Consider the following 114,538-nt stretch of genomic DNA (forward strand, 5'->3'; position numbering starts at 1 on the left):
CCAGCCCGTCTCGGTCTGCCACCAGTTGTCGACCACGGGCACGTCGAGCACGTCACCGGCCCACGCCCAGGTGTCGGGGTCGAGCCGCTCACCGGCCAGGAACAGCGTCCGCAGGCTCGAGGTGTCCCGACCACGGGCCAGGGTGCCCATCGGGTCGACCTTCCGGACCGCCCGCAGCGCCGTCGGCGCGGTGAACATCACCGACACGCGGTGCTGCTCCACCACGCGCCAGAAGGCCCCGGCGTCCGGGGTGCCCACGGGCTTGCCCTCGTACATGACGCTGGTCGCCCCCAGCAGCAGCGGCGCGTAGACGATGTAGGAGTGCCCGACGACCCAGCCGACGTCGCTGGCGGTGAACATCGTCTCCCCCGGCGCCAGCCCGAACACGTTGGCCACGGACCAGGTCAGCGCGACCGCGTGGCCGCCGTTGTCGCGCACGATGCCCTTGGGCCGGCCCGTGGTGCCGGAGGTGTAGAGCACGTACAGCGGGTCGGTCGCCCGCACCGGGACGCAGTCGACCGGGTCCGCGCCGGCCATCAGCCCGTCGAGGTCCAGGTCGCGGCCGGGGACCAGGTCGGCGCGCAGCTGCGGCCGCTGCATGACGACCACGGCGGACGGGGCGTGGGCGGCCTTGGCCAGCGCGGCGTCGAGCATGGGCTTGTACGCGACCAGCCGGGTGGGCTCGATGCCGCACGAGGCCGTCACGACGACCGTGGGCCGGGCGTCGTCGATCCGGGCCGCCAGCTCGGTGGGGGCGAACCCGCCGAAGACGACCGAGTGCACCGCTCCCAGCCGGGCGCAGGCCAGCATGGCCACGGCCGCGAACGGCACCATGGGCAGGTAGACCACGACGCGGTCCCCGGCCCGGACCCCGAGCCCGTGCAGCACCCCCGCGAACCGGGAGACCTGGTCCAGCAGCTCGGCGTAGGTGAGCGTGGTGACGGTCCCGGTGACGGGCGAGTCGTGGACCAGCGCGGGCTGGTCGCCGCGGCCGTCGCGGACGTGGCGGTCCACGGCGTTGAAGCACGTGTTGAGCACCCCGTCGCCGAACCACCGGTAGAGGGGCGCCGCGTCGTCGTCCAGCACGCGGGTCGGTGCACTGAGCCACTCCACGGCCGTCGACGCGTCGCGCCAGAACCCCTCCGGGTCGGCCAGGGACCGGTGGTGCGCCTGCGCCCACGCACCGGTGCGCGGGCCTGACCTCGTCTCGTCGTCGAGCATGCGCCATCCTCGCCCCCGGACCCGGCCCGGGGGAACGGCCCGGCCCGGGACGTCGACGTGCGGTAGCCCCTGGTCGACGGACGGCGCGGCGGCCAGGCTGGGGCCGTGAGTCGGGGACGGGCCACCACCGCGACCGGGCCGGCGTGGCCGGTACCGCGGATGCCGGCCGCGCCCGGCTGGCTGTGGGTCGCGCTCGGGTTCGCGCTGGTGCAGCTGGCCCTGGCGTCGCGCTACGGGTTCCACCGTGACGAGCTCTACCTCGTCGAGGCCGGCCGGCACCCGGCGCTGGGCTACGCCGACCAGCCGGCGTCGGTCCCCCTGCTGGCCCGCGCCTGGTACGACACGGTCGGGGGTGCGCTGGCGGCGTTCCGCGTCGTGCCCGCGCTCGCGGGCGCCCTGGTGGTGGTCGTGGCGGCGCTCACCTGCCGGGAGCTGGGGGGCGGGCGGCGCGACGCGACCTGGACGGCCGCGGTGGTGGCCACCGCGACCACCGTCCTGGCCGTGGCCCACCTGTTCAGCACCACGGTGCTCGACGTGCTGCTCAGCAGCACCCTGGTGCTGCTGCTGCTGCGCGCGGTCAGGACGGGGCGGGCCCGGGCCTGGCTGGGCGCCGGGGCGGTGGCGGCCCTGGCCCTGACCGTCAAGACGCTGCCCGTCTCGCTGCTGGCCTGCGCCGGGCTGGCCCTGCTCCTGGTCGGGCCGCGGGCGCCGTTCCGCTCCCCGTGGGCCTGGTCGGCCGCGGGGCTGGCCGGGCTCGGGCTGGCCCCGACGCTGCTGTGGCAGAGCCGCAACGGCTGGCCCCAGACCGCGCTGGCCGCCGCGATCGCCGACGGTGGGTCCGGGACCTCGGTCGACCGGGCCCTGCTGGTGCCGATGCTGGCCACGCTGACCGGTCCGGGGACGTTCGCCGTCGTCGTGGTCGGCGGGCTCGCGCTGCGGCGCCGGGCCGGGCTGCGGTGGGTGCCGGTGACCGCCGTCCTGCTCCTGGGCGTGGTGCTGCTGACCGGGGGCAAGCCCTACTACCTGCTGGGCGTCGTGCCCGTCCTGGTCGCGGCCGGCGTGCCGGTCTGCCGCCGCTGGGCCGCGGGCCGCCGCGGGCGGACGGGGCTGCTGCTGGGGCTGTTCGCGGTCAACGCGGTCGTCGGGTCGTTCCTGGCCCTGCCGCTGCTGCCGCCGGCCCTGGCCCCGGTCGCGGTCGTGCACGACCACGGCGAGCAGGTCGGCTGGCCGGAGCTGGTCGGGACGGTGACCACGGCGGTCTCGGCCGCCGACGCCCAGGCGGTGCTGACCCAGAACTACGGCCAGGCCGGCGCCCTGGACCAGGCCCGGGACCGGGGGGCGGACCTGCCGCAGGTCCGCTCGGGCCACAACGGCTACTGGTGGTGGGGGCCGCCCACGGCCGACGTGGTGACCGTGGTCACGGTCGGCTGGCGGGACCCGGCCCCGCTGCTGGGCTGGTTCGGTGCCTGCGAGCAGGTCGGGACCGTGGGCAACGACGCCGGCGTCGACAACGACGAGGACGGCACGCCGGTGCGGGTCTGCACGGCCCCCCGGGCGGACTGGGACGAGCTCTGGCCGCAGGTCCAGCGGCTGGGGTGAGCCCCCTCGGGTGCGCAGCCGGGGCGCACAGCCCGGACGCGCGACCCGGGCGTGTCCGGACCGGGCGCGGTCGGGCCGTTGCCTACCGTGTCGCGGTGACCGCCATGCCCCCGCACGACCGTTACGCCGGTGACGTGCTCGCCGCCCGCCGCCGCCCCGTGGCCGTCGAGGAGGTGCCCGCGAGCCCGGGCCTGGTCGTCGAGGAGGTCACGACCGGCTGGTGCGGGGCGGTGCTGCGGGTCGAGAAGGCCGGCGGCATGCACGTCGTCGTGCTGGAGGACCGCCGGCTGAGGACGCGGACGTTCCCGTTGGGCCCGGACTTCCTGCTGGAGGGTCGCCCCGTGACCCTGGTCCGGCCCCGCACCCCCGCTGCGACCGCCCCCGCCCGCACGGCCAGCGGGTCCGTCGCGGTCGTCGGGGCCCGCGCGCGCGTCGCCCGGGCCAGCCGCATCCTCGTGGAGGGGAAGCACGACGCCGAGCTCGTGGAGCGGGTCTGGGGGCACGACCTACGGGTCGAGGGCGTCGTGGTGGAGGCCCTGGACGGCGTCGACGACCTGGCCCTGGCGCTGCGGGACCTCCGCCCCGGGCCGGGGCGACGCATCGGGGTGCTGGTGGACCACCTGGTGGCCGGCAGCAAGGAGTGGCGCGAGTCCGAGGCCGTGTCCCGGTCGCCCGCGCTGCGCGAGCACGTGCTGGTCGTCGGGCACCCCTACGTCGACGTCTGGCAGGCCGTCCGGCCGCAACGGGTCGGGCTGGAGGCCTGGCCCGTGGTCCCGCGGGGCCGGCCCTGGAAGGAGGGGGTGCTGGCCCACCTGGGCTGGCCCCACGCCACGGCGGCCGACGTCGGCCGCGGCTGGGGCCGCATCCTCGGCTCCGTCCGCAGCTGGACCGACCTGGAGCCCGAGCTGCTCGGCCGCGTCGAGCAGCTGATCGACTTCGTCACCGGGGACGGCACCGACGGGTGAGCCGACGCCGGCGGTCGTAGCGTGGCGGCCGTGAGCGACGCGGTACCCGCCTTCGACGGCTTCGGCGAGCAGATGCCCTTCTTCTACGAAGGGCTCGAGGCCGACAACTCCAAGGCCTACTTCACCGACCACCGGTCGCTGTACGAGCAGCAGGTGCGAGGCCCCATGCTCGCCCTGCTGGCCGCGCTGGCGCCGGAGTTCGGCGCGACCCGGATGTTCCGCCCGCACCGCGACGTCCGCTTCTCCCACGACAAGTCGCCCTACAAGACCCACGCCGGCGGGGTGGCCCACCACACGGACGGCAAGGGGTCGCTGTACGTCCAGGTCGACGCGGACGGGGCGTTCCTGGGCGGCGGGTTTCTGGCGGATGGAGCGCGACCAGCTGGCCCGGTTCCGCCGGGCGGTCGACGACGACGGCACCGGGCGGGCCCTGGTCAGGGCCGTCTCCACGCTGGAGCAGGCCGGCTGGCAGACCTCCGGGGAGCGGCTGGTGCGCGCACCGCGGGGGTTCGACCCCGACCACCCCCGGATCGCGCTGCTGCGGCACAAGGGCTTCGCGATGTCGCGCCGTCACGACCTGGAGGACTGGCTGTTCGGACCCGAGGCCGTCGACGTGGTGGCCGGGTACTGGCGCGCGCTCACGCCCCTCAACCGCTGGTTGGCCCGTCACGTGGGCCCGCCGGTGCCCCAGGCCACCGACCGGGACGAGGCCGCCCGCCGCTGAGCCCCGCCGCTGACCCGCCGTCCGGCCGCTCGACCCACCGCCCGCCCCGTTCCCGGCCCCCGGCGGGCCACCGAGGGGTGGATGGCCGCCGACGTGAGCCCCGTGGCGTCCTACGGTTCTGACGTGAGCCCACCCAGCCCGCCGGCCTCCCCGGAGGCCGTCCGCACCGCCCGCCGGGACGGGGTGGGCCTGGGCCTGCTGGGCGTGTACGGCGTCAGCTTCGGCGCCGTCGCCGTGGCCTCGGGCCTGTCGCCGCTGCAGGCCGTCGTGCTGTCGGCGGTCGGCTTCACGGGGGGCTCGCAGTTCGCCTTCGCCGGCGTGGCCGCCGCGGGCGGGGCCCCGCTCACCGGGCTGGCCTCGGCCTGGCTGCTGGGGGTGCGCAACACGCTGTACGCCGTCCGGCTGACCGACCTGCTGCCGCGCCGCGGGTGGGCCCGCGCTGCGGCGGCGCTGCTGGTGATCGACGAGACCACGGCCATGGCGGTCCGGCACGAGCCGCACGGCGCCGCGGCGGCACGGGCGGCGTTCTGGACCACCGGCATCGGGCTGTTCGCCACCTGGAACCTGACCACGGTGCTGGGCGCCTACGGCGTGCAGGCCCTCGGCGACCCGGCCTCGCTCGGTCTGGACGCCGCTGCGCCCGCGGCGTTCCTCGCCCTGCTGTGGCCGTACCTGCGGCAGCGACGCACGGCCGCGGTGGCCGCCCTGGCCGCGGCGGTGGCGCTGGTCACCACGTTCCTCGCCCCGGCCGGCGTCCCCGTGCTCGCCGGCGGTGCCGTCGCCCTGCTGGGCCTGGCGGACCGGGCGGACGGGCGGGGTCGGGCATGAGCTGGTTCGCGGTCTGGCTGTGCGCCGTCGGTCTGCTGGCGCAGAAGGTCGCCGGCGCCTTCGTGCCGCGGACCTGGGTGTCGGGGGGCCGGGTGCGGGCGGTGCTCACCCTGCTGCCGGTGGCCATGTTCGCCGCCCTCACCCTGACGCAGGCGACCTCCGGGGCGGACGGGCCGGCGGTGGACCTGCGCCTGGTCGGGCTGGCGGTCGCCGCGGTCGCGCTGCTGCTGCGGGCGCCGTTCCTGCTGGTCATCGTGCTGGCTGCGGCCGCCACCGCCGTGACCCGGCTCCTGGTCTGAGCGGCGGACCTCAGCCACCGGCCTCCGCGCGGGCCACGCGCTCCGCCCCGCTGGGGTGGGTGCCGAACCACCACTGGTGCAGCGCGGGCGGTGACGGGTCGCTGCGGTTGGTCACCAGCAGCGTCCGCATCGCCTCGGCGTAGGCCTGCGGGTCCTGGGTGAGCTCGACGGCCCGGACGTCGGCGGCCCGCTCCACCTGACGGCTGACCAGCGACTCCGCCGGCGCGCCCAGGACCTGCACCAGCAGGACCACCAGCAGCACCGCACCGGCGGCCCCGGCCGTGCCGACTCGCCCGCTGCGTCCCCGGCCGACGGTCACCGCCTGGGCGGCCGTGCCGAGCACCAGGACCAGCGAGGCGACCCCGACCGCCCCCAGCACCGTGCCGCGGGCGACGTCGCGCGCCGCGGCGTGCGCGGTCTCGTGGGCGACGACGCCGAGCAGCTGCTCGGGCGGCAGGGCCGCCAGCAGCGTGTCCTGCAGCACCAGCCGCCGGGTGGGGCCGAGGCCGGACACGTAGGCGTTGAGCGTCGTGGTGCGCGTCGACTCCTGCGACACGAGGACGTCGGCGACGGGCGCCCCCGCCTGCACGGCCACCTGCTCGACCTGCTCGCGCACCGGTCCGGCCGGCAGCGGGCCCAGCTCGCTCAGCGCCGGCTCGACCAGCACTGGGTGCAGCAGCGACACGACCACCACCAGGGCGGCGCCCGTGCCCGCCGCCACCGCGGGCCACCACCGGGGCAGCCACCGCGCCAGCAGCACCACGGCCAGGACCACGACGACGAGCACGACGGCCTCCAGGCCGGCCCCGACCAGCCGGTCCCGGGCCCACCCGCCCCAGTCCTGCACCGACAGCCCCGCCTCGCGCCGCAGCCGCTCGGCCCACATCCCGAAGGGCCAGCGGACCAGCAGCACCACGCCGAGCACGAGCAGCAGCTGGGCCACCACCTGGACCACGACCCCGCCCCGGACCCGACGGGCCTGCGCGAGCAGACGCCGACCGGGGCCGGTGAGGACGATCAGGGCCGCCGTGAGCACGGCCGCAGCCAGGGACAGCAGACCGGGCAGCCGCAGCGACGCGGCCACGGCCCGGGCGTCCGCGACGGCCGCCGGGGCCAGGCCCGCGTCCGGGTCGACGGGCCCGGCCGGAGCCTCGGTCCACGGCACCAGGACCCACGCGAGGTCGGCCGACACGGACAGCACCACCAGCGTGAGCCCGACCAGCACCACCGGGACGGCGCGCGGCCCGGTCCGACCGGCGACCGCCTGCTGCCCGCTCACCACCCCAGCCTCACACGTCGCGGCCCGGCCGGCTCAGCCTGCCGGTGGACGGAGCTCGGGCGGGACCACGAGCACACCCCGGGCCTGCCCTTCGACGTCGGCCACCAGCGCCACCAGCCGACCGTCCGGGTCGATCGCGGCCACCGGGGCCGGTCCGGTGCCCCAGGCCGGCAGCCGGCGGCCGTGGCCCAGCAGGGTGGCGGTCGCGGCGTCGACCTCGCGCACCTCGAAGCAGCGTCGCGCCACCGCGGACAGGTCGAGCAGGTGGGGAGCCACCGCGAGCCGCGCGGCGTCGAGGACGTCGTCTCCCACCCGGCGGCCCGGCACGTCGAACGCCTCGGCCTGCTCGAACGGTCCCGACCGGGTGCGGCGCAGCTCGGTCAGGTGGCCACCCACCCCGAGCGCGACGCCCAGGTCGCGGGCCAGCGCCCGCACGTAGGTGCCGGACGACACCTCGGCCCGTACGTCGACGTCGAGCACCCCGTGCTGCTCGCCGCCGGGCCCGGCGGCCCGGCCGGGCCGGACCGCGAGCAGCTCCAGGCCGTGCACGGTGACGGGCCGGGCCCGCAGCGCCACGTCCTCGCCCGAGCGCACCCGGGCGTAGGAGCGGCGACCGTCGACCTTGATCGCGCTCACCGACGACGGCACCTGCAGCACGTCGCCGCGCAGCGGCCCGCAGGCGGCCTCGACGTCGTTCCGGACCAGGTGCGATGCGTCCGCTCCCCCGCTGACCTCGCCCTCGGCGTCGTCGGTGACCGTGGCGACGCCCAGCCGGACCGTGGCCAGGTAGGTCTTGTCGTGGCCGACCATGTACGTCAGCAGCCGGGTCGCCCAGCCCACGCCGACAACCAGCACGCCGGTGGCCATCGGGTCCAGCGTGCCGGCGTGGCCGACGCGGCGGGTGCGGAACAGCTTGCGGCAGCGGGCCACCACGTCGTGGCTGGACGCCCCCGCGGGCTTGTCGACCACGAGGACACCGACGGGGTCGGCCGCCTCGACGGCCACGTCAGGCCTGCTCGTCCGTCCGTCCCGGACCGGCCGGCGACCCGTCGTCCTCGGCGGCCGCGTCCTCGTCGTCGTCGGCCACGACGCGGGGGGCCTTGTACGGGTCGGCCTCACCCGCGGGCTGGGCCAGCAGGGCCGCGGCCGCGATCTCGGCGTCGCGCGCCCGGGCCGCGGCCAGCACGTCGTCGATCCGGCTCGCCGTCTCCGGCACCCCGTCCAGGACGAACTCCAGGGTGGGGGTCAGACGCATCCCGGTCTGCCGGCCCACCTCGGAGCGCAGGAACCCCCGCGCGGACTCCAGCGCCGCGGCGGTGTCCGCCTTGGCCTCGTCGTCGCCGTAGACGGTCCAGAACACCGTGGCGTGCTGCAGGTCGTTGGTGACCCGGGCGTCGGTCAGGGTGACGAAGCCGACGCGCGGGTCCTTGATGCGCTTGTCGAGGGTCTCGGCGACGACCACCTTGATGCGGTCCGCCAGCCGTCGTGCGCGAGCCGGGTCAGCCATGTCGTCTACCTCCTGCGTCGGTCGGGCCGACCGGGGCGAGCGGCCCAGTGACGGCGAGGCGCCGCCGGGAACGTGTCCCGACGGCGCCTGCCCTCGTGCTGCTGGTGCTGGTGGTGCGGTGGTGCTGGTGGTGCTGGTGGTGCGGTGGCTCAGGCGCGCGGCTTCTCCCGCATCTCGAACGTCTCCACGACGTCGTCGGTGCGGATGTCGTTGAACGAGCCGAGGCCGATACCGCACTCGTAGCCCTCGCGGACCTCGGTGGCGTCGTCCTTGAACCGTCGCAGCGACTCGATCTTGAGGTTGTCGCCGATGACCACGCCGTCGCGGACCAGCCGGGCGCTGGCGTTGCGGCGGATGAGGCCGGACCGGACGAGCGCACCGGCGATGTTGCCGAACTTGCTCGAGCGGAAGACCTCGCGGATCTCGGCGGTACCGAGCTGGACCTCTTCGTACTCGGGCTTGAGCATGCCCTTGAGGCCGTTCTCGACGTCCTCGATGGCCGCGTAGATGACCGAGTAGTAGCGCATGTCCACGCCCTCCCGCTCGGCCAGCTGGGTGGCCGGGCCGTCGGGACGCACGTTGAAGCCGATGACGATTGCGCTCGACGCGCTGGCCAGCATCACGTTGGTGCGCGTGATGGCACCCACGCCGCGGTCGATGATGCGCAGCTGCACCTCGTCGCCCACGTCGATCTTCATCAGGGCCTCCTCCAGCGCCTCGACCGAGCCGGAGACGTCGCCCTTGAGGATCAGGTTGAGCGTCTCGACCTTGCCGGCCTGCAGCTGCTGGGTGAAGTCCTCGAGCGTGATGCGCTTGCGTGCCTTGGCCAGCATCGCGTTGCGCTCGACGGCCTCGCGCTTCTCGGCGATCTGACGCGCGGTCCGGTCGTCGGGCGCCACGAGGAACGTGTCGCCGGCGCCCGGGACGCTGGTCAGGCCGAGGACCTGGATCGGACGGGCGGGCAGCGCCTCGGTGAGGTTGTTGCCGTGCTCGTCGAACATGGCCCGGACCCGGCCGTACGCCGTGCCGGCGACGATCGCGTCACCGACGTGCAGCGTGCCGGACTGGATGAGGATGGTCGCGACGGGGCCGCGGCCCTTGTCCAGGTTGGCCTCGATCGAGATGCCCCGGGCGTCCTTGTCGGCGCGCGCCCGCAGGTCCAGGGCGGCGTCGGCGGTGAGCAGGACGGCGTCGAGCAGCTCGTCGATGTTGAGCCGCTGCAGGGCCGAGACCTCGACGAACATGGTGTCGCCACCGAAGTCCTCGGCGATCAGGCCGTACTCGGCCAGCTGGCCCTTGACCTTCTCGGGATTGGCGCCGTCACGGTCGATCTTGTTGACCGCGACCACGATCGGCACGTCGGCCGCCTGGGCGTGGTTGAGCGCCTCGATGGTCTGGGGCATCACGCCGTCGTCCGCGGCCACCACGAGGATGGCGATGTCGGTCACCTTGGCGCCTCGGGCCCGCATGGCGGTGAACGCCTCGTGACCCGGGGTGTCGATGAAGGTGATCGCGCGGTCGACGTCCTCGTGCACGTGGCGCACCTGGTAGGCGCCGATGTGCTGGGTGATGCCGCCGGACTCCCCCGCCACCACGTCGGTGGAGCGGATCGCGTCCAGCAGCTTCGTCTTTCCGTGGTCGACGTGACCCATGACCGTGACGACCGGAGGCCGGGCGATCATGGACTCGTCGTCGTCCTCGGCGTCCAGGTCGATGTCGAAGGCCTCGAGCAGCTCGCGGTCCTCGTCCTCCGGCGACACGATCTGGACGTCGTAGCCCAGCTCGGTGCCGATGAGCATGAAGGTGTCCTCGTCCAGGCTCTGCGTGGCCGTGGCCATCTCGCCCAGACCGAACAGCACCCGCACGAGCGAGCCGGGGTTCGCGTCGATCTTGTCCGCGAAGTCGGTCAGGCTCGAGCCACGACGCAGCCGGACGACGGTCGAGCCGTCGCCGCGGGGGACGTCGTAGCCGCCCATCGTCGGCGCGGACATGTTGTCGAACTCCTGGCGCTTGGCCCGCTTGGACTTGCGCGCCCGCACGGGACGACCGCCACCGCGACCGAACGCACCCTGCGTGCCGCCACGACCACGGGAGCCCTTGCCGAACCCACCGCTGGTGGGCATGCGACCGGGACCACCGGGACCGCCCGGGGCGCCACCGGGGCCACCGGGACCACCGCCGGGACGACCACGGCCGGGGGCGCCACCGGGGCGACCGCGACCTGCGGCCCCACCGGGGCCCGGACGACCGGGAGCCGGACGCGGCGGCATCATGCCGGGGTTGGGCCGCGGCGGCATGCCGGCCGGGCTCGGCCGCGGGCCGCCGGGGCCCGCGGCACCACGGTCCGCCGGCCGGGGCATGCCCTGGCTCGGCGCGAAGGGGTTGTTGCCGGGACGGGCCGCGGCACCGGGCCGGGGCATGCCCTGGCTCGGCGCGAACGGGTTGTTGCCCGGGCGGTTGGGGGTGGCGCCGGGGCGCGGGGCACCGGGCCGGGGAGCGCCGCCGGGACGGGCGGCCGGCTCGGTGTCCGAGGCCGGGGCCTCGGAGGCCGACGCGGCCGGAGCCTGCGCCGCCGGAGCCGGTGCCGCCGGAGCCTCTGCCGCCGGGGCCTGCGGGGCGGGGGCCTGGGGCGCGGGCGCCTCAGGAGCCTTCGCCGCGGGCACCTGCGGGGCCGGCGCCTCGGGGGCGGCCGGTGCGGGGGGCCGGGGACCCGGACGGGGACCACCGCTGCGGGCGGGGGCGGCCGGGGCCGGGGTCGCGGGGGTGGCCGGAGCCTCGGGGGCTGCCGGAGCGGCCTTCGGAGCCTCGGGGGCAGCCGGGGTCGGCGCCGCCGGGGAGGCGACCGGGGTCTCGGCGGCCGGGGGCTTGGGGGCCGCCGGCTTGGCCGGGGCCTTGGCTGCGGGTGCAGGGGCGGCGGACTCGAAGTTCTCCCGCACCTTGCGCACCACGGGCGCCTCGATGGTCGAGGACGCCGCACGGACGTACTCCCCGTTGTCCTGCAACCAGGACAACAGGTTCTTGCTGGTGAGACCGAGCTCCTTGGCGAGCTCGTGCACGCGGACCTTTGCCACTTCTCTCCTGTCTTGGTCCGCAGCCAGACAGGCACGGACCGGGTTTAGCGAGGGCTGTTCATGGCAGCGCGCTCATGGGGTGCTCATACCTCGTCGACCCGCTTCCGGTTGGGTGTGGTTCCTTGACGTGTGGTGCCGTGACGTGTGGTGCCGTGATCTGTGGATCCGTCCGTGCGGTGCTCCTCCGCCGCCGCGACGTGCTCGCGGACTGCGGCCGGGTCCACGGGCCCGGCGAGGCGCAGCGCCCGCGCGAACGCCCTGCGGCGTTCGGCCAGCTCCACGCACCCTCGGTCCCGGTGCACCCAGGCACCGCGGCCGGGCCGCACGGCCGCGGGGTCGGGGACGGCGAGCAGCCGACCCTCGACCTCGACGCCGACGATCCGGACGAGGACGGACCTCGGTGCGGTGCGGCGGCAGCCGATGCACGTGCGCACAGGTCCAGCGGGCACAGGGTCCGCGGACTGCGAGCGCGTGGGTCGGGAGACCGTCACGCCGTTCGAGGCCGTGTCGAGTGTAGCGCCGTCGCGGGCCGGGACGGACCGCGAGGGGGTCACGACGGCCCGACGCGCCCCGCCGGGTCGGCCTCGGCGTCCGTCCCGCGGGGCGCAGCGGCCTCGTCGGAGCGGATGTCGATGCGCCAGCCGGTCAGCCGGGCCGCGAGCCGGGCGTTCTGGCCCTCCTTGCCGATGGCCAGCGACAGCTGGTAGTCCGGCACCACGACCCGGGTCTGCTTGGCCGCTGCGTCCACGACCTCGCAGGACAGGACCTTGGCCGGGCTCAGCGCGGCCGCGACGTAGCGCGCCGGGTCCTCCTCGAAGTCCACGATGTCGATCTTCTCGCCGCGCAGCTCGGACATGACCGAGCGGACCCGCTGGCCCATGGGCCCGATGAACGCGCCCTTGGCGTTGAACCCGGCCCGCCCCGACGTCACGGCGACCTTGGAGCGGTGACCGGCCTCGCGGGCCACACCCATGATCTCGACCGTGCCGTCGTTGAGCTCGGGCACCTCGAGGGCGAACAGCCGGCGCACCAGGTTGGGGTGGCTGCGCGACAGCGTGATCTGCGGCCCCTTCATCCCCTTGGCCACCGACACGACGTAGCAGCGGATCCGCTCGCCGTGCTTCAGGTTCTCGCCGGGCACCTGCTCCGCCGGCGGCATGATGCCCTCGACGTCACCGAGCTGGACCCGGACGTAGCGGGGGTCGCGGCCCTGCTGGACCGTCCCGGACACGATCTCGCCCTCACGGCCCCGGAAGTCCCCCAGCACGCGCTCGTCCTCGGCGTCCCGGATCCGCTGCAGGATCACCTGGCGCGCGGTGGCCGCGGCCACCCGGCCGAAACCGGCCGGGGTGTCGTCCCACTCGCGCAGCACGACCCCGGTCTCGTCGACCTCCTGGGCCATGACGGCCACCCGGCCGGACTTGCGGTCCAGCTCGATGCGCGCCCTGGGCTCGGCGCCCTCGGTCCGCTGGTAGGCCAGCAGCAGGGCCTGCTCGATGGTGCTCAGCAGGACCGGCAGCGGGATCTCGCGCTCGGTCTCGATCAGGCGCAGGGCCTGCAGGTCGATGTCCATCAGGCCTCCTCCCTCTCGTCCTTCTCGTCCGTCTCGTCCGTCTCGTCCGTCTCGTCGTGCCCGTCGTGCCCGTCGGCCTCGTCGCGCCGTGGCCCCGATGCGGCGTCCCGGCGGGTGAACTCGACCTCCACCACGCCCTTGCGGATGCCGTCCCAGCCGGGCACGACCTGCTGCCCGTCGACGTCCAGCACCGGACCGTCGTCTCCGACGTCCAGCAGGCGACCGGTCAGCGGGGCCTCGCCGTCGCGCTCCACCCGGACCAGCCGGGTCCGCGCGCGCAGCCAGTGGCGCCGCTGGGTCAGCGGTCGGTCCACCCCGGGGGTGGTGACCTCCAGCGAGTACGGCTGCGGGCCCAGGGCGTCGGAGGCGTCGAGGGCGTCGCCGACCGCGCGTGACACCTGGGCGACGCGGTCGAGGTCGACGGAGCCGACCTCGTCGTCGGTGAGGTCGACGACGACCCGCACCTGCCGACGGCGGCCCACGCTGGTCACGACGACGTCCTCGAGCACGAGACCGGCACCGTTCACCACCGTGTCGAGCAGCGCGGCGAGCTGCGCGTTGTGCGTGGACACGGTCGGGGCCTCCAGGGTCGGACGTGGACGGGGCCCACACAGTATCCGGGCCGGGCGCGACGTCTGACAGCATCGTCGTCGTGACGCCCCCCGCCGCCCGACGGCCCACCGACGGGCCCCGGGCCACCGACGGGCGGCAGGTCACCGACGGGCGGCGGGCAGCCGACGGGCGGCGGGCAGCCGACGGGCGGTGGCCCCAGGCGCTCTCGCGACGGCGGGCGCTCGGGCTGGGCGCGACGGGCGCGCTCGCGCTGCTGCTGGGCGGCTGCTCCGCCGGCACCAGGCAGCAGCTGCTCGACGTGGACCCCCGCCGGCTGCGGCTCGACGACGACGTCCTGACGGCCCGGCCCCCCGCCGTGTCGGCGCGCGAGCGGCGGCGCAGGCGCGTCCTGGGCGGTGCGCTGGCCGCCGAGCTGGCGTACCGGCAGGCCGGGTCGGCGCTGCCGCCGCTGACGGGCCGCCACGGCGCGGGCGCAGACGTGGCCGCCGCGGTCGCGGTCCACGCGTCGCACCGGCAGCTGCTGGGCGACCCGGTCAGGGCCGCCGGCCCCCTGCTCGCGCCGCAGCCGGACGACGGGGGCCCGGTGCTGGCCCCGCCCGACCGGCCCGCCGCCGTGCTCGGGGCCGGCGGCGCCACCGCCGTCGGCGCGGCGCTGGCCGAGCGGGCCGCCGAGGACGCCGACGTCGCCCTGGCCCTGCTGCACGCCCGGGTGGCGGCCGCGCGGGCCGCCCAGACCGCGGCGCTGGCCGGCACCGGGGTGGCCCCGACGACCTGGCCCACGACCCCCGCCGACCCCGCGCTGGCCGAGGCGCTGCAGGTCGTCCTGGCGCTGGAGCACCGGGCGCGCTGGTCCTACGGGGTGGTGCTGGCCTGGTCGACGGGTCGCAGCGACGACGCCGCCGCGGCCCTGACCGACCACACCGACCGCACCGACGCGCTGGCCGGCGTGCTGGCGCGGCTGGGCACGGTCCCCGCGGCGCCGCTGGCCACCTACCCGACCGACGACGCCGGGACACCGGTCGACGGCCCGGTGACCGCCGCGGCCCTGGCGCTGCGGGTCGAGGACGCCGTCACCGCGGCCACGGCCGGCGTGCTGGCCGAGGCGCTCCGGGTCGGGGACCAGGGCTGGTCGACGGCCGCGGTGACCGTGCTGGCGGAGTGCGAGCGCAGCCGCTGGTCCTGGGGCGGGGTGCCCGCCTCCCTGCCGGGCGCGCCGGACGCCGCCTGACGGGCCGGCGGGCTCAGCCGAGCACGTCCCAGGCCAGCCGCAGCGCCAGGCCCCCGACGACGACCAGGAACACCACCCGGACGAACCCGGAGCCGCGGGCGATGGCGGTCCTGGCCCCGAGCCACCCGCCCAGCAGGTTGGTCGCGCCCATCAGCAGGCCGAGGGTCCACAGCGGCGCCCCCTGCACCGTGAAGACCGCGAGCGCCGCCAGGTTCGTCACCGCGTTGGCGATGCGCGCCAGCCCCGTCGCGTCCAGGAACTGGTAGCCGGCCAGCCCGACCAGGGCGAACACGAAGAGCGTCCCGGTCCCCGGACCGAAGACCCCGTCCCAGACGCCCACACCGAGGCCGATCCCCACCAGCAGGGACGCGAACGACACGTTGCGCACCCGGTGCCGCTCGACCAGGCCCATCCGGGGCTTGGCGACGGTGACGACGCCGATGACGACCACGAGCACCAGCACGAGCGGGGTGAACAGCCCGGGCGGGACGAACGCGGCCAGCGCGGCGCCCAGGGCCGACCCGGCCGCGGCCGAGGCGGTGATCACCCCGACCGCCCGGGGTCGGCGGGGCAGCTTGCGGGCGTAGGTGATCGCCGCGATCGACGTGCCCCACACCCCGGACAGCTTGTTGGTCGCCAGCACCTGCACCGGGCTGGCCGTGGGCAGCGCCAGCAGCAGGGCGGGCAGCTGGACGAGCCCGCCGCCCCCCACCACGGCGTCCACCCAGCCGGCCACCAGGGCGGCCAGCAGCAGCAGGGCCAGCACCTGCCAGGTGATGTCGGGCATGCCTGGCAGGCCGGTGAGCACACCGGCCGGCACGGACGAGGTCACCCGCCGATGCCCAGGCGCGCCGGCAGGTCGTCCAGCGCGACGTCCTCCCGCTCGCCCGTGCGACGGTCCTTCACCTCGACGAAGCCCTCGGCGAAGCGCTTGCCGACCACGACGATCGTGGGCAGGCCGACCAGCTCCGCGTCCTTGAACTTCACGCCGACGCTGGCCTTGCGGTCGTCCAGCACCACGTCCAGACCCGCCGCGTCCAGGCGGGCAGCCAGGTCCTCGGCGCCCTGCGCGACGTCCGCGTCCTTGCCCGCCACGACCACGTGGACGTCCGCCGGCGCCACCTGGGCCGGCCACACCAGGCCGACGTCGTCGCTCCAGGACTCGGCGATGGCCGCCACCGCGCGGGACACCCCGACGCCGTAGGAGCCCATGGTCACGACGACCTGCTTGCCGTTCTCGTCCAGCACCTTGAGGTCGAGCGCCTCGGCGTACTTGCGGCCCAGCTGGAACACGTGGCCCATCTCGATGCCGCGGGCGGACTCCAGCGTGCCGGTCTCGCAGACGGGGCACGGGTCCCCGTCGCGCACCTCCGCGGCCTCGACCGTGCCGTCGGAGCCGTCGTCGCCGGCCGCGGGGAAGTCGCGGCCCGCGACCAGGTCGAAGACGTGGTGCCCGCGGGAGTCCGCCCCCGTGATCCAGGACGTGCCCGCGACCACGCGGGGGTCCAGCAGGTAGCGGATGCCGGTGGCGTTGGCGCTGCCCAGCACGCCGGGTCCGATGTAGCCCTTGGCCAGGCCGGGGTGCGCGGCGAAGTCGGCCTCGGTGAACGCCTCGACCTCGGCGGGCTCGACGGCGGCCTGCAGCCGCTTGGCGTCGACCTCGCGGTCGCCGGGCACGCCGATGGCGACGGGCTCCCGCGTACCGTCGGGGTGGCGCAGCACCACGAGCACGTTCTTCAGGGTGTCCGCGGCGGTCCAGGTCCGGTCGTCGCGGCCGAAGGCGGCGTTGGCGTGGTCGACCAGGGTCTGGATGGTCGGGGTGCCGGGGGTGTCCTCGACGTGGCTGGCGGGCAGCCCGTCGGTGGCCCGCGGCGCGGGCACCCGGGTCGTCACGGCCTCGACGTTGGCCGCGTAGTCGCAGGCGGTGCAGCGGACGTAGGTGTCCTCGCCGGCCGGGCTCGGGTGCAGGAACTCCTCGCTGGCCGAGCCCCCCATCGCCCCGGACACCGCGGCCACGACCACGACGTCCAGGCCGAGCCGTTCGAACAGCCGCAGGTAGGCGGCGCGGTGCTGCTGGTAGCTCGTCTCCAGGCCGGCGTCGTCGACGTCGAAGCTGTAGCTGTCCTTCATGACGAACTCGCGACCGCGCAGCAGCCCGGCGCGGGGACGGGCCTCGTCGCGGTACTTGGTCTGGATCTGGAACAGGTGCAGCGGCAGGTCCTTGTAGCTGGAGTACAGGTCCTTCACCAGGAGCGTGAACATCTCCTCGTGCGTGGGGGCCAGCAGGTAGTCGACCTTCTTGCGGTCCTGCAGCCGGAACACGTTGTCGCCGTACTCGGCCCAGCGGCCGGTGGCCTCGTAGGGCTCGCGCGGGACCAGCGCGGGGAAGTGGACCTCCTGCGCGCCGATGCGCTCCATCTCCTCGCGGACGACGGCCTCGACCTTGCGCAGCACCCGGTAGCCCAGCGGCAGCCACGAGTACACGCCCGGCGCAGCCCGGCGGATGTACCCCGCCCGCACCAGCAGCCGGTGGCTCGCCACCTCCGCGTCGACCGGGTCGTCGCGCAGGGTGCGCAGGAACAGTGAGGACATCCGCATGAGCACGACCGCGAGGGTACCGGCGGCCCCGCCCCTCCCCCGCCTGGTTTCCGTCCGGGCGGACGGGTGGGGCGGACCTGCCACCTGCGCCGAGCCCTTGCGGGGGAACCGGCCATCGGGGCGGAAGACCAGCTCCATCACGCGGTTCCGCGACCTTGGAGGGCCAGTCCTCCTCCTCCATGGCCTGTGGACGAGCCCCGCGAGGCTCGCTGGTCGACGACGAGCATGGGCCGATGACCGACCCGGCGACCGTCCTGCGTGCCCTGGGCCGCCCTGCCACCTTCGCCGAGCTCATGCGACACACCACCAGGCGGGCCCTACGCACCGCGCTGGGGCACGGCACCGTGGTCCGGCTGTGCCACGACCGCTACGTCCCGGCCCCCGACCGGGACGGTCTCGGCGACCGGGCGCGCGCCGTCCGGGCCGGTGGGGCGCTGTCCCACCTCAGCGCGGCCGTGTCCCACGGCTGGGGGGTGCTGCGACCGCCCGACGGCGTGCAGATGACCGTGCCGCCGACCTCGAACCGTTCCTCGCTCCCCGGCGTGCAGCGGTACTGGGCACCGCTGTCGCCGCAGGAACGCGAGACCGGCGTGACCGAACCAGTGCGTACCGCCGTCGACTGCGCCCGGACCCTTCCCCTCCCCGAGGCCCTGGCCGTCGTCGACTCCGCCCTGCGCTCCGGCCTCGTCCCGCGCGAGGAGCTCCTGGACGCGGCCACGGCCACCCGCTCGCCCGGCGCCCGGCGGGCGCGCCTGGTGGCCCGTCATGCCGACGAGCGGGCGGCCAACGCCTTCGAGTCCGGGTTGCGGGGGCTCCTGGTCGCCGACGGGCTCACGGCGTTCGTGCCGCAGCTCGTGGTGGCGGAGCCCGGGTTGTTCGCCGTGGTCGACCTGGGGGACCCGGAGGCGCGGGTGGCCCTCGAGGCGGACGGTCACGGCGTGCACGGGACGCGTCACGCGTTCGCGGCGGACCTGCGCCGGCACGACGACCTGCAGTCGGCCGGGTGGGTGACCCGCCGCTTCGCGTGGGAGCACGTCATGTTCGACGGCGCGTGGGTGGTCGCTCAGGTGCGCAGCGCCTACCGGGAACGGCCACGACGGAGGAGGACTCGGGCCTGAGCCCGCCCACCAGGGCGCCGACGGCGAGTCCTCCTTCTCGGTGGCCGCTGATCGGGGGCCCAGGCGTGACGACCGTGAGGGCGCTGCAGCAGGGGCGCTACAGCAGGACGGTGGCGAAGGAGCCGTGGTGGTAGAACCCCACCCGCTCGTACACGGCGACGGCGCGGGTGTTGTAGTCGTTGACGTACAGCGAGGACCGGGCGCCCAGGTCGCGGCGGACGGCCTCGACCACGGCGGCGACCGCGGGGGCGGCGATGCCCTCGCCGCGGCGGTGCGGGGCGACCCAGACCCCCTGGATCTGGGCGACGGCGCCGGTGACGGCCCCCAGCTCGGCCTTGAAGACGACCTCGGGCCGACCGTCGGGGCCGCGGTCCAGGCGGACGAAGGACCGGCCCAGGCCGACCATCTCGGCCACCCCGGCCCGGTACCCGGCCCCGCCGTCCAGGCCCAGCGGGGAGTAGCCGATCTCCTCGGTGAACATGGCCACCGAGGCGGGGAACAGGGTGTCGAGCTCGTCGGGCCGGGTGCGCCGGACGCGGGGGTCGGGCTCGACCACGGCCTCGTCGCACACCATGAGGGGCTGGTTGGCCCGCAGCTCGCGCGCCGGCCCCCAGCTGCCCTCGAGCCCCGCCCACAGCCGGAGCACGTCCTCGCGCGGGCCGAACACCGACGAGCTGCGCCGGTTGGTCCGCCGGGCGCGGGCGGTGAAGGCGTCGGTGGCGTCGGCGCAGGCCTCGACCGGGACCATGTTGGCCCCCACCCACAGCAGCGAGCGCAGCTCGGACGCCTCGTGGTAGCCCCAGACCTCGGCATGGCCGGCCTCGCCGAGGAGCCCGCCGACCAGGCGCGAGGACACGAAGGCGTGCGCCACCGGGTCCAGGGCGCAGACGTCCACGGCCTCCTCGAGGTCCCGGGCGGCCAGGACGCGGACCGACGGGCGCATCACGGCCACATCCTCACCCATCACACCCTGCCGGACACAGCGAGCCACCGCGGGGCAGCACGAGGCGTGGCACGGCTCGACCCGGTGGGGTGGTCAGGACACGCTGACGACGGGGGCGCCGGAGGGCTCCGCGTCGGCGTCCAGGCCCATCTCCTCGGCAATCCGCATGGCCTCCTCGATCAGGGTCTCGACGATCTGCGACTCCGGCACGGTCTTGACGACCTCGCCCTTGACGAAGATCTGCCCCTTGCCGTTGCCGGACGCGACACCCAGGTCGGCCTCGCGGGCCTCGCCGGGGCCGTTGACGACGCAGCCCATCACGGCCACGCGCAGCGGCACGGTGAGGCCCTCGAGACCGGCGGTGACCTGCTCGGCCAGGGTGTAGACGTCGACCTGGGCCCGCCCGCAGGACGGGCAGGACACGATCTCCAGCTTGCGGGGGCGCAGGTTGAGCGACTGGAGGATCTGGTTGCCGACCTTGACCTCCTCCACCGGCGGCGCGGACAGCGAGACGCGGATGGTGTCGCCGATGCCCTTGCTCAGCAGCGCGCCGAAGGCGGTGGCGGACTTGATCGTGCCCTGGAACGCCGGGCCGGCCTCGGTGACGCCCAGGTGCAGCGGCCAGTCGCCCCGCTCGGACAGCAGCTCGTAGGCCCGCACCATGACGACCGGGTCGTTGTGCTTGACGCTGATCTTGAAGTCGTGGAAGTCGTGCTCCTCGAACAGCGACGCCTCCCAGACCGCGGACTCCACCAGCGCCTCGGGGGTGGCCTTGCCGTACTTCTCCATCAGGCGCGGGTCGAGCGAGCCGGCGTTGACGCCGATCCGGATGGAGACGCCGGCGTCCTTGGCGGCCGCGGCGATCTGCTTGACCTGGTCGTCGAACTTGCGGATGTTGCCCGGGTTGACCCGGACCGCCGCGCAGCCCGCGTCGATGGCCGCGTAGACGTACTTGGGCTGGAAGTGGATGTCGGCGATCACGGGGATCTGCGACTTCTTGGCGATGACCGGCAACGCCTCGGCGTCGTCCTGCGACGGGCATGCCACGCGCACGATGTCGCAGCCGCTCGCGGTGAGCTCGGCGATCTGCTGCAGCGTGGCGTTGATGTCCGTGGTCGGCGTGGTGGTCATCGACTGCACGCTGACCGGCGCGTCCCCTCCGACCAGGACGTCGCCGACCTTGATCTGCCGCGTCTTCCGACGGGGGGCGAGGACGGGGGGCGGGGCTTCCGGCATTCCGAGGCTGACTGCGGTCACCCGTCCAGTATCACGCGTACCGGCCGCTCGTGCGGACCGGGGCTCAGCCGGTCAGCCGGACCGGGTTGACCAGGTCGGCGTAGATGAGCACGACCGACAGCCCGAGCAGCAGGATGGCTACCCCATAAGCCACCGGCAGCGCCTTGGCCACGTCGACCGGTCCGGGGTCGGGCAGGGACCGCGCGCGGGCCCACGCCTTCTTGACGCCCTCCCACAGCGCACCGGCGACGTGGCCGCCGTCAAGCGGCAGCAGCGGGATCAGGTTGAACACGAACAGCGCGACGTTCAGCCCGGCCAGGATCTGCAGGATCGTAGCCACCCGCTCGGGCAGGCCGAAGGTGTCGCTGGGCGCCTCCAGGGACGCGACCTCGCCCGCGAGGCGCCCGACCCCCACGACGCTGACCGGCCCCTCGGGGTCCCGCTCCCCCGCGCCGAAGGCCGCGTCCGCCACGCCGACCATGTACTGGGGCAGCCGGATGAGGACCTTGGCGGTGCCGACGACGGCGTCGCCGACCAGCCCCGGCACCACCGTCACCGGCTGCCGGACCAGGTCCTGGGTCGGTCCGACGCCGAGGAAACCGCCCTCGGTCGTGACGTAGCCGCCGTCGTCGTCCAGGACCGGCTCGCCGGCCTCGTCGAGGGCGATGATGGACGTCTCGCTGGGCGTCGCGGTGAGCGACAGCTGCTCGTCACCGCGCTGGACGACGAACACCGTCGACTCGCCCCCGCTGGCGCGGATCTGCTCACGGACGTCCTGCCAGGTGGGGGTCGCCACGCCGTCGACGCTCAGCACTACGTCACCGGGGACGATGCCGGCGGCCGCGGCCGGGGCGGCGGGGTCGTCCGCGGAGCACTCGGCGTCCACCGGGGCGTCGACGGGCAGGATGCACTGCGAGACGGTGCCGACGGTCGTGGTGGCCTGCACGGCGCCGAAGCCCACGGCGACCACCGCCAGCAGGACGGTGGCCAGGACCAGGTTCATGACCGGGCCGCCCATCATCACGACGAGCTTCTGCCAGACCTTGAGGCTGTAGAAGGTGCGGTTCTCGTCGCCGGGGCGCAGCTCTTCCAGCGACTCCGCGCGGGCGGACTCCACCAGCGAGGCGACCGGGTTGCTGGAGCCGGAGCTGACCATGCCGTCGGGGGTGTCGCGCCGCGGCGGGAACATGCCGATCATGCGGATGTAGCCACCGAGCGGGATGGCCTTGACGCCGTACTCGGTCTCGCCGCGCACGCGCGACCACACGGTCGGCCCGAAGCCCACCATGTACTGGGTGACCCGGACCCCGAACTTCTTGGCCGGCACCATGTGACCGACCTCGTGCAGGGCGATGGAGACCGCGATCCCCACCACCACCGCGAGCACACCCAGCAGGTACGCCACGTCGTCCTCCGTCCCGCGGTCCGCCTAGCGGCGGGCCAGAGCCTCCAGTGTCGCAGCCGCACGGGCCCTCGCCCACGCGTCGGCCGCCATGACGTCGGCGACGTCACGGGGTGCGGTCAGGCCCTCGTCGTGGGCCTGCTCCAGCACATCGGCCACCGTGTCGACGATCTGGAGGAAGCGGAGGTTCCCGTCGAGGAACGCGGCGACGCACACCTCGTTGGCCGCGTTGAGCACCGCGGGCATCACCCCGCCCGCCTCACCGGCCCGCCGGGCGAGGCCCAGGGCCGGGAACGTCACCTCGTCGACCGGCTCGAAGGTCCACGAGGTGGCCTGCGTCCAGTCGCAGCCCGGGGCGGCGTCGGCCACCCGGTCCGGCCAGGTCAGGCCCAGGGCGATGGGCAGGCGCATGTCCGGCGGGCTGGCCTGCAGCAGCGTCGAGCCGTCGTGGAACTCGACCATGGAGTGCACGACGGACTGCGGGTGGACGACGACGTCGATCCGCTCGAAGCCGATCCCGAACAGCAGGTGGGCCTCGATGACCTCCAGGCCCTTGTTGACCAGCGTCGCGGAGTTGGTCGTCACCAGCGGGCCCATCGACCAGGTCGGGTGGTCCAGCGCCTGCTCCGGTCCGACGTCGGCCAGCGAGGCCCGGTCGCGGCCGCGGAACGGCCCGCCCGAGGCGGTCAGCACCAGCCGCCGGACCTCCGCGGCCCGCCCGCCGCGCAGGCACTGCGCCAGCGCCGAGTGCTCGGAGTCCACCGGCACCACCTGGTCCGGCCCGGCCACGGCGGTGACCAGCGGGCCGCCGATGATGAGCGACTCCTTGTTGGCCAGCGCCAGCACGTGCCCGGCCTGCAGCGCCGCCATGGTCGGGCGCAGCCCCACCGCCCCGGCCAGGCCGTTCAGGACGACGTCCGTGTCGGCCCCGGCCAGCTCGGTGGCCGCGTCGGGCCCGGCCAGCACCTCCACGTCGCGGCCGGCCGCCCGCAGCGCCCCCCGCACCTGCTCGGCGACCTCGGTGTCGGCCACGGCCACGACGGGGACGTCGTGGTCCATCACCTGGCGTACCAGCAGGCCGGCGTCACCGCCGCGGGCCGCCAGCCCCGACACCCGCAGGTCGTCGGGGTTGCGCCGGACCACGTCCAGGGCCTGGGTGCCGATCGAGCCGGTGGAGCCGAGCAGGGTGACACGTCGCATCCGGCGATCCTGCCAGCCCGGTGCTGCGGCCGGCCCGACGCTCCGGGCGACCCGGCGCTCCGGGCGGCCCGGCGGCGACGTCGACGCCGGCCCCGGGGCCACCGGGGGTCAGAGGGTCAGAGCTGGATGCCGACGTACTTGGTGTCGAGGTACTCCTCGATGCCCTCCGCGCCGCCCTCGCGGCCGAAGCCGCTGGCCTTGACGCCGCCGAACGGGGCCGCCGGGTCCGACACCACGCCCCGGTTGAGCGCGACCATGCCGCTGGCCAGCTGCTCCGCAGTCCGCAGCGCCCGACCCACGTCCTGGGTGAACACGTACGACACCAGCCCGTACTCGGTGGCGTTGGCCAGCGAGACCGCCTCGGCGTCGTCGTCGAAGGTCATGACGGGCGCGACGGGTCCGAACACCTCCTCGTGGCGCAGCCGCGCCCCGGCGTGCACCTGGGTCAGCACGGTCGGGGCGTAGAAGGCCCCCGGCCCGGGCAGCGGCTCGCCCCCGGTCAGCACCCGGGCGCCGCCGGCCACCGCGTCGGCCACCAGGGCGTGCACGCCGTCGCGGGCCCCGGGCGTGATGAGCGGGCCGACCTCGACCTGCGGGTCCGTGCCGCGGCCGACCGGCATGGCCGCCAGCCGCTCGGCCAGCCGCCGGCCGAACTCCTCGGCCAGCGAGGTGTGCACCAGGAACCGGTTGGCCGACGTGCACGCCTCGCCGATGTTGCGCATCTTGGCCAGCACGGCCCCGTCGACGGCGGCGTCCAGGTCAGCGTCGGCGAAGACCAGGAACGGCGCGTTGCCGCCGAGCTCCATCGACACCCGCTGCAGGTTGTCCGCGGCCTGGGCCACGAGGCGCCGGCCCACGGCGGTCGAGCCCGTGAACGTGAGCTTGCGCAGCCGGGCGTCGGCCAGCAGCGGCTCCACCAGCGCCCCGGCGCGCGAGGTCGGCAGCACGGCGAGCACCCCCGGGGGCAGACCGGCCTCCTGGAGCAGCCCGGCCAGCGCCAGGGCCGTCAGCGGGGTCTCGGCCGCAGGCTTGAGCAGCATCGTGCAGCCGGCGGCCAGGGCCGGCCCGATCTTGCGGGTGGCCATGGCCAGCGGGAAGTTCCACGGCGTGATGGCCAGGCACGGGCCGACCGGCTGCTTCATGGTCAGCAGCCGGCTGCCGCCGGCGGGGGCGGTGGACCAGCGGCCGTAGGCGCGCACGGCCTCCTCGGAGAACCAGCGCAGGAACTCGGCGCCGTAGGCGACCTCGGCGCGCGACTCGGCCAGCGGCTTGCCCATCTCCAGGGTCATGAGCAGCGCGAGGTCGTCGGCGCGGGCCGTGGTCAGCTCGAAGGCGCGGCGCAGCAGCTCGGCCCGCTCGCGCGGGGCGGTCGCGGCCCAGCCGGCCTGCGCGTCCAGGGCGGCGTCCAGCGCGTCCAGGGCGTCGGCGGGCGAGGCGTCGGCGACCTGGGCGAGCACCTGGCCCGTGGCCGGGTCGCTCACGTCCAGCAGGGCCCCGCCGTCGGCCTCGCGCCAGGCACCGCCGACGAGCAGCCCGGTCGGGACCTGCTCGAGAACGGCGCGCTCCCGCGCGGCGTCCACGGGGTCCGGGCGGGCGGGGCTGGTGGTCACGCCCGGACGCTAGCGCGGGCGGGCGTGGGAGGCTACGGGGGTGTCGATGGACCCGCGGTCGCTGCCGGAGGAGGCCCTGGCGTTCCTGGCCGAGCGGCACCTCGCCACGCTGTCGGGCCTGCGGGCCGACGGCAGCATCCACACCGTGCCCGTGGGGTTCACCTGGGACGACGGCGCGGGCCTGGCCCGGGTCATCACGAGCGCAGGCACCCAGAAGGCCGCCAACGCGGCCCGGGGGTCGCGGCTGTCGCTGTGCCAGGTGGACTCCTGGCGCTGGCTCACCCTGGAGGGCACCGGCCGCGTGGTGACCGAGCCCGACGCCGTGGCCGACGCCGTGGCCCGCTACACCGCCCGGTACCGCCCGCCGCGGGAGAACCCGCGCCGGGTCGTGCTGGAGGTGCGTGTCGACCGCGTGCTGGGACTCGTCCGGCGTCCGGGCTGATCCGGGCTGAGCGGCGCCGGGCAGGCCCGGACGCGACCGACTACGAGCCGCGCCGCCGCATCACGTCGACGACCCGGTCGAGGTAGGCGTCCACGGGCGCCTCGCGGTAGCCGCGCACGCCGCGGCCGACCCGGAACACCGAGGTCCGGACGTCGTCGACGCTCAGGCCACGGCCGAGCACCAGGTGCTCACGGACCTGGCGGCACAGCTCGTCGACGTCCCGGATGCGGTAGCCGAGACCCAGGAACCGGCCGCGGGGGAAGCGGGCCCCGTCGGCCCGGTCCAGCCGGGCCAGGACGGCGTCCTCGGCCTCGCGCCAGCTGGCCGGCCCGGCCCGCTCCTCGCGTGACACGAACGCGTCCTCGATCCGGTCCAGGGCGCTGTCCACGGCGGGCACCTGGTAGCCGTTGCGACGCATGTTGAAGCCGACGGTCCGCACGTGCCAGGACGTGATGCCGCCGGGCGGGCCACCGCCGTCCCAGACCTGCTTGGCGCGGTCCAGGAAGACCTCGACCTGACGCCGGTCGTAGCCCTTGCGGAACCGGCCGGTGCGCTGGAACAGGTCGGCGCTCACGCGTCGCTCGCCTCCGGGGGCTCGTCGGTGGCCGGGGCCGCCGGGGTCGGCGGGGGGGCGTCCGAGGGCAGCACGACGGGACGCTCCTGCCCCTGACGGGGCTGCACCAGGTCCTGGGCCGCCAGCTGCCCGCAGGCGCCGTCGATGTCGCGCCCGCGGGTGTCCCGCACCGTGGTGGGGATGCCGGCGTCGCGCAGGGTGCGGACGAACTCGTGCTCCACCTGCGGGTCCGAGGCGGTCCAGATCGAGCCCGGGGTCGGGTTGAGCGGGATCGGGTTGACGTGCACCCAGCCCTTGCCGCGCCGGTTGAGCTCCTGCGCGAGCAGCCTCGCCCGCCAGGCCTGGTCGTTCATGTCGCGGATCAGGGCGTACTCGATGCTGACCCGGCGCCCGGTCGCCTCGAAGTAGGCCCGCGCGGCGTCGAGCAGGTCCTTGACGTTGTGCCGGGTGTTGATCGGCACCAGGGAGTCCCGCAGCTCGTCGTCCGGGGTGTGCAGGCTCACCGCGAGGGTCACGGGCAGCCGCTCGTCGATCAGCTTCTCGATCGCGGTGACCAGGCCGACCGTCGACACGGTGATGTTGCGGGCGGAGATGCCGAGGCCGTCCGGGGTGGGGTCGGTCATCCGTCGCAGGGCCCCGATGACGGCGTTGTAGTTGGCGAGCGGCTCGCCCATGCCCATGAACACCACGTTGGTGACGCGACCGCCGGCGGCGCGGCTGGCGCGGACCACCTGGTCGACGATCTCCGCCGTGGACAGGTTGCGAGTGAGCCCCTGCTGGCCGGTGGCGCAGAACGGGCAGGCCATGCCGCAGCCGGCCTGGCTCGACAGGCACAGCGTCGTGCGGTCGGAGTAGCGCATGAGCACGCTCTCGACCAGCGAGCCGTCGAACAGCCGCCACAGGTTCTTGACGGTGTTGCCGTGGTCGCCCTCCAGCGTGCGGACTCCCTCGAGCAGCTGCGGCAGCACCGACGCGACCACCGCGTCGCGCTCGGCGGCGGGCAGGTCGGTCATGTCGGCGGCGTCGGCGGTGAACCGGGTGAAGTAGTGCCGGGACAGCTGGGCGGCCCGGAACCGGGGCAGACCCGCGCCGGTGACGGCCTCGACCCGCTCGGCGACCGTCAGGTCGGCGAGGTGCTGGGGAGGCTTGCCGCGGCGCGGCGGGGCGAGGACGAGCGGCAGGGGCACGGCCTCAGTGTGCCAACGATCCCGCCGGTACAGGAACATCCCCGGTCCCACCCGGGCCGGAGGTCCCTTGTGCCGTCCCTTTCGTCGCGGTTCGATCGCCGCATGCCTGAGCAGACGGACACCCGCACGGCGAGCGAGCCCTACCTGCCCGACGACGAGCTGGCCGGCCTGCAGGCGTGGTGGCGGGCGGCGAACTACCTGTCCGTGGGGCAGATCTACCTGATGGGCAACCCGCTGCTGCGCGAGCCGCTGACGCCGGAGCACACCAAGCCGCGCCTCCTCGGGCACTGGGGCACCACGCCGGGGCTGACCTTCGTGCACGCCCACCTGAACCGCGTGATCCTGGCCCGCGACCTGCAGGTGCTGAACGTGACGGGGCCCGGTCACGGCGGGCCCGGGCTGGTCGCGGCGGCCTGGTTGGACGGCACCTACAGCGAGGTCTACCCCGACGTCTCCTACGACGAGGCCGGCATGCGGCGGCTGTTCACCCAGTTCAGCTTCCCGGGCGGCATCCCCAGCCACGTCGCCCCGGAGACCCCCGGTTCCATCCACGAGGGCGGCGAGCTGGGCTACGCCCTGTCCCACGCGTTCGGCGCCGCGTTCGACAACCCCGACCTGGTCGTGGCGGCCGTGGTGGGCGACGGCGAGGCCGAGACCGGGCCGCTGGCCGCGAGCTGGCACTCGACCAAGTTCCTCGACCCGGTGGGCGACGGGGCCGTGCTGCCCGTCCTGCACCTCAACGGGTACAAGATCGCCAACCCCACGGTGCTGGCCCGCATCCCCGAGGCCGAGCTGCGCGACCTGCTGTCCGGCTGCGGCTGGGAGCCGGTGTTCGTCACCGGTCACGACCCCGAGCAGATGCACCACGACTTCGCCCGGGCCCTGGACGGCTGCCTGGACGAGATCGGCCGGATCCAGCGCGAGGCACGCGAGCACGGCCGGGGCGAGCGGCCGCGCTGGCCGATGATCGTGCTGCGCAGCCCCAAGGGCTGGACCGGACCGGCCCAGGTGGACGGTCTGCCCGTCGAGGGGAGCTGGCGCAGCCACCAGGTGCCGTTCGCGGACGCCCGCACCGACCCCGCGCACCGCGAGGTGCTCGAGACCTGGCTGCGCTCCTACCGGCCCGAGGAGCTGTTCGACGCCGACGGGGTGCCCGTGGAGCTGGTGCGGCGGCTGTCCCCGGTCGGTGAGCGGCGGATGAGCGCGACGCCGCACGCCAACGGCGGCCTGCTCCGGCACGCGCTGCGGCTGCCGGACTGGCGCGAGCACGGCATCGACGTGGGCCCGCCCGGCACGACCAGCGCGGGCGCCACCGGGGTGCTGGGGAGGTTCCTGCGCGACGTGATGGTGCTGGACGAGCCGCGCCGCTCGTTCCGGGTCTTCGCCCCGGACGAGAACAACTCCAACCGCCTCCAGGCGCTGCTGGAGGTCACCGGCCGGGCCTGGCAGGGCGAGACCCTGGACACCGACGTCGGTCTGGCCCCGGACGGGCGGGTGATGGAGATCCTGTCCGAGCACACCTGCCAGGGCTGGCTGGAGGGGTACCTGCTGACCGGTCGGCACGGGTTCTTCAGCTGCTACGAGGCGTTCGTCCACATCGTGGACTCGATGGTCAACCAGCACGCCAAGTGGCTCAAGACCACGCGCGGCATCGAGTGGCGCCGGCCGGTGTCGAGCCTCAACTACCTGCTGACCAGCCACGTCTGGCGCCAGGACCACAACGGCTTCAGCCACCAGGACCCGGGCTTCATCGACCACGTGGTCAACAAGAGCGCCGACGTCATCCGGGTGTACCTGCCGCCGGACGCCAACACCCTGCTGAGCGTGGCCGACCACTGCCTGCGCAGCGTGGACTACGTCAACGTGATCGTGGCCGGCAAGCAGTCCGCCCCGCAGTACCTGTCGGTCGCCGACGCCGACGTCCACTGCACCAAGGGCATCGGCATCTGGGACTGGGCCAGCACCGACGACGGCGAGGAGCCGGACGTGGTGATGGCCTGCGCCGGGGACGTGCCGACCATGGAGGCGCTGGCCGCGGTGCAGCTGCTGCGCGGGTTCTTCCCCGACCTGCGGGTGCGCTTCGTCAACGTCGTCGACCTGATGCGGCTGCAGTCGGCGGGCGAGCACCCGCACGGGTTGTCCGACGCCGCGTTCGACAGCCTGTTCACCACCGACAAGCCGGTGCTGTTCAACTACCACGGCTACCCGTGGCTCATCCACCGGCTGACGTACCGGCGCACCAACCACGCCAACATCCACGTGCGCGGCTACGTCGAGGAGGGCACCACGACGACGCCGTTCGACATGTGCGTGATGAACCGCATCGACCGCTTCCACCTGGCCATCGACGTCATCGACCGGGTGCCGCGCCTGGGCAGCACCGGGGCCCACGCCCGTGAGGCGCTGCGGGCCAGGCTGATCGAGCACACCCGGTACACCCGCACCCACGGCGAGGACCTGCCCGAGATCCGCGACTGGGTCTGGCCGGGCTGAGGGGTCAGCCCACGCGGTCTCCCCCGGGGCGGTCCCCCGGGGCCGTCCCCGAAGGACGGCCGATCAGGACGTCGCGGGGACCAGGACCGTGAGCAGCAGGTAGGCCACGGGGGCCGCGGGCAGGAGCGAGTCCAGCCGGTCCATGATGCCGCCGTGGCCGGGCAGCAGGCTGCCCATGTCCTTGATGCCGAGGTCGCGCTTGAGCAGCGACTCCGACAGGTCGCCGACCGTCGCGGTCAGCACGATCGCCAGGCCCAGGGCGGCGCCGGCCCACCAGGGGCCGTCCAGGGCGAGGGTGACGCCCGCGACCCCCAGCACGACGGCGAACACCGCGGAGCCGGCCAGGCCCTCCCAGGACTTCTTCGGGCTGACGGACGGGGCGAGCGGGTGCTTGCCCCACACCACGCCGAACGCGTAGCCGCCGATGTCGCTGCCGATGGCGACCATGAGGAACGCCAGCACCCGGTACGGCCCGTCGGGCTCGGCCAGCATCAGCAGCGAGAACGCGGCCAGGAACGGCACGTAGGCGGCGGTGAAGATGCCCGCCGTGACGTCCCGGACGGGGTTGGGGCCGTCCAGCACCCGCCACAGCAGCACCGCGAAGGCCGTCAGGGCGAAGGAGACCAGCAGCGCCTCGACGCCGGCGGCGAAGGCCGACACGAGCATGCCCACCGAGCCGACCACGACCGGCAGCACCGGGATCCGGATCCGTCGGGCGCGGAACGCGTTGGCCAGCTCCCACACCGCCAGCACGATCGCGGCGGCCGCCAGGACGACGAACGCCTCCTTGCGCACGAACAGGCACACCGCCACCAGCGCGCCCAGCCCGACGCCCACGGCCACCGCGGCGGGCAGGTTGCGCCCGGCCCGGCGGTCCCGCAGCCGGCGTCCGGTCCGGGTGGCCGCGGCGGGCTCGGGGGCGGGGTCCGGGACGACGGCCACCCGGCCGGGCGCCGCGGCCAGCACCGGGGGCAGGGCCGGGGGCGGGACGGGAGCCGCTGCGGGTCCCGTCGGCGCCGGGTCGGCCGGGCTGGTCATCGGCTCAGACCTCCAGCAGCTCGACTTCCTTGCCGCGCAGGAGCTCGTCGATCTCGTCGACGTGCTTGCGCGTGAGGACCTCGAGCTCCTTCTCCGCCCGGCTGCCCTCGTCCTCGCCGACCTCGCCGTCCTTGACGAGCCGGTCGAGCTCCTCCTTGGCCTTGCGCCGGATGTTGCGCACCGAGATGCGCGAGTCCTCCGCCTTGGCCCGGGCGAGCTTGATGTAGTCCTTGCGGCGCTCCTCCGTCAGCTGCGGCAGGTTCAACCGGATGACGTTGCCGTCGTTGTTCGGGTTGACGCCCAGGTCGCTGTCGCGCAGCGCCCGCTCGATCGCCGCCATGGAGCTCTTGTCGTACGGCGCGACGATGACGGTGCGGGCCTCCGGGATCTGGAAGGACGCCAGCTGCTGCAGCGGGGTGAACGCGCCGTAGTACTCGACCATGACCTTGTTGAACATCCCGGGGTTGGCCCGGCCGGTGCGGATGCCGGCGAAGTCGTCCTTGACGACCTCGATGGCCTTGGCCATCTTCTCCTCGGCCTCGAAGAGTGCCTCGTCGATCACGTCGTCTCCTCCTGCTGCAGCGTCTGTCCCGGTCGCCCGCGTCGCCCCGTCCGGCCGGTCAGCCGGTGACGAGCGTGCCGATCCTCTCACCGACGAGGGCGCGCGTGACGTCTCCCTCGCCCTCCATGCCGAACACGACCATGGGCAGCCGGTTGTCCATGAGCAGGCTGAACGCGGTGGCGTCCACGACCTTGAGGCCCTGGCGCAGGGCGTCGTCGTAGGTGAGCCGGTCGAGCTTGGTGGCGGTCGGGTCCTTGTGCGGGTCGGCGGTGTAGACGCCGTCGACCCCGTTCTTGCCCATCAGGACCACGTCGGCCTTGACCTCCAGCGCCCGCTGGGCGGCGACGGTGTCGGTCGAGAAGTAGGGCAGCCCGGCGCCGGCGCCGAAGATGACGACGCGGCCCTTCTCCAGGTGCCGGATGGCCTTGCGGGGGATGTACGGCTCGGCGACCTGGCCCATGGTGATGGCGGTCTGCACCCGGGTGTCCCGGCCGGCCTGCTCGAGGAAGTCCTGCAGGGCCAGGCAGTTCATCACCGTGCCGAGCATGCCCATGTAGTCCGCGCGGGCCCGCTCCATGCCCCGCTGGGACAGCTCGGCGCCGCGGAAGAAGTTGCCGCCGCCCACGACGATGGCGATCTGGACGCCCAGGTCGGCCGCGGCGGCGATCTCCCGGGCGGCGCGCGCGACGACGTCGGGGTCGACGCCCACGCTGCCACCGCCGAAGGCCTCGCCGGACAGCTTCAGCAGCACCCGGCGCCCTCGGGGGTCCGAGAGCGCCGGGACTGCCGCGGAGGACGTCTCGAGCTCCTCCGTCACCACGTGATCAGCTGCCGACGCGGAAGCGGGCGAACGCCGTGGCGGTGAGCCCGGCCTCGTCGAGGACCTTGGCGATGGTCTTCTTGTTGTCCTTGCTGAAGGCCTGCTCGAGGAGGACGTTCTCCTTGAGGTAGCCCTTGACGCGACCCTCGACGATCTTGGGCAGCGCCTGCTCGGGCTTGTTCTCGTTGACGGCCGTCTCGTGGGCGATGCGACGCTCGGCCTCGAGGGTCTCCGCGGGCACCTCCTCGGCGCTCAGCACGCTGGGCGACATGGCCGCGATGTGCAGGGCGACGTCGCGGGCGGTGCCGGTGTCCTCGCCCTCGACCGCGAGCAGCACACCGATCTGCGGGGGCAGGTCGGGGCTGGTGCGGTGCAGGTAGGAGGTCACGTGGGCGCCGGTGAGGCGGGCGACCCGACGCACCTCGATCTTCTCGCCGAGGGTGGCGTTGCCCTCGTCCAGCAGCTGCTGGACGGTGCTGCCGTCACCGGTGTCGGCCGCGCGCAGCGCGTCGGCGTCGGCGGCGCCGGAGGCCACCGCGACCTGGAGGACCGTGTCGGCCAGCTCCTTGAAGCGCTCGCCCTTGGCGACGAAGTCGGTCTCGCAGTTGACCTCGACGAGCACACCGGTGCCACCGTCGACGTGGGCGGCGACGAGGCCGTTGCTGGCGCTGCGCCCCTCGCGCTTGGTGACGCCCTTGAGACCCTTGACGCGCAGGATCTCGACGGCCTTGCCGGTGTCGCCCTCGGCCTCGTCGAGGGCCTTCTTGACGTCCATCATCCCGGCGCCGGTCCGCTCGCGCAGGGCCTTGATGTCAGCAGCTGTGTAGCTGGGCACGGACAACTCCTCCGAAGTGGGTGAGGGCCTCGTGGGCCCTGGTCTTTCGTGCGTTGTGGTGCGACGTGCTCAGGCGGGTGCCCGCCCGCACCCGCCGGGCCCGTGGGGGCCCGGCGGGTGGGTGGTGCGGCGCCTCAGGCGCTGGGCGTGGTCTCCGGCTCGGTCGCCTCGGCGGCCGGGGCCTCGGTCGCCTCGGTGGCCTCGGTCGCCTCGGCGGCCGGAGCCGTCTCGGCGGCCGGAGCCGTCTCGGCCGGAGCCTCCGTGGCAGCCGCGTCGGCGGCGTCAGCGGCCTCCGTCGTGGCCTCGGCGGCCGGGGCCGTCGCGGCGGTCTCGATGGTGGCCGTGTCGACCGGAGCCTCGACCGGGGCGGGGGCGTCACCGGTGGCGGCGGGCGCCTCGGTGGCGGCCGGCGCCTCGGTGGCGGCCGGGGTCGAGGCCTCGCTGGTGGCGAGCAGCTCGCGCTCCCACTCGGCCAGGGGCTCCTCGGCCGTCGTGGTGTCGCCGCCGCCGGAGCGGGCGACGAGGCCCTCGGCCACGGCGTCCGCGATCACGCGGGTCAGCAGGGCGACGGAGCGGATCGCGTCGTCGTTGCCCGGGATCTTGTAGTCGACCTCGTCGGGGTCGCAGTTGGTGTCGAGGATCGCGATCACCGGGATGCCGAGCTTCTTGGCCTCGCTGACGGCGAGGTGCTCCTTCTTGGTGTCGACGATCCAGACGGCGCTGGGGACCTTGGTCATGTCGCGCAGGCCGCCGAGCGTCTTCTCCAGCTTGTCCTTCTCGCGACGGAGGACCAGGAGCTCCTTCTTGGTCATCCCGGAGCCGGCGACGTCGTCGAAGTCGACGGTCTCCAGCTCGCGCATGCGCTGGACGCGCTTGGAGACGGTCTGGAAGTTGGTCAGCATGCCGCCGAGCCAGCGCTGGTTGACCCAGGGCATGCCCACGCGCGCGGCCTGCAGGGCCACGGGCTCCTGCGCCTGCTTCTTGGTGCCGACGAACATGATGCTGCCGCCGTGCGCGACCGTCTGCTTGACGTAGTCGTAGGCGACGTTGATGAACTCCAGCGACTGCTGGAGGTCGATGATGTAGATCCCGTTGCGCTCGGTGAAGATGAAGCGCTTCATCTTGGGGTTCCAACGACGGGTCTGGTGCCCGAAGTGGACGCCGCTCTCGAGGAGCTGGCGCATCGTGACGACGGCCATGCCGACGCACTCCTTCCGACGCCTCTCAGGCGCCCTGTCCGGTTCTGCAGCGACGCCGGTTGACGCCGCTTCCTGGCGCCCTGGGCGGTCCTCCCCGCTCCACCGCGGACGGTGGGGCGGGACCGGGGACCTCCCCCGCCTGGGCGGAGAAGGGCGCGCGAACTAGCCGGGCGGACCCGGCTGTCGGGCCATCGTACGGCCCGGGGCACGGGCCTCCAAACCACGTCGCTGCGGTCGACCGGTCGCCCACCAGGGCCGACGGGGTCGGTGAGGACACGGCGCGTGTCCACAACCGCGAGAGGGACCGCCCTGTCCACAACCGGGGACCGGCCCTCTGCGGCCGCTCCCCCGGCCCCGGAGGCTGGTGCGGTGGCTGCAGCGGTGACGGGATGGGTGACGGCGGCGGTGCTCGTCCTGGGCGGCACCGCGGTCGTGGCCGCTGCAGCCACCCCGGGACCGGTCCCCGACCCCCCCGCGCCGGCCACGGTCGCCCAGGGCCCACCGCCGCCGGGCCGGGCGAGCGGCGCGGCCCGGACGACGTCGGCGGGCGAGCGGGTCCCCCCGCTGCCCGGCCCGGTGGTGCGGCCGTTCGTGCCACCCCCGCACGACTACGGCCCCGGCCACCGCGGGGTGGACCTGCCCGCGGCCGCCGGCGCCACGGTCGTCTCCCCCACCGACGGGGTGGTGACCTTCGCGGGGCCGGTGGCAGGGCGCGGCGTCGTCGTCGTCGAGCACCCCGGCGGGACGCTGACCTCGCTGGAACCGGTCACCGCGGCCGGCGGCGTGGGCGTCGGGGTGACGGTCTCCGCGGGCGAGCCGGTGGCCGTGGTGCGGGGCACGCCGCGCCACGCCGGGTGCCCTCCCGGCCCGGGCGCCTGCCTGCACTGGGGCGTCCGGGTGCAGGGGCGCTACGTCGACCCGTGGTGGTGGCTGGGCCGGGGCGGAGCGGTACGGCTGCTCCCGGCGGGGCCCGACCCGTGAGTGACCGGGTCGTCCCCTCGCCGGCCGGAGCCCGGAGAACGGGTCAGCCGTCGCCGGCCGCGCTGAGCTTGGCCCGCAGCTGCATGACCGCCTTGGTGTGCATCTGGCAGATCCGGGACTCGGTCACCCCGAGCACCCGGCCGATCTCGGCCAGGGTGAGGCCCTCGTAGTAGTACAGGGTGACGACGATCTTCTCGCGCTCGGGCAGCAGGTTGATGGCCCGGGACAGCAGGAACTTGGTCTCCTGGGTCTCGAACGCCTGCACCGGGTCCTCGGCGCGGTTGTCCTTGAGCGTGTCGCCCAGCGTGAGGGAGTCGCCGCGCTCGCTGCCGGCGTGCATGAGCTCGTCCAGGGCCACGACGTTGGCGTAGGAGACCTTGGAGAAGATCTGGTGCAGGTCGCCGATGGAGATGCCGAGCCGGTCGGCGACCTCCTGCTCGGTCGGGCTGCGGTGCAGCTCCGCCTCGAGCGCGGCGTACGTGCGCTCGACCTCGCGCGACTTGCTGCGCACCGAGCGGGGGATCCAGTCGATCGAGCGGAGCTCGTCGATGATGGCGCCGCGGATGCGGGAGATCGCGTACGTCTCGAACTTGATGGCGCGTTCGAGGTCGTACTTGTCGATGGCGTCGATCAGGCCGAAGACCCCGTAGGACACCAGGTCGGCGTGCTCGACGTTGGGCGGCAGGCCCACACCCACCCGGCCGGCCACGTACTTGACCAGCGGGGAGTAGTGGACGATCAGCCGGTCCCGGACCGCCCGGTCGCCGGTGTCCTTGTACTCCCGCCACATCGCGACGACGAGCGCCTCGGCCTCCTCGGCCGGCGTCGGGGCCGCGTCACCCGTGTCGTCCGGGGACCCGTCGTCTTCCGACGTGCCCGCCGCGGACAGGTCGACGACCACGTCCGGCGAGCCCTCGTCGGGCTCGGTGCCCTGGGCGGTGTCCTGGCTGCTGTCGGTGTTCGTGCTGACCCCCGTGTCCGTGCTGGTCCCCGTGCCGTTCCGGTCACCCGATGCGCGCCCGCCCGTCATCGACGTAGTGCTCGCCATCGGTCCCCTCCCGGTGCTCAGGCCCGCGGGTGCGCCCGGTGGTAGGCAGCGAGCAGGCGAGCCTGCGACACGTGGGTGTAGATCTCCGTCGTCGTGAGCGTAGCGTGACCGAGTAGTTCCTGTACCAGTCTCAGGTCGGCTCCCCCGTCCAGCACGTGCGTGGCCGCGCTGTGCCGCAGCGCGTGCGGGTGCACGTCGGCCAGCCCGGCCGCGCGGGCGGTCCGGGCGACGGCGTCGCGGGCCTGCCGCTGGTCGAGGCGGCCGCCGCGGCGGCCCAGCAGCAGCGCCGGCGGTGACGTCGGCGTGGCCAGCTCGGGGCGGCCCTCGGCCAGCCACCGGTCCACGGCGCGCAGCGCGGGCAGGCCTAGCGGCACCACCCGCTCCTTGTCGCCCTTGCCCGTGACCCGCAGCGCCCGTCGCTCCCGGTCGACGTCGGCCAGGTCGACCCCGACCACCTCGCCGACCCGCGCCCCCGTGGCGTACAGCACCTCCACCAGCGCGTGGTCGCGCAGGCCGACCGCACCGCCGTCCGCCGCCGCCGCCGCGGCCTCGCACAACCGGCGTGCCTCCGGCTCGTCGAGCACGCGCGGCAGGTGGCGCGGGCGGCGCGGTGACACCAGCCGGCCGGCGGGGTCGGTCGTCAGCACCTGGTGGCGCACGGCCCACGACGTGAAGGTCCGGGCGGCGGCGGCCCGCCGGGCCGTGGTGGCCCGGGACCAGCCCGACTGCTGCCCGGCCCCGAGCCAGGAGCGCACGTGGGCGGTGCTGAGCCCCGACACGTGCTCCTGCCCCTGGCCGAGGGCGTGCAGCAGCAGCGACGACACGTCCGCCCGGTACGCCCGCACCGTGGCCGGCGACCGACCGCGCTCCAGGCGCAGCCAGTCCACGAACCGGGCGAGCACGAGCAGTGACGGCTCGGGCAGGACCGGTGGGCTCTCCGACGCGCTGGGCTCGGCCACCTGCTCATGGGACCACGACGCCCCCCGCCCCGACCGTGCCGCCACGCCGCCAGCCGGACTCGCCCCGGACCGCGACGCCGGCCAGCTCCAACCCGGCCAGGGCCGTGGCGACCAGGCGGTGGGCCAGGCCCACCTCGACCACCAGGTGGTCCAGGTCACGGGCACGCCCCGGCCGCAGCGACTGCCAGACGCGCAGGCCGTGGGGACCGCTGCGCTGCGCGAGCGCCGCCTGCGCGTCCTCCTCGCGACCGGTGGCGCCGAAGCCGGGCGACGTCGGCCCCGGGGCGAACAGGCCCATGCGCCCCAGCAGCTCCACCACGTCGTCGGCCCCGGTGACGCACGCCGCCCCGTCCCTCAGCAGGCGGTTGGTCCCCACCGACGCCGTCGACGTCACGGGGCCCGGGACCGCCGCGACGTGCCGTGACAGGTCGACCGCCGTGCGCACGGTGTTGAGCGCCCCCGAGCGGTGGGAGGCCTCGACCACGACCACCCCGAGACCCCAGGCCGCGATGAGCCGGTTGCGCAGCAGGAAGCGGTACGCCGCCGGCCGGGTGCCCGGCGGCACCTCCGACACCACCGCACCGCCCGCCTCGACGGTGCGCCGCAGCAGGTCCTCGTGCCCCGCCGGGGAGGCGCGGTCCACGCCGCCGGCGAGCACGGCCACGGTCGGCGAGGCGGCGCCGTCCGCCGCCGCCAGCGCCCCGCGGTGGACGGCGGCGTCGATGCCGTAGGCGGCACCGGACACGACGGTCCAGCCGCGCGTCACCAGCCCCGCCCCGAGCTCCGCGGCCACGTGCTCCCCGTAGGCGGTGCAGGCCCTGGCCCCCACGACGGCCACGGCGGGCGGCGGGCAGGCCGGCAGCTGCCCCCGCACCCAGAGGCAGATCGGCGCACCCCCGTCCGGGTCGGTGCGCGGGGACAGCTCGGCCAGGTCCCGCAACCCGTCCGGCCAGGCCGGGTCGGCGGGCGTGAGCAGCTCGATGCCGCAGCGCGCGCCACGCGCCACCAGCTCGGTCGTGGACTCCTCGAGCCGGTCGTGGCGGGTCTGCCAGACGTCGGGCCCGCGGCCGCGCCGCAGGTCCGCCAGCACGGCCGCCCAGCGCCCGGGGGACGCGCTCCCGGTCACGGCCCGGTCCCCCGGCTCGGCCACCCGGGACAGGTGGGCCCGGGCCAGCCGCTCGTCCTCGCAGCCGTCGGCGGGGTCGGACCGACGTGTCACGCGGCGGCCCCCAGGGTCCGGAAGGCCACGGCCTCGGCGATCTCGTCAGGGCCCGGCGAGTCCCGCCCGGCCAGGTCGGCGAGCGTCCACGCGACCCTCAGCGCGCGGTCGAAGCCCCGCGCGGTCAGCGTGCCGCGGTCGACGCCGGACACCAGCGGGGCCAGCACGTCGGTGCGGGGCCGGTGCCGGGCCGAGCGCAGCAGGGGCCCGGGCACCTGGGCGTTCGTCGCCGCGGCCGCACCCCACCGCTGCCGGGCCGCCGAGCGGGCCGCCGCGACCCGGGCGGCCACCACCGTCGTCGACTCACCGGCCTCGTCCTGGGCCCAGCGGGCCGCGGTGACCGCGGGCACGTCGACCTGCAGGTCGACGCGGTCCAGCAGCGGTCCCGAGAGTCGGGCCAGGTAGCCCCGCCGGGCCACCGGGGTGCAGGAGCAGGCGGCCCCGCGCGGGCCGGCCGAGGCCCGCCCGCAGGGGCAGGGGTTGGCGGCGAGCACCAGCTGGAAGCGGGCGGGGAGCCGGGCCACCCCCCGGGCCCGGTGCACCTCGACGACCCCCTGCTCCAGCGGCTGGCGCAGCGCGTCGAGCACCCCGCGCCGGAACTCGGGGCACTCGTCGAGGAAGAGCACCCCGGCGTGGGCCCGGGAGGCGGCCCCGGGACGGGGCAGCCCCGTGCCGCCCCCGACCACCGCGGTGACGCTGGCGGTGTGGTGCGGGCTCTCGAACGGCGGCCGGCGGATCAGCCGCGGCACCGCGAGCGTGCCCGCCAGCGAGTGCACGGCCGTGGCGGTCAGGGCGTCGTCGTCTCCCAGGTCGGGCAGCAGCCCGGGCAGCCGCGTGGCCAGCATGGTCTTGCCGGCCCCGGGCGGGCCCAGCATGAGCAGGTGGTGCCCGCCGGCGGCGACGACCTCTACCGCCCGACGGCCCATCGGCTGGCCCACGACGTCGGACAGGTCGCCGCCCGGTGCCTGGGGACCGGTCAGGTGGGGCAGCCCGCCGCCGGCACCGGCACCCGCACCGCCAGCCGCACGGGCAACGGCGGCCGGCCCCTGGCCGGGCGCCGGACCCGCGGCGGGGCCGTCCGGTGCCGTGTCCGGGGCGACCTCGGGCCATGGCTCCCCCCGGTGCAGGGCCACGGCCTCGGCCAGGCAGCGCACCCCGTGGACGACGACACCGGGGACCAGCCGCGCCTCCTCGGCGTTGGCCGCGGGGACCACGACCCTCGTGACCCCGGCCCGCTGCAGCCCCAGCACGGCCGGCAGCACACCGGGCACCGCACGCACCGCCCCGTCCAGGCCCAGCTCACCGACGTGCCCGACCTCGGCCACCGACGGCGGCACCTGGCCCACGGCCGCCAGCACGCTGATCGCCACGCCGAGGTCGAAGGCGGTCCCGGACTTGGGGAGGCCGGCCGGTGACAGGTTGACCGTCACCCGGGCCTGCGGCGGGGCCTGCCGGCTGGCCACGAGGGCCGAGCGCACCCGGTCCCGCGCCTCGAGCACTCCGGCGTCGGGCAGCCCCACCACGACCCAGCAGACCAGGCCCGGCGCGACGTGCGCCTCGACCTGCACCACGTGCCCGTCCAGGCCCACCAGCGCCGCGCAGGACGTCCGCCCGAGCCCCATCAGCCGACGCCCCTCACGTGGGTCACGTCGCAGGGTCCCGAGCGCCGCAGCTGCACGGCGACGACGTCCACCCGCGCCCCGCCGGCGTACCGCACCCGGGCCCGGGGGTCCTGCGAGGACCACCACACCCCGAACAACCGCCGCAGCCGACGCAGCTTGATCGGCGTCACGGACTCCAGCGCGGTGCCGCAGGAGTCGCCGCGCCGGGTCCTGACCTCGACCACGACCAGGACGCCGTCGGGGTCCACGGCGACCAGGTCGAGCTCCCCCGGGCAGTCGCGGTCACCGCTGCGCCAGTTGCGCTCGAGCACCCGCCAGCCCGCACCCACCAGGCGGTCGTGGACCAGCTGCTCGCCGAACACCCCCACCGCCGCTGTGGACCCCGCCGCTGCGGACCCCGCCGTCGCCCTGGACCCTGCTGTCGCCATGACCCGACGGTGCCCCGGCGGGCGGCGGCCAGGACCCGCCGGCGCTCACCGCTGTGGACGGGTGGGGGGCGCGAGGCGTTGTGAACACACCGCGGGCCGGCGGACCGGCCGGCGGGCGCGCGCTCAGCCCTCGAAGCCGCCGCTCTTGGGCACCTGCAGGTCGGACTTGGCCATCTCCTCGACGTTGACGTCCTTGAACGTCACCACGCGGACGTCCTTGACGAACCGGGCCGGCCGGTACAGGTCCCAGACCCAGGCGTCCGTCAGGTGGACCTCGAACCACACCTCGCCGTCCGCCCCGCGGGGCGTCACCTGCACGGCGTTGGCCAGGTAGAACCGTCGCTCGGTCTCGACCACGTAGCTGAACAGCCCGACCACGTCGCGGTACTCGCGGTACAGCTGCAGCTCCAGGTCGGCCTCGTACTTCTCCAGGTCCTCGGCGCTCACCGGTCCATCGTGGCACCAGCCGGCACCACCACCGGCACCCCGGCCTAGGTGTCCGGGGCCGGTGGGCGGAGCCAGGCCCGCCGCTCCCGGTGGACGAACTCGGCCAGCGGCGTAGGCAGGCGCCCCGTGACCCGTCGGACGTCGTCGGTCAGCGCCGCCGCCCGACCCGCCCGGGCGACGGAGTAGATGGCCGACGTCACCGCGACCATCGGCCAGGGCATCCCGCCGGACCGGGCGTGACGGACGTAGCGGGGCAGGCCCGGGGCGCGGTAGCGGACGTCACGGTCCAGCTCGCGGGCCAGCGCCGCCGCGACCTGCTCGTACGTCAGCGACGCCGGACCGGTCGGGGTCCACGCCCGTCCCTCGTGGGTGCCGGGGGCGAGCAGCGCCGTGGCGGCCACCGCCGCGACGTCGTGGGTGTCCACGAACGCCGTCGCTCCGCGACCCGCGGGGACGACGATCTCGTCGGTGTCCCGGATCTCGGCCCGGTGGGTCCCGGTCAGGTTCTGCATGAAGAACGACGGGCGGACGAAGGTCCACCCCACGCCGGACTCCCGCAGCCAGGACTCCAGCGCGGCGTGCGGCACCAACCGGTTGCGCTCGGCCCCCTGCAGGGACAGCAGGACCATGTGCGCGACCCCGAGCGCCCGTGCGGCCCGCAGGGCGGGCAGCATCTGCCGGGTCGGTCGGCTCAGGTGCGGCGGCCGCACGACGAACACGGCCCGGGCCCCGCGGAAGGTGGCCTCCCAGGTCGCGGGGTCCTGCCAGTCGAAGGGGACCCGGTGCACCGCGGCCGGGAACGCCGCCGCCGGGAGCGCCACCGCGGGGGCGGTGCCGGCACCGGGCCTCAGGGCGGCCCTGACCGGCACCCCGGCCTCGTGCAGCCGGTGCACCAGCGGCGTCCCGACGTTCCCGGTCGCCCCGGTCACGACCACGGGGCCGCTCACGAGCTGATGACCGGCGCCTGGTGCAGCCACTCCCGGGTGGCGGCGAGCCCGACGAGGAAGGGGGCCAGGTCCTGCCGCGGCAGCTGGGTGCCGTGGCCTCCCCCGACCTGCCCGACGACGCGGGTGCCACCGGCGGGCGGGCCGTCGGTGAGCCGCGGCGCGCGCACGACCGTCCAGTCCAGGCCCGAGGCGGCCACCACGTCGACCGCCGCGATGCTGTCGCGCAGGACCGCGCCCTGCAGCAGCCTCATGACACCGACGATCAACCGGTCGGCCGGGCCGGGCCTGTCGCCGGGACGGCGGACCCCCGCCCCGGTCAGCCACACCAGCCGCTGCACCCCCTGGGCCCGCGACTGCGCCACGACGGCCCGGGCGGCCGAGACCATGAGGTCCGGCGGGCTGGCGCGTCCCGGCCCCGCCGCGCTGACGACGGCGTCCGCACCCGCCAGGGCGCGTGCCACCGCCGCCTCGTCCTGCAGGTCGCCCGGCACCAGCGTGACCCGGTCGGCGTCGGCGCCGAGCGTCTGCGGGACCGCGGTCGGGGTGCGCGCCAGGACCGTCACCTCGTGCCCCGCCGCCAGCGCCGCAGCGACCACGTACCTGCCCGTCCGCCCGGTCGCGCCCAGGACCGTCAGCCGCATGGTGCCTCCTCAGAGATTGTCAGCCTGCCTGACGATCATACGCACCTAGACTCGCGGCGTGCACCCCAGCGACCCGGCAGACGCCCCCGGTCTGGCCCTGGCCCTGCTGCGGGCGGCGGAGTGGTTCGACCGGGCGCTGCTGGACGCCCTGGCCGCGCGGGGCTGGCCCCGGCTGACTCGCAGCCAGTCGCAGCTGTTCGCGGCGCTGGGCCCGGACGGGGCCAGCGTGGCCGAGCTGGCCCGCCGGGTGGGCGTGACCCGGCAGTCCATGCACAGCGCGGTCGCCGACCTGGTCGGCCACGGCGTCCTGGCGACCCGTTCCGACGCCCGGGACGCCCGCGCCGTCGTGGTGACCCTGACCCCGCGCGGGCAGCAGCTGGTGCGCGAGGCGCTGCGCGAGCTGGGCGCGCTGGAGCAGGTGCTGGCCGGACGGATCGGCCAGGACGCGGTGACGGCCCTGCGGGACGCGCTCGCCCGCCCCTGGGGCGAGCCGCCGGCCCCGGCGACCTGAGCCGCCGGGCCGACGAGGAACCGGGCCGACGAGGAACCGGGCCGACGAGGAACCGGGCCGACGAGGAACCGGGCCGACGAGGAACCGGGCCGACGAGGAACCGGGCCGACGAGGAACCGGGCCGACGAGGAACCGGGCCGACGATCAGCCGGGCAGCGGCGCCGCGGCTCAGCCCATGCCCTCCACCCAGTGCTCCTCCAGCCAGTCGCTCTCGGCGTCGGTGAACAGCCGGGACCGGATCAGGAACCGGACCCCGCGCGGGGCCTCCAGGCTGAACCCGGCACCGCGGCCCGGGACCACGTCGATGGTCAGGTGGGTGTGCTTCCAGTAGGCGAACTGCGGCCGCGACATCCACACCTCCACCGGGACCTCGAGCCCGATGTCGACCGACCCCAGCCGCACGTCGCCGTCCCCGGTGAGGAACTCGCCCTGGACGAAGCACATCGGCGAGCTGCCGTCGCAGCAGCCGCCCGACTGGTGCACCATCAGCGGCCCGTTGTCCTCGGTCAGCTCGCGCAGCAGCTGGGCTGCGGCCTCGGTGAGGTCGACGCGCCGGACCTCGGTGGTCGGGGTCTCCGTGGTCATCGTGGACTCCTTCGTCGGTGCGGGCGGTGCGTCGGGCGGACGAGACGGGCGGGCGGGGACGACGAGGCTCCCGGCGCCGGCGGGGCGGCCGCCGACGCCGGGAGCGTCATCGTGCGCAGGGGCGCCGGATCAGAAGAACCCCAGCTTGGTCGGGGCGTAGTTGACCAGGAGGTTCTTGGTCTGCTGGTAGTGGTCGAGCATCATCAGGTGGTTCTCGCGGCCGATGCCGGACTGCTTGTACCCGCCGAACGCGGCGTGCGCCGGGTAGTCGTGGTAGCAGTTCGTCCACACCCGGCCGGCCTTGATGTCGCGGCCCGCGCGGTAGGCGGTGTTGATCTCCCGCGACCACACGCCGGCGCCGAGGCCGTACAGCGTGTCGTTGGCGATCTCGATGGCGTGGTCGTAGTCGCGGAACGACGTGACCGACACGACGGGGCCGAAGATCTCCTCCTGGAACACCCGCATGCTGTTGTTGCCGTCGAAGATCGTCGGCGTCATGTAGTAGCCGTCGGTCAGGTCGCCGCCCAGGTCCGCCCGCTCGCCACCGGTGACGATGCGAGCGCCCTCGGCCTTGCCGATCTCGATGTAGCTGAGGATCTTCTCCAGCTGGTCGTTGCTGGCCTGCGCGCCCATCATCGTGTCGGTGTCCAGCGGGTTGCCCTGCTGGATGTGCTTGACCCGCTCGGTGGCGTCGGCCAGGAACTTGTCGAAGATCGACGCCTGGATCAGGCCGCGGCTGGGGCAGGTGCAGACCTCGCCCTGGTTGAGGGCGAACATCGTGAAGCCCTCGAGGCACTTGTCGTAGAAGTCGTCCTCGGCGCGGGCGACGTCCTCGAAGAACACGTTGGGGCTCTTGCCGCCCAGCTCGAGGGTGACCGGGATCAGGTTCTGGCTGGCGTACTGCATGATCAGCCGGCCGGTGGTGGTCTCACCGGTGAAGGCGACCTTGGCCACCCGGCTGCTGCTGGCCAGGGGCTTGCCGGCCTCGACGCCGAAGCCGTTGACCACGTTGAGCACGCCGGCCGGCAGCAGGTCCCCGATGAGCTGCATCAGGACCATGATCGAGGCGGGCGTCTGCTCGGCGGGCTTGAGGACGACGGCGTTGCCGGCGGCCAGCGCGGGGGCGAGCTTCCAGGTGGCCATGAGGATCGGGAAGTTCCACGGGATGATCTGGGCGACGACGCCCAGCGGCTCCTTGAAGTGGTAGGCGACCGTGTCCTCGTTGATCTGCGACAGGTGGCCCTCCTGCCCGCGCAGCACACCGGCGAAGTACCGCCAGTGGTCGACCACCAGGGGCATGTCGGCGGCGAGCGTCTCGCGCACGGCCTTGCCGTTGTCCCAGGTCTCGGCGACGGCGAGCATCTCGAGGTTGGCCTCGATCCGGTCGGCGATCTTGTTGAGGATCACCGAGCGCTCGGCCGGGGCGGTCCGGCCCCAGGCGGGCGCGGCCTTGTGGGCGGCGTCCAGCGCCAGGTCGATGTCCTCCGACGTGCTCTGGGCGCACTCGGTGAACGTGCGGCCGTTCACCGGGCTCGGGTTCTCGAAGTAGCGGCCCTTGACGGGCGCGACCCACTCGCCACCGATGTAGTTGTCGTACCTGCTGTCGTAGCTGACGACGCTGCCCTCGGTGCCGGGCGCGGAGTAGACGGTCATGCGCGGTCCCCTTCTCGTGCGGACGGCACCCTTGCCGCCCGTCCCGACGCTAGGCAGCCGACGTTGCAGCAGGGTTGCAGCGGGGCGGGCGGCGTCCCGGACGGCCTAGCCCTCGGCGAGCAGGAGAGCCAGGTGCGCCGCGACCTGGGCCCGGCGCGGCGAGCCGTAGGGCAGCTCGCGCAGCAACCGCTGCCAGACCTCGAGGTCGTCCGGGGCCTGCGTCGAGGCCCAGCGCCACAGCGTGTCGGTGGAACCGGCCCGCAGGACGTGTCCCCGCAGGCTGCCCTGCAGCTCCAGCCGGGTGCGGGTCACCACGGGCGCCTCGGAGGTGGGCAGGACGGGCCCGCCGTACAGCTCCAGCGCCCGCCGGTGCGCCCCCCGGGCCAGGGCCGCGGCGACGTCGTCCGCGTCGCTGCGCAGCGGCACCAGCAACCGGTAGGGCCGGGTGCCGACGGCCTCCACCCCCAGCAGTCGTCGCAGGACGCCCCGCAGCCGCGACACCTCGGCCCGCACCGTGACCGGCGACAGCCGGCCCTGGCTGAGCGACTCCGACAGCACGTCGCCGGACACCCCGGCCTCGTGCCCGGACAGGACCAGCAGGATCTCGGCGTGACGGGGGGTCAGGGTGTGGACCCGACCGGCCACGTGCAGCCGCGGCTGCTCGACCCCCAGCACCTGCAGCCAGGCGGGCGGGGCCGAGGTGTCCGGCGCTCGCCGGGGCCGGACGAGCAGGTCGGCCTCGACGGCGGCCACGGCGGCCCGCACCAGGGCCAGGGCGTACGGCGAGGCGACCTCGGGACCGCCCGTCAGGTCGACCGCACCGACCACCTCGCCGCTGAGCGGGTCGTGCACCGGCGCGGCCGAGCACGACCACGCGTGCACGGGGGTGGCCCAGTGCTCGCCGGACAGGATCTGCACGGGCGAGTCCAGGGCCAGCGCCGTGCCCGGGGCGTTGGTGCCGGCGTGCGCCTCGTCCCACCGGGCCCCGGCGGTGAAGCCCAGGGAGTCCATCCGGGTGCGGACCGCCCGGTCCCCGCTGACGTGCAGCAGCCGGCCGTCGGCGTCCGACACCGCCAGCACGTGCGGCGCGTCCGCGGTGTCCAGCAGCATCCGCTCCAGCAGCGGCAGCGACTCGGTCAGCGGGCTGGCGCGCCGCAGCTCGGCCAGGGTGCCGTCGTCGACGTCGACGTCCAGGGTGGGGTGGTCGGGGTCCACCCCGGCGTCGCGGCAGCGCCGCCACGAGTCGGACACCAGCGGGCGGACGGCCGCCGGGGCACCGGGCCGGGTCTGCCACCGCTCGTGCTCACGGCGCGTGGCAGCGACGTCGGTGTCGCTGGTCGCGGCCTGGTGCACCTGGCCTCCGCTTCGCCGGGGAGACAGCTGGTTACCTCACCAGTCTCGCACGGCCCCCGCCTGCGGGTCGGCGGGCTCGGCCACCTCACCCGGACGGGGTCCGGCACCGGGCAGCCGCCAGGAGCGCCGGTGCCGGTCGCACGGCCCGTGCTCCTGCAGCGCCGCGAGGTGCTCCGGGGCGCTGTAGCCCTTGTTGTGCTGCCAGCCCCAGCGTCGGTCGTGCTCCCCCAGCCGGCTCATGAGCCGGTCCCGCTCGACCTTGGCCAGCACGGACGCGGCCGCCACCGCGGTGCAGCGCCGGTCGGCCTTGGGCATCAGGTCGACCGGCGGGGCCACCGAGGCCAGGGTGAGCAGCTCGACGGGCCCGGTCGGGGCCACCGGCTCGAAGGCGTCGAACAGGGTCTCCTCGCGCGGGGCCGGCACCGGTCGGTGGAGCCAGTCGTAGGTGCCGTCCAGCAGCAGCCGCTCCGGCGCCGCCGACAGCTGTGCCAGGGCCCGCAGCCCGGCCACCCGCAGCGCGACGAGGATGCCCCAGGCGTCGATCTCGTCGTTGTCGGCGTGCCCGACCGCCCAGGCCGGGGCCCAGCGGGCCAGCAGCGGGAAGAGCCGCTCGCGCTCCAGGGGGCTCAGCCGCTTGGAGTCGTCCAGCCCGGCCGGGGCGCTGCGGGTCGCGGCGTCGACCACCACCACCCCGACGGTGACCGGACCGGCGAGCGCCCCGCGCCCCACCTCGTCCATCCCGCCCACGCGCACGAGGCCGTGGCTGCGCATGGCCGCCCGGGCCAGGCGCAGCGAGGGCCGGCCGACCGGCGGCCGGTCGCTCACGAGACCCCTTCGAGCCCGCCGACCTCGTCGAAGACGGTCTCGGGCGTGGGCAGCGTGCCGAACCGGTCGAAGGGCCACATCACCAGGACGGCCCGGCCGACGACGTTGTCCAGCGGGACCATGCCGGCCCCCGGCTGACCCAGCTGGTAGCGCGAGTCCTCGGAGACCGAGCGGTGGTCGCCCTGGACCCACAACCGGCCCTCGGGCACCTCGACGGAGAACTCGATCGTCGAGGGCACGTCCCCGGCGAACAGGTAGGGCTCGTCGACCGGCACGTCGTTGACGAGCAGGCGGCCCTCCTCGTCGCAGCAGGCCACGGTGTCCCCGGGCAGGCCGATCACCCGCTTGATCAGGTGCTCGCCGGAGTTGGCGGGCAGCAGGCCGACGAACGTCAGGGCCTGGACCACGAGGGAGGGCTCGTCCTGGGACGCGGGCAACCAGCCGCCGGGGTCCACGAACACCACGACGTCGCCACGCTCCAGCGTGCCCGGGCCGGGCTCGAGCTTGCTCACCAGCACCCGGTCGCCGACCAGCAGCGTCGACTCCATCGACTCCGACGGGATGAAGAACGGCTGCACCAGGAACGTCTTGACCAGGACGGCGATGACCAGCGCGACCAGCACGGTGACGCCGATCTCGCGGACGTCGCGCCACAGCCGCGCCCAGGGCGAGGCCTGGCGCCGGCCCTTGCCCCGGCCGGCCGGGGCGGCGTCCGCGGTCCAGGCCGCCCGGTGCGCCCGGTCGTCGCCGTCGGCGGGCGACGGCGTGCCGTCCTCGCCCGCGCCGTCGCCGACGAGGTGCTCCCAGTCGGGCTCGCCCTGCCCGGCGGGGCTGGGCCGACTACCCCGGTCCGGCACACGAACTCCTCGGCTGGTGCGCCCCGGCGAGCGGTGCGCGTGCTGCTGCTGGCGCCACGGTACCTGCCGGACCGGACGCGGCCCCCCGGCCCCCTGGAACCACGGGCCGTGCCCCCCGACGGGGAGCACGGCCACCGCTCACTTGGCGGACTTGGCGGGGACGTTGTCGCGGCGCTCGCGGATGCGGGCCTTCTTGCCGCGCAGGTCGCGCAGGTAGTAGAGCTTGGCGCGACGCACGATGCCGCGGCTGGCGACCTCGATCTTGTCGATCACCGGGCTGTGCAGCGGGAAGGTGCGCTCGACGCCGACACCGAAGCTGATCTTGCGGACCGTGAAGGTCTCGCCGATGCCGCCGCCGTGACGACGGATGACGATGCCCTGGAAGACCTGGACCCGCGAGCGGGTGCCCTCGACGACCTTGACGTGGACCTTGAGGGTGTCGCCGGCGCGGAACTCGGGGACGTCGGTACGCAGGCTGGCTGCGTCGAGGTTGTCCAGGGTGTTCATGGGTGTGCCTTCCCGGTCGGTGCCACAGGCCACCGGCCTGCCGGGCGTGGCCCGGCGTCGATGAGGTGCTTGGGTCAGGTCTGGGTGAGGGCCCGAGGGCCCGTCGGTGTCCGGCGCCCCCCTGCGGCAGGTGGACCGGCAACCGGTAGAGGATGCCACAGCCGGGGCCGGGTACGTGAATCGGCCGGGACCGCGGGCGCCGCGGGCCGGGCCTGCACTGCGGGCCTGGTTGGCGGGCCTGGTTGGCGGGCCTGGTTGGCGGGCCTGCGTCGCGGGCCTGCGTCGCGACTCAGCCGGGCGGTGCCAGCCGGTCGTCGACCACGGCCCAGCCGAGCCCGGTCAGGACGGCCACGTCGGCGCGGTCGAAGCCGGTCGCCGGCGCCCCGGCGAGCAGGTCGGGGCGACGAGCCGCCGTGCGACGCAACGACTCGTCGCGCCGCCACCGGGCGACCTTGGCGTGGTCGCCGCTGGTGAGCACCTCGGGCACGGGCAGGTCCCGCCACAGCGCCGGCCGGGTGTAGGCGGGGGCCTCCAGCAGGCCGTCGCTGTGGCTCTCCTCCACCACGCTCGCGGCGTTGCCCAGCACGCCCGGCAGCAACCGGCCCACGGCCTCGACGAGCACCAGGGCGGCCGCCTCGCCACCGGCGAGCACGTAGTCGCCGATGCTCACCGGGGTCACCCGGTGGTGGCGGGCGGCGTCGTCCAGGACGCGCTCGTCGATGCCCTCGTAGCGGCCGCAGGCCAGCACCAGCCACGGCTCGGCGGCCAGCTCGTGGGCCATGGCCTGGTCGAACCGCCGCCCCGCCGGGGACATCACGAGCAGGTGCGGCTGCGCACCCGCGCCCAGCGACGTCGTCCCCGCCTCGCGGACGTGGTCGAGCGCCTCGCCCCACGGCGGCGGGGTCATGAGCATGCCGGCACCCCCGCCGAACGGTGAGTCGTCGACCGTGCGGTGCACGTCGTGGGTGAAGGACCGCAGGTCGTGCACGGCCAGGTCGATGCGCCCGGTCTCCACGGCGCGCCCGATCAGCGACAGCCGCAGCGGGGCCAGGTAGTCCGGGAAGACCGTGACGACGTCGACGCGCACGGGCCTCAGTCCTGCTGCGGGTCGACCGCGGGGAACAGCCCGCCGGGCGGGTCGACGACCACGTGGCCGGCGGCCACGTCGACCACCGGGACCAGCGCGTTGACGAAGGGGACGAGCACCCGCTCGCGGCCGGTGTCGACCTCGAGCAGGTCCTGGGCCGCCCCGCTCTGCAGCGCGGTCACCGTGCCGAGCCGTCGGCCGTCCGGGGTCAGGGCCGCGAGCCCGACCAGGTCCGCGACGAGCCAGGCGTCGTCCTGCGGCTCGTCCGCGGCCGCGTCGACCAGCAGCTGGACGTCGCGCAGGGCCTCGGCGTCCTCGCGGCGGGTGACGTCCTCGAAGCGGAGCACCCAGCGGTCGGTGTGCTTGCGGGCCGCGGCGAGCACCAGCGCCCCCACGTCCGGGTCGGTGAGGAACCAGGCCCCGGGCACGAACCGGCCCTCGGCGTCGTCGGTGCGGACCGCGACCGTCAGCTCGCCCTTGAGGCCGTGGGGACGACCGAGGCGGCCGACCACGAGCAGGGTGCGCTCGGGCTCGGCCGCCTCGTCGGGTGCGGCGTCCACGTGCTGGGGGTCAGCGACCGTCGAGGTCGACGATGTCCACGCGCACCGGACCGGAGTCCGACAGCGCGTTGACGACCGTCCGCAGCGCGGTCGCGGTGCGACCGGCGCGGCCGATGACGCGGCCGATGTCGTCGGGGTGCACCCGGACCTGGACGAGCGGCCCGCGACGGGTGCCGCGCTCGACGACGCTCACGTCCTCGGGGTGCTCGACGATCCCGCTGACCAGGTGCTCGACGACGTCAGCCAGCACGTCAGGAGTCCTTGGCCTCGGTGGCCTCGGCGGCGGGCGCCTCGGTCGTGGTGGCCTCCGCCTTGGGCTCCTCGACCTTGGGCTCCTCGGTCTTGGGCTCGTCGGCCTTCGGCTCCTCGGCCTTGGGCTCCTCGGCCTTGGGCTCGTCGGCCTTGGTGGCCTTGGCGTCGGCGGCGGGCGCCTCGGCCTTGGCGGCCTTCTTGCGGGGCGTGGTGGCCTCGGCGCCGTCGGACTTGGCGTCGCGCATGGCCGCCTCGTAGGCGATGAGCTTGTCGGGCTTGGCCTCCTTGACGCGGAGGGTGCCCTCCGTGCCCGGCAGGCCCTTGTGCTTCTGCCAGTCGCCGGTGATCTTCAGCAGCGCGGCCACCTGCTCGGTCGGCTGGGCGCCGACGCCGAGCCAGTACAGGGCGCGCTCGGAGTCGATCTCGATGAGCGAGGGCTCCTCGGTCGGGTGGTACTTGCCGATCTCCTCGATCGCCCGGCCGTCACGGCGGGTGCGGGAGTCCGCGACGACGACGCGGTAGTACGGGGCGCGGATCTTGCCGAGGCGCTTGAGACGGATCTTGACTGCCACGAGGGGTTGTTCTCCTGAGTCTGTGTGGTCGCTCGACCGGTCGCCGTGGTGGGGACCCGGGCCCGGTCGGGCAGATGGACTCGCGCCGTCACGGTGAGAGGGGCCGGGACGGGCGGGTACAGCCGTCTAGTGTGCCACGACGACGTGCCCGCCGAGGACGACCGCCCGGGGCGTGCGCAGCACGGACGGGGCCACGAGCGGGTCCGCGTCCAGGACCAGCAGGTCCGCCCGGGCGGCCTCGACCAGCCCGTCGCGACCGAGCCACGCGCGCGCGTCCCAGGCGGCCGCGCCGACGGCGGTCGCCACCGGCAGCCCGGCGTCCACGAGGGCGGCCACCTCCTGGGGGACGAGGCCGTGCGGCAGCGTGGCGCCCGCGTCGGTGCCCACGTACAGCGGGACGCCCGCCTCGTGCAGCGACACCACCGTCTCGTGCCGGCGCGCGTGCAGCGCCCGCATGTGGGCCGACCAGGTGGGGAACTTGGCCTGCCCGGCGGCCGCCAGGTCGGGGAAGGTCGCGATGTTGACCAGGGTCGGGACCACGGCCACCTGCTGCCGCGCGGCGGCGGCGACCGTGTCGGCCGTGAACCCCGTGCCGTGCTCGATGCCGTCGATCCCGGCCGCGAGCAGGTCCGGCAGGCTGTCCTCGCCGAAGCAGTGGGCCGTGACGCGGGCGCCGGCCTCGTGGGCGGCGGCGACCGCCTCGACCAGCACGTCGGCGGGCCAGCAGGGCGCCAGGTCGCCCAGGTCCCGGTCGATCCAGTCCCCCACCAGCTTGACCCAGCCGTCGCCGCGCGCGGCCTGGTGGCGGACCTCCTCGACCAGGGTGCCCGGCTCGATCTCGACGGCGTAGTCGCGGATGTAGCGGCGGGTGCGGGCGATGTGACGCCCGGCCCGGATGATGCGCGGCAGGTCGTCGCGGTCGTCCATCCAGCGGGTGTCGGCCGCGGACCCGGCGTCGCGGACCAGCAGGGTGCCGTGGTCCCGGTCGGTCAGGGCCTGGGCCTCGGCGGTGGCCCGGTCGACGGCACCGTGGGCGTCCAGCCCGATGTGGCAGTGGGCGTCGACCAGGCCGGGCAGGACCCAGCCGGGCAGGCGCCGGACGTCGGCGCCGGGCGCGGTCGGCCGCTCGAACGTCAACCGGCCGCCCACCACCCACGCCTGCTCGCGCACCTGCTCCGCGTCCACGCGGACGGGCCCGGTCAGGTGCAGCACGTCGGCCACGGGCGCCTCAGCGGCCGCCGAAGGCGTCGCGGAAGCCCTCGGGCAGGGCGCTCGGGTCCACCTGGTCGCCCCGGGCCTGCCCGCCCAGACCGAACGAGGACCCCGCGGGGGCCTGGGCCGGCGCCGCGGGCAGACCCGCCGCCTCGGCGGCGCGCTTGGCGGGGTTGCCGGAGCGGGAGCCCTTGCTGGGGCGCTGCTGCTGCTTGCCCTTGCCCTTCTTGCCGCGCTTGCCGGGGCCGACGCCGCCCATCCCCGGCATCCCGCCGGGCATCCCGGGCATGCCCGGCATGCCGCCGCCGTTGCGCATCTGCCGCATCATCTTCTGCGCCTGGGTGAAGCGCTCGACCAGGCCGTTGACGTCGCTGACCTGGGTGCCGGAGCCCTTGGCGATGCGCATCCGGCGCGAGCCGTTGAGCAGCTTGAGGTCCTCGCGCTCGGCCGGTGTCATGGAGCGGACGATGGCCTCGACCCGGTCCAGCTCGCGCTCGTCGAACTGCTCGAGCTGCTCCTTGATGTCCCCCATGCCGGGGAGCATCTTGAGCATGTTCTTCAGCGGGCCCATCTTGCGGACGGCCTGCATCTGGTCGAGGAAGTCCGTCAGCGTGAAGTCGTCGCCGCGCTGGAGCTTGTCCGCCATCTTGGCGGTCTGCTCGGCGTCGAAGGCCTTCTCGGCCTGCTCGATCAGGGTGAGCACGTCACCCATGTCGAGGATGCGCCCGGCCATCCGGTCGGGGTGGAAGACCTCGAAATCGGTGAGCTTCTCACCGGTGGAGGCGAACAGGATCGGGCTGCCGGTGACGGTGACGACGCTCAGGGCCGCGCCGCCGCGGGCGTCGCCGTCCAGCTTGGTCATGACCACGCCGGTGAGCGAGACGCCCTCGTCGAACTGCTTGGCCGTGTCCACCGCGGACTGGCCGATCATGGCGTCGAGGACGAACAGCACCTCGTCGGGCTGCACGGCGTCGCGGATGTCCGAGGCCTGCTGCATCAGGTCCGCGTCGACGCCCAGGCGGCCGGCGGTGTCGACGACGACGACGTCGTGGCCGCGGTTGCGGGCGTGCTCGACACCGCGGCGGGCCACGTCGACCGGGTCGCCGACGCCGTTGCCGGGCTCGGGGGCGAAGACCGCGACGCCCGCGCGCTCGGCGTTGACCTGCAGCTGGGTGACGGCGTTGGGGCGCTGCAGGTCGGCGGCGACCAGCACGGGGCTGTGGCCCTGCTCCTTGAGCCAGTGACCGAGCTTGCCGGCCAGGGTCGTCTTGCCCGCGCCCTGCAGGCCGGCGAGCATGATCACGGTCGGCGGGTTCTTGGCCAGCCGCAGCCGGCGGGACTCCCCGCCGAGGATCGCGACGAGCTCCTCGTTGACGATCTTGACGACCTGCTGGCCCGGGTTGAGGGCCTTGCTCACCTCGTCGCCCAGGGCGCGCTCGCGCACCGAGGCGGTGAACGCCCGGACCACGGGCAGGGAGACGTCGGCGTCCAGCAGGGCCAGCCGGATCTGGCGGACGGTGGCGTCCACGTCGGCGGGGCTCAGCCGGCCCTTGCCCCGCAGGGTCTTGAAGGTCGACGTCAGGCGGTCGGAGAGAGAGGCGAACAAGTCGGGTTCCTCAGCAGTCGGCGGTGTCCGGCCAGGGTAGCCGTGCGCCCGGCCCGCCCGGCTCAGCCCGAGCGGCCGGTGCTGGCGGCGAGCTCGGGGTCGGCCGCCTCGACCAGGGCCGCCACCACCGCCCCGACGCGGGGCGGGGTCAGCGGCCGGTGGGTGGTCGACTCGACCACGTACAGCACGTCCACCGCCTGGCCGGCGTGGGTGGCCACGTGCGCGGACCGGATGTCCACGCCCTCGCCCACCAGGGCCCGGCCCAGGGCCGCCAGCAGCCCGGGCCGGTCCTGCGAGCGGACCTCCAGCACCGTCGCGGTCTCGCTGGCGTCCGGCACGACGACCACGGCGGGCCGGTCGTTGGCGGGGCGGCGCAACCGGTGCGAGGCGTCGCGGCGGGCCAGGCGCTCCAGCACCGCCGCGTCCCCGGCGGCCAGCCGCTGCAGGTCCACGCGCAGCACGGCGGGCGAGGGCGTCTCGCCGGCGGCCTGCACCCACCAGGTGTCCACCGCCGTGCCCGACAGGGTGCGGACCAGGGCCGAGCGGACCCCGAGCCGGTGCACGGCCAGGACGCCGGCGATGTCGGCGAACAGCCCGGGCCGGTCGTCGGCCACCACCGTCACCGCCAGCAGGCCCTCGAGCTCGCTGACGCTGACCTGGGTGCCGCCGTGCTCGTCGGCCGCCTCGACCAGCGCGACCTCCGCGTCGGTCAGCGGGGCCGGCCCGGGCGGGCTCTCACCGCGCAGCAGGGCCCGCGCGCGGACCACCAGGTCGTCCACGAGCCGGGCCCGCCAGGGGCTCCAGGCGGCCGGGCCGGCGGCGAGCGCGTCGGCCTCGGTGAGCGCTCGCAGGGCGGTCAGCACGTCGGCCCGGCCGCCCACCGCCGCCACGAGCGCCTCGACCGTGGCCGGGTCGTCCGGGTCCCGGCGCGTGGCCAGGTCCACCAGGGTCAGGTGCTCGCGCACCAGGCGCTCGACGACGTCGCAGTCCGCCGGGGGCAGGCCGACGCGCTGCGCCACGGCCCGGGCCAGCGGGGCCCCGGCCCGGGAGTGGTCCATGGCCCCGGGCCGCTTGCCCAGGTCGTGCAGCAGGCACGCGAGCAGGAGCAGGTCCGGCCGGGACACCTCCCGCAGGAAGCGCTGCGCCTCCACGCAGGTCTGCACCTGGTGCCGGTCCACGGTCCAGCGGTGGACGGCGTTGCGCTGCGGCCGGTTGCGCACCGCGGCCCACTCGGGCAGCCAGCGCGTCACGAGGCCCTGCAGGTCCAGCGACTCCCACACGCCGGGCAGGGCCTCGCCGGCCGCGAGCAGCTCGACGAGGGACTCCCGCGCGGCCGACGGCCACGGCTCGGGCAGCTCCGGCGAGGCCGCGCCCAGGTGCACGGCCGTGACCGGGCTCAGGGGCAGGCCGGCGCGGGCGGCGGTGGCCGCGGCCCGCAGCGCCAGCCCGGGGTCGTCGGCCGGGCTGGTGCCCGCGCCAAGCACCAGCTCGCCGTCGTGCTCGACCAGGCCGTGGCCCAGCGCCCTCAGCCGGGGCCGGCGGGGCCCCGGGCGCCAGCGCCGCTGCGGCAGCGACTGCCGGGCGCGCCGGACGGTGGTGTCCACGGCGTGGGCGATGCCGCGGCCGGACTCGGCCACCCGGGCCAGCAGCTCGTCGGCGTCGGCCAGGCCCAGCACCGCGGCCACCGCGTCCTGGTCGGCCAGGCCGAGCCGGTCACCGGGACGACCGGTGACCATCTGCAGGGCGTCGCGCGCGTCCAGCAGGACCCGGTGGGCGGTGTCGATGTCGGCCCCGTGCGGCCGGTCGGTCAGCCAGGAGGCGGCCAGGGCCCGCAGGGTGGTCACGTCCCGAAGGCCGCCCCGGGACTCCTTGAGGTCCGGCTCGAGCAGGTAGGCCGCGTCGCCGTGCCGCTCCGCCCGCTCGGCCAGGCTGTCCAGCACCTGCGGCAGGCGCCGCCGGGCGGAGGCGCGCCAGTCCTGCAGCAGCACGGTGCGGGCGTGGGAGACCAGCGACGCGTCCCCGGCCACCAGGCTCAGGTCGAGCAGCCCGACGGCGGCGGCCAGGTCGGCCGCGGCCACCTCGCGGCACTGCGCGATGGTGCGCACCGAGTGGTCCAGCCGCAGCCCGGCGTCCCACAGCGGGTACCAGAGCGCGTCGGCGAGCTCCCCGAGCCGGTCCACCGGCAGCCGGCGCCCCTCGTGCAGCAGCAGCAGGTCCACGTCGCTGGCCGGGCCGGCGTCGCCGCGGGCCAGGCTGCCGACCATGGCCAGCGCCACCCCGGGCGGCCCCTGCACCAGCACCAGCCCCGAGTCGTCCGCCGCCCCCGGCGGCTCGGCGACCTCGGCCCGGGCCCCCGCCGGCGCCTCGACGCTCACGCCGAGGCCGGTCGTGACCAGGGCCCGGTGCCACACCTGCTGCAACCGGGACACGACCAGGTCGCTGTGGGCCCGGCGTCGCTCCGGCCCCGGCAGGGCCGACCTGACCGACGCCGCCAGCAGGTCCTTGGCCAGGTCCCGGGGCAGGTCCCCCGGCTGCCCCGCCGCTCCTGCGCTCGCCGTGCGGCTCATGCGTGCTCCTCCCCTGCGTCGACGCGCGCTCCCGCGGGTCGTGGTGCGGACCGGCCGGCCCCCGTCCCGGCGGCAGGATGCGCCGGCGTGCGTTGCCGCGCGCCGGCGCATCCTCGCTCGCTGGGTCCGATCGGGTGCGACCCTAGATCGCGTCGACCCCGCGCTCGCCGGTGCGGACCCGGACGACCTCGTCGACAGGGCTGGCCCACACCTTGCCGTCACCGATCCGGCCGGTCTGGCTGGCCTTGACGATGACGTCGACCACGTCCGCGGCCGCGGTGTCGTCCACCAGGACCTCGATCCGGACCTTGGGCACCAGGTCGGAGGTGTACTCCGCGCCGCGGTAGACCTCGGTGTGGCCACGCTGGCGGCCGTAGCCGGACGCCTCGGACACCGTCATGCCCTGGACGCCGAACGCCTCCAGTGCGTTCTTCACGTCGTCGAGCTTGTGCGGCTTGATGACCGCGGTGATCAGCTTCATGCGGAGACCTCCGACTTGGACGAGGTGGACTTCGGGCTGAAGCCGCGAGCGCCGATGCCGCTGAACTCGTAGGCGGACTCGGCGTGCTCGGTCGCGTCGATGCCCTCGGCCTCGGCGTCCTCGGTGATGCGGAAGCCCATGGTCTTCTGGATGAGGAAGCCGATGATCAGCGTCATCACGAAGGAGTAGGCGAGGACGGCGAACGCGCCGCCGGCCTGGCGGGGCAGCAGCTCCAGGCCGCCGCCGTAGAACAGGCCCGCGGGGTAGCCGTCGTAGGCCGCGGCGACCGAGGGGGCGGCGAAGAACACGATGAGGAGCGTGCCGACGAGGCCGCCCACCAGGTGGACGCCGACCACGTCGAGCGAGTCGTCGTAGCCCAGCTTGTACTTCAGGCCCACGGCGAAGGCGCAGACGACACCGGCGATGAGGCCGATGAAGATGGCGCCGACCGGCGTCACCGCACCGCAGGCGGGGGTGATGGCCACGAGGCCCGCGACGACACCGGAGGCGGCACCGAGCGAGGTCGACTTGCCGTCGCGCAGCCGCTCGACCACGAGCCAGCCGAGGATGGCGGCGCCGGTGGCGACCAGGGTGTTGACCCAGACGTAGGCGGCGATGCCGTCGGAGGTCAGAAAGCTGGCGCCGTTGAAGCCGAACCAGCCGAACCACAGCAGACCGGCGCCCAGCATGACCAGGGGCAGGTTGTTGGGCCGCATCGGCTCCTTGCCGAAGCCCTTGCGCTTGCCCAGCACGATGGCCAGGGCGAGCGCGGCGGCGCCGGCGTTGATGTGGACCGCGGTGCCGCCGGCCAGGTCGATGGCCTCGATGCCGTCGGCGATCCAGCCGCCCTCGCCGTCCTGGAACGCGAACACCCAGTGCGCGACCGGGAAGTAGACGACGGTGGCCCAGATGCCGGCGAAGACCATCCACGCCGAGAACTTGGCGCGGTCGGCGATGGCGCCGGAGATGAGGGCGACCGTGATGATCGCGAAGACCGCCTGGAACGCGGCGAAGGCGATGTCGGGGTACGTGCCCACGACCATCTCCTCCCCGGCCAGCTGGTCGGCGTCGGGCATGAGCCCGGCGAAGCCGAAGTACTCGGTCGGGTCGCCCACCAGGCCGCCCTGGCTGGTGCCGAAGGCCACCGAGTAGCCGTACAGCACCCACAGGACGCTGATGAGCCCGAGGGCGCCGAAGCTCATCATCATCATGTTGAGGACGCCGCGGTGGCGGTTCATGCCGCCGTAGAACATCGCGAGGCCTGGGGTCATGAGCAGCACCAGAGTGGCGCTGGTCAGGATCCAGGCGGTTGTGCCCGTGTCCACCATGTGGTTGTCACCTTCCGAGTCGCGGGACGGCGCAGGGGTCGGTCCCGTGCCGATCAGTGCGCCCAAGGTGGCCTCCGGGTGTTTCGTCGCCCACCGCCTCCGGTTACAGGCACGTGACGAGCAGGCCCTGGATGTGAAAGGTGCGTGACACGGGAACCCACCGGGCACGACCGCTGCACGCAGGGTCACGACCGGCCCGCGCCGCCCCCGGAGCGCTCAGCCGGTGGTGTCGTGGGCCTGCAGGAACTCGAAGACCTCGGTGTCGTCGACCCCCGGGAACGTGCCCGGCGGCAGGGTGGCCAGCAGGTGGCTCTGGGCCCGGGCGCTGGGCCAGGCGTAGCCGTCCCAGCGCCGGGCCAGCTCGGTGGGCGGCCGGCGGCAGCAGGTCTCCTCGGGGCAGCGCGAGGTCGAGCGCTCCGTGGTCTCGCGGCCCCGGAACCACTTGACGTGCGCGTAGGGCACGCCGACGGCGACCGAGAAGTCGTCGGTGTCGTCGGTCCCGGCTCCGGGCCGTCGGTCGACGTGCGCGGTGCACCAGTAGGTCCCCGTCGGGGTGTCGGTGTACTGCCGGTACGGGGCCGAGCCGTCGGTGGCCCCGAACACCACGCGCACCGTCCAGTGCCGGCACACCGTCTGGCCCTCGATGGCGCCGGTGGCGTCGCTGGGGAAGCGGACGCCGTCGTTCTCGTAGGCCTTGTGGATCACCCCGCTGCGGTGGACCCGCATGAAGTGCACCGGCAGGCCCAGGTGCCGCGTGGCCAGGTTGGTGAACCGGTGCGCGGCCGTCTCCTGCGAGACCGCGTAGGCGTCGCGCAGGTCCTCCACGTCGAGCTCGCGGTGGGCCTTCGCCCCGGCCAGCAGGGGCACCGCGGTCCGCTCGGGCACCATGAGCGCCGCGGCGAAGTAGTTGGCCTCGACCCGCTGGCGCAGGAAGTCCGCGTAGCCGTCGGGGTCGCTGTGGCCCAGCACGAAGTGGCCCAGCGTCTGCAGCACGACGGTGCGCGCGTCGTGGCCGAGCCCGTTGGCGTCCAGCGGCACGTACAGCCGGGAGTTGCGCAGGTCGGTGACGGAGCGGACCGAGCGGGGCAGGTCGTCGACCCGGTGCACGGTGAACCCGAGGTGGCCCGCCAGCTCGGCGATCACGCGCTGCGACAGCGGTCCCGCGCCGTGGCCCACGGCCTGCAGCAGCCCGTCGGCGGCCTGCTCGATCTCGGGGTAGTAGTTGTCGCGCGCCCGCATCTGCTCGCGCAGCTCGCGGTTGGCCCGCCGGGCCTCCTCCGGGGTGGCCGCCTGCTCCGTCGCCCGCCGCACCAGCTCGCCGTGCAGGCCGACGAGCGCCTCGAGCACCTCGGTGGACGTGCGCGGGCCGACCTTGACCTCGGGCAGGTGCAGCGACGCGTACAGCGGGCTGCGCTGCACCCGCTCCCAGGCGATCTCCAGCGCGTCGCGCCGGCTGGGCGGCTCGGCCCCGAGCAGGTCGGTCACCGTCACCCCCAGGGCCTCGGCCAGCGACCGCAGCAGGTCCAGCCTGGGCTCACGGCGACCGTTCTCGACCAGCGACAGCTGCGAGCCCGCCCGGCCGACGGCGGCGCCGAGCTGCTCGAGCGTCCAGCCCTTCTCGCGGCGCAGGTGCCGGATGCGACGGCCCACGGTCAGGGAGTCGGCAGAGCCCGACGTGGCAGAGGTCACGCCGATGGCCGTCATTTCGTTGACGATAGCGAAGGATCGGCGTTTCTTGCCACGAAGAAGCCGTGGATCTGACCCTCCGTTCGCTGCAGAGTCCTCTCACCGGGGCCACGGTGGCCCCGGGGCACGTGAGGAGATCACCATGACCACGACCTTCCCCACCCCGACCGGCGCCGACGAGCAGCACGCGGTGGAGGTCACCGCGGGGACCCCGGTCACCCCCTCTCCCGACCTCCTGGACCGCTCCCTGCCCAGCGCGGGCGACCTGGCCCACGAGTGGGCCACCGACCCGCGCTGGGCCGGGATCGAGCGCACGTACACCGCCGAGGACGTGGTCCGGCTGCGCGGTCGCGTCGCCGAGGAGCACACCCTGGCCCGCCGCGGCGCGGAGCGGCTCTGGCGGCTGCTGGGCGAGCGGACCCACGTGCCCGCCCTGGGGGCGCTGACCGGCAACCAGGCCGTGCAGATGGTCCGCGCCGGCCTCGAGGCGATCTACCTGTCCGGCTGGCAGGTGGCCGCCGACGCCAACCTCTCCGGGCAGACCTACCCCGACCAGTCGCTGTACCCGGCCAACTCCGTGCCCGCCGTGGTCCGTCGCATCAACAACGCGCTGCTGCGGGCCGACCAGATCGGCCACCAGACCGGTGAGACCGACGGGCCCACGGACTGGCTGGCCCCGATCGTGGCCGACGCCGAGGCCGGCTTCGGCGGCCCGCTCAACGCCTTCGAGCTGATGAAGCAGATGATCGCCTCCGGCGCGGCGGGCGTGCACTGGGAGGACCAGCTCGCGTCGGAGAAGAAGTGCGGCCACCTGGGCGGCAAGGTGCTGGTCCCCACCCAGCAGCACATCCGCACCCTGAACGCCGCCCGCCTGGCCGCGGACGTCTCGGGCACCCGGACCCTGGTCGTGGCGCGCACGGACTCGCTCGCCGCGGACCTGCTGACCAGCGACGTCGACCCCCGCGACCAGCAGTTCTGCACCGGCGAGCGCACCGCCGAGGGCTTCTACCGGGTCCGCAACGGCATGGCGCCCGTCATCAGCCGGGCGCTCGCCTACGCGCCCTACGCGGACCTGATCTGGGTCGAGACCGGCACGCCCGACCTCGAGCAGGCCCGCGCCGTCGCCGAGGCCGTCCACGCCGAGCACCCCGGCAAGATGCTGGCCTACAACTGCTCGCCCAGCTTCAACTGGAAGGCCTACCTGGACGACGACACGATCGCCCGGTTCCAGCGCGAGCTGGCCGCGATGGGCTACCGGTTCCAGTTCATCACCCTGGCCGGGTTCCACGCCCTCAACCACTCGATGTTCGACCTGGCCCACGGCTACGCCCGGCGCGGGATGAGCGCCTACGTGGAGCTGCAGCAGGCCGAGTTCGCCGCCGCCGACCGCGGCTACACCGCCGTCAAGCACCAGGCCGAGGTCGGCACGGGCTACTTCGACGCGGTCGCCACCGCGCTCAACCCCACCGGGTCGACCCTCGCGCTGACGGGGTCCACCGAGTCCGAGCAGTTCCACTGAGAGGCAGGGACCAGACCATGACGCTGACCGAGATCTCCCTCGACGCCCGCTCGCCCCGCCCGGCCCGGGTCGACGTGCTCGGCCCGGTGCGAGCAGGCTACGAGCGCATCCTGACGCCCGAGGCGCTGGCGTTCGTCGGCCGGCTGGACCAGGCCTTCGCCGAGCAGCGCTGCGAGCTGCTGGCCGCCCGCACCCGGCGCCGCGAGGCCGTCGAGGCCGGCGCCGACCTGGGCTTCCGGGCCGACACGCGGTGGATCCGCACCGACCCCAGCTGGAAGGTGGCCCCGCCCGCCCCCGGCCTGGTCGACCGCCGGGTCGAGATCACCGGCCAGACCGACCGCAAGATGGCGATCAACGCCCTGAACTCCGGGGCCCGGGTCTGGCTGGCCGACCAGGAGGACGCCACCAGCCCCACCTGGGACAACGTCGTCGGCGGTCAGCTCAACCTGCTGGACGCCAGCCTGGGCGAGCTGACCTGGGACTCCCCCGACGGGCGCCGCTACGAGGTGACCGGCGACGCCGACGGGCGCACCCCGACCGTCGTCGTCCGCCCGCGCGGCTGGCACCTGCCGGAGAAGCACCTGCGCATCGACGGCCGGCCGCTGGCGGGGGCGCTGGTGGACTTCGGGCTGTACCTGTTCCACTGCGCCCGGCTGCAGCTGCAGGCCGGCCGCGGCCCGTACTTCTACCTGCCCAAGCTCGAGAGCCACCACGAGGCGAGGCTGTGGAACGACGTGTTCGTCACCGCGCAGGCCCTGCTCGGCCTGCCCCGCGGCACGATCCGGGCCACGGTGCTGATCGAGACCCTGCCGGCGGCGTTCGAGATGGAGGAGATCCTCTACGAGCTGCGCGAGCACGCCGCCGGGCTGAACGCGGGCCGCTGGGACTACGTGTTCAGCGTCATCAAGACCTACGGCACCCGCGGCGGGGACTACCTGCTGCCGGACCGGGCCGACGTCACCATGACGGCCCCGTTCATGCGCGCCTACACCGAGCTGCTGGTCGCGACCTGCCACAAGCGGGGCGCCCACGCGATCGGCGGGATGGCCGCGGCGGTGCCGGACCGCGCGGACCCCGGGCGCACGGCGGCGGCCGTGGCCGCGGTCCGCGCCGACAAGCAGCGCGAGGCCGCGGACGGCTTCGACGGCTCCTGGGTGGCGCACCCGGGCCTGGTGGGGACCTGCCGCGAGGTCTTCGACGCCGTGCTGGGCCACCGGCCCAACCAGGTGCACCGGCACCGCCCGGAGGTGGCCGTCACCGCGGCCGACCTGCTGGACGTCGGGGCCACGCCCGGCGAGGTCACGGCCGGCGGGCTGCGGCAGAACCTGTCCGTCGCGCTGCAGTACCTGACGGCGTGGCTGGGCGGGCAGGGGGCCGTGGCGCTGCACGGGCTGATGGAGGACGCGGCCACGGCCGAGATCTCCCGCTCCCAGGTGTGGCACTGGCTGCGCGAGGAGGTCGTCCTGGCCGACGGCACGACCGTGACGCCGGAGCTGGTCCGGGACCTGCTGGCGCAGGAACGGGCGGCGGCCCGGGCGGCGGGCGGCGACCCGCAACGGCTCGCCGCCGCGGCGGACCTGCTGGCCGAGGCCGTGCTGGCCGAGCGGCTGCCGGCCTTCCTCACCACGCGGGCCTACGCCCGGCACCTCGTCACCCTGGTCGGGGCGCCGGCCGAGGCGCTCGACCTGGCCGCGGACTCCCTCGACCTGACCGGGTGCGTGGCCTGACCGGGTGCGTGGCCTGACCGGGTTCGTGCGAGCGGCCCGGGCGGGTCGTCTGCCTCAGCGCAGGCGGCCCGCCCGGTGCAGCACCCGCAGGATCCGCCAGCCGACCGTGAGGCACAGGACGGCGACCCCGGTCCCGAGCCGCACCAGGGCCCACGTCGCCGGGTCGTCGAGCACCAGGAGCAGCACCCCCGGGACCGCGAGACCCGGCACCCCGGCCAGCACGAACAGCCTGACCATGAGCCGGCGCGGGGCCCCGCCCAGCAGGGGCTCGTCGTCGCGCCGGGAGGACACCACCTCGCCCGGCACGGGCGAGCGGTCCCCCTGACCTCCTCGCTGTCGCGGCAGCCCCGGCCCCTCCCCCACGGTCGTGACGCTCAGTCCAGCAGGGCGTCCACGAACGCCTCGGCCTCGAAGGGGGCGAGGTCGTCGGCGCCCTCGCCGAGGCCGACCAGCTTGACCGGCACCCCGAGCTCGCGCTGAACGGCCACCACGATGCCGCCCTTGGCCGTGCCGTCGAGCTTGGTGAGCACGATGCCGGTCACCGCGACGGCCTCGGCGAACACCCGGGCCTGGGTCAGGCCGTTCTGGCCCGTGGTGGCGTCGAGCACGAGCAGCACCTCGTCGACGGGGCCGTGGCGCTCGAGCACGCGCTTGACCTTGCCCAGCTCGTCCATCAGGTCGCGCTTGTTCTGCAGCCGGCCGGCGGTGTCGACCAGCACCACGTCGGCCTCCAGGTCGACGCCGGCCTTGACGGCGTCGAACGCGACGGCGGCGGGGTCGGCGCCCTCGACCTCGCTGCGGACGGTCGGCACCCCGACCCGCTCACCCCAGGTCGTCAGCTGCTCGGCGGCCGCGGCCCGGAACGTGTCGGCCGCACCCAGCACGACGTCCTTGTCCTGAGCCACGAGCACGCGGGCGAGCTTGCCCACCGTGGTGGTCTTGCCGACGCCGTTGACGCCGACGACCAGCACGACCGCGGGACGGTGCGCGCCCTCGCCGGGGGTGGGGGTCACCGCCAGGCTGCGGTCGAAGGTGGGGTCGACCGCGCGCACCAGCTCGCTGCGCAGCAGGGCCCGGACGCCGCCGCCGCCCTCGGCCGCCAGGCGGCTGCGGAGGCGCTCGACCAGCTCCAGCGACGGACCGGTGCCCAGGTCGGCGGCGATCAGGGTCTCCTCGATCTCCTCCCAGGTCGCCTCGTCGACGGTGTCGCGGCTGAGCAGGGCCAGCAGGCCCTTGCCGAGGGCGTTGTTGGACCGGGCCAGCCGGGCCCGCAGCCGGCCGAGCCGGCCGACGACCTCATCGGGGGTCTCCACGGCCGGCGGCCCGGGCACCGGCACGTCCAGCACGTCGGGCCCGACGGCGTCGGGCAGCTCGATGGTCTGCACGTCGCGGCGCGGGGTGTCGACCGGCTCGCCCGCGTCGTCGCCGACGCCCGGGGCGTAGTCGACACCCGGGCGGGGCCGGTCGTCGGTGGTCGGGCCCGACGGGCGGCGACCGCGGCGCAGCAGGCCGACGACCAGGCCGATGACGACCGGGACGCCGAGCGCACCGGCGACGACGATCCAGGTGGTCTCGTCGGGCGACAGGGCCGAGGCTGCGAGCAGGTCCAGGGTGGTGGTCTCAAGCACGGGCCCAGTCTGGCAGCGCCTCAGCCCACCTCGCGCAGCCGCTGGCTGACCACCATCGAGACGCCGTCACCGCGCATGCTGACCCCGTACAGGGCGTCCGCCGCCTCCATCGTGCGCTTCTGGTGCGTGACGACGAGCAGCTGGCTGGACTGGCGCAGCTCCTCCATGAGCACCAGCAGGCGGCCCAGGTTGGCGTCGTCGAGGGCGGCCTCGATCTCGTCCAGGACGTAGAACGGGCTCGGCCGGGCCTTGAACAGCGCCACCAGGAACGCCAGCGCCACGAGGGTCCGCTCGCCGCCGGACAGCAGGCTCATCCGCTTGACCGTCTTGCCGGCGGGCCGGGCCTCGACCTCGATGCCGGTGGTGAGGATGTCGTCGGGCTCGGTCAGCACCAGCCGGCCCACCCCGCCGGGGAACAGCCGGGGGATGATCTGCTCGAACTCCCGCGCGGTGTCGGCGTAGGCGGCGCTCACGACCTGCTCGACCCGCTCGTCGACGTCGCGGATGATGCCCAGCAGGTCCTTCTTGGAGCTGGACAGGTCCTGCTGCTGCTGCAGCAGGAACCGGTGCCGCTCCTCCAGCGCCGTGTACTCCTCCATGGCCAGCGGGTTGACCGTGCCGAGCTCGGCCAGGCCACGCTCGGCCGCCCGCAGCCGCCGCTGCTGCCGGGTCCGGTCGAAGGGCTCGGTGACGGGCTCGGCCGGCGCCGGCCCCCCGTCGGCCCCGTCGGAGCCGTCGGATGACCCGTCGGCGGGCCGGTCGTCGAGGACGGGCACGGGGACCTCCGGGCCGTACTGCTCGACCAGCGCGTCCGGCTCCAGGCCGTGCTCGTCCCGGGCCAGCTCGACCAGCTGCTCCAGGCGCAGCCGCTGCTCGGTACGGGCCAGCTCCTCGGCGTGCGAGGCGGCCACGAGCCGGGAGTGCTCACCGCTCAGGGCCTGCACCGCGGCCGCCGCGTCGCGGGCGGCGCGCTGCACCTCCTCGCGCGCCCGGCGGGCGGCCGCCTCGCCGGCCTGGACCCGCTCCAGCACCCGGGACGCGGCCTCGACCGCGTGCGAGGCGTCGGTCAGCACCTCGCGCGCCTCGGTGGCCGCGCGCACCCGGCGGGCCTGCCGCTCGGCCTGGGCGGCCTGCTCGGCCCGGGCCCGCTCCAGCGCCCGGGTGGCCGCCTCGGCGCGTTCGGCCGCGGCGCGCGCGCGTTCCTCGGCGGTCCTGGCCCGCAGCCGGGCCTCGGTCTCGGCCTGCCGGGCGTCACGCGCGCGGCGCTGCAGACCGGCCACGTCCCGGGGGCCCGGCTCGTCGCCGGCCCCGCCGGACCCGCCGTCACCGGCACCGGTCCCGTCGCCGGCACCGCCTTCACCGGTCCCGTCGTCACCGGCGCCTTGGTCACCGGTCCCGTCGTCGGCCTGGGCCACCTCGGCGGCCAGCTCCTCGGCCTCGGCCTCGGCCAGGGCCTGCTCGGCCGCGGCCAGCTCGGCGCCGTAGCCGGCCCGGCGGGCGGCGATCTGCTCGGCCCCGGCCCGCGCACGGTCGGCCTCGTCGGCCGCGGCCCGGACCTGGGCCGACACCGCTCCCAGCTGCTCGGCCAGGGCGCTCATCCGGGCGTCGAGGGCCGAGCGCTCGGCCTCCGCCCGGTCCAGCGCGGTCCGGGCGGTGGTGGCGACCTCGCGCGCGGCGCGGACCCCGTCCCGGGCGCGGGCCAGCACCTTCTCGGCCTCGACCAGCTCCCGCTCGGCGTCGTCGAGCACCGCCTGCCGCTCCAGCAGCGACGGCGCGGCGCCCGACCCGCCGCGCAGGGCGTCCACCGTGAGCACGTCGCCGATCATCGTCACGACGACCAGGGCGTCGGCCGCGCCCCCGGCCGTCTCCAGCAGGGCCCGGCCCTGGGCCAGGTCGGCGACGACCAGCGTCCGGGCCAGCCGGTGCCGGGCCCACGCCGACACCGGGCCGTCGCCCAGCACGAGGTCGGCGGCCGGGCGCATGCCCTCGGGCAGCCGGACGTCGTCGAGCTCCCCCAGCCCGGGCAGGGTGCTGTCCTGCGCGTGCGGGGTGGCGGCCGGCACGACCAGGGCCACCCGGCCGCCGTCGACGTCGTGCAGCCGCTCGACGGCCGCGGTCGCGTCGGCCAGCGAGGCCATCGCCACGGCGTCGGCGTCGGGTCCCAGGGCCGCGGCCACGGCGTGCTCGTGCCCCGGCTGCACCCGCAGCAGCGAGGACAGCAGGCCGACCACGCCCTCGCCGCGCTCCAGCACACCGGCGGTGGCGTCCACCGGCACGGTGGTGGAGGCCAGGGCGTCCCGCCGGGCCAGCAGCGCCGCCCGTTCGCGGTCGGCGACCCGCTCACCGGACTCGGCCTCGCGCAGGGCGTCGGCCGCCACCGAGTGCTCGGCCACGGCGCGCTCGTGGGCGGCGACCGCCCGCGCGACCGGGTCCTGCTCGTCGGCACCCGGCCCGCCCGCGACCGGGCCCGGTGCGTCGTCCGTCCCGGCCCCGGCGTCCGTCCCGGCCCCGGCCTCCGTCCCGGCCCCCTCCCGGCGGAGCTCCTCGAAGCGCGCCGCGGCGTCCGCCCGCCGCTGCTCCGCCTCGGCCAGGGTGCGGGCCACGCGCTCGGCCTCGGCGTCGGCGGACTCGCAGCGCCCCCGCAGCGTGGACACGGTGCCTCGCAGCCGCGCGATGGCCTCCGAGCGGCGGGAGCGTTCGACCGCGTGCTCCCGGGCGGCCTTCTCGGCCTGCTCGTGCACCTGCTCGGCCTGCGCGCGCCGTTCCCCGGTCGCCTCCAGCTCGGCGTGCGCACCCTCGACCTGGGCGGCCAGCCCGGCCGCGTCGGTCGCGGCCCGCTCGGCCGCCGCCGCCAGCTCGTCGAGGTCGGCCCCACCGGCCGGGCCGGGCTCGGCCAGCAGCCGGGCGCGCTCGTCGGCCACCCGCGCCGTGGCCCGCAGCCGGTCGGACACGGTCCGCGCCCGGCCCAGCTGGTCGGCCCAGGCGTGCGCCCGGGGCCGCACCCGCGACTCCTCCGCCGCGGCCCGGGCGGCGGCCTGCTCGGCCTCGGCCAGCCGGGAGGCCACGTCGGCCAGCCGCTGGGCGGCGGGTCCGGGACCGTCGTGCCCCCCCAGCGCGCCGCGCGCGGCGGCGACGTCGTCGGCCAGCAGGCGCAGCCGGGCGTCCCGGGCGTCGGCGGCGATGCGGCGGGCGCGCCGGGCCGTGTCGGCCTGGCGGCCCAGCGGCTTCAGCTGCCGGGAGATCTCCGTGGTGAGGTCGGCGAGGCGGACCAGGTTGCCGTCCATCGCCGCCAGCTTGCGCAGCGCCTTCTCCTTGCGCTTGCGGTGCTTGAGGACCCCGGCGGCCTCCTCGACGAACGCGCGGCGCTCCTCCGGCGTGGCCTGCAGGACCGCGTCGACCCGGCCCTGGCCCACCACCACGTGCAGCTCCCGGCCGATGCCGGCGTCGCCGAGCATCTCCTGCACATCCAGCAGCCGGCAGGAGCGGCCGTTGATGGCGTACTCGCTGCCGCCGGCCCGGAACATGGTCCGGGTCACCGACACCTCGGCCGTGCCCTCGCCGATCGCACCGTCGGAGTTGTCGAAGGTCAGCACCACCTCGGCCCGTCCCAGCGGGGCCCGGGTCGCGGTGCCGGCGAAGATGACGTCGGCCATGCTGCCGCCGCGCAGCGTGCGCGCGCCCTGCTCGCCCAGCACCCAGGCGATGGCGTCGACCACGTTGGACTTGCCCGAGCCGTTGGGCCCGACCACGCAGGTGATGCCCGGTTCCAGCCGCAGCGTCGTCGCCGAGGCGAACGACTTGAACCCGCGGAGGGTCAGCGACGACAGGTACACCGGAGAGAGGTTAGTGGTCGGGGCCCCGTGCTCCGCCGGACGCGGTGACGTTGGTCCCGGGTGGCTCCGGGGCCGGCCGCCTAGGCTCAGCGCGTGGTGCAGGACGAGCTGGTGCGCGTGGTCGCGCAGATCGCGGAGGGTCTCGACCTGCCGGTCGTGCTCGACCGGCTGATCGAGGCCGCACGCGAGGCCACGGGCGCCCGCTACGCGGCCATCGGCGTGCTGGGCCCGGACGGGCTGCACGAGGAGTTCCGTCACGTCGGCCTCACCCCGGCGCAGGTGGCCGCCATGGGTGAGCTGCCCCGGGGCCACGGCGTGCTCGGCCTGATCACCCGCGAGCGCACCACCGTGGTGGCCGAGGACATCAAGTCCCACCCCGTCTCGGTCGGCTTCCCGCCCGGTCACCCGCCGATGGGCTCGTTCCTGGGGGTGCCGCTGCGGGTGCGTGGGACCACCTTCGGCAACCTGTACCTGACCGACAAGGCGGGCGGCTTCGACGACGAGGACCGGACGACGGTGGAGGCGCTGGCGGCGGCCGCGTCGGTCGCGGTGGACAACGCCCGGCTCTACCGGAGCGCCCGCAACCGTGAGCAGTGGGCCGCGGCGTCGGGCGCGGTGACCGCGGCGCTGCTGGGGGGCCTGGACGAGGAGGACGCCCTGGCGGTGGTGGTCCAGAACGCCCGGGACGTGGCCGAGGCCGACGCCGCCGTGCTGGCCCTGCCCGGCCGCGACGGCGGGCTGGTGGTCGAGGTCGTCGCCGGGGGTGTCGGCTCGCACCGGCTGGTGGGCATGGGGCTGGCGGCCGTGCGCTCGCTGGGCGACACCGTGTCCTGCCCCATGGCCGACGGCGAGGGCGAGACCGGGGTGCTGGTGCTCGTCCGGGCGGACGGGCACCGCCGGTTCGGGCCCGACGACATCGCGGGGGCCGAGAGCTTCGCCGCGCAGGCCTCGCTGTCGATGCGCCTGGCCGCCGAACGGCGCCACGGCGAGGACAAGGTGCTGCTCGACGAGCGGGCCCGGATCGCCCGCGACCTGCACGACCTGGCCGTCCAGCAGCTCTTCGCGGTGGGCATCGAGCTGGGTCGGCTCCGGCTGGTGCTGCCGGGCGGGGACGGCATGGTCGGGCACGTCGACTCGGCCCTGGACGGCCTGGACACCGCCGTCGGGCACATCCGGGCCACGCTGCGACCGCTCCGGCCGGTGGCCACGGCCACCCCGTCCCAGCAGGTGGCGCGGACCGTGGCCGAGGCGGCCGTCGTGCTCGGCTTCCGGCCGGTGCTGCACGACCGCACCGACCCGGAGCAGACCGCGTCCTGGGACCCCCTGCTCGTGCACGACCTGGTCGCCGCGCTGGGCGAGGCCCTGGCCAACGTCGCCCGCCACTCCCGGGCCTCCGCCGCCACGGTCGACCTGGCCGTGCGCGACGGCCGGCTGCGGCTGGTGGTCAGCGACGACGGGGTGGGGGTGCCCGCGTCGCCGCGACGCACCAGCGGGCTGGGCAACCTGCAGGAGCGGGCCCGCCAGCACGGCGGCGGCTGCACGGTCCTGCCGCGCCCGTCCGGCGGGACGCGGGTGGAGTGGTCGGTCCCCCTGGCCTGAGCCGGTCGGTCAGGAGCGGCGGGCGTGCGAGGCGACCCAGGCGGCCGCCTGGGTGCGACGCTTGAAGCCCAGCTTGGCCATGACGGCGGTGACGTGGTTCTTGACCGTCTTCTCGCTGACGCCCAGCCGCTCGCCGCTCTCCCGGTTGCTCAGCCCGTCACCGATGCACTCCAGGACCAGCCGCTCCGTGGGGGTGAGCACCGACAGCGGGTCCTCGGTCCGGTCCCGGCGCCGCTGCAGGGCCCGCTCGTCGAGCATCACCCGGCCCGCGGCCACCGCGACGACCGTCTCGGCGATCTGGGTGCCCCGGACGGTCTTGAGGACGAACGCCGCCGCCCCCACCGTGAGCGCCTCCGCGGCGTAGGCGTCGTCGTCGAAGCTGGTCAGCACCACGAAGCGGGTGCCCGGGGACACCTCGCCCAGGCCCCGCATCAGGTCGATGCCCGTGCCGTCGGGCAGGTGCAGGTCGACCAGCGCCACGTCGGGTCGCACGGCCGCCCCCCGGCGCAGGCCCTCGGCCACCCCGGCCGCCTCGGCCACGACCTGCAGCGCCGGGTCCGCGTCGCAGACGTCGACGACCCCGCGACGGACCACCTCGTGGTCGTCGACGACCATGACCCGCACGGGTGGCGTCGGCATGCGGGCCAGGGTAGCGACCGGGCCCCTCCCGGGCTCAGACCCGCGCGCGTCGCGGCCGCGGCTGGCAGGCGGGGCAGCGGAACGACGAGCGGTTGGTCCAGGCCTCCCGCACCACGGCGGTGCCGCACCGCGGGCACGGCAGGCCCTCCCGGCCGTAGGCGGACAGGGCGCGGTCGTAGTAGCCCGACTCGCCGTTGACGTCGACGTACAGGGCGTCGAAGGACGTGCCGCCCGAGGCCATCGACGCGGCCATGACGTCGCGGACGTGACCGAGCAGCTCCAGCGCCGCGGCCCGGGGCAGCGTCTCGGTCGGTCGGGCCCAGTGCAGCCGGGACCGCCACAGCGCCTCGTCGGCGTAGATGTTGCCGATGCCGCTGGCCAGCGTCTGGTCCAGCAGGGCGCGCTTGAGCCCGGTCCGGCGTCGTCGCAGCCGGTCGGCCCACACCACCTCGTCGAAGTGCGGGTCCAGCGGGTCCCGGCCGATGTGCAGCGCGAGGGCGGGCACGCTGTCGTCCGGCACGTCCGGGGTGGGCAGCAGCTCGTCCACCTCGAGCCGGCCGAACATCCGCATGTCGACGAAACGCAGGTCGCGGCCGTCGTCCAGCCGCGCCACCACCCGGGTGTGCGGGTGCACCGGGTCCTCCCGCTCGACCACCCTGACCTGCCCGGACATGCCCAGGTGCACGACCAGGGCGTCGGGCCCGACGCCAGGACCCGCCACCGGGTCGCGCTCCAGCGGCAGCCAGAGGAACTTGCCCCGCCGCCGCGGGGCCAGCAGGCGGGCCCCCCGCAGCAGCCCGGCGAAGGCCGCGGGACCCTCGGGCTGACGCCGGACCAGCCGGGGGTGCACGATCCGCACCGACTCGACCCGGGCGCCCACGACCAGCCCGGCCAGGCCGCGGCGGACGCTCTCCACCTCGGGCAGCTCCGGCACTAGGCCTCCGGCGTCGCGGCGGGCGCCCGGTCGGTCGCGTTCCCGGACCGCAGGGCGCGGACCAGGTCGGCGGCCGCGGCCTGCTCGGCGAGCTTCTTGCTGCGACCGGTGCCCCGACCCACCACCGGGGCCTGCTCCGGCGACCCGTCGGGGCCTGTCGGCGCCGACGTCCCCGGTCCCAGCTCGACGACCGCCGTGAACTCGGGGTCGTGCGGCGGGCCGGAGTGGCTCAGCTGGTAGCTGGGCGGGGTCAGGCCGCGCTCGGCCGCCAGCACCTGCAGGACCGTCTTGTGGTCGTGGTCGACCCCCTCACCGGGCGCGGCGGCCAGCAGGTCGGCGGTGATCCGCAGGACCAGGTCGCGGGCGGCGTCGGGTCCGCGCTCGATGTGCACGGCCCCGATCAGGGCCTCGACGGTGTCGGCCAGCAGGGAGTCGCGGTCCCGGCCGCCCGTCAGCTCCTCGCCCCGGCCCAGCAGCATGGCGTCGCCGACGCCCAGGGTGCGGGCGATCGAGGCGAGTGCGGGCTTGCTGACGACCGCGATCCGCATCCGCGACAGCAGGCCCTCGTCGGCGTCGGGGTGCCGGGCGTACAGCTCCTCGGTGACGGCCAGCTGGAGCACGGCGTCGCCCAGGAACTCCAGGCGCTCGTTGGTCGGCACCTGCCCGTTCTCGTAGGCGAACGACCGGTGCACCAGGGCGTGCCGGAGCCCCTCGGGGGACAACGAGACCCCGAGCGCCTCCGCCAGGGCGGCGCGCTCGGGGTGGGTCGGACTCACGCCCGGCGTGGGCTCAGGCCTGCTCGTTGTCGTTGCGCAGCGCCTCGTTGTAGCGACGCTGGTCGTACGCACCGCAGGTGGGGCACGCCATGTGGGGGCGACGCACCGCGCGGCACTGCGGGCAGGTGGTCAGGGTCAGCGGGGCAGCCTTCCAGTTGGCCCGACGGGACCGGGTGTTGCTGCGGGACATCTTCCGCTTCGGGACGGCCATCTCAGTTCGTCTCTTCCTGTGTGCGGTCGGGGTCGGCGGGGGTCGCCGTCCCGTCGTTCTGGTCGGTCAGCGTGAGGGCCTGCAGGGCGGACCAGCGCGGGTCCGACTCCTCGTGGCCGTGGTCGGGGTCGTCCATCAGGCGTGCCCCGCAGCGGGAGCAGAGCCCGGGGCAGTCGGGGTCGCACACCGGCTGGAACGGCAGGGACGGGACGAGGGCGTCGCGCACCACGGGCTCGAGGTCCAGCAGGTCGCCGTCGAGCAGCGGCAGCTCCTCGTCGTCCTCGCCCTCGGCCGGCCGCTCGTGCAGGAACAGCTCCTGCACGTCGACGAGCACGTCCTCGGTCACGGGGTCCAGGCAGCGCACGCACTCCCCGGTCGCGGTCCCGGCCACGGTGCCCGAGACCAGGACGCCCTCCATGACGGCCTCCAGCCGCAGCTGGAGCTCCAACGGGGACTCGGCCGACACCGCGATGACGCCGTTACCCAGGTCCGCGGGTGCGGGGACGGTGCGCTGGACCCGGAGCATGGTGCCCGGCCGTCGGCCGAGCTCGTGCGCGTCGAGGACCAGCGGCTTGCGCGGGTCGAGCCGCGCCGGCCGCACCGTCGGAGTCACTGCGGGGCCTTCCTGGGTGGGGTGGCGTTCATCGGTCGGTGGTTCCTGGCTGCTGCGTCGCCCGGTGGCGACGCTCGGCCCTGCCGGGACGAGGTCACCGCAGGGCCAGCCGCCAAAGGTACCGCCAGCAGCGGCGCCTCCCAAACCGGAGCCGCCGAGCAGGTCAGGGACGCAGCCGCTGCAGCATCGGGGCCAGCACGGCGGCCGGGACCAGGTCCGTGACGTCGCCGCCGTTGCGGGCCACCTCCTTGACCAACGAGGACGAGACGTGCTCGAAGCGCGGCTCGCCCGGCAGGAACACGGTCTCCAGGCCGGTCAGGTGGCGGTTCATCAGGGCCATCGGCCGCTCGTAGGCCAGGTCGGTGCCGCTGCGCAGGCCCTTGACCACGGCCCGGGCGCCGATCCGGCGGCAGTAGTCGACCAGGAGCCCGCCGGCGACGACGTCCACCCGGGCCGTGGCGGTGCGGGGGTCGGCCGCCAGCACCTCGCGCAGCAGGTCGGCCCGCTCGTCGGTGCCGAACAGCCCGGCCTTGCCCGGGTTGTGCACCACGGCCGCCACGACCTGGTCGAACAGGGAGGCGCTGCGCGCGATGACGTCCACGTGGCCCAGGGTCACGGGGTCGTAGCTGCCGGGGCAGACCGCGATCCGCGCCTCACCCGTCGCCGGGGGCGCCGCGGCCGTCGGGGGTTCGTCGCGGGCGTCGTGGGGGCTGCTCACCGCCGTCACGCTACGCGCTCGGCGAACCACACCCGGGTCTCGCCGTAGGTGCGCGGCTCGAGCGGGCTCAGCGGCTCGGGCCAGGTCGGCTCGGGGCTCCGGCCGGACCGCTCGACCACGACGACGGCGTCCGGCGCGCACCGGTCCGCGACCCCGGCCAGGACCGCCCCGAGGGTGCCCTCGGGGACGTCGTAGGGCGGGTCGAGCAGGACGAGGTCGAAGCCGGGCAGCCCGTCGTCCCGGCCGCGTCGGGCGTCGAGCCAGCGCTGCACCCGGTCGTGGACCACCTGCAGCGGCAGGTCGAGGGTGCGGGCGTTGTCACCGGCCACCCGCGCGGCCGCGCGGTCGGCCTCGACGCCCACCGCCGACGCGGCGCCCCGGCTCAACGCCTCGAGCCCCAGCGCGCCCGAGCCGCAGTACAGGTCGAGCACGTGCGCCTCGGACACCGCCCCCCAGGCGTCGAGCCGGCCGAAGACCGCCTCGCGGGTGCGGTCGCTGGTGGGTCGGGTCGTCGTGCCGGCGGGCACGGCCAGCCGCCGCCCCCGGGCGCTGCCGGCCACGATCCTCATGCTCGGCGCCTCCTGCCGGTCGTCGTCCGCGATCGCGTCATCTGCATGGCCCCGTCATCTGCATGCACCCGTCAGCCCCGGGCCAGGTAGGCCTCGCGGCCGCCCGCCAGGGCCACCTCGACGGCCTCGGCCAGCTCGGGGTGCCCGGCCAGGTCGGGGTCGGCGGCCAGCAGCGCCTCCGCCTCGGAGCGCGCGGCCGTGATCACCTCCAGGTCGTCGACGACCCGCAGCAGCCGCAGCGACGAGCGCGCCCCGGACTGCGCCGAGCCGAGCACGTCGCCCTCACGGCGTGAGCGCAGGTCGAAGCGCGCCAGCTCGAACCCGTCGACCGTGGCGGCCACGGCCTCCAGCCGGTCCCGGGACTCCGACGGCCCGCGCAGCGACGTCACCAGCAGGCACAGGCCGGGGTGCCCGCCGCGACCGATCCGGCCCCGGAGCTGGTGCAGCTGCGACACCCCGAACCGGTCCGCGTCCATGACCACCATCACGGTCGCGTTCGGCACGTCGACACCGACCTCGATGACGGTGGTGGCGACCAGGACGTCGACGTCCCCCGCGACCACCTCGCGCATGACGGCGTCCTTCTCCTCCGCGGCCATGCGACCGTGCAGCATCTCCACCCGGCAGCCCGCCAGCGCGGGCTCGCCCCGCAACCGGTCCAGGACGTCGAGCACGGCCGCGGCGGGGGGCCGGTCGTCGTCACCGGCCAGGTCGTTCTCCATCTCGGCGAGCACGGCCTCCTCGTCGCTGCCGTCGGAACCGATGCGACCGCACACCACGAACGCCTGCCGGCCGGCGTCGACCTCCTCGCGCACCCGGTGCCAGACCCGCTGCGCCCAGGCGGGCTTCTCGGCCAGGGCGACGACGTGGGTCGTGATGGGGCGCCGGCCCGCCGGGAGCTCGTCCAGGACGCACGTGTCCAGGTCCCCGAACACGGTCATGGCCACGGTCCGCGGGATGGGCGTGGCCGTCATCACCAGCACGTGGACCCCGACCCCGCGAGCCCGCAGCGCGTCGCGCTGCTCCACGCCGAAGCGGTGCTGCTCGTCGACGACGACCAGACCGAGGTCGTGGAACTCCACGGTGTCGCTCAGCAGCGCGTGGGTGCCGACCACGATGCCGGCCTCGCCCGTGACGATGTCCAGCAGGGCCTTGCGCCGCACGGCCGTGGGCACCGAACCGGTCAGCAGGGTGAGCGAGGTGCCGTCCGGGTCGCCGTCCAGGGTGCCCCCGCGGCCCAGCGGGCCCAGCGCCGCCAGCAGCGAGCGGTGGTGCTGCGCCGCGAGCACCTCGGTGGGCGCGAGCAGGACGGCCTGGCCCCCGGCCTCGACCACGGCGAGCATGGCCCGCAGCGCGACCAGGGTCTTGCCGGAGCCGACCTCGCCCTGCAGCAGGCGCTGCATCGGGGTGCCCGAGGCCAGGTCGGTGAGCAGCTGCTCCCCCACCCGCCGCTGGCCGTCGGTCAGCGTGAACGGCAGCTGCTCGTCGAAGCGCGCGAGCAGCCCGCCCGACCGGGGGACGTAGGCGGTGGCGGGCACGGTCCTGATCCGGCTGCGGGTGCGGACCAGACCCGACTGCAGCACGAACGCCTCGGCGAAGCGCAGCGAGTGCTCCGCCTCGTCCCGCTCGGCCTCGTCGGCCGGGCGGTGCAGCCGGCGCAGCGCCTCCAGCCGGGGCAGCAGGTGGTGGCGCTGCCTGACCTCGGCCGGCACCGGGTCGGGCACCTCGTCCTCGGCCAGGGTGTCCAGCACCTGCTCCAGGGCGGCGGCGACGTGCCAGGTCTGGGCGCGCGCCGTGGCGGGGTAGACCGGCTGGAGCCGGCCCGCCCACTCGTCGACGTACCCCTCGGCCACGACCCGGCTGAACTCGTCGTCGAGCTCGTCGTGCGTCGGGGTGCCGTGCAGCTGCATGTCGGGCTGCAGCAGCTGCAGCCGCCCGCCGCGCCGGCTCACCTTGCCGGAGAAGAACCCGCCCCGGCCCGGGACGAGCTGCTTCTCGCGGAACTGCTGGTTGAAGAACACCAGGTCGAGGCGACCGTTGCCGTCGGTGACGACCACCTCGGTGATGAATCCCTTGCGCTGCCGCATCCGCCGGGTGCCGGCCTGCACGACCTGCGCCTGCACCGTGACGTGCTCGCCCTCGCGCAGGCCCTCGAAGGACGTCATGTCGCCACGGGCGGTCCACCGGCGGGGGTAGTGCTCGAGCAGGTCGGCGACCGTGCGCAGGCCCAGGCTCTCCAGCCGCTCGGCCGTCTTGGGGCCGATCTCACGCTCCAGCGGGGTGTCCAGCCGCGAGGGCGGTCGCGGCGCCGCCGGCCGGTCGCGGCTCACTCGCAGCCCAGCAGCAGCAGGTAGCGCGGCTGCCCGCCGGCCACGACGTCCACCTGGGGCCCCGGGAAGCGCGCCCGCAGGTCCGCGAGCAGACGATCCACCAGGCCGGGCGCCGCGTCCTGGCCCGGCAGGACGCTCACCAGCTCGGCCGTGGCCGCACCGAGCGCCGCGACGACCGCCGCGGTGACCTCGACCTCGTCCCGGCCGACGGCCACCACCTCGCGACCGACCGTCCCGACCAGGTCGCCGCGCCGGCACGGGCCCACCAGGGTCGAGCAATCGCGGGCGGCGACCGCGACCGCCCCGTGGCGACAGCCCGCCACCGCGGCCTCGACCGACTCCAGGGCCACCACGGCGGCGGCGTCGTTGGCCGCACCGGCCCCGACCACGGCGAGCGCGGCCAGCACCTGCACCTGCGAGCGGGACCGGGCGACCACGGCGGTGACCCCCTGCTCCTGCGCGGCCAGGGCGGCCTGGTGCGCGACGGCGGCCGTCTCGGCGTCGTTGGGCAGCACCAGCACGCGGCGGGTGCGGCGGCCCGCCTCGAGCACCTCCCGGAGCACCTGCCCGGTGCTGGCCCGCTCCCCCGGTGCGCTGGGCACGACGCTCGCCCCGGCCTGGCGGCAGACCTCCGCCGTGGCGTGCCCGCCGGCGCAGGCCACCACCGCCAGGGCCGCCGTCGCCGGATCGGCGGGGCGGTCGGGCTGCGCCTGCGCGGGTCGGTCGGAGGGCCGGTCGACGTGCCGGTCCTCGCCCCGGCCGGCGGCCTCCCTCGCCGCCGCGAAGTGGGTGATGCGGATGGCCCGCGGGGTCCCCAGGGCCAGCCCCGCCTCCACGGCACCCCCGGGGTCGTCGGTGTGCACGTGCGCGTGCCAGAGCCCGTCCCCGCCCACCACGACGACGCTGTCCCCGAGCCCCTGCAGGCGCTCGCGCAGCCGCTCGCCCGGACCGGCCCCGGCAACCCCGGCGGCTCCGGCGGCTCCTTCAGCAGGCTCCGCCCCCTTCGCGACCGCAGGGGCCACCGCCGCCGGGGGCACGGCCAGCAGGTACATCACCTCGTAGCCCGGGCCGTCGGGGTCCAGGTCGGTCCCCGCCACCCCGCGGGAAGCCAGGTCACCGCCGCCGGAGCGGTCGGCCCCGGATAGGTCGGACCCGGAGCGTTCGGACCCTCCCTCGACGTCCGCCCACGGCGCCCGGGCCGGCCCACCTGCGCCACCGGTGGACCCGACCACGTCCCGCAGCGCCCGCAGGGCCAGCACGAGCCCGGCCCCGCCGGCGTCGACCACGCCCGCGGCCGCCAGCGCCGGCAGCTGCCCGGGGGTGCGGTCCAACGCGGCCTCCGCGGCGTCGACCACGGCGTCGACCACGTCCGGCAGCGCGGCCCCGTCGGCCACGGCGCGCTCGGCGGCGGCCGCGGCCGCGCGGGAGACGCTCAGCACCGTGCCCTCGACGGGCTCGCCCACCGCGGCCCAGGCCAGGTCGTCTCCGCGGCGCAGCGCCTTGGCCAACCCCGCACCGTCCACCCCGCCCAGCGGGTCCCGCCCCCGGACCGTCAGGACGTCGGACCAGCCCCGGACCAGCTGGCTGGCGATCACCCCCGAGCTGCCCCGGGCGTGCACCAGCAGGGCGCGGGCGAGGTCGTCCCCGCCCTCGTCGAGGGCGCCGCGCACCGTCAGGTGCAGGTTGGTCCCCGTGTCGCCGTCCGGCACGGGGAAGACGTTGAGGGCGTCGAGCTCGGCCCGGGCCCCGGCCAGCCGACGCGCCACGAGGTCCACCCAGCGCCGCAGCGCAGGCCCGTCGAGGGCCGGCAGCGGCAGCGGGGCGTCGTCGCCCGGCTCGCGCGTCGACGCCTCCCCGGTCATGGCGGGAGGATACGAGCACCCCCGGACACGCGGCGGCCCACGGCGTCCCGCCCGGCGCGCGTCGGACGCACCGCCCGCATCGGGTACCCTGTCGTGGTTGCTCACCGGGAGTCCCGGGGACGCACCTGGCGGGTCCGGACCGGATCCGCCGCCCGAACGGGCCCACCAAAGGGCCCAGACACCGACTTCCTAGGAGATACCCCGTGGCTGCCACCTGCGACGTCTGCGCCAAGGGCCCCGGCTTCGGCAACAGCATCTCCCACTCGCACCGCCGCACCAAGCGGCGCTGGAACCCCAACATCCAGCGGGTTCGCGCGATGGTGGGCGGGTCGCCGAAGCGGGTCAACGTCTGCACCTCGTGCCTGAAGGCGGGCAAGGTCACCCGCTGACCTCCGGTCGCGCCTGCGCGACCCGCACCGCCTGCACCTCACGGCCGCCGCACCCGATCAGGGTCGGCGGCCGTAGTGCGTCCACCCGCCGGGTCCGTGCCACGGCACGCCGTCGAGCGTGACCACGGCGGGGGCGGGCCCGTCTCCGCCCGCACCGTCTGACCCGTCCGCCCCGGCCGCCCCGTCCGCCCCGGCCGCCGCGTCCCCCCCGGCCGCGACCTCGCCCACGACCCGGAAGCCGGTGGGCAGCGTCGTCCCGGGCGGGAAGCAGCCGAGCATCGCGTGCTCCTCGCCGCTGGTGAGCACCCACTCCAGCGCCTGCGCCGCGGACCGCTCCAGCAGGGCGGCCACCCGCAGCAGGTCGTCGTCGGGGGCGAGCGGTCCCGAGGCCAGCCGCAGCTCCACCCCGGACGCCCGGGCCAGGCGGGTCGCGTCGCGCACCAGCCCGTCGCTGACGTCGATCAGGGCGCCGGCCCCCGCCTCGCGCGCCCGCACCCCCGCGGTGTGGTCGACCGCGGGCGCCCGGTGCACGGCCAGCACCCGGTCGACGGCGGCCGCCAGGTCGGCGGGCAGCCCCTGCCCGGAGCGCCGGCCGGACTGCAGCAGCGCGAGGCCGGCCGCGGACGCCCCCACCGGGCCGCCCAGCGCGACGACGTCACCGGGCCGCGCCCCGGCCCGGGTGGTGGCGGGCGCCGTCCCCGTCAGGACGCCGAACGACGTCCCGGTGACGACCAGCGCGCCCCCGTCGGCGACGTCACCGCCCAGCACCGCCACCCCGGCCCGCTCGGCCTCGTCGGCCAGGCCGTCGGCGAGCGCGAGGCACCAGCCCACCGGCGTCCGGCCGGGGACGACGAGCGAGACGAGCAGCCCCACGCCGACGGCTCCCATGGCCTCGACGTCGGCCAGCACCTGCACCGCGGCCTTTCGCCCCACCTCCTGCGCGCCCGACCAGTCGGTGCGGAAGTCCACCCCCTCCACGAGCGTGTCCGTGCTGGTGACCAGCGGCCCGTCGAGGCCCAGCACGGCGGCGTCGTCACCGGGGCCGACCAGGACCCGCGCCGGGCCCGTCGTGGTGGCCGCGCGACGCAGACGCCGCACCACGGCACGGACCAGCGCGTCCTCGCCGACCTCGGCCACCGTGCGCTCGTCGGAGGCCGGCTGCGGCTCGTCCTGCGGCGACACGGGCACGAGGGTTCCTCCAGGCGGGACGGCGGGACGGCGGGGCGGGCAGGACAGCGGGGCGACGCGACGGGCGGGCGGGCGGGCGGGGCCCATCATGGCGACGTCGACGCCTGCGCGCAGCAGGCCCGGTCGCGGTACGGTCGGCGGGTGGTTCAGGCCTTCATCCTCGTGCAGACAGAGGTCGGCAAGGCGGGTGCCGTCTCCGACGCCATCCGCGGCATGACCGAGACCGTGTCGGTGGAGAACGTCACCGGCCCCTACGACGTCGTGGCCAAGGTCCAGGCGGCGACGCTGGACGAGCTGGGCCGGCTCGTGGTGGCCCGGATCCAGGAGCTGTCCGGGATCACGCGCACCTTGACGTGCCCCGTCGTCCACTTCTGAGACCCCTCCCCCCGGGTCGGCGCCCCGGCAGGCCGGGGCCGGTCGGCACGCTGCTGCACGCCTCGCTGCTGGTCGGCGCGGTGCTGGGCGGTTCGCTGCTGCTGTCCGCCTGCAGCGCCGCCGTCCCGGTCCAGGCCGCCCCCGAGGGCGGCTCCCCCGGGTGCGCGACCGTCATGGCCGCGCTGCCCGCCACGCTCGCCGACGCGCCCCGGCGGGACACGACGGGCGGGGCCGGCACCGCGGCCTGGGGCGACCCCGCCATCCTGCTGCGCTGCGGCGTGGAGCCGCTGGGCGCCACCTCCCAGCCCTGCGTGGGCGTGCCCACCGACGACGGCGGCGAGGTGGACTGGGTCGTGCTGGCCGGTGACGGGACGGGGTCCATCGTGCGCACCTACGGCCGCGTCCCGGCCGTGGAGGTCGAGGTCCCCGGCCGCTACGGCCCGGCGCCCGTCAGCGTCCTGCCGGGCCTGGGCGAGGCCCTGCAGGCGATCGAGCCGACGTCGGTCTGCGTCGACTGACCCAGGCCTAGCGACCCTCGCCGGGCTCGCTGCGCCGCTCGGTGACGGCGTCGGAGGCCGACTCCTCGGGCCGCGGCGGCACGGTCTCGTCCTGCTCCAGCACCTCCAGGGGGACCTCGTGGTGCCCCGGTGCCGTCGGGTCGGACCCGCCGGTGGACCCGTTGTCGGGCTGCTCGCTCATGCCGCCTCCTCCTGCTCGCTCGTGCTGGCTGCTCGCCGACCACCGCCGGTCGCGGTGCCCCCGGCATCGTGGCCCGGACGAGCCCCGGCCGCAGCCCGGGCCGCGGCCCCGGTCGCAGCCCGGGTCAGCGCAGACCGACCTCGCGGGCCAGGGCCAGGCGCAGCAGCCGGTCCACCAGCTCGGGGTAGTCGACCCCCGCCTCCGCCCACAGCCGGGGGTACATGGACGTGGCCGTGAAGCCGGGCATGGTGTTGACCTCGTTGACGACCGCGCGCGGCCCGTCGGGGGCCGACTCGTCGACGAACCAGTCCACCCGCGCCAGCCCCTCGCAGCCGAGCGCCTCGAAGGCGCGCACCGACTCCGCCCGCAGCCGATCGGCCACCGCCCGGTCGAGCCGGGCGGGGGTGTCCAGGCGGACCGCGTCGCCGTCCAGGTACTTGGCGTCGAAGTCGTAGAAGCCGTCGGTCAGCACGACGATCTCGCCGCACACGCTCGCCGTGGCGGGCTCGTCACCCGCACCGCCCAGTACGCCGCACTCGATCTCGCGGCCGCGCACGGCGGTCTCCACCAGGACCCGCGGGTCGTGCCGGGCGGCCTCCTCCAGCGCCGCGACCAGGGCGGCCTGGTCGCTCGGGTCGCCCACCCGCGTGATCCCGAAGCTCGAGCCCGCCCGGGACGGCTTGACGAAGACCGGGGCCCCCAGCCGCTGCACCCGGGCCACGACGGCGGCCGGGTCGTGGCGCCACTCCCGCGGCTGCACCAGCTCCCAGTCCGCCACCGCGAAGCCGGCGTGCTGCAGCAGCACCTTCATCGTGTGCTTGTCCATGCAGGCCGCCGAGGCCAGCACCCCGGAGCCGACGTAGCGGGTGCCGGCCAGCTCCAGCAGGCCCTGCACGGTGCCGTCCTCGCCGTAGGGCCCGTGCAGCAGGGGCAGCACCACGTCCACCGCCCCCAGCGGCGCCGGCGCGGCGCCGGCCTGCACGCGCACCAGGCCGGGCTCGGCGGTGTCGGTGGCCGGCAGGAGGCGTCCCGGCTGCACGGCGTGGGCCGTCGTGACCTCCGGCAGGTCGCGGCCCCGCAGCGCCCACACGGCCGGGTCGTCGTCGACGAGCAGCCACGCGCCGTCCCGGGTGATGCCGACCGCCACGACGTCGTAGGCGTCCCGGTCGACGGCGGCCAGCACGCCGGAGGCGGTGACGCAGGAGATCCCGTGCTCCTCGGAACGACCGCCGAACAGTACGGCGACGCGGGGACGGGCGGACGGGTCGGGGCTCATGGACGGCGAGGCTAGTCGCGAGACCTACCCTGAGGCCGTGGAGCCCTCCCCCGACGCGCCGCTGTCCCCCGCGACCCGCCTGGTGCACACCGGTCGCCCGCCGCGCACGCCCGGCGGGCCGCTGAACCCGCCGGTCGAGCTGTCGACGACGCTGCACGCCGCGACCGACGCCGACGGCGGGGCCGACCCCGACGTCGTCAACTACGCCCGCTCCGGCGTGGCCACCTGGGCGGCCCTGGAGGACGCGCTGGGCGACCTGGAGGCAGGCACGGCCCTGGTGTTCGGCTCCGGGCTGGCGGCGGTCGGTGCCGCGGTCGAGGTCGTCCTGGCCGAGCGCGCCCTGACCGGGGCGACGGGCCCCGCGCGGGTCGTGGCCCCCGTCCACGGCTACTCCGGCACGCTGTCGCTGCTGGCGCACCTGCGCGACACGGGCCGCATCGACCTGGTGACGGTGGACCCCGCGGACACGGCGGCCCTGCTGGCGTCGGTCCCGGGTGCCGACCTCGTCTGGGCCGAGAGCCCGGTCAACCCGACCATGGAGGTCACGGACCTGGCCGCCGTGGCCGCCGCCGCACGCGCCACGGGGGCGCGCAGCGTCGTCGACGGCACCTACGCCACCCCGTTGCTGCAGAACCCGCTGGCGCTCGGCGTCGACGTCGTCGTGCACTCGGTGACCAAGGCCATCGCCGGTCACTCCGACGTGCTCCTGGGCGCGACGGTGACCGCGGACCCGGACCTGGCGGCGGCCCTGCACGCCCATCGCACCCGCTCCGGGGCGGTTCCCGGTCCGTTCGAGGCGTGGCTGGCCCTGCGCGGTCTGCGGACCCTGGACGTGCGCATGGAGCGGTCCCAGGCCACGGCCGGGCTGCTGGCCGGGCGCCTGCTGGAGCACCCGCTGGTGCACCGGGTCCGCTACCCGGGCCTGCCCGGTGACCCCGGGCACCAGGTGGCGTCCCGGCAGATGAGCGGCTACGGCTCGGTGCTGGCGGTGGACCTGCCCGACGCCGCCACCGCCGAGCGGCTCGCGGCCGGCACCCGGCTGTGGACGAACGCCACCAGCCTGGGCGGGGTGGAGTCGCTGCTGGAGCGCCGTCGCCGCCACCCCGGCGAGGTGGCGACCGTGCCCGAGGGCCTGGTCCGGCTGTCGGTCGGGGTGGAGAACGCCGAGGACCTGTGGGCCGACCTGCGGCAGGCCCTGGACGCCGCGGCGGGGGCCTGAGCCTTCAGGCGCCCTCGGCCTTGCGGGCGCGGGCCAGCAGCAGCCGCCCCAGCTCGGCCGGGCGCAGCCGGCCGGCCACGACGGCCGTGACCGCCTCCGTGATGGGCACCTCGACGTCCAGCGAGCGGGCCAGGGCCAGCAGGGACCGGCAGGAGCCGACGCCCTCGGCGGTCTGCCGCGTGACCGCGACGGCCTCCTCGACCGTCCGCCCCAGGCCCAGCTGCTCCCCGAAGGTGCGGTTGCGGCTGAGCGGCGAGGTGCAGGTCGCCACCAGGTCGCCCATGCCGGCCAGCCCGGCGAAGGTCTGCGGGTCCGCCCCCAGCGCCGCCCCCAGCCGGGCGGTCTCGGCCAGCCCCCGCGTGATCAGGGACGCCTTGGAGTTGTCCCCCATCCCCAGGCCCACGGCCATGCCGACGGCCAGCGCGATGACGTTCTTCATGGCGCCGGCGATCTCGACCCCGACCACGTCGGTGTTGGTGTAGGGCCGGAAGTAGTCGGTCGAGCAGGCCGCGGCCACCTGGTCGGCGACCGCCTCGGTGGTCGCAGCCACGACGGTCGCGGTCGGCTGGTGCAGGGCGATCTCGCGGGCCAGGTTGGGGCCCGACACCACGGCCACACGGTCGGCGGCCACCCCGGCGACCTCGGCGACCACCTCGCTCATGCGCCGGTTGCTGCCGAGCTCCACGCCCTTGGACAGGCTGACCAGCAGGGCGTCCGGACGCAGCGAGGCCGTCAGCGGGCCCAGCGTGCCGCGCAACACCTTGGACGGCAGCGCCAGGACCAGCACGTCGGCCGTCGCGACGGCCGCGGCGGCGTCCGTCGTGGCGCGCAGGGTCTCGGGCAGGTCCACGTCGGGCAGGTACGCGCTGTTGCGGTGGTGCTCGGTGATCTCGGCGACGACGCCGGGGTCCCGGCCCCACACGGTGGCCTCGCAGCCCGCGTCGGCGGTGACGGCGGCGAAGGTCGTCCCCCAGGACCCGCTGCCCAGCACGGTCACCCGGACCGGGGCGCTCACGCGACGGGCCGGTCGTCGTCGTGCCCGGGCGCGTACCGGCCGGTCTCGGGCAGCCCGGCGGCGCGCGGGTCGAACAGGGTGGCCGGCGGGGCCTCGCCGCGCTGCTCGGCCACGATGGCGACGAGGGCGGCCATGATCCGGTCGGTGGCCTCACGCAGCACCTCGGCGTCGACCTCGCGCCCTCGCAGGTCGTCCAGGTCCACCGGCGGCCCCGCCCACACGTGCACGGTCTTGCGGGGGAACGGGTGGATCCGCTTGCTGTAGCGGGGCAGCACGCGGTGGGCGCCCCACTGCCCGATCGGGACGACGGGCGCCCCCGTGGCCAGCGCGATCCGGGCCGCTCCCGTCTTGCCGCGCATGGGCCACATGTCCGGGTCGCGGGTGAGCGTCCCCTCGGGGAACACGGCGACCAGCTGCCCGGCCTCCACCGCGGCCACGGCCGAGCGGTAGGCGTCCGCGGCGTCCCCGGTGTTGCGGTGCACGGGGATCTGCTGGGCGCTGCGCAGCAGGGCGCCCAGGCCCGGCACCCGGAACAGGCTGGCCTTGGCCAGGAACCGCATGACGCGGCCGTTGCCGTGGATGTAGTGCCCGAAGGTCAGCGGGTCCAGGTTGGACGCGTGCACCGTGACGGCCACCACCCCGCCCGTCGCGGGCAGGTTCTCGGCGCCGCGCCAGTCGCGGCGCGTCACCAGGCGCAGCAGGGGCAGGCAGACCAGCAGGGTCAGCCGGTAGCCCCACCCCAGCCGACGGGCGGTCTCGGGACGATCGACCACGGGCACCTCCATCGGTCGCGGTGCCGCCCGCTGCGTCTCGGTCACGGCAGCGGCGTCGGGGACACCGCCGTCGTGAACCCTAACGGCGGCAGGACTCGTGGCGGTGGCACGATGCCGCGGTGACGACGGGCGGCGGGAGCGCGACGGGGGCGGCCCCCGACGACGTCACCCGGACGGCCGTCTCCTCCACCGTCGCCGGCCCCGGACCGGTCGGCGCCGTGTGGTCCGTCGTGATGCCGGTCAAGGGCGGCGACCGGGCGAAGTCGCGGCTGCGGGACCCGCGCCGCGCGGCGCTGGCCCGGTCCGTGGCGCTGGACGCGGTGGCGGCGGCGCTGGCGTGCCCGGCCGTCGCCCAGGTGGTCGTGGTCACGGCGGACGCCACCACCGCGCAGGAGCACGAGGCGCTGGGGGCGACCGTGGTGGCCGACCCCGGCGCCGGCCTGGACGGGGCGCTGCTGGCGGGGGCGGCGGCGTGCCACCGCGACCGGCCGTGCGCGCTGCTGCTGGCGGACCTGCCGTCGCTGCGTCCGACGGACCTGCGACGGGTGCTCGACGACTGCCTGGGGCGGTTGGAGCAGCCCGGGCCGGGCGGCGACGCGGCCGCCATGGTCACCGTGCCCGACGCCGACGGTCACGGCACGGTGCTGCTGGCCGCGGCCCGGCCCGCGGCGCTGCGGCCCCGGTTCGGGCCGGGCTCGGCGCAGGCGCACGCGCGGCTGGCCTCGGTGCTGGACCGGGCCCCGGCCGGGGTGCGCCGCGACGTCGACACCGACGAGCACCTGCGCGAGGCGGTCACCCTGGGGGTGGGACCGCGCACCGCGCAGGTGCTGGCGGCTCAGCCCCGCTCGACCATGGCGCCGAGGGCGGCCAGCTTCTCGCCGAAGCGCTCGTAGCCCCGGTCGATCAGGCCGATGCCGTGGACCTTGGAGGTCCCCTCGGCCGCGAGGGCGGCGATCAGGTGGCTGAAGCCGCCGCGCAGGTCGGGGACGGTGATCTCGGCGCTGTGCAGCTTCGACGGTCCCGACACGACCGCGGAGTGCTGGAAGTTGCGCTGCCCGAACCGGCAGGAGGCACCGCCGAGGCACTCCCGGTAGACCTGGATGGTCGCGCCCATCTCGCGCAGCGCCTCGGTGAAGCCGAAGCGGTTCTCGTAGACGGTCTCGTGGACGATGCTGATGCCGCTGGCCTGGGTGAGGGCGACCACGAGCGGCTGCTGCCAGTCGGTCATGAAGCCCGGGTGGACGTCGGTCTCCAGCACGATCGAGCGCAGGTCGCCGCCCGGGTGCCAGAACCGGACGCCGTCGTCGCGGACGTCGAACTGGCCGCCGACCTTCCGGAACACGTTGAGGAACGTCATCATCTCCGGCTGCGTGGCGCCCTCGAGGAAGACGTCACCACGGGTGGCCAGGGCCGCGCAGGCCCACGACGCGGCCTCGATGCGGTCGGTCAGGGCGTAGTGGTCGTACCCCTCGAGCCGGTCCACGCCCTCGATGCGGATGACGCGGTCGGTGTCGACGCTGATGATGGCGCCCATCTTCTGCAGCACCGCGATGAGGTCGGCGATCTCGGGCTCGATGGCGGCGTTCTTGAGCTCGGTGACCCCCTCCGCGCGGACCGCGGTGAGCAGGACCTGCTCGGTGGCCCCGACGCTGGGGAACTCCAGCTCGATCTTGGTGCCCTTGAGGCCCTTGGGGGCGGTGATCCGGATGCCGCTGGGGAGCTTGTCCACCACGGCCCCGAAGCGCCGCAGGCTCTCCAGGTGGTAGTTGATGGGGCGGTCGCCGATCTTGCAGCCACCCAGGTCGGGGATGAACGCCTCGCCGAGGCGGTGCAGCAGCGGCCCGCACAGCAGGATCGGGATCCGGCTGGTCCCGGCGTGGGCGTCGATGTCCGCGCTGTGCGCGGTCTCCACCTCGGTCGGGTCGAGCAGCAGGGTGTCGTCGCCGACGGTCGTGACGCTGACCCCGTGCAGCTCGAGCAGGCCGGTGACGACGCCCACGTCCCGGATCTGCGGGACGTTGCGCAGCCGGCTGGGGGTCTCGCCGAGCAGCGAGGCCACCATGGCCTTGGACACGAAGTTCTTGGCGCCCCGCAGCCGGATGCGGCCGTGCAACGGGGAGCCACCGTGGACGATGAGGGTGTCGGTCACCCCACCATGGTGGCCCATCCCGGGGCGACTCCTGTCACCCCGGGGCGGCCCGTCGCGGACCTGCAGGTCAGGACGGCGACACGGGTGCCGACGCCTGGTCGGGCGTGCCCGCGGGCGCGGACGGCGCCGCCGGGGCCGTCGGAGCCGTGGTCGCGGACGACCCGGTCGTCGGCCCCGCGGTGGGACCGGACGCAGGAGCGGACGTGGCGCCGGACGTGGTCGACCGGACGGCCGGGCGGCGGGCCGGCGTGCGGCTGGAGCCGGCCGGGGTGGTGCTGGCGGTCGTCTTGCGCGCCGTCGTGCTGCCCGCGGTCGTCTTGCGCGCGGCCGTCGTGCCCGCGGTCGTGCTGCCCGCGGTCGTCTTCCGCGCGGCCGTCGTGCCCGCGGTCGTCTTCCGCGCGGTGGTCGGGCCCGCGGTCGCCTTGCGCGCCGCCGTCGCACCCGCGGTCGTCTTCCGCGCCGCCGTCGCACCCGCGGTCGTCTTCCGCGCCGCCGTCGAACCCGCCGCCGTCTTCCGCGCCGCCGTCGAACCCGCGGTCGTCTTCCGCGCCGCCGTGGTGCCAGAGGTCGTCTTGCGGGGGGTGGTGGTGCGAGCTGACGACTGAGCAGACGGCGCGGAGCCGGGCGTCGACGCCGAGGAACCGGCGTCGGCCGGGGCGACAGCCGTGCCGGTGCTCGACCCGCTGCCCGAGGAGGTGGCCGGGCCCGAACCGGAGGCCGCGGGCGCAGGGGGCGCCGTGGCAGGTCCCGTCCGGCCGGCGGTGTCGCTCTCGGTCCGTCGCGTCGCGCTGGCCGTCTTCGTCGCGGTCGTCTTCTTCGCCGCGCTGGCCTTCTTCGCGGGGGTGGTCTTCTTCGCGGCGCTGGTGCCCGCGGCGCTGGTCTTCTTCGCGGCGCTGGTGCCCGCGGCGCTGGCCTTCTTCGCGGCGCTCGACTTCTTCGCCGGGCTGCTCGTCTTCGCCGCGCTGGACTTCTTCGCCGCGCTGGACTTCTTCGCCGCAGACTTCTTGGCGGGCTTCGCAGCGCTGGTCGTCGCCACGCTGGTCGTGGCGGGCCTCGCGCCGCTGGACTTCTTCGCCGCGCTGGTCTTCTTCGCGCTGGTCTTCTTCGCGCTGGTCTTCTTCGCGCTGGTCTTCTTCGCGCTGGTCTTCTTCGCGGCGCTGGTCTTCTTCGCGCTGGTCTTCTTCGCGGCGCTGGTCTTCTTCGTGGCCGGCTCGCTGACGACGGGAGCCGTGGCGGCCGGGACGACCTCGGGAGCTGCGGGCGGGGTCGTCGGACGGGCCTTCTTGCCGTACTTCTTCTCGGCCTTGACCTGGGCCTTGGTGGCGACCTTGCGCACCTTGGCCGCCTTGGCGCCCTCCGCGACGGCGGCGGCGGCGACCGCGATGGCCTGCTCGCCCAGGCCCTTCGCCTCGTCGACCAGCACGCGGAAGCCCTTGGCCGGCTCGAACTTGGGGACCGTGACCCCGGCCACGTGCGCCTTCTCGTCGCTGCTGGCGGCGCGGTACGCGCGCTCGAAGGTCCCCAGGCCGCTGACGGCCACCTTCTCACCACGGGCCACGGCGTCCGTGATCGACTCCACGAGGGCGTCGACGGCCTGCTTGGCCTTCTTGCGGTCGCCGATGCGCTCGGCGATCGCGTCGATGAGATCGGACCTGTTCACGGTGCCTCCTGGCGACGTCGGCGGACCTGGCCCGCCCACGCTACGACCCACCGGCCGCCCGGTCCACGCGGCTGGCCGGGACGCCTCAGCCGCGAACGGGCAGGGTGGTGGGGCGCCAGGCCTCGCGCGCGGCCTCGAACTCGTCGATCGCCGTCGCGTGCTGCAGCGTGATCCCGATGTCGTCCAGCCCCTCGAGCAGGCGGTAGCGCGTGTAGTCGTCGACCCCGACCGGGAACACGAACTCCTGGCAGCGTCCCTGGCGCGCCTGCAGGTCGACGGTCACCTGCGTGCCGGGCTCGGTCTCCAGCATCTTCCACAGCATCTCGACGTCGTCCTGCGCCACCTGCCCCGCCAGCAGCCCCTGCTTGCCGGAGTTGCCGCGGAAGATGTCGGCGAAGCGCGAGGACAGGACGACCCGGAAGCCGTAGTCCTTGAGCGCCCACACCGCGTGCTCGCGGGAGGACCCGGTGCCGAAGTCGGGGCCCGCGACCAGCACGCTGCCGGCCCGGTACGGCTCCTGGTTGAGCACGAACGACGGGTCGTTGCGCCAGGCCGAGAACAGCCCGTCCTCGAAGCCGGTCCGCGACACCCGCTTGAGGTAGACGGCGGGGATGATCTGGTCGGTGTCGACGTTGCTCGCGCGCAGCGGGACGCCGACGCCGGTGTGGGTGGTGAACGGTTCCACGGTCGGTCTCCTGTCAGGCCTGGACGGGCTCGAGGTCGGCGGGGCTGGACAGCGTGCCGCGCACCGCGGTGGCGGCGGCGACGAGCGGGCTGACCAGGTGGGTACGACCACCCTTGCCCTGTCGCCCTTCGAAGTTGCGGTTGGAGGTCGACGCGCTGCGCTCACCGGGGGCGAGCTGGTCCGGGTTCATGCCGAGGCACATCGAGCAGCCCGCGTTGCGCCACTCCGCGCCGAAGTCCTTGAACACGACGTCCAGGCCCTCGGCCTCGGCGTCCAGGCGCACCCGCGCCGAGCCCGGCACGACCATGACGCGGACGTCGGGGTGCTTGGTCCGGCCCTGGACCACCGCCGCGGCAGCCCGCAGGTCCTCGATCCGGCCGTTGGTGCAGGAGCCGATGAACACGGTGTCGACCGGGATGTCGCGCAGCGGCGTCCCGGGTGTCAGGTCCATATAGGCCAGGGCCTTCTCGGCGCTCGCGCGCACCCCGGCGTCGGTGATGTCCTGCGGGTCGGGCACCGACGCCGACAGCGGCAGGCCCTGGCCCGGGTTGGTGCCCCAGGTGACGAACGGCTCGATGTCGGCGGCGTCCAGGACGACCTCCGCGTCGAAGGTCGCGTCGTCGTCGGTGCGCAGGGTGCGCCAGTACTGGACCGCGGCGTCCCAGTCGGCGCCCTGCGGCGCGTGGGGACGACCCTGCAGGTACGCGAACGTGGTGTCGTCGGGGGCGATCATCCCGGCGCGGGCGCCGGCCTCGATGGACATGTTGCAGATGGTCATCCGGGACTCCATCGACAGCTGCCGGATGGCCTCGCCGCGGTACTCCAGGACGTAGCCCTGCCCGCCGCCGGTCCCGATCTTCGCGATGACGGCCAGGATGATGTCCTTGGACGTCGACCCCTCGGGCAGCTCGCCGTCGATGGTGATGGCCATGGTCCGGAACGGGCGCAGCGGCAGCGTCTGCGTCGCGAGGACGTGCTCGACCTCGCTGGTGCCGATGCCGAACGCCAGCGCGCCGAAGGCGCCGTGGGTCGAGGTGTGGCTGTCGCCGCAGACGACGGTCACCCCCGGCATGGTCAGACCCAGCTGGGGACCGACGACGTGCACGATCCCCTGCTCGACATCACCGAGCGGGTGCAGCCGGACGCCGAACTCCTCGCAGTTGGTGCGCAGCGCGTCGACCTGGGTCCGGCTGACCGGGTCGTCGATCGGGATGTTGCGGCCCACACCGGGCGTGGTGGGGACGTTGTGGTCCTCGGTGGCGATCGTCAGGTCGGGCCGGCGCACCCCGCGACCGGCCAGGCGCAGCCCGTCGAAGGCCTGCGGGCTGGTCACCTCGTGGATCAGGTGCAGGTCGATGTAGAGCAGGTCGGGCTCGTCGCCCTCCCCCTTGCGCACGACGTGCGCGTCCCACAGCTTCTCGGCGAGCGTCCTGCTCATCCTCGGTGACCTCCCGCGGCCTCGGGCCGCCCTCGTGGTGCGTTCCGCCGCGACTTCTCCGCCGCGACGCTTGCCATCCACATGTCGAGACGGCAATATCGACTCGTGGACAAGAGTAGCGGAGTCGGCGTCCTGGACAAGGCCGCCATCGTGCTGGGCGCCCTCGAGGGCGGCCCCGTGACCCTGGCCCAGCTGGTCGAGGCGACCGGGCTGGCCCGACCGACCGCCCACCGGCTGGCCGTGGCCCTCGAGCACCACCGGCTGGTGGCGCGCGACGTCAGCGGCCGGTTCGTGCTGGGGCCCCGCATCGCCGAGCTGGCCGCCTCGGCCGGCGAGGACAAGCTGTTCGCGGCCGCCACCCCCGTCCTGCTCGCCCTGCGCGACCACACCGGCGAGAGCGCGCAGGTGTACCGCCGGCAGGGCGAGCACCGGGTCTGCGTCGCCGCGGTGGAACGGCCCAGCGGGCTGCGCGACAGCGTGCCCGTCGGCGCGACGCTGACCATGCTGGCCGGCTCGGCCGCCCAGGTGCTGCTGGCCTGGGAGGAGCCCGACCGCCTGCACAAGGGGCTGATCGGGGCCCGCTTCACCGCGACGTCGCTGTCGCAGGTGCGTCGACGCGGCTGGGCCCAGTCCGTCGGGGAGCGCGAGCCGGGGGTCGCCTCGGTGTCGGCCCCGGTGCGCGACGGGCAAGGGCGGGTCGTCGCGGCGATCTCGGTGTCCGGGCCGATCGAGCGGTTCTCCCGGCAGCCCGGTCGGCTGCACGCCCCGGCGGTGATGGCGGCCGCCAACCGGCTGACCGAGGCGCTGCGGCGGGCCGGTGGCGACGTGGTGTCGGTGGTCGCGGCGACGCCGACCGTGGGGCCGCTGCCGCCGGCGCCCCCGGCCTACCGGACCGCCAGGACCGTCCGGCCGGACCTGCGGGTGCCCACCCGCCCGGCGGGCTGACCGGCCGACCCGGGCTGATCGGGCTGGCCCCGGCTGACCGGGCTGACCGGCTGACCGGCTGACCGCCCCCGGGTACGACGAAGGCCCGCTCCTGCTGGAGCGGGCCTTCGTGATGTAGCCCCGACCGGATTCGAACCGGCGCTACCGCCTTGAGAGGGCGGCGTCCTAGGCCGCTAGACGACGGGGCCAGGTGTGTGCCCTTGCGGGCCGGTGAAGACTACCCCAGGATCTGAGGCGGAACTCACCTGCTGGGGTACCAGGACTCGAACCTAGACTAACTGAACCAGAATCAGTTGGGCTGCCAATTACCCCATACCCCATGGGATCGGACCCCGCCGAGGCGTTGTCGCGACCGTGCGAGGGTAGCCGATCCGGCAGGGCGTTCCAAACCGCGCCGCGTCGGAGCCCCGCGCGGCGCCGCAGCGCCTACGTTTCTGCTGCGGACGCGCCTGTGCCGCAGACGCCACCGACCTGACCTGGGGGACCCGCTGGACACGCCCACGCCCGGTGCACCCGCGTCCACCGGCCACCAGGCCCCTCGTCCGCCGGTCCGGCCGGACGAGGGCGACGTGACCGCGCCGACCGGCACGACCGCAGTCCTGGCCCTGCCCCTGGGCGCGGCGCTGCTGGCCCTGCCGGTGATGGCGCTGGCCGGCCTCACGCAGCACCTGGGCGCCTGGACCCCGTGGACGGGCGCCGCCGGCCTGGTCGCCGGCCTCGCCCTGGCCGTCGCCGTCGTTCCGCGCGTGCCGCTGCCGCGGCTCCCCTGGCGCACCGCCGTGCTGCTGCTCGTCCTGTGCGGGGCCTTCGGGGTATGGGCCGCGCTCACCCACGGCGAGCACGTGGTCGTCCGTCGTGACCCCGGTGCCTACGCCACCTACGCCCTCGCCCTGGCCCGCTACGGCGGTGTGCCGCTCGACCCGGGCCTGGAGGTCTTCGGCCTGGCCGCGTCCGACCCCTGGGTGAGGGTCAGCGCCGCAGCCCAGTACGCCGTCCCCAGCACGGGCGCCGGGGGCGAGACGACGCTGACGGTCGTGCCCCAGTTCCTCGTCGGGGTGCCGGCCCTGCTCGGGCTGGGCTGGTGGGTCGGCGGCTGGAGCGGGCTCATGGTCCTGCCGGCCGTCGTGGCCGCGCTGGCGCTGGCCGCCTTCGCCGGGCTCGCGGCCCACCTGCTGGGCCGCGCGGCGGCCGTGCTGGCGCTCGTGGTGCTCGCCGTCAGCCAGCCCGTGCTGCTGGTCGCCCGGCAGACGTTCTCCGAGCCGTTCTCGCTGCTGTACGTGGGCACGGGCGCCGCCCTGCTGGTCCTGGCCACCACCACCGACCGGCGGCCGCGGCTGACCGCGCTGGTGGCCGGGGCGCTGCTCGGGGCGAACCTGTTCGTCCGGATCGACGCCGTGCGCGAGCTGGTCCTGCTGGTCCCCCTGGCGGCGGTGCTCGTCGGTCGCCGCCACCCGGCCGGCGGACCCCTGCTGGTCGGCGCGCTGCTGACCGGTGTCCCCGCGTCTCTGGCCACGACCTGGTGGTCCTCGCCGTACATCGCCTCCGTGGCCAGCTCGCTGGTCCCGCTGGTGGTGGCCGGTGCCCTGCTGGCCGTGCTGTCGGGGGCCGGCCTGCTGCTGGGCCGGCACCTCCAGCGGCGCTGGCACGACGGCGCCCCGCCGGCTGCGACCCGGTTGGCGAGTGTGCTGCCCGGGGCCGCCGCGGCGCTCGTGGCCGTGGTGGGCCTGGTCCTGGCCAGCCGTCCGCTGTGGCTGGTCGACCGGCGCCTGGACCCGTACCTGCCGGGCATGGACGACTTCGTCGGCGCCCTGCAGTCCCAGCAGGGGCTCGAGGTCGACGGGCTGCGCACCTACGCCGAGATGTCCGTGCAGTGGCTGGTCTGGTGGCTCGGTCCGGTGACGGTGGTGCTCGCGTTCGTCGGTGCGGTCGGCCTCACGTACGTGGGGGCCAGGGCCGTGCTCCGCCCGGGCCCGCTGCCGGGCTGGCTGCTGCCCGCCGCGATCGCCATCGCGGTGACGGTGGTCGCCCTGCACCGCCCCGCCATCACCCCGGACCACCCCTGGGCCGACCGCCGCTACGTCACGGTCACGTACCCGTTCCTGGTGCTGGCCGCCACGGCCGTGCTGGTCCGGATCGCCCGGGTGCGCCCGGGCCCTGACGGACGGCTGCGCGGGGCGGTGTGGCGCCCGGTCGTGGCCGCGGCGCTGGCCGTCACGGTGCTCGTGCCCACGGCCGCCGCCACCCTCCCGATGCTCACCACCCGGACCGAGGTCGGCCAGGTCGAGGCCACCGAGAGCGTGTGCGACGCCCTGGCCGAGGCCGGCCCGCAGCCGGCCCTGCTCAGCGTGGGCTTCCGCGCGCGTGTGGAGTGGGCGCCCGTGGTGCGGGCGCGCTGCGGCGTGCCGCTGGTCGGCATCGAGCCGGTCGCCACCGACACCGGTCGGACCCTGGCCGACGTCCTGGCGAGCGCGGCGGACGCGGCCCGGGCGAACGGCTACGACCCGGTGGTCATGGTCGGCGACCAGGCCAGCGCACAGCTGGTGGCCGACGCGACCGGCCGGACGGTCCCCCTGGTGGTCGACCTGGACACGACCGAGCCCGAGCGCCTGCTCGAGGAGAGGCCGCTGGGCACGCGGCCGCTGCCCGTCCAGGCGTGGGTGGCGCCCCTGCCCTGACAGGACCCGGCGCCGCTGCCCTGAGGACCCGGGCCTCAGCCCGGGAGGGCCGCCTGGAGCCGCTGCAGCCGGGCCAGGCTGGACTCCCGACCGAGCAGCTCCATCGACTCGAACAGCGGCGGCAACACGCGTCGTCCGGTGATGGCCACGCGCACGGGCGCGAACGCGAACTTGGGCTTGACGCCCAGGCCGTCCACCAGCGCCGCGCGCAGCGCCGCCTCGATGGCCGCGGTGTCCCAGGTGGGCAGGGCCTGCAGCGCCTGGACGGTGGCGTCGAGGACCTGCGGGGCCTCCTCGCGCAGCGCCGCCACGCTGTCCGGGTCGTGGGGCAGGTCGGCGTCGGCCACGAACAGGAAGCCCATCATGTCCGGCGCCTGGCCCAGCAGCGTCATCCGCTCCTGCACCAGCGGGGTCGCCGCGTCCAGCAGCTCCTGCTGCCGCGGGGTCGGCGGGTCGGACACGCACCCGGACAGGTACGGCACCAGCCGGCGGGCGAGCTCCTCGGTCGGCAGCGCCCGCATGTGCTGGGCGTTGATCGCCTCGGCCTTGGCCACGTCGAAGCGGGCCGGGTTGGCGTTGACGTCGGCCACGTCGAAGGCCTGCACCATCTCGGCCAGGGTGAAGACGTCACGGTCCTCGGCGATGCCCCAGCCGAGCAGGGCCAGGTAGTTGAGCAGCCCCTCGGGCAGGAAACCCCGCTCGCGGTGCAGCAGCAGGTTGGACTCGGGGTCCCGCTTGGACAGCTTCTTGTTGCCCTCGCCCATGACGTAGGGCAGGTGGCCGAAGCGCGGCGGGCCGGTGCCGATGCCGACCCGGTGCAGCGCGTCGTACAGCGCGACCTGCCGCGGGGTGGAGCTGAGCAGGTCCTCGCCGCGCAGCACGTGGGTGATGCCCATGAGCGCGTCGTCGACCGGGTTGACCAGCGTGTACAGCGGGTCGCCGTTGGCGCGCACGACCGCGAAGTCGGGGACCGTGCCCTGGGCGAACGTGATGTCCCCGCGGACCAGGTCGTCGACCACGATGTCGGCGTCCGGCATCCGGAACCGCAGCACCGGGGTCCGGCCCTCGGCCGCGAACGCCGCCCGGGCGTCGTCGGTCAGGAACCGGTCGTGGTTGTCGTAGCCGAGCTTGGGGTCGCGGCCGTGGTCGCGGTGGCGCTGCTCGACCTCGGCCGGCGTGGAGTACGACTCGTACAGGTGGCCCGCCTCGACCAGGCGGGCGATGGCGTCGTCGTAGTGGGCGCGGCGCTGCGACTGCCGGTAGGGCTCGTGCGGGCCGCCCACCTCCGGGCCCTCGTCCCAGTCCAGGCCGAGCCAGCGCAGCGAGTCCAGCAGCGCGTCGTAGGAGTCGACGGAGTCGCGGGCGGCGTCGGTGTCCTCGATCCGGAACACGAACGTGCCACCCGTGTGCCGGGCGTAGGCCCAGTTGAACAGCGCCGTGCGGACCAGGCCGACGTGCGGGCTGCCGGTGGGGCTGGGGCAGAACCGGACGCGGACGTCGCCGGCGCGCAGCTGGTCGGCGGGGATGTCGTGGGTGCTCATGCGGGCCCTCCCGAGCCGGAGTCGCGGACGGGGTTGCGCAGCACGCCGATGCCCTCGACCTCGACCTCGACCACCTGGCCGTCGGTCATCGGGCCGACGCCGGCCGGGGTGCCGGTGAGGATGACGTCACCGGGCAGCAGCGTGAACGCCTCGCTGACGGCGCTGACCAGGGTGACGACGTCGTGGATCAGCTGCGAGGTGCGGCCCTCCTGCACGGTGCGCCCGTCGAGGCGGGTGCTGATGGCCAGGTCGTCCACGGCCAGCTCGTCGGCGGTGACCAGCCACGGCCCGAGCGGGCAGAACGTGTCGAAGCCCTTGGCGCGCGCCCACTGCAGGTCGCTGCGCTGCAGGTCACGGGCGGTGACGTCGTTGGCGATGGTGTAGCCGAAGACGACCTCGGGGACGCGCTCGTGCGGGACGTCCTTGCACAGCCGGCCGATGACGACGGCGAGCTCGCCCTCGTAGTGCACGTCGGTGCTCTGCCACGGCAGGACCACGGGGTCGTCGGGACCGACCACCGAGGTGTTGGGCTTGAGGAACATCGCGGGCTCGGTGGGGGCGTCTCCGCCGCCCATCTCGGCCACGTGGTCGGCGTAGTTCTTGCCGATCCCCACGATCTTGCTGCGCGGGATGACGGGGGCCAGCAGCCTCACGTCGACGAGGTCGTGGACCACGCCGGTGGGGGTGGGCTCGGCGTAGATCGGGTCGCCGGCGATCTGGCGGACCACCTCGCTGCCGGGCTCCCCCTCGACGATGCCGAAGGCCGGGTCCTCTCCTGCGGTGTACCTCGCGATGCGCACGTCGGCGAGGCTACCGGCGGCGCGTGCCTACCCTTACCGGGTGCAGGTGCTCCCCCGGCGGTCGTGGCAGGCGCTGCTCGTGGCCCACGAGGCGCGGGCAGCGGCGCTGTCGGCGGCGTACCGCGAGCGACGCGCCCAGCGGCGGACGCACGCCGTGGACGACTTCCTGTGGACCTACTACTCGCTGCGCCCGGCCCGGCTGGCCCGCTGGCAGGCCGGGGTCGGGGTCGTGCTGCTGGACGTCGACGAGCCCCCGACCGGGCACCGCGAGGTCGTCACGTCGGCCGGGGTCGGGTCGACGGTGGACCTCGAGGCGTTCGCGGCCCGCCGGTCCGGGGCACTGGAGTGGACCACCGCCGTGCTGGGCGGGGTGGCGTCGCGACCGGCCCGCCACGACTGCTTCGGGCTGCACGAGTGGGCGATGGTCTACCGCTCCGACGACCACCGGCACGCCATGCCCCTGCGGCTGGGTCAGGCGGGGACCGACGCGGTGGTGGAGTCGAGGCCGCTGCGCTGCAGCCACATCGACGCGTTCCGGTTCTTCACCGACGACGCCACGCCGCTCAACGACGTCCGCCCGACCCGGGAGCGGCAGCCGGAGCTGGACCACGCGGGCTGCGTCCACGTGACGATGGACCTGCTCAAGTGGGCCCTCGCGCTCGGTCCCCTCGTGCCGGGTGACCTGCTCCTGGACTGCTTCGAGCTGGCCCGCGACGCCCGGACGCTGGACATGCGGGCCAGCCCGTACGACGTCTCCGGCTACGGGCTGCCCGCGGTCCCCGTCGAGACCCCTGCGGGCCGGGCGGCCTACGCCGCCGAGCAGCGGTCGCTGGCCGCCCGCGCCGTCCCGCTGCGCCGGCGCCTGCTGAAGGTGTGCCGCACGGCTCAGGAGCCGGACCGCTCCTCGGCCCTGACCCGCTCGTAGGTCAGCAGGCGCACCCCGGCCCCGGGGGACGCCTCCGCCGTGGCCCGCCAGGTGGTCGGGGCGAACCGGCCGTCGAACAGGGGCACGCCGGCGCCCAGGACGACCGGGTTGACCTTGAGCACCAGCCGGTCGACCTCGTCGGCCAGCGCGCCGGCCAGCGCCCCGCCGCCGCAGAGCCAGATGTCGCCGCCCGCACGGCGCTTGAGGTCGCGGACGAAGGTCACGGCGTCCTCGGCCACGACGGTGACCCCGGGGTGCTCGGCCGGGTCGAGCGTGCCGGACAGGACGTAGGTGTCCAGGTGCGCGTAGGGGTCGGCGACCCCGGCGTCCAACGCGGGCTGGAAGGTGCCCCGGCCCATCACGACGGTGTCCCAGCGGGTGCCGGGCGGCGTCGTCCCCATGGCCTGGTGGAAGCCGGTGGGCAGGCCGTCGCCCCAGTCCTCGGCCAGTCGGGCCAGGTAGCCCGGGTCGGTGGGGAACGCCTCGGTCTCGCCCGCCGGGCCTGCGATGCGGCCGTCGAGGCTGACGGCGACGAAGTAGACGAGAGCTCGCACGGGGGTGCCTCCTGGGTGCTGGTCGGTCGGTGGGACGGCCGGGGTCGAGGGTGCCGTGGCTCGGTCCGGAGGTCGAGTGGTTTGTCCGTCGGCCCGGGGGTGGCGGGAGGATGGCCCGGTGGACCCGGGTGACCTGCTGGCTGTCGTGGCGCGGCACGTCGACGAGACGGCGGCATCGGCATCGCCCGGTCCGCGCCTGGTGGCGGTCGACGGGGCGGACGGGGCCGGCAAGTCCACCTTCGCCACCGGCCTGGCCGGCGTCCTGCGACGGTCCGGGTGCGAGGTGCACCAGGTGTCCGTCGACGGCTTCCACCACCGCCGGGACCGGCGTTACGCCCGGGGACGACGCTCCCCCGCAGGCTTCTGGCTCGACTCCTACGACTACGAGGCGCTGCGCCTCGAGCTGCTCGTCCCGTGGCGCCGAGGCTCGGGCTCGTACCGGGCCGCGGTCCGCGACGTCAGGACCGACACCGCGGTCGAGAGCCCGTCCCGGGCGGTCCCACCGCGCGGGGTGCTCGTGGTGGACGGCATCTTCCTGCTGCGCGACGAGCTGGCCGGGTCCTGGGACCTGACGATCCGGCTGGAGGCGACCCCGCCGCAGCGGTTCCGGCGGATGGCCCGGCGTGACGGGTCACCCGCGGACCCGCACCACCCCGACAACCGCCGGTACCGGCTCGGTCAGCGGCTGTACGAGCGGGTCTGCGACCCGACGGCCCGGGCCGACCTGGTGATCGGGTGCGACGACTGGGACGACCCGCAGCTGCTGCGGTCCCCGCGCAAACCGGTGGACCCGTAGCCGACGCGTGGGGCAGGGTGCGGCCCCGTGGGACGGATGGTCGAGGTCGCCGACGGAGTGCAGCTGTGGGCCGAGGAGTCGGGTGACCCGGAGGGCAGCCCTCTCCTGCTGGTGATGGGGGCCAACGCCAGCAGCGCGACCTGGCCGACCGGCCTCGTGACCGGCCTCGGGGCGCACCACCGCGTCATCCGCTACGACCACCGTGACACCGGTCGCTCCACCACGTCGGTCGGGCCGCCGACCTACGCGATCCGCGACCTGGCCCCCGACGCGCTGGCGGTCCTCGACGCCTTCGGGGTGGACCGGGCCCACGTGCTGGGCATGTCGATGGGCGGCACCCTCGTGCAGCTGCTCCTGCTCGACGCCGCGCACCGATTGCTCAGCGCGACGCTGCTGGCCACGTCCGCCCTCGGCAGCGGCCTGGCGGGCGACGGCACCGACGGGCTGCCGGGGGTCTCCGACCGCCTGCTGGAGCTCTGGCAGAGCATGGCCGACGACCGCGACGAGGATGCCGAGCTGGCCTGGCGGGTCGAGCACTGGCGGGTCCTGAACGGCGACGTCCTGCCGTTCGACGCCGACGAGTTCCGCGCCATGGAGTCGCGGGCCGCGACGCACGCGGGGACGTGGCACGCCCCGACGGCCCACGCCGTCGCCGCGCAGGACGGGCTGGACCGCGGCCACGAGCTGCGGGCGGTCGCGGTGCCGACGCTGGTCGTCCAGGCCCCCGAGGACCCGATCAACCCTCCCCCGCACGGACGGCACCTGGCGGGCCTGATCCCGTCCGCGACGCTGGTCAGCGTGCCCGGTATGGGCCACGCGCTGCCCGGCAGCGTCGTCCCGGAACTGGTCGCCGCCGTGACGCACCACACCCTCTCCGTGGACCGTACGGTGCCCTCCTAGCGAGCATCGGGCACCGCCCAGCGCTCGGCCCACTGGTCCAGCCTCGGAGTCGGCATGACGGCGTGGTGCTCGAAACGGGCGGCCGTGTCACCGACCAGGAGCAGGTGGTCCTCCTCCTCCCGGCCGTCGTGGTCGACCAGCGGGAACGCCTCGGCCGCCACCGCGGCGACCTCCTGCCCCAGCGGGCCCGCGGCACGGACAGCCCGCACGTCCAGCCGCTCCACGGCCGGGAAGGCACGCTGCCCCCAGGCACGCTTGAGCGCGCGCAGGTTGTCGCGGGCGGCCTCGGTCACGGCGAGGCGGGAGTCCTCGGGGTCGAGCCGGTGCAGGGCGTGGCACCAGGTGGCGAAGTGCGTCGCGGTGCCCAGGTAGCGGTGGTAGGGCCCGGCGCCGTGGCGTGCGGTCCGGCCGTCGAGCTCCCCGGCCAGGGCCACGATCCGCTCGACCCGTTCGTGACGCAGCAGACGGTCCAGGTCGAGGTCGGCCGCGACGTGCCCCTCGGACAACGACAGCAGCGCGAACTCCAGGCACTTGGGGCAGGCGTGGCAGAACCGCTCGCGGCCCACCGCCCGGGTGCACATGACGAGCCGGTCCAGCTCGTCGGGGAAGAGCCGGGCCACCGAGGCGAAGGACACGTACTCGCCGATGGCGGCGTGGGTGCTCTCGCTGTGGACGTCGTAGCCGACGACGTCGACGAGGTAGCGACGCAGCCGCTCCAGCCGCTCCAGCCGTCCCGTCGGGTTGCTGAACGCCTCGGCGCCCACCCGGCCGGGCAGCAGGCGGTAGCCCAGGGCGGTGCGCGAGAAGACCACCTGGTGCACGTCGTGGTGGATCAGCGCGGGGAGCATGGCCGGCACGTAGAGGTTGATGTGCGGCCGTGGTCCGGGCCGGTCCCGCCGCAGCACGGCCATGAAGTCGGTCGACACCAGCTGCACCGGTGAGCGGAGCAGCCGGCGTGGACCGAGCACCGTCAGCAGGCTGCGCAGCGCCGCCCGCCCGTGGGTGCCGGGCTCCCCCCGGAACAGCTGGACCGCGTGCAGCAGCAGAACCTCCCGCGGCGGCCGCCGGCGCAGCAGTGCCCGCAGCGCCAGCGTGCTGTCCTTGCCACCCCCGAACGTGACGGCCAGCGGCCGCGACGGCACCCTACGACCGAGCCTGCGCCTGGGTCCCACCCGGGGGACGACGAAGCGCCGCGTGTCGTCGACCGGCCCCTCGAAACGGACGTTGTCGACGCCGTGGTACGCCGACCAGAACTCCAGCGAGACCCGACCGACAGGTTCGGGGAGCACGACGGTCACCTGCCGCGCCGAGGCCGCCCACAACGGGAGCTGCAGGCTCAGCAGGACCTCGAACAGGACCCGGCGGCCCATCCGTTCCAGGGGGACGCCGTGGTAGTGCACGAACCAGCGGCTGCGCGACTGGTGCCAGCGCGGCACGTCCTGCTGCCAGTGGAACAGGACCCGCCCTCCCCTGACCCGCGGGGCGCCCACGCGCACGGTCGCGCGCTCGGGCAGTTGCCGTTCCGGCGGCATCGTCGTCGCCCCTCCCTGGGTGGTCTGCTGACGGCCGCCCGGAGCATGACTGATCTTGATGAGACGGACGTGAGGACACGCGGTCCGCAGGATCCGCCGGCAGGATCCGTGGGCAGGACCCGCCGGCAGGCCGACCCGTGCGGGACGACGGGTCGACGACGCGGCGCAGGGTCAGAAGGGGTAGGGCTCGTGGGGGTCCCAGCCCGGGGGCCGCCAGGTGTCGCCCCCGCGCGGCGGGTCGGGGGCCTGACGGCCCGCGCGCGGGACCGGGTCCGGACGGCCCTCGTCCACGGACGAGCTGGTGGCCCGGCGGAGGTGGTCGTCGAGGTCGTGGTGGGGGGCTCGGCGGGGTCGTCGGAGGGGGTCGATGCGTTCGGGTGGGATGGCGACGGGGATGCCGTCGGGGCCCATGCGGATCTGCCAGATGCCGTCGTGGACGGCGGTGTGGTGGGAGCCGCAGAGCTGGCAGGTGTTGTGCAGGGTGGTGGGGCCGCCGTCGGCCCAGTGGATGATGTGGTGGGCGTCGCAGTGCGCGGGTGGGGCGCCGCAGCCGGGGATGATGCAGCCGCGGTCGCGGGCGGCCAGGGCCCGGCGCAGGTGGGCGTCGGCCAGGCGGGCGGTGCGGCCCAGGTCGAGCAGGTGCGTGCCCAGGGGTTGGCCGTCGCGGTCCCAGACGACGCGCTGCAGGACCGCGTCGCAGGCGATCCGGCGGGCTGTGTGCGGGTCCACCCGGTCCCCGCCCTCCGTCCACGCCGGCCCGGCGAACGCCGGCCCGGCGAACGCGGGCCCGGCGAACGCGGGCCCGGCGGCTCCGTCCGCCGCCGGAACCGAAGCCGCAGCCGAAGCCGCAGCCGGGGCTGGGGCTGGGGCGGAGGCCGGGGCGGAGACTCCGGCGAGCTGGTCGGCGGTGGTGTGCAGCACCACGCGTGGCCTCTCGCCTCGGACCGGCCCCGCGACGCCGAGCGCGGTCTCCGCGATCGCCGTCAGGGCGTCGGCGCGCCGCTCCCGCGCCAGCCGGTCGTCCCGCACCCCGTCGACCGTCGGCCGCGGCGCCGACGACGCGTCGACCGCCGCCCGGAACGCCGCTCCCGCGGCCGGGTCCAGGGCGAAGCGACCGAGCAGCATCCCGGTCGAGTCCGTCGTCAGGTCCAGGAACCGGCGTTCGTGCGAGCGGGGGTCGAACCGTTCCGCCACGTCCGGCGCCAGGCGCTGCAGCAGCACCGCGGCGTTGTGCCTGAGCTGGAGGGCGTGCCGGGTCGGGGCCAGCGTCGAGAAGTAGGTCGCGATCCTCACCCGGTCCGCGTCCTCGGTCCGCAGGTGCACGGGGATGCGTCCCATGCACTCGGTCGCCACGTCCACGTGGGCCCGGGTGACCTCACCCCGCGCCAGCAGCGGCTCCAGCTCCCGTAGCGGACCCGTGGGCCCCAACGCCCGCGCCGCCGCCACGTCGGAACGCGCCTGCTTGGGCGTCACCGGGACGGTCGTCCGCAGGAACGACTCGGTCGACGACCCGATGCCGGACCTCGCTCCCCGCGGGCCGTCACCCGGCCGCACACCCGACGCACCCGAGGCACCCGGCGCCCCCGAGGCGGAGGAACCGACGCCGGCCCCCGTCACCGGAGCGCCCGAGCGACGGCGGTCGACCTCGGCCACCGCCCGCAGGAACACCGCCTGCACACCCTCACGCAGGCGCGCCAGGGACCCCGTCACCTGCAGCAGCTCGACCTCACCCAGCCGCCACGCGACCCCTGCCGCCAACGACTCGTGAAGCGCGGCCAGCTCGGCCTCGAGCGACCGGACCCGCTCCTCGACCGACGGGCCGCCCACGCCCTCGTCCAGCGTCGGCACACTGCGCAGCGACTCGTCCGTCACCTGCTCGCCCGCCACCCCCGAAGACATGACCCGAACATACGTTCGACCCCGGACACGACGCCAGGCCCGTCCGCAGGGCTGTGGACGACCAGGGACGGGCGGTCCTCAGGCGCGCGAGCCCACCCCGCGCCGCAGCAGGCCGTAGGCGAGACCGTCGACCAGCGCCTCCCAGGAGGCCTCGACGACGTTGGGCCCGACCCCGACGGTGGTCCAGGTGGACCCGTCGTCGGCGGTCTCCAGCAGCACCCGCGTGACGGCGTCGGTGCCGTGGGAGGCGTCGAGGATCCGGACCCGGAAGTCGATCAGCTCCAGCTCGTCCAGCTCGGGGTACGTCGGCGTGAGCGCGGTGCGCAGCGCGGCGTCGAGCGCGTTGACCGGCCCGTTACCCTCCCCGGTCGCCACGGCCCGCGACCCCCCGGTGACCAGGCGAACCGTCGCCTCCGAGGTCGCGCCGCCGTGCCCGGCCCCGGGACGCATCTCCGTGATGACCCGCCAGGAGTCGACGTGGAAGTAGTCCGGCACGCCGTCGGCCTGGCCGAGACCCTCGGCGACGCGTCGCACCAGCAGGTCGAACGAGGCGTCGGCGGCCTCGAAGGTGTACCCCTCGGCCTCGCGCGTCTTGACCGCGTCGGTCACCGCGCCCAGCAGCGCCGGCTCGGACAGGTCCAGGCCCAGCTCACGGCCCTTGAGCTCGATGCTGGCCCGGCCCGCCATCTCGCTGACCAGCATGCGCATGTCGTTGCCCACCTCGGTGGGGTCGACGTGCTGGTACAGGTCGGGGTCGACGCGGATGGCGCTGGCGTGCAGCCCCGCCTTGTGGGTGAAGGCGCTGGCCCCGACGTACGGCTGGCGGCTGTACGGCGGCACGTTGGTGATCTCGCTGACGGCGTGGGCCACGCGGCTGGCCTCACGCAGCCCGCCGGGCGGCAGGACGGGCTGGTCGCGCTTGAGCTCGAGGTTGGCCACCACGGTCACCAGGTCGGCGTTCCCGGTCCGCTCGCCGTAGCCGTTGAGCGTGCCCTGCACCTGCACCGCACCGGCGTCGACCGCGGCCAGCGTGTTGGCGACCGCGCAGCCGGTGTCGTTGTGGCAGTGGATCCCCAGCCGTCCGCCGGTCGCGTCCTGGACGTCGGCGACCACGTCGGCCACGGCCCGCGGCAGGTGACCGCCGTTGGTGTCGCAGAGCGCCACGGTCGACGCACCCGCGGCGAGCGCGACCTGCAGCACCTCCAGCGCGTAGGCGCGGTCCAGGACGTAGCCGTCGAAGAAGTGCTCGGCGTCCAGCACGACCTCACGCCCCTCGCGCACCAGGAACGACACGGTGTCGCGGACCATCTCGAGGTTCTCGGCCGTCGTGGTCCGCAGCGCCTTCTCGACGTGACCGGTGTGGCTCTTGGCCACCAACGTGACGACGGGCGCCCGGGAGTCCAGCAGCGCCCGCACCTGCGGGTCGGAGTGGGCCTGCCCGCCGGCCCGGCGCGTGGCCCCGAACGCCGCCAGGCGGGCGTGGCGCAGCGACAGCTCGTCGGCCGCGCGGGCGAAGAACTCGGTGTCCTTGGGGATGGCGCCCGGCCAGCCGCCCTCGATGACGCCCACACCCAGGTCGTCCAGGTGCCGGGCGATCGCGAGCTTGTCGAGGACCGACAGCGACAGCCCCTCCTGCTGGGCGCCGTCGCGCAGCGTGGTGTCGTAGACCTCGAGCCTCGGCCGGTCCGCCGTCATGCGAGCTGCCGCAGCCAGCCGTGGGTGTCCGGGGTGCGCCCGTACTGGATGTCCAGCAGGGCCTGGCGCACCCGCATCGTGGTCTCGCCGGCCTCGGTGCCCATGACGACCTCGCCGCCGTCCCACGCGAGGCGCCCCAGCGGGGTGACGACCGCGGCCGTGCCGCAGGCGAACACCTCGGTGATGTCGCCGGAGGCCACGCCGTCGCGCCACTCGTCGACCGACACCTTGCGCTCCTCGACCTGCAGGCCGAGCTCGGCGCCGATGGTCAGGATGGAGGAGCGGGTGACGCCCTCGAGGATGGTGCCGGTCAGCTCCGGGGTGACCAGCCTGCCGTCGGCGTGGACGAAGTACAGGTTCATCCCGCCCAGCTCCTCGACCCAGCGGTGCTCGGCGGCGTCGACGAAGCAGACCTGGTCGCAGCCGTGGGCGATGGCCTCCTGCTGCGCGGCCAGGCTGGCGGCGTAGTTGCCGCCGCACTTGGCCGCACCCGTGCCACCGACCGCGGCCCGGGAGTAGTCCGTCGTCAGCCAGATCGACACCGGCGCGACCCCGCCGGAGAAGTACGCCCCGGCGGGCGAGGCGATGACGCAGTAGGTGACCTCCTGCGCGGGGCGCACGCCCAGGAACGACTCCGAGGCGAACATGAACGGCCGCAGGTACAGGCTGGTCTCACCGCCGGTGGGCACCCAGTCGACGTCGGCGCGCACCAGGGCCTCGACCGAGGCGATGAACGCCTCCTCGGGAAGCGGCGGCAGCGCGAGGCGGCGGGCGGAGCGGGCGAAGCGGGCGGCGTTGGCCTCGGGCCGGAACGACCAGACGGACCCGTCGTCGTGGCGGTAGGCCTTCATCCCCTCGAAGATCTCCTGCGCGTAGTGCAGGACGGCCGAGGCCGGCGACAGGGTGATGGGACCGAAGGCGCGGACCCGGGCGTCGTGCCAGCCGGCGTCGGGCGTCCACGTGGCGGTGACCATGTGGTCGGTGAAGTGCTTGCCGAAGCCGGGGGCCGACAGGATCATCGCCCGGTCGTCGTCGGAGCGACGGGCGACCTCGGCGTCCAGCACGAAGTCCACCGTGGATGTCGTCTGCGTCATCTGCGCCTCCCAGCACTCGCCCCGGGCCCGGGGTCCCGTCGGTCGTGCAGAGCCTAGGGGAGAAGGCTCAGCCGTCGAGGCGGGCCAGGACCGCCGCCGTGACGTCCTGCGTGCCCGGTCGCGGGGCCGCCGGGTCGCGGTCGGCGAGCGCCTCTACCACCGCGGTCTGGACCCGGGCCGCGGCGTCCGGCAGGCCGACGTGCTCCAGCAGCAGGGCCACCGACAGGAACGTCGCCGTCGGGTCCGCGACCCCCTGCCCGGCGATGTCCGGGGCCGAGCCGTGGACGGGCTCGAACATGCTCGGCGCGGTCCAGTCCGGGTTGACGTTGCCGCTGGCGGCCAGGCCGATCCCGCCGGTCACCGCGGCCGCGAGGTCGGTGATGATGTCACCGAACAGGTTGTCGGTGACGACCACGTCGAAGCGCTGCGGGTCGGTGACCATGAAGATGGTCGCTGCGTCCACGTGCAGGTAGTCGACGGTGACGTCGGGGAGCTCGGTGTTGACCGCGTCGACGGTGCGGCGCCACAGGTGCCCGGCGTGGACCAGCACGTTGTGCTTGTGGACCAGGGTCAGCTTCTTCCGCGGCCGGGCCGCGGCCCGGGCGAAGGCGTCCCGGACCACGCGCTCGACCCCGAAGGCCGTGTTGACGCTGACCTCGGTCGCGATCTCGTGCGGGGTGCCGACGCGGAGGGCACCGCCGTTGCCGACGTAGGGGCCCTCGGTGCCCTCGCGGACCACGACGAAGTCGACCGGGCCGCGGTCCAGCACGGCCGGGGACAGCGGGCTGGTGGCCCCGGGCAGCAGGACCGACGGACGTAGGTTGACGTAGTGGTCGAGCTCGAAGCGCAGCCGCAGCAGCAGCCCGCGCTCGAGCACGCCGGACGGCACGCCCGGGTCGCCGACCGCGCCCAGCAGCACGACGTCGTGGCGACGGATCGCGGCCAGGTCGTCGTCGGTCAGGGTCTCGCCGGTGCGGTGCCAGCGGGCCGCGCCCAGGTCGTAGTCGGTGGTCCGGACGTCCACCCCGGCCGGCCCGACCGCCGCGCGCAGCACGTCCAGGCCGGCGCCCACGACCTCGGGCCCGATGCCGTCACCGGCGACCACGGCGAGGTCGATGCTGGTGGGGGCCTGGCTGGTCGGCGTCTGGGCGTCGGGCATGGCGCGAGGGTAGACGGGCCCCCGCCGACCGCGACGAGCCGTCCGCGTCCTGGTCCGGTGGACGGCCGGACCAGCCGGGCGCTCAGGTCAGCCGCACGTCCGTCAGCTCCGCCAGCCGCTCCAGCAGCGCGTCCTGGTTCGCGGGGTCGACGGCCTGGGGGTTGGGCTCGAGCTGCTGGAACCGCTTGAGGTACCGGCCGGTGACCCGGGCGCCGTCCTCCTCCGACGTGGCCAGCCACACCTGGGTCGCGGCGCCGTCCTCGACGTCGTCGGTGGCCGACGGCCCACCCATCCGGGTCCGGATCCAGCCGGGGTCCACGCACGTGCTGCGGACCTCCGGCCACCGCCGGGCCACCGCGAGCGCGAGGACCACGTCGTGCAGCTTGGAGTCGGAGTAGGCCTGCATGCCGTCGAACTCGCGGTGCTCCCACTGCAGGTCGTCCAGGTGCAGCCGGCCGCGCTCCTGCAGCCCGGAGGTCAGGTACACCAGCCGGTCGGGCCTCGGCAGCAGGGCGGTCAGCAGGTAGGGCCCGACGGTGTTGACCTGGAAGATCCGCTCCATCCCGTCCCCGGTCATCGTCCGGCCGTCGACGTCGCCCCCGACCCCGGCGTTGTGGACGACGGCGTCGAAGCGACCCACCTCGGTGGCGGCGGCCGCGAGCGCGCGGGTCTGCTCCAGCGAGGTCAGGTCGCCGACCAGGACGGCACGCAGCCCCGGCACGGCGGCGCGCACGTCGTCGGCGCGGGCGTCGCTGCGGGCGTGGGCGACCACCTCGTGGCCGGCAGCCAGCAGCTGCCGGGCGGTCTCCCGACCGATGCCGTCGGTGGATCCGGTGACGAGGACGAGGCTCACGGGTGCTCCTGGGGCCGGGGGACGCGGATGGCTCCACCTCACCGCAGGAGACCCGTCACCGCACACCGGTGCGAGTCACCCGCCGTCGCCGAACACCCGGTCCCGGTAGGCCACGACATCGGAGAACGGGCCGCTGAGCGCCTGCCGGAGCTCCTCCGGTCAGGGCCGGCCGACGCCCTTGCGCCAGGCGCTGAACGACTGGGCCGGGCCGGCGCCGGGGCGGACCAGCCAGGGCCACGGGTGCACCTGCACCGGCGCGACCTGACGGGCCCGGCGGACGAAGCCGGGCACCGGGGCGTGCGTGACCGCGACGGCCCGGCCCGACAGCGCGTCCGCCACCTCCCCCAGGTGCACCTCGACGTCGCGCCGCGTCGCGAGGGAGGCCACGGTCTCGGCCAGGAACACGAGCCGCTTGCCCGACAGCCGCAGCCGCGCCAGCAACGGCTCGTCGAACACCACGACGACCGGCAGGTCGGGGTGGGCCGCGAGCGCAGGGTCGGCGTCACCGAGCGACTCGAAGGTGAGCCACACCGCCTCGACTGCTCCGTCACCACCCTCGACCGACGCAGGCCCGGCCAGCGCGGTGGTGGCTCCCGACCGCAGCCCGGGCGGCTCGTCGGCCACCCGGGCCCCGCTCGTGTCCGCGGGCCAGTCCTCGATCGGGCAGGCCCGCACCAGCGGGCAGCGCTCGCACAGACCCGGCGCCCGCTTGCGGACCTGCCAGCGGCTGAAGCCGTAGGGCTTGCCCGTCCCCGTGCCGACGGTCCACTGCCAGCCCAGCCGGTTGGCGGCCCGCGAGCCGTCCAGCAGGTGACGGAAGAACTCGTCCTCGCCCTCGCGCCAGTCCCACCCGGCGCGCACCGTCCACTGCGAGGCGAGCCACATCCGGGTCTGGTTGACCAGCCAGCCGTCCCCGTGGAGCTCGTCGGTCACGGTGCGCACGCACAGCATCCGCTCCGGCCACGGCTCGTCGCGCCACGGCCCGGCCGCGGGCGGGTCGTACCGCAGCGGGGAGCGCATCCCGGCCCCGGTGCGGGCGTAGACGTGCCGGGCGTACTCCTGCCACATCAGCTCGTCGCGGTACTTCGTCCGGTCCCGCGGCGGGGCGTCGGCGACGTGGCGCCACAAGGTCGGCAGGTCGACCAGCCCGTACCGAACGTAGGGGCTCATCCGGGACGCCCCGCGGGCACCCTCGGGCAGCACCTGGTTGCGGCGCCCGGCGTAGCCGGTGACGTCGAGCGAGGCCAGGGCCACGTCGGCCGCGTCCTGACCACCCCGGAACGCCTCGCTGGCCCGGACGCCCGCCGGGCCCTCCAGCGTCAGGTGGCCCAGCTGCTCGGCCACCCAGGCGACGGCGGCGTCGGGGTCCTCGGCGACGTCGGCGGCGGGCGTGGGCAGCCGGCGGGAGGCCGGCACGACGGGGGGCGGCTGGCGGCTCACCGTCGAAGCGTCTCCCGGGGACCCGGTCGCCGCGACCCGGACGCCCGCCCGTCCCGGCGCCTACGCTGCCGCCGTGACCTCGCCCGACACGAGCACCGTCCCCCGGCCCGGCCCCGGCCGACCGGGCGTGCTCCGCTGGTGGCGCCGGCACACCCTCCTGGTGGACGCGCTCTGGGCGTGCGGTCTGCTCGCGCTCGGCGTGCTCCCTCTGGCGGCCGGCGGGTTCCCCGGCAGCCCGCTGCTGGTCCAGCTGTTCTTCAGCGTCGCCCTGGCCGTGCCGCTGGCCTGGCGCCGCCGCGCACCGGAGGTCGTGGCCGGCGTGGTCGCCGCGCTGCAGTACCTGCAGCTGGCGGTGGGGGCCCACCAGGCGCTGCCCATGAACGCCTTCGCCACGGTGTCGGTGCTGTTCACCGTGACCGCGTACGGCCGGGACCGGGTGTGGCAGGCGTACCTCGGCATCGCCGTGGCCGGGGCCGTCCTGCTGGGCCTGCTGTCGGAGCTCAGCCTGGTCGTGCTCGGGTCGACGACCATGATCGGCGCCACCCTGGCGGGGTACCTGCGCCGGATCGTCCGGGTCCGGGACGAGGCCGCCGTCGAACGGGCCCGGCGGCTGGAGGTCGAGCGGGACTCCGCCGCGACCGTCGCCGCGGAGCAGGAGCGCCGCCGGATCGCCCGCGACCTGCACGACGTCATCGCCCACTCCCTCACCGTGATCGTCGCCCAGGCGGACGGCGGTCGCTACGCCGCCCGGGCGGACCCGCAGGCCGCGCAGCGCTCGCTGGAGACCGTGGCCGCCACGGCCCGGGTGGCCCTGGCCGACCTGCGGGCCGCCCTCGGGGCGCTGCGGGCGCCCGGTCACGCCGAGACCGCCCCGCTGCCCGGTGCCGCGGACGTGCCGTCCCTGGTCGCCTCCGTGCGCGACAGCGGGCACCCGGTGGTGCTGACCGTGACCGGTGAGGCCACCGCCGTGCCCGCCGCGGCCGGCCTGACCGCGTACCGGGTGGTGCAGGAGTCGCTGACCAACGTCCTCAAGCACGCCGGCGGCGGGGTCAGCACGACCGTCGAGGTGCACCACGGCCCCACCCTGGTGCGGGTGGCGGTGGCGGACGACGGCATCGGCACGGCCTCCCGGGCGCCCGGCACGAGCGGGGGCTCGGGCCTGACGGGCATGCGGGAGCGGGTCGAGGCCGTGGGCGGTCGGTTCCACGCGGGCCCGCGCGACGGGGGCGGCTGGCTCGTGGTCGCCGACGTGCCGCTCCAGCCGGCGGTCGCGCCGTGAGCCCCGGGCCGCCCCCCGTGGTCACGGTGGCGCTGGTGGACGACCAGCCCCTGGTCCGGGCCGGTTTCCGGATGCTCGTGGACTCCCAGCCGGACCTGCGCGTCCTGGTCGAGGCGGGGGACGGCCGGCAGGCCGTCGACGCCCTGACCCGCACCCACGTCGACGTGGTCCTGATGGACATCCGCATGCCCGTCCTGGACGGCGTCGCCGCGACCCGGGAGCTGCTGCAGGTCGACCCCCTCACCCGCGTGCTGGTGCTGACGACGTTCGACCTGGACGACTACGTGCTCTCGGCCGTGGCGGCCGGCGCCAGCGGGTTCCTGCTCAAGGACGCCGAGCCGGAGGAGCTGCTCGCGGCCATCCGGACCGTGCACTCGGGCGAGGCCGTGGTGGCGGCGAGCTCGACCCGGCGGCTGCTGGCCCACGTCGCCCCGCTGCTGCGGGGGGACGTCGAGGCGGCCCCGGGTGACCAGTTCCCGGCCGGGGACGGCACGCCGGCCCGGGGCCGCGGCAGCGCGGCCGAGCTCGACGGCCTGACCACCCGCGAGCGCGAGGTGCTCGAGCTGATGGCGCGAGGGCTGTCCAACTCCGAGATCGCCGAGCACCTGGTCCTCGGGCAGTCGACCGTCAAGACGCACGTCGGCCGGGTGCTGGACAAGACCGGCAGCCGCGACCGCGTCCAGGCCGTCGTCCTGGCCTACCGCACGGGCCTGGTCCACCCGGAGGACGACGCCGGGGGCGGCTGAGGGCCGCCACGGCGGCCGGGGTCCACCCACGGGTGGACCCCGGACCCGGCCGCCCTCGCGCAGGGCGTGGAGATCCGCCCCCGGGCCGACGCCCGGGCACCCCGGCCGTCCCTAGCGTCGCCGGTATGCAGAGCACCCGACGCGTCCCGCCGTCCGCCCGGCCCGAGGACCACGCCCGTCCCGACCAGCCGCACCACGCCCCCTCCCCCGGCACCGGCCCGGCGGCGGCCGACGTCGCCGTCGACGTCGCTGCCGCCGTGCGCGCCCGCGGCCTCACCCGCACCTACGGCGAGGGCGACGCCCGGGTGCACGCGCTGCGCGGGGTCGACCTGGACATCCCGCGCGGCACGTTCACCGCGGTGATGGGCCCCTCCGGCAGCGGCAAGTCCACCCTGGTGCACTGCCTGGCCGCCCTTGACCGGCCCAGCTCCGGCGAGGTGGTCCTAGACGGCGTGGCCCTGTCCGGGCTGGGTGACGACGGTCTGAGCCGGCTGCGCGGGGCCCGGGTGGGCTTCGTGTTCCAGTCGTTCAACCTGGTGCCGGTGCTCACCGCCGCCGAGAACATCCGGCTGCCCCTGGTGCTGAGCGGCCGGGCCTGCGACGAGGCCTGGTTCGGCGAGGTGGTCGAGCGGCTGGGCCTGACCGACCGGCTGCACCACCGCCCGCACGAGCTGTCCGGCGGGCAGCAGCAGCGGGTGGCCGTCGCCCGCGCCCTGCTGTCCCGCCCCGCAGTCGTCTTCGCCGACGAGCCCACGGGCAACCTGGACACCGCGACCGGTCACGAGGTCCTCGACGTGCTGCGCGCCTCGGTGCGGACCAGCGGGCAGACCGTCGTCATGGTGACGCACGACCCGGTGGCGGCCTCCTGGGCGGACCGGGTCGTGGTGCTGTCGGACGGCCGGGTCGCGGGGACGCTGGACGGGCACCCCGACGCCGCCGCCGTCACCGAGGCCCTGGCCCGGGTCCGTGCGGGCGGTGCGGCATGAGGCAGCTCGCCCTGGCGCGGCTGCGCCGCACGCCCGGCCGCTACCTGGCGGTCTCGCTCGCCGTCGGGATCGCCGTCGCCTTCGCCGTCCTCGTGCAGCTGGCCGGGGCCGGCCTGGCGCAGGTCGTCCGCGACGGCGACGTGGCCTCCACCGCCGGCGCCGACCTCGCCGTCCGGGCCGAGTGGCAGCAGGCGCAGGCCGACCCGGCCGACGAGGCCGCGCAGGACGCGGCCCGGGTCGGCGACGAGGCGGCGGTCATGACCGCCGCCGGGCTGGAGGGGGTGGCCGCCGTGCACCGGTCCGGCACCGTCTACGCCGAGGCCGTGCTGCCCCGGGCCGCGGCCGAACGGCCCGTCCACGTGGCGGCCGCGCCACCGGCGGGCGACCTCCGCTGGCCGACGCTGCAGGAGGGGCGCTGGCCCGAGGCGACCGGCGAGGTCGTGGTGACCGGTGACACCCGGGTCGGTGAGGAGGTGACGCTGCTGACCTACCCGGTGGCGGCCGACGACGCGGAGCTGCCCGAGCCGGTCCCGGTCGACCTGCGGGTGGTCGGGGTCACCGACGTGGGCCTGGCCTCCGACTTCCCCGTCGACGCGTTGTTCCTGGTCCCGGAGCAGGCCGTCACCCTGGGCGCGGGTGCATCGGAGCTGCTGGTCGCCGCCGAGCCGGGGGCGGACCTGGCTGCGCTGCGCGCCTCGCTGGACGCGGCCGTGGGGCCGGGCTCGGCGACCGCGCTGGGCGAGGTCGTGCCCGCGGACGACGTCCGCGCCGACCGGATGGAGGCCTCGGCCACCCTGCTGCTGGTCGTGCGGACGGGGCTGGGCGCCTTCGCCGGCC

The 114,538-nt window shown here is 75.5% G+C and carries 104 protein-coding genes, 2 tRNA genes and 2 pseudogenes (2 of these 108 running past the window's edge); 29 read left to right on the forward strand and 79 right to left on the reverse strand.

Annotated features, from left to right (window positions below):
* Positions 1-1,221 carry the 5' portion of an AMP-binding protein gene (locus SJY06_RS16555; protein ID WP_380168633.1) on the reverse strand. The gene continues 693 nt to the left of window position 1, outside the view, so the window shows 1,221 of its 1,914 coding nt (coding positions 1-1,221); the start codon lies at positions 1,219-1,221; the stop codon falls past the left edge of the window.
* Between the two features lie 105 nt (positions 1,222-1,326).
* Between SJY06_RS16555 and SJY06_RS16560 the strand changes: the two genes are divergently transcribed.
* The 6 genes and pseudogenes from SJY06_RS16560 to SJY06_RS16585 all read left to right on the forward strand — a co-directional run bounded on the left by SJY06_RS16560 (position 1,327) and on the right by SJY06_RS16585 (position 5,636).
* On the forward strand, positions 1,327-2,820 hold the full coding sequence (locus SJY06_RS16560) for a glycosyltransferase family 39 protein (RefSeq protein WP_380168634.1): 1,494 nt from the start codon (positions 1,327-1,329) through the stop codon (positions 2,818-2,820).
* Positions 2,821-2,924: 104 nt separating this feature from the next.
* Positions 2,925-3,785, forward strand: coding sequence for a DUF3097 family protein (locus SJY06_RS16565; protein ID WP_380169724.1), 861 nt, complete (start codon positions 2,925-2,927; stop codon positions 3,783-3,785).
* A 72-nt stretch (positions 3,786-3,857) separates the two neighbouring features.
* Positions 3,858-4,067 (forward strand): annotated as a pseudogene (locus tag SJY06_RS16570) (DUF2461 family protein); the annotation flags it as partial.
* Positions 4,068-4,152: 85 nt separating this feature from the next.
* Complete coding sequence (locus SJY06_RS16575; protein ID WP_380168635.1) at positions 4,153-4,509, forward strand: DUF2461 family protein; 357 nt, start codon at positions 4,153-4,155, stop codon at positions 4,507-4,509.
* A gap of 123 nt (positions 4,510-4,632) precedes the next feature.
* The gene (locus SJY06_RS16580) at positions 4,633-5,337 is read left to right on the forward strand and encodes an AzlC family ABC transporter permease (protein WP_380168636.1); all 705 of its coding nucleotides are present in this window, start codon (positions 4,633-4,635) and stop codon (positions 5,335-5,337) included.
* Positions 5,334-5,636 carry an AzlD domain-containing protein gene (locus tag SJY06_RS16585; protein ID WP_380168637.1) on the forward strand — a complete coding sequence of 101 codons (303 nt, stop codon included), beginning with the start codon at positions 5,334-5,336 and terminating at the stop codon, positions 5,634-5,636. The genes SJY06_RS16580 and SJY06_RS16585 overlap by 4 nt, the downstream gene beginning before the upstream one ends.
* A 10-nt stretch (positions 5,637-5,646) precedes the next feature.
* Here SJY06_RS16585 and SJY06_RS16590 read toward each other — a convergent pair whose 3' ends face one another.
* From SJY06_RS16590 to rimP, 7 genes are all read right to left on the reverse strand, one after another.
* A complete protein-coding gene (locus SJY06_RS16590; protein ID WP_380168638.1) occupies positions 5,647-6,915 on the reverse strand; it encodes a M48 family metalloprotease in 1,269 nt (422 codons plus the stop codon).
* 33 nt (positions 6,916-6,948) lie between these two features.
* Entirely contained in the window at positions 6,949-7,920 is a 972-nt protein-coding gene (truB, locus tag SJY06_RS16595; RefSeq protein ID WP_380168639.1) for a tRNA pseudouridine(55) synthase TruB, read from the reverse strand.
* Position 7,921: 1 nt separating this feature from the next.
* Positions 7,922-8,422 carry a 30S ribosome-binding factor RbfA gene (gene rbfA, locus SJY06_RS16600; protein ID WP_380168640.1) on the reverse strand — a complete coding sequence of 167 codons (501 nt, stop codon included), beginning with the start codon at positions 8,420-8,422 and terminating at the stop codon, positions 7,922-7,924.
* 149 nt (positions 8,423-8,571) lie between these two features.
* The gene (gene infB, locus SJY06_RS16605; protein ID WP_380168641.1) at positions 8,572-11,493 is read right to left on the reverse strand and encodes a translation initiation factor IF-2; all 2,922 of its coding nucleotides are present in this window, start codon (positions 11,491-11,493) and stop codon (positions 8,572-8,574) included.
* Between the two features lie 83 nt (positions 11,494-11,576).
* A complete protein-coding gene (locus SJY06_RS16610; protein WP_380168642.1) occupies positions 11,577-12,047 on the reverse strand; it encodes a YlxR family protein in 471 nt (156 codons plus the stop codon).
* Positions 12,044-13,066, reverse strand: coding sequence for a transcription termination factor NusA (nusA, locus tag SJY06_RS16615; protein ID WP_380168643.1), 1,023 nt, complete (start codon positions 13,064-13,066; stop codon positions 12,044-12,046). Before nusA ends, SJY06_RS16610 begins: the two co-directional genes overlap by 4 nt.
* Positions 13,066-13,638: a ribosome maturation factor RimP gene (gene rimP / locus SJY06_RS16620; protein ID WP_380168644.1), complete on the reverse strand. Its 573-nt coding sequence runs from the start codon at positions 13,636-13,638 to the stop codon at positions 13,066-13,068. The genes nusA and rimP overlap by 1 nt, the downstream gene beginning before the upstream one ends.
* An 80-nt stretch (positions 13,639-13,718) precedes the next feature.
* Between rimP and SJY06_RS16625 the strand changes: the two genes are divergently transcribed.
* Positions 13,719-14,867, forward strand: a complete 1,149-nt coding sequence (locus SJY06_RS16625; RefSeq protein WP_380168645.1) for a DUF4439 domain-containing protein — start codon at positions 13,719-13,721, stop codon at positions 14,865-14,867.
* Between the two features lie 13 nt (positions 14,868-14,880).
* Here SJY06_RS16625 and SJY06_RS16630 read toward each other — a convergent pair whose 3' ends face one another.
* A complete protein-coding gene (locus tag SJY06_RS16630; protein ID WP_380168646.1) occupies positions 14,881-15,699 on the reverse strand; it encodes a TSUP family transporter in 819 nt (272 codons plus the stop codon).
* Positions 15,696-17,465: a proline--tRNA ligase gene (locus SJY06_RS16635; protein WP_380168647.1), complete on the reverse strand. Its 1,770-nt coding sequence runs from the start codon at positions 17,463-17,465 to the stop codon at positions 15,696-15,698. The genes SJY06_RS16630 and SJY06_RS16635 overlap by 4 nt, the downstream gene beginning before the upstream one ends.
* 233 nt (positions 17,466-17,698) lie before the next feature.
* On the opposite strand from SJY06_RS16635, the gene SJY06_RS16640 reads away from it, so the two are divergent.
* Positions 17,699-18,583 (forward strand): hypothetical protein, encoded by an 885-nt coding sequence (locus SJY06_RS16640; protein WP_380168648.1) that lies wholly within the window; start codon positions 17,699-17,701, stop codon positions 18,581-18,583.
* A gap of 97 nt (positions 18,584-18,680) precedes the next feature.
* On the opposite strand, the gene SJY06_RS16645 is transcribed toward SJY06_RS16640, so the two are convergent.
* The 5 genes from SJY06_RS16645 to SJY06_RS16665 form a co-directional block, all read right to left on the reverse strand.
* Positions 18,681-19,526: a GNAT family N-acetyltransferase gene (locus tag SJY06_RS16645; RefSeq protein WP_380169725.1), complete on the reverse strand. Its 846-nt coding sequence runs from the start codon at positions 19,524-19,526 to the stop codon at positions 18,681-18,683.
* Between the two features lie 93 nt (positions 19,527-19,619).
* Positions 19,620-20,783: a flavodoxin-dependent (E)-4-hydroxy-3-methylbut-2-enyl-diphosphate synthase gene (gene ispG, locus SJY06_RS16650; RefSeq protein ID WP_380168649.1), complete on the reverse strand. Its 1,164-nt coding sequence runs from the start codon at positions 20,781-20,783 to the stop codon at positions 19,620-19,622.
* Between the two features lie 43 nt (positions 20,784-20,826).
* Positions 20,827-22,167, reverse strand: coding sequence for a M50 family metallopeptidase (locus SJY06_RS16655; RefSeq protein WP_380168650.1), 1,341 nt, complete (start codon positions 22,165-22,167; stop codon positions 20,827-20,829).
* A gap of 24 nt (positions 22,168-22,191) precedes the next feature.
* Positions 22,192-23,364 carry a 1-deoxy-D-xylulose-5-phosphate reductoisomerase gene (dxr, locus tag SJY06_RS16660; RefSeq protein WP_380168651.1) on the reverse strand — a complete coding sequence of 391 codons (1,173 nt, stop codon included), beginning with the start codon at positions 23,362-23,364 and terminating at the stop codon, positions 22,192-22,194.
* A gap of 116 nt (positions 23,365-23,480) precedes the next feature.
* Positions 23,481-24,974, reverse strand: coding sequence for an NAD-dependent succinate-semialdehyde dehydrogenase (locus SJY06_RS16665; protein WP_380168652.1), 1,494 nt, complete (start codon positions 24,972-24,974; stop codon positions 23,481-23,483).
* Between the two features lie 46 nt (positions 24,975-25,020).
* Between SJY06_RS16665 and SJY06_RS16670 the strand changes: the two genes are divergently transcribed.
* Positions 25,021-25,416, forward strand: a complete 396-nt coding sequence (locus SJY06_RS16670) for a pyridoxamine 5'-phosphate oxidase family protein (RefSeq protein WP_380169726.1) — start codon at positions 25,021-25,023, stop codon at positions 25,414-25,416.
* 40 nt (positions 25,417-25,456) lie between these two features.
* On the opposite strand, the gene SJY06_RS16675 is transcribed toward SJY06_RS16670, so the two are convergent.
* Positions 25,457-25,990: a DivIVA domain-containing protein gene (locus tag SJY06_RS16675; protein ID WP_380168653.1), complete on the reverse strand. Its 534-nt coding sequence runs from the start codon at positions 25,988-25,990 to the stop codon at positions 25,457-25,459.
* The gene (rlmN, locus tag SJY06_RS16680) at positions 25,987-27,216 is read right to left on the reverse strand and encodes a 23S rRNA (adenine(2503)-C(2))-methyltransferase RlmN (RefSeq protein ID WP_380168654.1); all 1,230 of its coding nucleotides are present in this window, start codon (positions 27,214-27,216) and stop codon (positions 25,987-25,989) included. The genes SJY06_RS16675 and rlmN overlap by 4 nt, the downstream gene beginning before the upstream one ends.
* A gap of 63 nt (positions 27,217-27,279) precedes the next feature.
* Between rlmN and SJY06_RS16685 the strand changes: the two genes are divergently transcribed.
* On the forward strand, positions 27,280-29,670 hold the full coding sequence (locus SJY06_RS16685; protein ID WP_380168655.1) for a phosphoketolase: 2,391 nt from the start codon (positions 27,280-27,282) through the stop codon (positions 29,668-29,670).
* A gap of 63 nt (positions 29,671-29,733) precedes the next feature.
* Here the strand turns inward: SJY06_RS16685 and SJY06_RS16690 are convergent, their stop codons facing one another.
* From SJY06_RS16690 to rpsB, 5 genes and pseudogenes are all read right to left on the reverse strand, one after another.
* Positions 29,734-30,708: a phosphatidate cytidylyltransferase gene (locus SJY06_RS16690; protein WP_380168656.1), complete on the reverse strand. Its 975-nt coding sequence runs from the start codon at positions 30,706-30,708 to the stop codon at positions 29,734-29,736.
* 4 nt (positions 30,709-30,712) lie between these two features.
* Positions 30,713-31,270, reverse strand: coding sequence for a ribosome recycling factor (frr, locus tag SJY06_RS16695; protein WP_380168657.1), 558 nt, complete (start codon positions 31,268-31,270; stop codon positions 30,713-30,715).
* Between the two features lie 58 nt (positions 31,271-31,328).
* Complete coding sequence (gene pyrH / locus SJY06_RS16700; protein ID WP_380168658.1) at positions 31,329-32,021, reverse strand: UMP kinase; 693 nt, start codon at positions 32,019-32,021, stop codon at positions 31,329-31,331.
* A gap of 73 nt (positions 32,022-32,094) precedes the next feature.
* Positions 32,095-32,925 (reverse strand): translation elongation factor Ts, encoded by an 831-nt coding sequence (tsf, locus tag SJY06_RS16705; protein WP_380168659.1) that lies wholly within the window; start codon positions 32,923-32,925, stop codon positions 32,095-32,097.
* A 392-nt stretch (positions 32,926-33,317) separates the two neighbouring features.
* Positions 33,318-34,124 (reverse strand): annotated as a pseudogene (rpsB, locus tag SJY06_RS16710) (30S ribosomal protein S2); the annotation flags it as partial.
* 369 nt (positions 34,125-34,493) lie between these two features.
* Between rpsB and SJY06_RS16715 the strand changes: the two are divergent.
* A complete protein-coding gene (locus tag SJY06_RS16715; protein ID WP_380168660.1) occupies positions 34,494-35,105 on the forward strand; it encodes a peptidoglycan DD-metalloendopeptidase family protein in 612 nt (203 codons plus the stop codon).
* Positions 35,106-35,148: 43 nt separating this feature from the next.
* Here the strand turns inward: SJY06_RS16715 and whiG are convergent, their stop codons facing one another.
* From whiG to SJY06_RS16755, 8 genes are all read right to left on the reverse strand, one after another.
* Entirely contained in the window at positions 35,149-36,153 is a 1,005-nt protein-coding gene (gene whiG / locus SJY06_RS16720) for an RNA polymerase sigma factor WhiG (protein WP_380168661.1), read from the reverse strand.
* Positions 36,154-36,170: 17 nt separating this feature from the next.
* Entirely contained in the window at positions 36,171-37,112 is a 942-nt protein-coding gene (locus SJY06_RS16725; protein ID WP_380168662.1) for a tyrosine recombinase, read from the reverse strand.
* 4 nt (positions 37,113-37,116) lie between these two features.
* Positions 37,117-38,331: a DNA-processing protein DprA gene (dprA, locus tag SJY06_RS16730; protein WP_380168663.1), complete on the reverse strand. Its 1,215-nt coding sequence runs from the start codon at positions 38,329-38,331 to the stop codon at positions 37,117-37,119.
* Positions 38,328-39,953 (reverse strand): YifB family Mg chelatase-like AAA ATPase, encoded by a 1,626-nt coding sequence (locus SJY06_RS16735; protein WP_380168664.1) that lies wholly within the window; start codon positions 39,951-39,953, stop codon positions 38,328-38,330. The genes dprA and SJY06_RS16735 overlap by 4 nt, the downstream gene beginning before the upstream one ends.
* On the reverse strand, positions 39,953-40,381 hold the full coding sequence (locus SJY06_RS16740) for a YraN family protein (protein WP_380168665.1): 429 nt from the start codon (positions 40,379-40,381) through the stop codon (positions 39,953-39,955). Before SJY06_RS16740 ends, SJY06_RS16735 begins: the two co-directional genes overlap by 1 nt.
* A gap of 123 nt (positions 40,382-40,504) precedes the next feature.
* Entirely contained in the window at positions 40,505-40,828 is a 324-nt protein-coding gene (locus SJY06_RS16745; protein WP_380168666.1) for a DUF2469 domain-containing protein, read from the reverse strand.
* Between the two features lie 44 nt (positions 40,829-40,872).
* Complete coding sequence (locus SJY06_RS16750) at positions 40,873-41,775, reverse strand: NmrA family NAD(P)-binding protein (protein WP_380168667.1); 903 nt, start codon at positions 41,773-41,775, stop codon at positions 40,873-40,875.
* A complete protein-coding gene (locus tag SJY06_RS16755; RefSeq protein WP_380168668.1) occupies positions 41,772-42,416 on the reverse strand; it encodes an NAD(P)-dependent oxidoreductase in 645 nt (214 codons plus the stop codon). The genes SJY06_RS16750 and SJY06_RS16755 overlap by 4 nt, the downstream gene beginning before the upstream one ends.
* A 58-nt stretch (positions 42,417-42,474) precedes the next feature.
* Here SJY06_RS16755 and SJY06_RS16760 point away from each other — a divergent pair, with 58 nt between their 5' ends.
* On the forward strand, positions 42,475-42,927 hold the full coding sequence (locus SJY06_RS16760) for a MarR family winged helix-turn-helix transcriptional regulator (protein ID WP_380168669.1): 453 nt from the start codon (positions 42,475-42,477) through the stop codon (positions 42,925-42,927).
* A gap of 168 nt (positions 42,928-43,095) precedes the next feature.
* On the opposite strand, the gene SJY06_RS16765 is transcribed toward SJY06_RS16760, so the two are convergent.
* From SJY06_RS16765 to SJY06_RS16840, 16 genes are all read right to left on the reverse strand, one after another.
* Positions 43,096-43,512, reverse strand: a complete 417-nt coding sequence (locus SJY06_RS16765) for a DUF779 domain-containing protein (RefSeq protein ID WP_380168670.1) — start codon at positions 43,510-43,512, stop codon at positions 43,096-43,098.
* Positions 43,513-43,641: 129 nt separating this feature from the next.
* On the reverse strand, positions 43,642-45,165 hold the full coding sequence (locus tag SJY06_RS16770; protein ID WP_380168671.1) for an aldehyde dehydrogenase family protein: 1,524 nt from the start codon (positions 45,163-45,165) through the stop codon (positions 43,642-43,644).
* Positions 45,166-45,270: 105 nt separating this feature from the next.
* Complete coding sequence (locus SJY06_RS16775) at positions 45,271-46,518, reverse strand: GAF domain-containing protein (RefSeq protein ID WP_380168672.1); 1,248 nt, start codon at positions 46,516-46,518, stop codon at positions 45,271-45,273.
* A 36-nt stretch (positions 46,519-46,554) separates the two neighbouring features.
* Entirely contained in the window at positions 46,555-47,343 is a 789-nt protein-coding gene (locus SJY06_RS16780) for a ribonuclease HII (protein WP_380168673.1), read from the reverse strand.
* Complete coding sequence (lepB, locus tag SJY06_RS16785; protein ID WP_380168674.1) at positions 47,340-48,200, reverse strand: signal peptidase I; 861 nt, start codon at positions 48,198-48,200, stop codon at positions 47,340-47,342. Before lepB ends, SJY06_RS16780 begins: the two co-directional genes overlap by 4 nt.
* Positions 48,201-48,338: 138 nt before the next feature.
* Positions 48,339-48,707, reverse strand: a complete 369-nt coding sequence (gene rplS, locus SJY06_RS16790) for a 50S ribosomal protein L19 (RefSeq protein WP_380168675.1) — start codon at positions 48,705-48,707, stop codon at positions 48,339-48,341.
* A 289-nt stretch (positions 48,708-48,996) separates the two neighbouring features.
* Complete coding sequence (trmD, locus tag SJY06_RS16795; protein WP_380168676.1) at positions 48,997-49,794, reverse strand: tRNA (guanosine(37)-N1)-methyltransferase TrmD; 798 nt, start codon at positions 49,792-49,794, stop codon at positions 48,997-48,999.
* Positions 49,795-49,799: 5 nt separating this feature from the next.
* Positions 49,800-50,354: a ribosome maturation factor RimM gene (gene rimM / locus SJY06_RS16800; protein ID WP_380168677.1), complete on the reverse strand. Its 555-nt coding sequence runs from the start codon at positions 50,352-50,354 to the stop codon at positions 49,800-49,802.
* 10 nt (positions 50,355-50,364) lie between these two features.
* Positions 50,365-50,604 carry an RNA-binding protein gene (locus tag SJY06_RS16805; protein WP_380168678.1) on the reverse strand — a complete coding sequence of 80 codons (240 nt, stop codon included), beginning with the start codon at positions 50,602-50,604 and terminating at the stop codon, positions 50,365-50,367.
* A 1-nt stretch (position 50,605) separates the two neighbouring features.
* Entirely contained in the window at positions 50,606-51,178 is a 573-nt protein-coding gene (rpsP, locus tag SJY06_RS16810; protein ID WP_380168679.1) for a 30S ribosomal protein S16, read from the reverse strand.
* A gap of 126 nt (positions 51,179-51,304) precedes the next feature.
* Positions 51,305-52,399 (reverse strand): amidohydrolase family protein, encoded by a 1,095-nt coding sequence (locus SJY06_RS16815; RefSeq protein WP_380168680.1) that lies wholly within the window; start codon positions 52,397-52,399, stop codon positions 51,305-51,307.
* 7 nt (positions 52,400-52,406) lie between these two features.
* Positions 52,407-53,996: a signal recognition particle protein gene (gene ffh, locus SJY06_RS16820; RefSeq protein ID WP_380168681.1), complete on the reverse strand. Its 1,590-nt coding sequence runs from the start codon at positions 53,994-53,996 to the stop codon at positions 52,407-52,409.
* Positions 53,997-54,058: 62 nt separating this feature from the next.
* The gene (locus SJY06_RS16825; RefSeq protein WP_380168682.1) at positions 54,059-56,563 is read right to left on the reverse strand and encodes a [protein-PII] uridylyltransferase; all 2,505 of its coding nucleotides are present in this window, start codon (positions 56,561-56,563) and stop codon (positions 54,059-54,061) included.
* 142 nt (positions 56,564-56,705) lie between these two features.
* Positions 56,706-57,044: a P-II family nitrogen regulator gene (locus SJY06_RS16830; RefSeq protein ID WP_380168683.1), complete on the reverse strand. Its 339-nt coding sequence runs from the start codon at positions 57,042-57,044 to the stop codon at positions 56,706-56,708.
* A complete protein-coding gene (locus tag SJY06_RS16835; protein WP_380168684.1) occupies positions 57,041-58,372 on the reverse strand; it encodes an ammonium transporter in 1,332 nt (443 codons plus the stop codon). The genes SJY06_RS16830 and SJY06_RS16835 overlap by 4 nt, the downstream gene beginning before the upstream one ends.
* Positions 58,373-58,588: 216 nt before the next feature.
* A complete protein-coding gene (locus SJY06_RS16840) occupies positions 58,589-60,076 on the reverse strand; it encodes a helix-turn-helix domain-containing protein (protein WP_380168685.1) in 1,488 nt (495 codons plus the stop codon).
* Between the two features lie 124 nt (positions 60,077-60,200).
* On the opposite strand from SJY06_RS16840, the gene aceA reads away from it, so the two are divergent.
* Complete coding sequence (gene aceA, locus SJY06_RS16845) at positions 60,201-61,577, forward strand: isocitrate lyase (RefSeq protein WP_380168686.1); 1,377 nt, start codon at positions 60,201-60,203, stop codon at positions 61,575-61,577.
* A 17-nt stretch (positions 61,578-61,594) separates the two neighbouring features.
* Positions 61,595-63,304: a malate synthase A gene (gene aceB, locus SJY06_RS16850; RefSeq protein WP_380168687.1), complete on the forward strand. Its 1,710-nt coding sequence runs from the start codon at positions 61,595-61,597 to the stop codon at positions 63,302-63,304.
* Positions 63,305-63,358: 54 nt separating this feature from the next.
* On the opposite strand, the gene SJY06_RS16855 is transcribed toward aceB, so the two are convergent.
* The 3 genes from SJY06_RS16855 to SJY06_RS16865 form a co-directional block, all read right to left on the reverse strand.
* On the reverse strand, positions 63,359-63,610 hold the full coding sequence (locus SJY06_RS16855; RefSeq protein ID WP_380168688.1) for a hypothetical protein: 252 nt from the start codon (positions 63,608-63,610) through the stop codon (positions 63,359-63,361).
* Between the two features lie 68 nt (positions 63,611-63,678).
* Complete coding sequence (gene ftsY, locus SJY06_RS16860) at positions 63,679-64,932, reverse strand: signal recognition particle-docking protein FtsY (protein ID WP_380168689.1); 1,254 nt, start codon at positions 64,930-64,932, stop codon at positions 63,679-63,681.
* 20 nt (positions 64,933-64,952) lie between these two features.
* A complete protein-coding gene (locus tag SJY06_RS16865; RefSeq protein WP_380168690.1) occupies positions 64,953-68,765 on the reverse strand; it encodes an AAA family ATPase in 3,813 nt (1,270 codons plus the stop codon).
* A 93-nt stretch (positions 68,766-68,858) separates the two neighbouring features.
* On the opposite strand from SJY06_RS16865, the gene SJY06_RS16870 reads away from it, so the two are divergent.
* Positions 68,859-70,364, forward strand: a complete 1,506-nt coding sequence (locus SJY06_RS16870) for a GAF domain-containing protein (RefSeq protein WP_380168691.1) — start codon at positions 68,859-68,861, stop codon at positions 70,362-70,364.
* 9 nt (positions 70,365-70,373) lie between these two features.
* Here the strand turns inward: SJY06_RS16870 and SJY06_RS16875 are convergent, their stop codons facing one another.
* From SJY06_RS16875 to SJY06_RS16915, 9 genes are all read right to left on the reverse strand, one after another.
* The gene (locus SJY06_RS16875) at positions 70,374-71,003 is read right to left on the reverse strand and encodes a response regulator (protein ID WP_380168692.1); all 630 of its coding nucleotides are present in this window, start codon (positions 71,001-71,003) and stop codon (positions 70,374-70,376) included.
* A gap of 34 nt (positions 71,004-71,037) precedes the next feature.
* Positions 71,038-71,937 (reverse strand): bifunctional DNA-formamidopyrimidine glycosylase/DNA-(apurinic or apyrimidinic site) lyase, encoded by a 900-nt coding sequence (gene mutM / locus SJY06_RS16880; protein ID WP_380168693.1) that lies wholly within the window; start codon positions 71,935-71,937, stop codon positions 71,038-71,040.
* The gene (gene rnc / locus SJY06_RS16885) at positions 71,937-72,713 is read right to left on the reverse strand and encodes a ribonuclease III (protein WP_380168694.1); all 777 of its coding nucleotides are present in this window, start codon (positions 72,711-72,713) and stop codon (positions 71,937-71,939) included. Before rnc ends, mutM begins: the two co-directional genes overlap by 1 nt.
* Positions 72,714-72,726: 13 nt before the next feature.
* Positions 72,727-72,924 (reverse strand): 50S ribosomal protein L32, encoded by a 198-nt coding sequence (rpmF, locus tag SJY06_RS16890; RefSeq protein ID WP_380168695.1) that lies wholly within the window; start codon positions 72,922-72,924, stop codon positions 72,727-72,729.
* Between the two features lies 1 nt (position 72,925).
* Positions 72,926-73,537, reverse strand: a complete 612-nt coding sequence (locus SJY06_RS16895; RefSeq protein ID WP_380168696.1) for a YceD family protein — start codon at positions 73,535-73,537, stop codon at positions 72,926-72,928.
* A gap of 163 nt (positions 73,538-73,700) precedes the next feature.
* The gene (gene coaD, locus SJY06_RS16900) at positions 73,701-74,255 is read right to left on the reverse strand and encodes a pantetheine-phosphate adenylyltransferase (protein WP_380168697.1); all 555 of its coding nucleotides are present in this window, start codon (positions 74,253-74,255) and stop codon (positions 73,701-73,703) included.
* Positions 74,256-74,260: 5 nt separating this feature from the next.
* Positions 74,261-74,824, reverse strand: coding sequence for a 16S rRNA (guanine(966)-N(2))-methyltransferase RsmD (gene rsmD / locus SJY06_RS16905; protein WP_380168698.1), 564 nt, complete (start codon positions 74,822-74,824; stop codon positions 74,261-74,263).
* A gap of 71 nt (positions 74,825-74,895) precedes the next feature.
* A complete protein-coding gene (locus tag SJY06_RS16910) occupies positions 74,896-77,154 on the reverse strand; it encodes an ATP-dependent DNA helicase RecG (RefSeq protein WP_380168699.1) in 2,259 nt (752 codons plus the stop codon).
* Positions 77,151-79,016 (reverse strand): DAK2 domain-containing protein, encoded by a 1,866-nt coding sequence (locus SJY06_RS16915; protein WP_380168700.1) that lies wholly within the window; start codon positions 79,014-79,016, stop codon positions 77,151-77,153. The genes SJY06_RS16910 and SJY06_RS16915 overlap by 4 nt, the downstream gene beginning before the upstream one ends.
* Positions 79,017-79,219: 203 nt before the next feature.
* Here SJY06_RS16915 and rpmB point away from each other — a divergent pair, with 203 nt between their 5' ends.
* Entirely contained in the window at positions 79,220-79,405 is a 186-nt protein-coding gene (gene rpmB / locus SJY06_RS16920; protein WP_380168701.1) for a 50S ribosomal protein L28, read from the forward strand.
* Positions 79,406-79,462: 57 nt separating this feature from the next.
* Here rpmB and SJY06_RS16925 read toward each other — a convergent pair whose 3' ends face one another.
* Positions 79,463-80,593, reverse strand: a complete 1,131-nt coding sequence (locus tag SJY06_RS16925) for an AIR synthase related protein (RefSeq protein ID WP_380168702.1) — start codon at positions 80,591-80,593, stop codon at positions 79,463-79,465.
* 141 nt (positions 80,594-80,734) lie between these two features.
* Between SJY06_RS16925 and SJY06_RS16930 the strand changes: the two genes are divergently transcribed.
* On the forward strand, positions 80,735-80,968 hold the full coding sequence (locus SJY06_RS16930; protein ID WP_380168703.1) for an Lrp/AsnC family transcriptional regulator: 234 nt from the start codon (positions 80,735-80,737) through the stop codon (positions 80,966-80,968).
* Positions 80,947-81,486, forward strand: a complete 540-nt coding sequence (locus SJY06_RS16935) for a DUF3515 domain-containing protein (protein WP_380168704.1) — start codon at positions 80,947-80,949, stop codon at positions 81,484-81,486. The genes SJY06_RS16930 and SJY06_RS16935 overlap by 22 nt, the downstream gene beginning before the upstream one ends.
* A gap of 7 nt (positions 81,487-81,493) precedes the next feature.
* Here SJY06_RS16935 and SJY06_RS16940 read toward each other — a convergent pair whose 3' ends face one another.
* Both SJY06_RS16940 and SJY06_RS16945 read right to left on the reverse strand, forming a co-directional pair.
* Positions 81,494-81,667 carry a hypothetical protein gene (locus SJY06_RS16940; protein WP_380168705.1) on the reverse strand — a complete coding sequence of 58 codons (174 nt, stop codon included), beginning with the start codon at positions 81,665-81,667 and terminating at the stop codon, positions 81,494-81,496.
* A 124-nt stretch (positions 81,668-81,791) separates the two neighbouring features.
* On the reverse strand, positions 81,792-82,943 hold the full coding sequence (locus SJY06_RS16945; RefSeq protein WP_380168706.1) for a D-alanine--D-alanine ligase family protein: 1,152 nt from the start codon (positions 82,941-82,943) through the stop codon (positions 81,792-81,794).
* Between the two features lie 37 nt (positions 82,944-82,980).
* On the opposite strand from SJY06_RS16945, the gene SJY06_RS16950 reads away from it, so the two are divergent.
* Positions 82,981-84,162, forward strand: a complete 1,182-nt coding sequence (locus SJY06_RS16950; RefSeq protein WP_380168707.1) for a trans-sulfuration enzyme family protein — start codon at positions 82,981-82,983, stop codon at positions 84,160-84,162.
* Between the two features lie 4 nt (positions 84,163-84,166).
* Here SJY06_RS16950 and SJY06_RS16955 read toward each other — a convergent pair whose 3' ends face one another.
* Positions 84,167-85,177: an NAD(P)H-dependent glycerol-3-phosphate dehydrogenase gene (locus SJY06_RS16955; protein WP_380168708.1), complete on the reverse strand. Its 1,011-nt coding sequence runs from the start codon at positions 85,175-85,177 to the stop codon at positions 84,167-84,169.
* A complete protein-coding gene (locus SJY06_RS16960; protein WP_380168709.1) occupies positions 85,174-85,995 on the reverse strand; it encodes a lysophospholipid acyltransferase family protein in 822 nt (273 codons plus the stop codon). Before SJY06_RS16960 ends, SJY06_RS16955 begins: the two co-directional genes overlap by 4 nt.
* 74 nt (positions 85,996-86,069) lie before the next feature.
* Here SJY06_RS16960 and cofC point away from each other — a divergent pair, with 74 nt between their 5' ends.
* On the forward strand, positions 86,070-86,843 hold the full coding sequence (gene cofC, locus SJY06_RS16965) for a 2-phospho-L-lactate guanylyltransferase (protein ID WP_380168710.1): 774 nt from the start codon (positions 86,070-86,072) through the stop codon (positions 86,841-86,843).
* On the opposite strand, the gene murA is transcribed toward cofC, so the two are convergent.
* The 4 genes from murA to leuC all read right to left on the reverse strand — a co-directional run bounded on the left by murA (position 86,786) and on the right by leuC (position 91,882).
* The gene (gene murA, locus SJY06_RS16970; protein ID WP_380168711.1) at positions 86,786-88,099 is read right to left on the reverse strand and encodes a UDP-N-acetylglucosamine 1-carboxyvinyltransferase; all 1,314 of its coding nucleotides are present in this window, start codon (positions 88,097-88,099) and stop codon (positions 86,786-86,788) included. The genes cofC and murA overlap by 58 nt on opposite strands.
* A 67-nt stretch (positions 88,100-88,166) precedes the next feature.
* Entirely contained in the window at positions 88,167-89,759 is a 1,593-nt protein-coding gene (locus SJY06_RS16975; RefSeq protein WP_380168712.1) for an HU family DNA-binding protein, read from the reverse strand.
* Positions 89,760-89,844: 85 nt separating this feature from the next.
* Positions 89,845-90,444 (reverse strand): 3-isopropylmalate dehydratase small subunit, encoded by a 600-nt coding sequence (gene leuD / locus SJY06_RS16980; protein WP_380168713.1) that lies wholly within the window; start codon positions 90,442-90,444, stop codon positions 89,845-89,847.
* A gap of 13 nt (positions 90,445-90,457) precedes the next feature.
* Positions 90,458-91,882 (reverse strand): 3-isopropylmalate dehydratase large subunit, encoded by a 1,425-nt coding sequence (gene leuC, locus SJY06_RS16985; protein ID WP_380168714.1) that lies wholly within the window; start codon positions 91,880-91,882, stop codon positions 90,458-90,460.
* A 105-nt stretch (positions 91,883-91,987) separates the two neighbouring features.
* Here leuC and SJY06_RS16990 point away from each other — a divergent pair, with 105 nt between their 5' ends.
* The gene (locus tag SJY06_RS16990) at positions 91,988-92,827 is read left to right on the forward strand and encodes an IclR family transcriptional regulator (RefSeq protein WP_380168715.1); all 840 of its coding nucleotides are present in this window, start codon (positions 91,988-91,990) and stop codon (positions 92,825-92,827) included.
* Between the two features lie 115 nt (positions 92,828-92,942).
* On the opposite strand, the gene SJY06_RS16995 is transcribed toward SJY06_RS16990, so the two are convergent.
* A tRNA-Glu gene (locus SJY06_RS16995) sits at positions 92,943-93,015 on the reverse strand.
* Positions 93,016-93,075: 60 nt separating this feature from the next.
* Positions 93,076-93,147 (reverse strand) — tRNA-Gln (locus tag SJY06_RS17000).
* Between the two features lie 249 nt (positions 93,148-93,396).
* Between SJY06_RS17000 and SJY06_RS17005 the strand changes: the two genes are divergently transcribed.
* Entirely contained in the window at positions 93,397-95,502 is a 2,106-nt protein-coding gene (locus tag SJY06_RS17005; protein WP_380168716.1) for a hypothetical protein, read from the forward strand.
* A 35-nt stretch (positions 95,503-95,537) separates the two neighbouring features.
* Here the strand turns inward: SJY06_RS17005 and gltX are convergent, their stop codons facing one another.
* A complete protein-coding gene (gene gltX / locus SJY06_RS17010) occupies positions 95,538-97,043 on the reverse strand; it encodes a glutamate--tRNA ligase (protein ID WP_380168717.1) in 1,506 nt (501 codons plus the stop codon).
* Entirely contained in the window at positions 97,040-97,843 is an 804-nt protein-coding gene (locus SJY06_RS17015; RefSeq protein WP_380168718.1) for a fumarylacetoacetate hydrolase family protein, read from the reverse strand. Before SJY06_RS17015 ends, gltX begins: the two co-directional genes overlap by 4 nt.
* Before the next feature lie 40 nt (positions 97,844-97,883).
* Here SJY06_RS17015 and SJY06_RS17020 point away from each other — a divergent pair, with 40 nt between their 5' ends.
* Positions 97,884-98,768 (forward strand): 3-methyladenine DNA glycosylase, encoded by an 885-nt coding sequence (locus tag SJY06_RS17020; protein ID WP_380168719.1) that lies wholly within the window; start codon positions 97,884-97,886, stop codon positions 98,766-98,768.
* On the opposite strand, the gene SJY06_RS17025 is transcribed toward SJY06_RS17020, so the two are convergent.
* On the reverse strand, positions 98,729-99,322 hold the full coding sequence (locus tag SJY06_RS17025; protein ID WP_380168720.1) for a dihydrofolate reductase family protein: 594 nt from the start codon (positions 99,320-99,322) through the stop codon (positions 98,729-98,731). The genes SJY06_RS17020 and SJY06_RS17025 overlap by 40 nt on opposite strands.
* A gap of 118 nt (positions 99,323-99,440) precedes the next feature.
* On the opposite strand from SJY06_RS17025, the gene SJY06_RS17030 reads away from it, so the two are divergent.
* A complete protein-coding gene (locus SJY06_RS17030; RefSeq protein ID WP_380168721.1) occupies positions 99,441-100,118 on the forward strand; it encodes a hypothetical protein in 678 nt (225 codons plus the stop codon).
* 36 nt (positions 100,119-100,154) lie between these two features.
* Positions 100,155-101,018, forward strand: a complete 864-nt coding sequence (locus tag SJY06_RS17035) for an alpha/beta fold hydrolase (protein ID WP_380169727.1) — start codon at positions 100,155-100,157, stop codon at positions 101,016-101,018.
* Here SJY06_RS17035 and SJY06_RS17040 read toward each other — a convergent pair.
* The 7 genes from SJY06_RS17040 to SJY06_RS17070 form a co-directional block, all read right to left on the reverse strand.
* Positions 101,015-102,550: a hypothetical protein gene (locus tag SJY06_RS17040; RefSeq protein ID WP_380168722.1), complete on the reverse strand. Its 1,536-nt coding sequence runs from the start codon at positions 102,548-102,550 to the stop codon at positions 101,015-101,017. The two genes, SJY06_RS17035 and SJY06_RS17040, sit on opposite strands and share 4 nt — an antisense overlap.
* A gap of 171 nt (positions 102,551-102,721) precedes the next feature.
* Complete coding sequence (locus SJY06_RS17045; RefSeq protein WP_380168723.1) at positions 102,722-104,449, reverse strand: DUF222 domain-containing protein; 1,728 nt, start codon at positions 104,447-104,449, stop codon at positions 102,722-102,724.
* 78 nt (positions 104,450-104,527) lie between these two features.
* The gene (cimA, locus tag SJY06_RS17050) at positions 104,528-106,144 is read right to left on the reverse strand and encodes a citramalate synthase (RefSeq protein ID WP_380168724.1); all 1,617 of its coding nucleotides are present in this window, start codon (positions 106,142-106,144) and stop codon (positions 104,528-104,530) included.
* Positions 106,141-107,238: a branched-chain amino acid aminotransferase gene (locus SJY06_RS17055; protein ID WP_380168725.1), complete on the reverse strand. Its 1,098-nt coding sequence runs from the start codon at positions 107,236-107,238 to the stop codon at positions 106,141-106,143. The genes cimA and SJY06_RS17055 overlap by 4 nt, the downstream gene beginning before the upstream one ends.
* Positions 107,239-107,305: 67 nt before the next feature.
* Complete coding sequence (locus SJY06_RS17060; protein WP_380168726.1) at positions 107,306-108,397, reverse strand: 3-isopropylmalate dehydrogenase; 1,092 nt, start codon at positions 108,395-108,397, stop codon at positions 107,306-107,308.
* Between the two features lie 82 nt (positions 108,398-108,479).
* Positions 108,480-109,250 carry an SDR family NAD(P)-dependent oxidoreductase gene (locus SJY06_RS17065; RefSeq protein WP_380168727.1) on the reverse strand — a complete coding sequence of 257 codons (771 nt, stop codon included), beginning with the start codon at positions 109,248-109,250 and terminating at the stop codon, positions 108,480-108,482.
* Between the two features lie 159 nt (positions 109,251-109,409).
* Entirely contained in the window at positions 109,410-110,690 is a 1,281-nt protein-coding gene (locus SJY06_RS17070; RefSeq protein WP_380168728.1) for an FAD-binding domain-containing protein, read from the reverse strand.
* Between the two features lie 73 nt (positions 110,691-110,763).
* Here SJY06_RS17070 and SJY06_RS17075 point away from each other — a divergent pair, with 73 nt between their 5' ends.
* The 4 genes from SJY06_RS17075 to SJY06_RS17090 all read left to right on the forward strand — a co-directional run.
* Positions 110,764-111,969: a sensor histidine kinase gene (locus SJY06_RS17075; RefSeq protein WP_380168729.1), complete on the forward strand. Its 1,206-nt coding sequence runs from the start codon at positions 110,764-110,766 to the stop codon at positions 111,967-111,969.
* Between the two features lie 35 nt (positions 111,970-112,004).
* The gene (locus tag SJY06_RS17080; RefSeq protein WP_380168730.1) at positions 112,005-112,715 is read left to right on the forward strand and encodes a response regulator; all 711 of its coding nucleotides are present in this window, start codon (positions 112,005-112,007) and stop codon (positions 112,713-112,715) included.
* 125 nt (positions 112,716-112,840) lie between these two features.
* Entirely contained in the window at positions 112,841-113,701 is an 861-nt protein-coding gene (locus tag SJY06_RS17085; RefSeq protein WP_380168731.1) for an ABC transporter ATP-binding protein, read from the forward strand.
* Positions 113,698-114,538, forward strand: partial view of an FtsX-like permease family protein gene (locus SJY06_RS17090; RefSeq protein WP_380168732.1) — the start only. The gene runs 1,730 nt beyond the window's last position; 841 of the gene's 2,571 nt are visible here — the first part of the coding sequence; its start codon is at positions 113,698-113,700; its stop codon lies off the right edge, out of view. The genes SJY06_RS17085 and SJY06_RS17090 overlap by 4 nt, the downstream gene beginning before the upstream one ends.

The organism is Jannaschia sp. R86511 (assembly GCF_042466345.1).
Classification (GTDB): Bacteria; Actinomycetota; Actinomycetes; order Actinomycetales; family JBBAYJ01; genus Aquipuribacter.

What these genes read in the sequence shown, in the direction of transcription:
- rsmD (WP_380168698.1), bottom strand. Translation starts at nt 74,824, where the DNA reads ATGAGGATCGTGGCCGGCAGCGCCCGGGGGCGGCGGCTGGCCGTGCCC.
- SJY06_RS16585 (WP_380168637.1), top strand. Translation starts at nt 5,334, where the DNA reads ATGAGCTGGTTCGCGGTCTGGCTGTGCGCCGTCGGTCTGCTGGCGCAG.
- SJY06_RS16915 (WP_380168700.1), bottom strand. Translation starts at nt 79,016, where the DNA reads ATGACCGGGGAGGCGTCGACGCGCGAGCCGGGCGACGACGCCCCGCTG.
- SJY06_RS16945 (WP_380168706.1), bottom strand. Translation starts at nt 82,943, where the DNA reads ATGAGCCCCGACCCGTCCGCCCGTCCCCGCGTCGCCGTACTGTTCGGC.
- SJY06_RS16735 (WP_380168664.1), bottom strand. Translation starts at nt 39,953, where the DNA reads ATGGGGCTCGGGCGGACGTCCTGCGCGGCGCTGGTGGGCCTGGACGGG.
- whiG (WP_380168661.1), bottom strand. Translation starts at nt 36,153, where the DNA reads ATGGCGAGCACTACGTCGATGACGGGCGGGCGCGCATCGGGTGACCGG.
- SJY06_RS16830 (WP_380168683.1), bottom strand. Translation starts at nt 57,044, where the DNA reads ATGAAGCTGATCACCGCGGTCATCAAGCCGCACAAGCTCGACGACGTG.
- SJY06_RS17060 (WP_380168726.1), bottom strand. Translation starts at nt 108,397, where the DNA reads ATGCCCGACGCCCAGACGCCGACCAGCCAGGCCCCCACCAGCATCGAC.
- SJY06_RS16740 (WP_380168665.1), bottom strand. Translation starts at nt 40,381, where the DNA reads ATGGCGACAGCAGGGTCCAGGGCGACGGCGGGGTCCGCAGCGGCGGGG.
- aceB (WP_380168687.1), top strand. Translation starts at nt 61,595, where the DNA reads ATGACGCTGACCGAGATCTCCCTCGACGCCCGCTCGCCCCGCCCGGCC.
- rplS (WP_380168675.1), bottom strand. Translation starts at nt 48,707, where the DNA reads ATGAACACCCTGGACAACCTCGACGCAGCCAGCCTGCGTACCGACGTC.
- SJY06_RS17045 (WP_380168723.1), bottom strand. Translation starts at nt 104,449, where the DNA reads ATGTCTTCGGGGGTGGCGGGCGAGCAGGTGACGGACGAGTCGCTGCGC.
- SJY06_RS16770 (WP_380168671.1), bottom strand. Translation starts at nt 45,165, where the DNA reads ATGACCGTCTACTCCGCGCCCGGCACCGAGGGCAGCGTCGTCAGCTAC.
- SJY06_RS17040 (WP_380168722.1), bottom strand. Translation starts at nt 102,550, where the DNA reads ATGCCGCCGGAACGGCAACTGCCCGAGCGCGCGACCGTGCGCGTGGGC.
- rbfA (WP_380168640.1), bottom strand. Translation starts at nt 8,422, where the DNA reads ATGGCTGACCCGGCTCGCGCACGACGGCTGGCGGACCGCATCAAGGTG.
- leuC (WP_380168714.1), bottom strand. Translation starts at nt 91,882, where the DNA reads ATGAGCAGGACGCTCGCCGAGAAGCTGTGGGACGCGCACGTCGTGCGC.
- SJY06_RS17055 (WP_380168725.1), bottom strand. Translation starts at nt 107,238, where the DNA reads ATGACGCAGACGACATCCACGGTGGACTTCGTGCTGGACGCCGAGGTC.
- SJY06_RS16565 (WP_380169724.1), top strand. Translation starts at nt 2,925, where the DNA reads ATGCCCCCGCACGACCGTTACGCCGGTGACGTGCTCGCCGCCCGCCGC.
- SJY06_RS16825 (WP_380168682.1), bottom strand. Translation starts at nt 56,563, where the DNA reads ATGAGCCGCACGGCGAGCGCAGGAGCGGCGGGGCAGCCGGGGGACCTG.
- SJY06_RS16645 (WP_380169725.1), bottom strand. Translation starts at nt 19,526, where the DNA reads ATGCGCCCGTCGGTCCGCGTCCTGGCCGCCCGGGACCTCGAGGAGGCC.
- nusA (WP_380168643.1), bottom strand. Translation starts at nt 13,066, where the DNA reads ATGGACATCGACCTGCAGGCCCTGCGCCTGATCGAGACCGAGCGCGAG.
- SJY06_RS16765 (WP_380168670.1), bottom strand. Translation starts at nt 43,512, where the DNA reads ATGACCACGGAGACCCCGACCACCGAGGTCCGGCGCGTCGACCTCACC.
- dxr (WP_380168651.1), bottom strand. Translation starts at nt 23,364, where the DNA reads ATGCGACGTGTCACCCTGCTCGGCTCCACCGGCTCGATCGGCACCCAG.
- SJY06_RS16575 (WP_380168635.1), top strand. Translation starts at nt 4,153, where the DNA reads ATGGAGCGCGACCAGCTGGCCCGGTTCCGCCGGGCGGTCGACGACGAC.
- SJY06_RS16635 (WP_380168647.1), bottom strand. Translation starts at nt 17,465, where the DNA reads ATGCGGATGTCCTCACTGTTCCTGCGCACCCTGCGCGACGACCCGGTC.
- SJY06_RS16840 (WP_380168685.1), bottom strand. Translation starts at nt 60,076, where the DNA reads ATGACGGCCATCGGCGTGACCTCTGCCACGTCGGGCTCTGCCGACTCC.
- SJY06_RS16940 (WP_380168705.1), bottom strand. Translation starts at nt 81,667, where the DNA reads ATGAGCGAGCAGCCCGACAACGGGTCCACCGGCGGGTCCGACCCGACG.
- SJY06_RS16755 (WP_380168668.1), bottom strand. Translation starts at nt 42,416, where the DNA reads ATGCGGCTGACGGTCCTGGGCGCGACCGGGCGGACGGGCAGGTACGTG.
- SJY06_RS17085 (WP_380168731.1), top strand. Translation starts at nt 112,841, where the DNA reads ATGCAGAGCACCCGACGCGTCCCGCCGTCCGCCCGGCCCGAGGACCAC.
- SJY06_RS16690 (WP_380168656.1), bottom strand. Translation starts at nt 30,708, where the DNA reads ATGACCAGCCCGGCCGACCCGGCGCCGACGGGACCCGCAGCGGCTCCC.
- gltX (WP_380168717.1), bottom strand. Translation starts at nt 97,043, where the DNA reads ATGAGCACCCACGACATCCCCGCCGACCAGCTGCGCGCCGGCGACGTC.
- rpmF (WP_380168695.1), bottom strand. Translation starts at nt 72,924, where the DNA reads ATGGCCGTCCCGAAGCGGAAGATGTCCCGCAGCAACACCCGGTCCCGT.
- SJY06_RS17035 (WP_380169727.1), top strand. Translation starts at nt 100,155, where the DNA reads ATGGTCGAGGTCGCCGACGGAGTGCAGCTGTGGGCCGAGGAGTCGGGT.
- SJY06_RS16835 (WP_380168684.1), bottom strand. Translation starts at nt 58,372, where the DNA reads ATGGTGGACACGGGCACAACCGCCTGGATCCTGACCAGCGCCACTCTG.
- rlmN (WP_380168654.1), bottom strand. Translation starts at nt 27,216, where the DNA reads ATGTTCCTGTACCGGCGGGATCGTTGGCACACTGAGGCCGTGCCCCTG.
- SJY06_RS16685 (WP_380168655.1), top strand. Translation starts at nt 27,280, where the DNA reads ATGCCTGAGCAGACGGACACCCGCACGGCGAGCGAGCCCTACCTGCCC.
- cimA (WP_380168724.1), bottom strand. Translation starts at nt 106,144, where the DNA reads ATGACGGCGGACCGGCCGAGGCTCGAGGTCTACGACACCACGCTGCGC.
- SJY06_RS16875 (WP_380168692.1), bottom strand. Translation starts at nt 71,003, where the DNA reads ATGCCGACGCCACCCGTGCGGGTCATGGTCGTCGACGACCACGAGGTG.
- SJY06_RS16640 (WP_380168648.1), top strand. Translation starts at nt 17,699, where the DNA reads ATGACCGACCCGGCGACCGTCCTGCGTGCCCTGGGCCGCCCTGCCACC.
- aceA (WP_380168686.1), top strand. Translation starts at nt 60,201, where the DNA reads ATGACCACGACCTTCCCCACCCCGACCGGCGCCGACGAGCAGCACGCG.
- SJY06_RS16670 (WP_380169726.1), top strand. Translation starts at nt 25,021, where the DNA reads ATGGACCCGCGGTCGCTGCCGGAGGAGGCCCTGGCGTTCCTGGCCGAG.